The following is an 81,424-nucleotide window of genomic DNA, read 5'->3' on the forward strand; positions in this document are numbered from 1 at the left end:
ATAATTTTCCAGCACATAAAATGGCTCCTATTGCACCGATGATTGAAGCAGTTGGTGCAAGTATTATTAACTTATCACCGTATTCTCCTGATTTTAATTCCCATGAATTAGGGTGGTTTCAATTTATTTCTTTTCGTACTTTTTTCTAAATTAACCCAAATAATTGATACATTAACTGCCGTCGCACTCGAATTAATAAGTCCTCAACATATAAAAAACTGCTTTACTAAATGCTGCTAATGTCATCTATAAACTTGCAATTTACTGTATTAGTAGAGCAAGGATTCCTCGCTCTACTAACAGCCTTAAATCAGAGTAATTGCAGTCGATGCCGGAGCGCCGATCGAACCTGGACTAAAGCCCAAATTCACCACCCCACCAGTCAACTCAGGAAGATTGTTAATCGTCAGACTAACGGTAGTTTGACCGGGATTAAAGTTCACCGTGCCTCCAGTAGGACTCACAGGAAATGAACTGACAATGGTGTAGTCTAGGTTGTTCACAGGTTGAGCAGCACCAGGAGCAGCAATCAAATAGTCCACCGAAGCCGAAACCGAAGTATTGCCAGTCCGATTAATCGTAACAACTCCAGAACCACCATCAGTAATAGGATCGGGAGACGAACCGTAAAAGAAGGAAGTCGGAGCCACGCCGCCTTCAGCCACCGTGTAATTTGGTTGGGCGAACTGGAAGAGACTGCTAGCTGTCAGCGTCGGCGTCGCAGTTGTCGTCGTCCCAGTTGGCGCCACAACATCATTAATCGTCAAAATTGACGGAGGACCACTGACATTGCCACCCAAGAGCACCAAATTCACCGTTTCCGGCGGTTCCCCTGTTATGTCGCTCAAAGTCGTCACGGGGAAACTAGCGGTTGTTTGCCCCGCAGCAAAATTCAACGTCCCCGCCGCCGTAGTGTAATCCGCTGCTGTGCCTGCTGAACTTGCCGAACCGTCAAGAGTAGTGAAGTTAATCGATGCAGCCGCCGTGTCACCGGTGCGAGTAACGTTAATCGTAGCCACCCCGCCTTCAGCCACCGTGTAATTTGGTTGGGCGAACTGGAAGATACTTGGAGCTGTCGGCGTCGGCGTCGGAGTTGGCGTCGTCCCAGTTGGCGTCGTCCCAGTTGGCGCCACAACATCATTAATCGTCAAAATTGACGGATTACTGACATTGCCACCGAAGAGCACCAAATTCACCGTTTCCGGCGATTCCAAAATCAAATCACTCAAAGCCGTCACGGTGAAACTAGCGGTTGTTTGCCCCGCCGCAAAATTCAACGCCCCCGCCGCCGTAGTGTAATCCGCTGCTGTGCCTGCTGAACTTGCCGAACCGTCAAGAGTAGCGTAGTTAATCGATGCAGCAGCCGTGCCACCGGTGCGAGTAACGTTAACCGTAGCCACGCCGCCTTCAGCCACCGTGTAATTTGGTTGGGCGAACTGGAAGATACTTGGAGCTGTCGGCGTCGGCGTCGGAGTTGGCGTCGTCCCAGTTGGCGTCGTCCCAGTTGGCGCCACAACATCATTAATCGTCAAAATTGACGGATTACTGACATTGCCACCGAAGAGCACCAAATTCACCGTTTCCGGCGATTCCAAAATCAAATCACTCAAAGCCGTCACGGTGAAACTAGCGGTTGTTTGCCCCGCAGCAAAATTCAACGCCCCCGCCGCCGTAGTGTAATCCGCTGCTGTGCCTGCTGAACTTGCCGAACCGTCAAGAGTAGCGTAGTTAATTGATGCAGCAGCCGTGCCACCGGTGCGAGTAACGTTAACCGTAGCCACGCCGCCTTCAGCCACCGTGTAATTTGGTTGGGCGAACTGGAAGATACTTGGAGCTGTCGGCGTCGGCGTCGGAGTTGGCGTCGTCCCAGTTGGCGTCGTCCCAGTTGGCGCCACAACATCATTAATCGTCAAAATTGACGGATTACTGACATTGCCACCGAAGAGCACCAAATTCACCGTTTCCGGCGATTCCAAAATCGCATCAGTCAAAGCCGTCACGGTGAAACTAGCGGTTGTTTGCCCCGCCGCAAAATTCAACGCCCCCGCCGCCGTAGTGTAATCCGCTGCTGTGCCTGCTGAACTTGCCGAACCGTCAAAAGTAGCGTAGTTAATTGATGCAGCCGCCGTGCCACCGGTGCGAGTAACGTTAATCGTCGCCACGCCACCTTCAGCCACCGTGTAATTTGGTTGGGCGAACTGGAAGATACTTGGAGATGTCGGCGTCGGCGCCGGAGTTGTCCCCGTCCCACTTGGCGGCACATCATTAATCGTCAAAATTGACGGATTACTGCCGACATTGCCACCGAAGAGCACCAAATTCACCGTTTCCGGCGATTCCAAAATCGCATCAGTCAAAGCCGTCACGGTGAAACTAGCGGTTGTTTGCCCCGCCGCAAAATTCAACGCCCCCGCCGCCGTAGTGTAATCCGCTGCTGTGCCTGCTGAACTTGCCGAACCGTCAACAGTAGCGTAGTTAATTGATGCAGCAGCCGTGCCACCGGTGCGAGTAACGTTAATCGTAGCCACGCCGCCTTCAGCCACCGTGTAATTTGGTTGCTGGAACTGGAAGATACTTGGAGATGTCGGCGTCGGCGCCGGAGTTGTCCCCGTCCCACTTGGCGGCACATCATTAATCGTCAAAATTGACGGATTACTGCCGACATTGCCACCGAAGAGCACCAAATTCACCGTTTCCGCCGATTCCAAAATCGCATCAGTCAAAGCCGTCACGGTGAAACTAGCGGTTGTTTGCCCCGCCGCAAAATTCAACGCCCCCGCCGCCGTAGTGTAATCCGCTGCTGTGCCTGCTGAACTTGCCGAACCGTCAACAGTAGCGTAGTTAATCGATGCAGCAGCCGTGCCACCGGTGCGAGTAACGTTAATCGTAGCCACGCCGCCTTCAGCCACCGTGTAATTTGGTTGCTGGAACTGGAAGATACTTGGAGATGTCGGCGTCGGAGTTGGCGTCGGAGTTGGCGTCGGCGTCGGCGTCGGCGTTGGCGTCACATCAATGCCTTGATATTGAATACTCCGCACTAGGTAGTCGGAACTATCGCTTTTGAAGGAGGGATCGGTGGGGCTATCGTAGGCTTTGGCGGAGAACCGTAATTCGTCAAAAGCAACGCTAGTGGAATTTGCTTGTATCTGGAATGTGAAATTGCCATCGGCACGATCGCCAATGAAAGTCACTCCATCTGAAGACACAGCGATCGGTTTTTGACCGCTCGTCGGAGCGTTGGAGCGAGTGATCGTAAAATTGCTGGCCGATACCTCCGCCCCATTATTAAAGAGTTTCAGCAAACCAACTTCATTGCCTTGATCGTTCACTGCAGAACTTGATTTGGGAAGTAATGCACTGAGGCCGATCGTGGCGCTAGTGATATCTTTATTATCTGCCCATTTCACCTTCAGCACCTGAGATTTACTGGTGTTGGGGTCATAGTGGATTTCCGCCCGAACTTTAGTGACATCGGTGAACCAACTAGGATAATCAGATTGGACACCAACACCAGCGGGAGCGCCGTAGCTCAACCAGCTTTTAGGGTTTTCGTTCGTTGCTAACGTGAGGTTGGCGATGACTTCAGGGTTAGTGTAGTTCGTTTCCACGCCATCAAAAGCTATCCCAGACAGTTGGATGCCTTGATTCTTGGCGGCAGTAGGCCATTGTGTAATTAGGTCACTGATGCTGCTGTAATTAGTGGTTGTACCCAAAGAACCAGTGAATGAAGTAGCCATAGCTTCTGCTGTGATGATGAGTAATTAAGGATTAGAAGTGACTGAAAACCAGACGTTGGGCTTTCTTGTAGCGATCGGTCACTGCAAGAAAAATTTCCTCATACGTGCAGGTAAATCAAGTAAAAATGCTTGCCCAATGAGCATCTGAAGGTATTATTGCCCCCGATCGAATGTTTGGTGTAAATAATTACACCTACTTAGACATATTTACCTAGAGATGTTTAACTTTCATCATCAATAGGTTTTATCCGGAAAAAGTCCGATCTTTTTTTCAGCCCTATAAAAAGCGGGTTTTCCACATCTGTAGAGGAGAGCTGAAATCCCCGATTTCGGCCCCCAAGAGGCAGCTTTCACTGATTCAGGGGGCAAAAGTGAATCAGGAGAGACAATTTTGAGTAAAAATACTTAGAATTTTATATGTCTAAGCATCACCCAGTTGGGAATTTCTGAAAATTGAGGTTCGGGCGTAAGTTAAATCTGATTCCATTAAAAATGCGATCGTAAAAAAACAAATTTATTGCTGATCCGTAATGTGATTGACGATCGCTAAAAGATGTCAAATGGGTTCTATACTACTGCCAGAGTGACAAAATAGGGTTAATCGGACTAAAGCAGGAATTATGCACTTATCCCCCTCTGATTTGTCAGCGGCAACTCTACAATAAACTCAGTTCCTTCGCCAACCTGACTGACGCAACTGATCTTGCCACCGTGAGCTTGAACAATTACCTGATAGCACACTGAAAGTCCCAAACCCGTGCCTTTCCCGACAGGTTTAGTAGTAAAAAACGGGTCAAAAATCTTGTCTTGAATTTCCGCAGGAATGCCCGTTCCCGTGTCGCGGACAGAGATTGTTACCCAGTCCGGCTCGCTTTGCCAAGTGCGGATGGTTAATTCCCCCGGTTTGTTCGTTGACTGAAGCGCATCTAAAGCATTGTCAATCAAATTATAAAATACTTGGTTGATTTGACTGGCATGACATTGGACGGGCGGCAAACTGCCGTATTGCTTGTCTATTTTGATATGGGTTTTTAGCTTATTTTGCAGCATCAAGAAACTGCTTTCTAAACCTTCATTCAAATCTACTGGTTTTAATTCAGCGTGGTCTAAACGAGAAAAATTTCGCAGCGTCATCACGATCGAGCGAATCCTCCCGCTTCCTTCCCGCATTGAATTGACCAGTTTACCAAAGTCTTCTCGAATGTAATCGAGTTCTAGTTCTTCATTGATTCTGACAATTGCCTCCGCTGCTTCCGGGCAGGCATTCCCGGCCAGTTCTAGAGCTTCGTTCAAGGCTTTAAAATATTCTTGAGCATGAAACAAGTTAGCGTGGATGAAATTGTTGGCGTTGTTAATTTCGTGAGCAATTCCCGCTACCATTTGCCCCAAACCTGACATTTTTTCGCTTTGAATCAATTGCTGTTGCGCCGATCGCAATTCTTCTAACGCAGCCTGCAATTGCTGGGTTTGAGCTTGAGATTTTACCGCAGCATCTTGGACTTGGCTGTAAAGTTCTGCTTGCTGAATGGCGATCGCCATTTGGTTGGCTATCTGGGATAGCAACTCCATTTCTTGTCGCTCCCAATTGCGGGTATCCCGGCACTCGTGAGCAATAAGCAAACCCCACAGCCTACCGGGAAATTTAGGATTATAGTTTCCGGCTGTTTCGGGGTAACTTTCTTCAGTTCTCGATGTAACAATCGGCACGATCAGATTAGCTTTTACCTGCAAACGGTCTAAGAAATCAACGTGACAAGGCTCTAAACCAGCATTGAAAATATCATTAATTGCTTTGACTCGTCCTTGCTGGTAAAGATCGGCGTAATCTCCCCGGAAACACTTATCCGCCCCCATGTCTCCTAAAATTGAAGGCCAAGGGATGACCATATCTTCCACAACAACTTTTCCTTGCCAGTTGTCTTGAAACTGATAGATGATTACTCGATCGCACTGCAACATTTGGCGGACTTCCCTCACCGCTGTTTGTAGGATAGTTTCCAGATCTAGGGTACTGCGAATTTGGTTGCCGATCAGCCGCAGCAGTGATTCTCGTTCGGCTTGGCGCCTGGTTTTGCTATAGAGTTTGGCTTGATTGATCGCGATCGCCAATTGCGATGCTACCCCTTCTAAAAGCTGCCGTTCCCAATCAGTCCATTCCCGTTCGCGATCGCACTGATGCAAGCCAATTATGCCATTCACTTGACCTTGATAGCGAGTAGCTACTGCCACCATTGACTTAATCTCCAAAGCTTCGGCAATTTTTCGGGTTTGTGGGTTTAATCCCGGAAAATCGAGAAACTTCGTCACTGCTAGCGACTCTTGCTGAGACACGACGGCAGCCAAATGCGGGTTGTCAGTCATCAGTACTTTCATACCAAGTTGAATCGGATAGTCGCCCGCGTTGTACTCTCCGCGCGTGACTAAAGTTTTTTCTGTATTTGATTCTTTGACTAAAATGCTCACGCGACTGCACTCTAACGCTTGCCCCAGCAATCGGCAGGCCGATGTCAAAATTTCTTCTATGTCAAGTGTACTGCGAATTTCGTTATTAATTTGGTTCAGCAAGTTTGATAACTGAACTTGCTGCTGCATCTGCACGATTAGGGCTTTTTGTTGGTCTACTTCCGGCAGCGAAAGACTTTCTTCCTGCCTCCAGTTTTCAGATTCAGGCAACCGCGAAGTTACTCTCTGCCAGGGGTTTTCGTGTTCTTGTATTTTTAAAGACATATTTACTCAGGAGTTGTACAGTATTTTGATTGAGTCGGGTTTGTTAAACCTCTGCTTACCCCGCCAACAGCCCCATCGCAGCTACCAGGACTTTTGGAATATCTTAAGACATTATAAAGGATGCAGCCTGAGCAAAGCAATTTTTTGCTTTACAAATATTTATATTTAGCAAGTATGCCCTCTGTGGCCCACAATACTAATTGGCGCGTGGCATGGAACTTGGTCAGATGTCAAATAGAGTTAACCGCCGGCTTAACCTAATAAAATTAATCTAAAATCTATCTTTAGTTCAATGTTTGCGCGCGCTCGATCAACATGGAAAACTCAATTCCCGACAATTTTCGTTCGCCACCAAGAACCGACAACCTTATATCTGGATTAATAGGTAAAGACCAGATTAAAATAGCTTTGGCGATCGGCAATTCCCGGCTGCACTGGGGATTATTTGTGGGCAAAACCCTGGAGAAAATATGGGATACAGAGCATCTCAATGCTGATACTGTTTCCCGGCTCTCCGAGCAGGAAAAAGCCGAATATTTGGTGCAAACAGTAACCAGGTTGATCGAGGAAGTATCTTCTCAAAATCTCCTTTCTCTTCCTGCTACTCCCGCTTTTTCTAGTCCTCACACACTTTCTTTAGTGCCGCTGCCTCTAATTGTGGCCTCAGTAGTTACCCAGCAAACAGCAATTTGGCAGAGTTATCCTAATGTCCGAATTATTACTTTAGACCAGTTGCCGATCGGGGGACTCTATCCTACCCTGGGAATTGACAGAGCTTTGGCTGTACTGGGGGCTGGCAACCAATTCGGTTGGCCAGTTTTACTTATAGATGCTGGTACAGCTCTAACATTTACTGGGGCTGATGTCAATAGGTATTTAGTTGGGGGCGCAATCTTACCAGGTTTGGGTTTGCAGTTATCGTCGCTAAGTAAAAAAACCGCTGCATTACCTTTAATTAGTTTACCAAAAAATCTGCCGCACCGCTGGGCGAAAGATACTGCTGAGGCAATTCAAAGCGGAGTTGTGTATGCGACGGTGGCAGGAGTTAGGGATTTTATTGAAGATTGGCGGTGTTTGTTTCCTGATAGCAAAATTGCACTCACCGGGGGCGATCGCACTATGCTTTTAAAATACCTTACCGCAGCCTTTCCTGATACAGCTTCCGCAGTAATTGACGCACCCGAAGCCATTTTTTGGGGAATTACTCATGAGTTATGAGTCATAAGTTATGAGTCATTGTTAAGCGGGATGGGTAATGGCGAATTCTTCTTCCCTCTTGCCTCTTTCTTCCTTACCAATTCCCAATTCACTTAGCAAATTCCCGAATATACTTAGCAACAACATCCGGGACTTCCTGCGGCAAATTGCTTTCCCCCGGACTGACCAATTGCAGTTCGGCATTAGGAGCCAGAGCAGCATAGGATTGACACAGAGACGAAGCGGTGGCGGTATCTTCAGAACCGTGCAACAGCAAAACAGGCGCTTTCAGCAAAGGCAAATTCTCATCAACTAACTCCGCTGTAATTTCAGCCCGCCGCCGCCGGAACAGCAACTGCACGGCAACTCGCGACTGAATCAACTGCTGTCTGAACTTTAGCAGTCTGTCAATCTTGTTTTGAGTACCCAGCAACTTAGCAATTGGATAGATCGATCGCAGCCACCAAAAACCGAGGGGTGGTTGGCCGATCAGCCAGCTAGCCGTCTGCCACCGCCCCCGCCGGTTGCCAACCTTGAGGCCTTCTGGGGCCAACAAAACCAAACCCTGAACTCGATCGGGATATTTGATAGCGTAGCTGGTGGCCACCCAACCACCCAGAGAGTGAGCGATTAAATAAACCTCTCGCAGCTTCAAAGTATCGAGGTATTGAGCCAGACATTCTACTTCCAGGTCGATCGAATAATGAATTTTCGGACGTTCCGAGTCGCCAAACCCCAGCAAATCCGGTGCGAAGCAGTGGTAGTAGGGGCTCAAATGTTCAATCGTCCTCAGCCATTGACTGCTGTCGTGCCAAGAACCGTGCAAAAATACTAAATTCGGGCCTTGACCGACTTCGTGCCAAAAGATTTGCCCTACAGAGAGTTTGACCCGAGAATTGCGTAGCAGTGAGTACATCCGGTTAAATATTTAGTAATAAAAAGATGATTAATTTAATGTTCAGAGATTGTGAATAAAAGTAGGAAAACATTAAAAATTAATTCCACAGTCATCACAGACAATTTTTGACGGCGAGGTAATTTCCGACTTTTCTCAAATTTGGATGCCCCGCCGATTTACGCCAAAGTTGTCAGGCCTTGAAAATAGTCCTGTAAGTGCTGGCCGTTATCGTGGCTGAGCGCGCCCTCCGGCAGCGATGCGGGCAAAAAAGCCTCAACCTCGCTGACTTCAAGCGTATCCTGAACTTGCATATTGCCCTGCACCTCTGCAGCCACCACGATACAAATCGAGTGCAGGCGAGGGTCTCGATCGGCAGCCGAATAAACACCCACCAAGCGGCGGATTTTGACTAAATCGAGTCCTGTTTCCTCTGCTAATTCCCGCCGCACAGTTGTCGGAATATCCTCTCCCCAATCCACCATACCTCCGGGCAGTGCCCAGCGACCGTTGTCGCGGCGGCGAATTAACACAATTCGCCCGTCAGGCAATACGGGAATCACCGCTGTACCAGTGACGGGATGTCGAAAAATCAGCCCCAGCACAGTTTGTAAAATTTGCCACAATCGACGCATAAACTCAAAAGCTTGTTTAGGAGATAGTAATTTCAGGCCTCCTAGCTTGGAGCTCCGGAGTCTTAATTTTTAATTTTTCATTCACGCCAGAGCTCTGGCAAGTCTGCTAGGATCTCCGCCGCGTGAGTTTCTGGTTTGACTTTCCGATAAACCTTTTCAATCCTACCATCTGGGTCGATCGCGAAAGTCGATCGAGTAATTCCCATAAATTCTTTTCCCATAAATTTTTTGAGTCCGTAACAGCCGTAGGCGGTAGCAACTTCGGCGTTTGAGTCGCACAGCAAGGGAAAAGGCAGTTGATATTTAGCTGCAAACTTGGCGTGGGCCCCGGCCCCGTCTGTACTGACGCCCAGGACTGAAATATTGCGCGACTCGTACTCTAAGTAAATATCGCGAAAGCCGCAAGCTTCTTTAGTACAGCCTGGGGTATTGTCCCGAGGATAAAAGTAAAGTACAACTCGCCGCCCTCGAAAATCTCCAAGGCTGACGACATTGCCTTGCGCGTCGGGCAGGCTGAAGACAGGAGCTACGTCACCGGGATAAATCGTCATTTGTCGTCTTTTGTCAAGAGTATATAGAAATATTCGGCAAGAGCGAAAACCTTGCCTCCCATCGGGCCCGCAGTCCCAGCGACTTGAATCCCGGTGTTCTTTTTTCTGGGTCTTGTACCGTGTGTGCTATGATCGTCATCGGTCTAAAATTGAGTATAACTAGCCAACGTAAAAACTTAACTGGATTAGTTGAGTGCGTAGTCACACCTAACGGTGTTGCGGTTTAGGAAAGCTAAATTTGAAGAAAACCTAACTACATAAAGAGAACTGATCGAGTACGGTAGGGCATACCGGAATTTACGCTTGGGGAGAAGACACCTATATTTTGGCGGGAGCAATCCTGTCGCCAGTAAGTGACTTCGCTGAACCAAGAATCTCAGTCACCAAGAGTGCACGGAGTGTCAACCTTAAGAATCCCTGGGCGTGAAAGCCCGGGGACTGTCAATGTTTATTAGTGAGGTCAGAATGGCTAAGCGCCGCAATCTCAAGAAAGAGAAGGCACAACGAAATCAAGCATACGCTCGCAAGTTTCGCAAGCGGAGAAATCAAGATATGTTCTCCAACAAGAGAAGACGATTTGACGGCGGCAACGGCGGTGGCATGGGCGCCATGAGCGGCGGCAGAGACAAAGACATGGCTGCTGCTGAAGATTAATTGCTGAGGCTATCTGCCGAACTTAGAACCAGAGTGGAAAACACGATCGTTCTTTCGTAGAGATAGCCAGCCGGAATTTGTCCAATAATTCAATGATGTTTAGGCGAGTCGATCGCGCGCAGCGATAAGTGATTTTCTCACTTGTTCAAACCCGGTACCCCCGTAACTATTGCGAGCCGCCACCACTTGCTGAGGTGCGATCGCGCTGTAAATGTCTGTCTCAAAGGCTGGGTGCAAGTCTTTCCACTCCTCAAGTGTCAAATCTTTGAGGAGTTTGCCCCCCGAAAGGCAAGTTTTGACGACTTTGCCGACAAGGTTGTAAGCTTCCCGGAAGGGAACGCCTTTGGCGGCCAAGTAGTCGGCTACGTCTGTAGCGTTAGAAAAGTCTTCCGTAACAGCAGCAGCGAGGCGATCGCCGTTAAACGCGATTCCTTCCCGCAGCAAAATGGTCATTGCTTCCAAGCAACCCTGTACCGTTCTTACGGTATCAAACAAAGCCTCTTTATCTTCTTGTAAATCTTTGTTGTAGGCCAAAGGAAGTCCCTTCACTACTACCAACAACGCTTGCAAGTTACCGAACACCCGCCCCGCTTTGCCCCGCACCAACTCCGGCACGTCGGGATTTTTTTTCTGGGGCATGATACTAGAACCAGTAGCGCAGCTATCTTTGAGCGTAATAAATCCAAATTCGTGAGAAGACCACAAAATCATTTCTTCTGACAAGCGGCTCAGGTGTACCATAATCAAGCTGGCTGCTGCGAGAAATTCGATCGCAAAATCTCGATCGCTCACTCCATCTAAGCTATTAGCATAAACCTTGTCAAACTGCAATAGTTCTGCCGTATAATGTCGGTCGATCGGGAAAGTCGTCCCCGCCAGCGCGCCACAACCCAAGGGCGAAACATTCACCCGCTTGCAGATATCGCCGAGACGTTCCCAATCGCGATCTGTCATTTCAAAATAAGCTAACAGGTAATGAGCCAAACTGATCGGCTGAGCGCGCTGCAAATGAGTGTAACCGGGAATTAAAGTTTCCACGTTACGATCGGCAAGATCGAGCAAAACCCCTTGAAATTCCCGCAATTGCTCGCGAATTTCTGCGATGCGATCGCGCAAATACAAGCGAGTATCAGTACCTGCTTGATCGTTGCGCGATCGGGCCGTGTGCAACTTTTTCCCCGCATCCCCCACGATCTCCGTCAGTCGCTTCTCTACAGCGAAGTGAACGTCTTCTGCATCAACTCCCGGAACAAAAAGTCCTTGGCGGTATTCGCGGCGGATCTGTTCCAAACCATTGACTAACTGTTCGCCTTCTGCTGCGGAAATAATCCCGGTTTTGGCCAGCATTTTAGCGTGAGCGACAGAACCAGTCAAGTCGTACTCAATCAATTCAATATCGAAGCCAATACTAGCATTGAATCGGGCGATCGCCGGGTGCAGCGCCGATTCAAATCTTTGACTCCAAGTTTTTTGTTGTGTTGTCATTGCTCAAGCTAAAACTAGATTGTATCTCTCTTGCAGAAGTCTATAAAAACCGGTTTGTAGCAAAGACTTTAGTCTTTCATCCGGTTTGTAGTCAGCACTTTAGTCCTCCATTCCCAATTCGGCAATAAAAAACTCAATTCCTGACTACAAACTTTTTATACATCTTTTGACCCAAAAAAACTGAATTCTGGACTACAAAATTGGGAAACTTTTGCTGCATCCGAAAGAATTGAATTTGTGGCTACAAAATTTTTAAATCTTACATCCCTTCCCGATCGCTTCTTCGACAATAACTCTAACGAAAAATCCCTTTAAAGAACCAGCCAACAAAAATACCTATAAAAAAAGCTCCTATTTGACCAGTCGAAACAAAATTGTTCCAAGCTTTCTGGAAATTAGTAAAAATTTCGTAACTTTGACCCAAAAGCACCGTCGAACTCAAATGAGATTTCAAAACTACCACGTGAGCGACATCATTCCAAGTAATCGAACTGGTTAATCCAGCAGTAATTTCCGGCATTAAATTAACTATCATGGTGATTTTCTCCTGCTAAAGGTGTTACCCTAAGTACAACCAGTGTCATGTCATCTTCGTTACGATTGCCGATGCCAATAAACTGGTGTACCCGATCGAACAAATAATCCAAAATCTCTTCAGACTGCTGGTAATTTTGACAGGCCCACTGAAAAGCCGAGGTCAAGTTATCCTCGTCAAAGCGATCGCCCCTTTGATTAGCAGCATCGGTAAATCCGTCTGTGTAATAAATAATAGTATCTCCAGGCTGCAATTGCACTTGAGCTTCTTGGTAATGCGAATCAGCATCCAGGCCAATTAACATTCCCTCCAAAGTATCGAGCTGAACAATCGTATTAGTTGCAGCTTGCCACAGCAAAGGCGGGTGGTGAGCTGCATTGCTGTAAGACAAAACGCGAGTTTTCGGGTCATACTCCGAATAAAACAGAGTCACAAAACGGTGGGAATTTTCCAAATCCGCGTGCATAACCCGGTTTAAATGTTGCAAAATTCTCGACGGCGAGTGGCGGTTCAAAACCTCCGCCCGCAGCATACCCCGTGTCATCGTCATCAACAGGCCAGCCGGTACTCCTTTACCCATCACGTCGCCGATCACAATGCTCCAGCGGCCCTTGTCGATTTTGGACTTGAGATTTTTAATTAGGGATGGGGGGTTTTCCCCCTCATTCTCCTTGCCGATCGGGTCATAGTCAGCGGGAATAAAATCATAATAATCTCCGCCGACTCTGCTAGCAGTTTGGCAGCGGGCGGCCACGTCAACACCGGGAATTTTCGGACAACTGCGGGGTTGCAGCCGCAATTGAATTTCCGCCCCGATTTCTAACTCTCTGTCTAAGCGGTCTTTTTCCGCCAACTTAACAGTAAGTTCGTCTTTGCAAATAGCCACGGCGGTTTGATCCGCCACCAACCGAACTAATTTCTGTCTGCTGGGAGTCCAGAGATATTGCGGATCGCTGCTAAAAACATAAAGGCGTCCGCGTTCCAAATTGTTGACTAAAATTGGCGCCCCAAACAAATGAACATCCGGGCCCAAATAACGACCGACTTGCAGGTCTAGACTAGAAGTTTGCCCAGAGGTTTCCGAAAACGATGCAGCATTCGCGCCCGCACCTGCTGTAGCTTGCCTGGTGGCTATTTCCAGCGCTTTTCGCATATCTTGGCACTGCCGTCCTTCCTGACAGTGCAACTGCTGGAACCTGACTTGACCGTTGGGTTTGAACAGCACTAAAGCTCCCCCGTCGGCGTCCGTAACGCGAGTCGCCACCAAAGGCACCAACTCTAAAAATTGGTTGAGATTGTTAAAACTTCGCAGGGCAAATCCCAGCGAACCCAACATATCTTGAACGTTGTGCTGATATCGGTGCAAACGCGCCACCAGTTCTTTGAGGGCAAATACTGGCGTCGCGTCGGTGGAATTGCGACCCGAAGGGCGGTCAGCAGGTTGAGGTGAGGGGCGAGGCAAAGGCACAGCAGTCATTTTAAATTTGTGATTTTCGATCTTAGAGGGAGGAGGAATGATTGAGGACTTAGGGGTCACTTGAACAGAAACCCGTTTTTTTTAGAACAAGTAGTTTGGTTTGAGCAAGTAGGTTATGTACTGGGACATTCGTATCAACTTAACTCTGAAATTCTTAAGCAATCTCGTTTATAGCTGAGTCTAGATCCCCCTAAATCCACGCCGCTTGCTTTACTGGGGGGGCCCCAAGACCGCAGCGGCTTCCCTTAAGAAGGGGGACTTTAACGATTTGCTGTCGCCCTTCTTAAGGGGAGGGCCAGGGGGATCGAGAAGACTGTGCAATCAAACAGCAGACTGATACTAAATGTGAGCTTAATTTGACACACTACTGGCGCTTTGAACCCAAACCAGCAAGAACAGGGGAAGGTATTGTTTCTAAGTATTTAGTTTTCACTCGCCACCCGTGGCGATCGGCGCAAGTCCTGCGATGGTAGTTTGAGGTTAATGATTTGAGATTTTGAACCTCTGTATCCGCCTCCAAAAATCGGGACGACCACAGATACCCGATCAATCTAAAATCTAAAATCTAAAATCTAAAATCGAGTAGGGCTTCCACAAATTCGTAACTAGAAAACGGGCGCAAGTCTTCGATGCTTTCCCCAACTCCAATAAAGCGGATTGGCAGACCAAGCTGCTGCACTACAGCTAGGGCAACACCACCTTTAGCAGAACCGTCGAGTTTTGTCAATACTACTCCGCTTAATTTGGCCGATTCTGCGAACACTTCTGCCTGTCGCAAACCATTTTGACCCAGTGTGGCATCCAAAACCAGTAGAGATTCTACGGTAGCGCCTGGGGCTTTCTTATCTACAATGCGACGGATTTTACTTAATTCGTCCATCAGATTTTTTTTGTTTTGCAGGCGGCCTGCGGTGTCTACGATCAGGAGTTCTGTGCCTCGGGCGCCCGCAGCGGCGATCGCATCAAACACGACAGCAGCCGGATCGGTATTTTTCCCCGGGTTGGCAATAATTTCGACCCCACTGCGCGAACCCCAAACTTTTACCTGTTCGACGGCGGCGGCGCGGAAAGTGTCGGCGGCGGCAATTAGGGTTTTGTAGCCGGATTTTTGGGCAATATGGGCAAGTTTGCCGATCGTCGTAGTTTTGCCCGCACCGTTGACTCCTACGATTAACCAGATGTTAAAAGTGTCTTTTTCCGGGGCAAATGTCAGGCTGTAGGCGGGATTGCCGGCGGCGGTTTCGGCACAGGGAGCGTCGAGAATGTCGCGCAGGATGGTTTTCAGGTAGGCTAGAGCCTGTTCTGGCGGCAGCACTTCTTGCGTGAGCCTTTCTTGGAGGCGACTGATAATGATGTCGGTGGCTGCGACTCCGACATCAGCTTGCAGCAGTAAAGTCTCAATTTCGGCTACCGCGTCTTGATTGAGCGGGCCTTGACCGACGATCGCCTTTAGTCGATTAATTAAGCTGCGACGAGTTCTTTCTAAGCCTTTCCGCAGTTTTTGCAGCCAAGTGATTTCTTCGACGGATACTTGTTCTGGCCGGCGGCCTTGACTGGCTAAGATTTCTGATGACCACAGGAAGCCTTCGTCAAAGGCGAAACCGGGAATTTCTTCGATAATTGCCGCTCTCTCGGCGGCGGCTGCAATTACTTCTGGTTCTTCAAGGGCGGTTTCTTTGAGGCGTTCGATGCGCTCCATGCGATCGGCCTGAGCTCTGGCCCAAAACGGCAGGGCTTCGGCTGCTTCGCCCTCGGATGCGAGTGATTCGGTTTCTACAACCTCCCTTGCAGGTTCGGCAATTTCTATATTTTCTGCTGTAACTTCTAATTGTTGAGCAATAGGTGCAATGTCGATCGCCCCGGCTGTGGGTTGCAGAGTTTCTGCAAATTCTGCTGGCTTGGCTGCATCGAGTTCGATCGCCTCGGTTGCTTCAAGTGCCGCGGGTTCTGCAACTTCTGTAACTTCTGCAACAGTTGGTGCTGTGGGTGCTGGTTCAAGTTCGATCGGCTCGGTTGCTTCAATCGTCGCCGGTTCTGCAACTTCTGCAACTGTCGCGATTTCTGTTTCGGCTGCTGGAACCTCGGGCGCTGCTGTCTCGGAAACTTCTGTTTCGGGTTTTTGCTGTTTTTGAATATTTTTGTAAGCAGCTTTTGCCCAATTGAGATAATCTTCGGCTACAGCAGGAGAGCCTTGCTCTGTTGCATCTGTTTGAGGCTCAACCGGTGCGGATTTTGCCGACTCATCTTGCGGCTGTTCCGGGGTTGCCTCTGTTTCTGAAGATTTGCTTTCGCTGTACTGGCGACGAAACCAATTAAATACCATAGGAAATTGGGAATATAGTTATTAGTCCTTAGTTTAGAGCGGATTGCGAATTGCGGATTGCTCATGACTCTTGGTAAGGTGCACCGAAGAGCACCCTACAGACTCTTGACTGAGGACTAAGGACTACTGACTAACAACTTCTGCCTTGATTTTATCGACTACTCGGCGGAGGACTCCGTTGATGAAGCGATGTCCTTCGTCACCGCTGTAGCGTTTTGCCAGTTGGACGGCTTCGTTGACGCTGACTTGTTCGGGTAAGGCGAGATATAGCATTTCGGCGATCGCGATTCTCATGATATCTCGATCGATCCGGGGCAACCGTTCTATTTGCCAGTCTACAAGGGCTTCCGAGAGCAATTCATCAATTTGAACACGGTTGGCGCTGACTTTCGTCAGGATTTGCAAAGCATAGGTGCGGACATCTTGCTGGTTGGCTAGCTGGATCAGTTCTGGAAACTCCATTGCTGAACCGAGACGGTTGATTGCGGTTTGGGTGAGTTCGACTGCTTCCCGCACCATTGCTCTAGCACTTTGTATATCGGCAGCGCGGATTTCGCTGGCAAGCAGTTTGTCGCTACTCCGCTGCACTTCGGATGCTGCTGCTTCTAGGGCTTCTTGAACTTCTGTTGTCAGGGTACGGATGGCGGCGAGGAGAACATCTTGCAGTTTTTTGGCTTCTAAGAGTTCTGGATTCGCCGGCAGTTGGCTGATCCCGAGGAGCGCGAGTTCGCGTGCTGTTTCGCGGGCTTTTTTCATAGTTTGTTAGATAGGAATTGGGATTTTAGGAATTTCGGAATTTTTGAGATTGCTAGGCGCTGGTTCAGAGCATAGACTTGGACTTTAGCAGAAAAACTCGCAAAAAACCCGCCCTGAGTCACGATTGTTTCTGGGTAGGTTTTGGACAGATATTATCTGTTATTGGGAAAGTAAAGTTTAGAATTTGAAGCCCGCTAAAAATGGGGAGCATCTGAGTTTTGCTTTTACAGGAGTGCGAGCGGGACGCCCGCTATATATATATATATGTAGCGGGCGTCCCGCTCGCACTCCTAAAAAACGCTTTTTACTCTCATTGAGATGCTCTCTAAACCTGACCTACAGATTGATGTCTTCGTTTACTCTTCTTCGACTGGGACAGCCTGGTATCTTGATTCGGATACCAAGGGTTCGAGTGTTTTGCCCTTGATTTTTTCGGGGGTTACTGGAACTGAGTTGCTGGGGTTGACGATGCCGCCAGAGATGATGACTTTAAAGGCATCTTCGATCGACATTGACAAATTGACTAAATCTGCCTCCGGGACTATAGCGTACCATCCGGTAGTGGGGTTCGGAGTGGTGGGGATGAAAATGCCGATCGGGGTTTCACCCGAAAGGTGAGGTGGGATATCGTTACTCTCGATCGTACCGGTCACAAATGCTAACGTCCAGATTCCCCGCCGGGGATATTCCACTAACACCACGCGGCGAAATTTGTCGTTTGAGTTGAGGATGGTTCCCAGCAGTTGTTTGAGGGTTTTGTACACCGAACCGGCTAGGGGAATTGCCTGCAACAGCCGTTCGCCAAAGTCTAGCAGCCACTTGCCGAAAATGTTGCGGGCCATTAAACCGATGACTAAGATGCTCAGCAGGGGTACAGCCAGACCTACTAAAAGATTTAGCAGATTCACCAAAATCGGGTTGAGTCCGTCAAAAGGGTTGATCTGCTTGGGAATTTTGGTGAGAAAATTGATGACCCAATTGGCGACGGTAATTGTCAGCCAGATGGTGGTAGCTAAGGGTATCACTACCAATAGTCCTGCGATCAGGTCGTTTTTTAAGTCTTGTTTGATGCGTTGGAGCACGGCGGGTCAAATCTCCTCGTAACTGGTTGCCAATAACCTGAATAAAGCTGAGACTAAAGCAACTGCACGGGCTTTACTGGAAGTCACCATAGACGATCGTGTTCAATTCTGCTAAACCCTACCCTTTCTGAGGGGGAAGAGTTAGGGATCGCCGGTGCTGTACCTCTATTTTAAAGAATTATTGCAAGTTGGCGCTTGGTTTTAATATATGCAGGCTGTGCAGCAGCTCACCGTATTGTATATTTTAAGACACTTTGGGTTGGTTCAATCAATAAGCCGATCGCTCAGAGGCAGCCTGGGAGTGCAAGTTTAGCGAGTCCAGAGAAAATTTTCTGTTATTTGTATAGGAAATTAATTGGTCGATCGAGCTTTCTCAGATTTTCGGCTGGGTGGCACTTCGTTGTACCGAATTCAGGGGAATCTATCCAGGTTGAGTGCAGTGTCTATCCAAAAATCTATCTTTGGATAGATGCACTATGACATTTTTTGGTATAAAATTTTTTATTCTTGAAGACAGACAGCGATCGACAAGGCAACAGTTGCCTACCCTGCAAGTGTTGCATATTAGGCAAATCCGACAAAAAGTAAAGCAGACAGACCAGCAACTTTGACTTTTTTTGACACGATCGATCTATATTCAGGAAATAAGGGCAGAATTCAAGCGAATTCGAGTTTGAGAGCAGCGGCAAAGCAATATAGCATTAACTCGGGCATCACTACAAAAAAAAGAATCTGCCAAACGAGGTAGCAGTAGTTAGTAGCAAGCGAGATAAATTACTACATAGCTAGTTGTTTCTAGCCAGAAGCGCGAAACTATTGGTTCAACAGGCTATAGCTAAACTGCTGCATAGAAGCAAAACTCCAGCGGTGCCGATTCCTTGGAAGCAGACGAAACTTAAGGAAAAACAAGCGTACTAGCCAATTAAGTCAGAGCCGGGATTCACCTCGCGGCAAGCAGCAATAGACTTGATTAGAAGTTAGGATTGAGATATGAATGCTCAACTAATGAAACCAATTGATTTTTACATTTTTTTATGCGATTCAAAATGCAATAATTTTTTGGGCTTCACTTAAAGCCGCAGCCTGATAAAATTTTGTATCCGATAATTAATATTTAAGTAAAAGGAATTTTTGTGAAAACGCTTAGTATCCTCTTAGTAGAAGACAGTCCCCTAGATGCCGAACTGATCGAGGCATATCTAAAGGATGGCGGGCTCGAATTTTCTCTGGTGTGTGTGGAAAATCGAGAAGACTTTGCCGCGGCGCTGGAAAAACAACGTTTTGACATTATTTTGGCAGATTATATGCTGCCTGGTTTTAACGGGATAGCTGCACTGGAAATCGCCCACACTAATTGTCCGGGAGTGCCGTTTATTTTTGTTTCGGCTACTTTGGGCGAGGAAGTGGCGATCGAAACTTTGAAAAGCGGCGCTACTGATTATGTTCTCAAACGCCGTTTGATACGCCTGGTGCCGTCGATTCAGCGGGCCCTGCGGGAAGTTCAAGAACGGAACGAGCGCAAGCAAGCCGAAGCACAGCAGCAGGAGAGCGAAGCTCGATTTCGGATTATGGCAGATACCGCGCCGGTGATGATTTGGATGTCGGACACTGACCAACTTGGCGATTACTTTAACAAAGTTTGGTTGGAGTTTACCGGTAGAACTTTGGCGCAAGAAATGGGCACGGGTTGGATGGAAAACTTGCACCCAGATGACTTGCCAGAATCTCTGGATATTTACCAAAAAGCCTTCAAAGCTGGCAGCGAGTACCGGCTCGAATGCCGCCTGAGACGCTATGACGGCGAATACCGCTGGGTTTTGGGTACAGGCGTACCCCGGTACAGGCCCGATCGCACTTTTGCAGGTTACATCGGTTCTTACATCGATATTAGCGAGCGAAAACAGGCAGAACAAGAACGCGCTGCAGCTTTGTCCCGCGAACAAGCAGCGAGGTTGCAAGCAGAAGAAACTGCTAAAGCGCTGCAATTGGCAAACGATCAAATTACTAACATTCTCGAAAGCATTACCGATGCTTTTATCGCTGTTGACTTAAATTGGAACTATACCTATGTCAACCACCAAGCTATTGAGCTGTTAGGCAGACCAAAAGCCGAACTGATTGGTAAAAATTTTTGGGATATATTTCCCTGGGCGGTCGATTTACCGTTTTACAAAATGGCTACCAAAGCATTAGCAGAAAAAGTAACAAACGAGTATGAGGGATTCGTACCGTTATGGAATAAGTGGTTGAAGATGCGTTTTTATCCTTCCGATTCTGGTTTGTCGGCTTACATCCAAGACGTTACCGATCGCAAGCAAACAGAAGCTGCACTCCAAGCTAGCGAAGAAAAGCTGAGAATGTTAGCAGAAGCTAACTTAATAGGAATTATCTTTGGGGATGTAAACGGCGGTATCCTCGATGCCAACGATGAATTTTTGCGGATAGTTGGTTACACGCGGGAACACTTGCAGCGCGGGGAATTAAACTCGATTGACATCACGCCGCCGGAGTACCAGTCTCTCGACAAGAAAGGGATGGCAGAGGCACAAGCAACGGGGGCTTGCACTCCCTACGAAAAGGAATTCTGGAGGAGAGACGGCAGCCGGATTCCGGTGTTGATCGGATATGTTTTGCTGGCACAAAAGCGGCAAGAATCTGTGGCTTTTATTCTCGACTTGACGGTTGGCAAGCAGTTGGAAAGAGAACTGCAGGATCGAGCTCAGGAATTGGCGCGGGCGAACCGGATTAAAGACGAGTTTCTAGGAACTTTGTCCCACGAATTGCGAACGCCGCTGAATGCGATGCTGGGATGGGCGCAACTGCTGCGAAACCGCAAGTTTGACGAAAAAACGACTGTTCGGGCTCTGGAAACGATCGACCGCAATACACGCTCGCTGGCAACTCTGATCGAGGATTTGCTAGACGTGTCCCAGATTATTAGCGGGAAACTGTCGCTGAATTTGCGGTGGGTGGATGTGATTTCGACTGTTGAGGCTGCGATCGATACTCTCGCGCCCGCGATTGCGGCCAAAAATATTGAAATTGTGACGGATTTCGACCCAACTACCGGGCGGATTTTTGCCGATTCGGGCCGGTTGCAGCAGGTAGCCTGGAATTTGCTGTCGAATGCGATTAAGTTTACTCCCGATGGCGGACAGGTGAAGGTGGGGGTGCGAAAGATGCAGGGGACTTTGGCCCCTGAGGAATCCGCTTGCTGTAAAAAATTGTCGCCCGCTACTGTGGAAATTGAGGTTAGCGACACGGGAAAAGGGATTTCAGAAGAGTTTTTGCCGCACGTTTTCGAGCGGTTCAGCCAAGCTGACAGCTCTACAAGGCGATCGTACAACGGATTGGGTTTGGGTTTGGCTCTGGTGCGGCATTTTGTGGAAATGCACGGGGGGACGGTGCAAGCCGAATCCGCCGGGAAGGGAAAAGGGTCGAGGTTTTTAGTGAGATTGCCAATTCAACAGCTTCCTGGCGACGGCGGATTTTCTGTTGCCGGAATCGGGGAGTTGGCGATTCCTCCAAGCAAGGCGCGAGCCCCTGTAAAGGAGTCTTTTGTCAACAGCAATCTTTCTGGAGTGCGGGTATTGGTGGTCGATATCGACGCGGATTCCCTGGATTTTGCCTCTACCGTGCTCGAAGATTGCGGGGCCCAGGTGGAGACTGCTAGCTCTGGAAAGGGTGCGTTGGAGGCGATTGAAAGGCTGAATCCGGATGTGTTGGCGATCGATATCGGGATACAGGCCCTTGACGGAGAGGCTCTGCTGCAACAAGTGCGATCGCGGATGGTGGACAGGGAAATTCCGGCGTTGGCGTTCACGGTGGTTGGTAGGGTAGAGGAACGCATACGGGCACTCCAGCAAGGTTTTCAAATTTACGTGCCCAAGCCGATCGAGCCTGCTGAGTTGGTGGCGGTGGTGGCAAGTTTGGTGGGGCGATCGAACGATTTTAGATTTTAGATTTTAGATTGACTCGGCGAGGACGGAAATCCTAACTACAAACCAATTTTCTTGCATTCGAGCGATCGGATAATAGTTCTTAGGACTAAGGCCAACTGGTAGATTAAACAAAAATATGTAGTTGCGGTTGTGCGCTCTTAGCTGAGGAAAGAGCGTACAAGCGCAACTACATACTTAAAATTTAAGCTTTATTTGTGACAGTTGCCCTTAGTCCTAATCCTGTCGAAAAACTTTTTTTATTATGAATTAGACTTAGAAATAATTTGTCAAGTCCCCAAAGTTATAAATTTAATTGGGATCACAGTGTGTAGTTTTTGATACTGAGAACAGTTTCTAAAAAGAATGCAACTGTAGAAAAGTTCCAAACCCTGATAATTATCAGTAGTCCGACTTTTAAAATCTAAAATCTAGAATCTAAAATCTAAAATCTAAAATTGTATGAGATTCAGGGACGATCGCCCTTAACAGTCTCTCCTCAAATATCAAGTTCAGCAATTAGCTGCTTAATTAAGCATGAATTTTAGTTACAGTTAACCTAATTTGTCATACCCCAAAAGTTATAAATTTAATTTAAGTCAAAGTTTTTAGCTTTTGATCGGAGGCGCAGGGACGATCGCCCCTAACACTATTTCCTTAAATATCAAGTTCAGCAACGAGATGCTTCATTAGAGAAATATTCAGCCGGCATAAATGCTTCTAACACTCCTCTATTGCCCGCCGTGCAAGGATTTTTGGGTTCTTGGATGTGGACTGGTCGCCCGCTTCCCACTAGCGACGGCTAGATACCAATTGCACCCGGCCGGCATCCATTTCATCCATTAATAACTCTAAAGCCTCATAATCAATATCCGAGATGTATCCCAAACGGGTGAGCTCGTAGTTGATTTCGTTTTCAATGTCAGGCGTCAACTGCTTAATGTAGAGGGCTTTTTCTACAAGTTGACGGATAGCATGAGTTGCTTGCATAGTAAGTCGGAGAACTCCGTACAGTTTAATTTTCCTCTGAAGTGTCGAGCAAACAGGTGATCTAGATCAGAACTAACCAGTGATTTTAATTACATTGTTCAGTTTTATTGAACAGCTAGGGCAAAGTCGATCGCAATTTTTACAGTTACCAAGACTTGCGCCTGCTGGCATAAATAAAAAATAGTATAGTAGCTTACGTTTCCTAGCCAAATCTTACGCAAAAATTCATAAAAAAGAGTCAATAAATAAAGATTACGTAAAATTACTGAAAACAACTGGTCGGTTTGCCTCAGATTAAGTTAGGCTCAGAGTAATCAAGTAGGTTTAGGCTTACATCCGTCCAGCACAGTAGTTGAAAATACGTAGCAATCATAGGTTTGACATATGCAGACACTTCTTGCCCATAAACCAATTACGGTGATTCGACCCCTAGACTACCTGAATGCAGCCACCTGCGGAGAATTCGGACGGCAACTAACGACAGCAATTTCAGCCCCCGGAGTGGTAGCGGTACTCGTAGATTTGGGCGCAGTAACATTTATTGACAGTGCCGGTTTGATGGCATTGGTTTCAGGCCTCAAGCAGGCGAAAAAAATGGGCCGCAGGTTTAGTCTGTGCTCGGTATCCCCCGGGATTAGGATGATTCTGGAACTCAGCCAACTCGATCGAGTTTTTGAAATATTTGAAAATGTCGATAGCTTTGATGCCGAAAACTCCTGCGTAAAACAACACTGATAGAGCCTCCTAGGCCAGGAGAACAGGCAACAAAACACCGCACATTCGGTTAAATTCCCGAAAAGACAGACGACTGTCGTTGGCGTGTTGGCAGATTTTAAGGTAGGCTGCTTAAGAGTCGCAAATATTTAGCGAGTCGAGCCGTGGCAGTAAAAGTCGAAGAATTACTTACAGCAGACATTAATCAGCCTGCTCGTTATCTGGGAAACGAATTGGGGGCTACGCACAAGCCTTGGGACGAAGCGTTGGTGCGCTGGGTTCTCACTTACCCAGAAGTTTATGAAGTTGGTGCTTCCAATCTGGGGCACATCATCCTTTACAACATTTTGAACGCAGGGCCAAGACAGTTGTGCGATCGGGCTTATTTGCCCGCCCCTGACTTGGCAGCAAAACTGCGCTCAACCAAAACTCCGCTGTTTGCCGTAGAATCGAGGCGATCGCTCACAGAATTTGATATTCTGGGCTTCAGCCTCAGCTACGAACTCGGAGCCACAAACATTCTGGAAATGCTGGATTTAGCCGGCATTCCACTAACTTGGCAAGAAAGAGCGACAAATTGCCAAAACGGTCAAATGCCGCTGATTTTTGCTGGCGGGCAAACGGCAACTTCCAATCCTGAACCCTACGCGGACTTTTTTGACTTCATCGCTTTGGGAGATGGAGAAGAATTGCTGCCAGAAATTGGCTTGATTTTGGCAGAAGGCAAAACAAATAATTTGAGCCGAGAAGCATTGCTGCTGGATTTAGCGCAAATTCCCGGCGTCTACGTCCCGCAATTCTACGATATGGCGGCCGACGGTTCTGTTCATCCCAACCGTCCCCAAGTTCCAGAACGAATTCTGCGCCGCGTGGCAACTCCCATACCAGCTTATTCGATCGGCCTGGTTCCCTACGTCCAGACAGTACACGACAGACTGACAGTAGAAATCCGCCGGGGATGCACCCGCGGGTGTCGCTTCTGTCAGCCGGGAATGCTGACTCGCCCCGCGCGCGATGTCGAACCGCAGCAAGTCGTAGAGGCGATCGAACAGGGGATGCAAGCCACCGGGCACAGCGAGTTTTCCTTGCTTTCCCTCAGTTGTTCCGATTATCTGGCACTCCCAGCAGTCGGGATGGAAATCAAAAATCGCCTGAAAGATAAAAATATTTCTCTGTCTCTACCCAGCCAGCGGGTTGACCGATTTGACGATAATATTGCCGACATTCTCGGCGGTACGCGACAAGGTGGTTTGACTTTTGCGCCGGAAGCTGGTACTCAGCGGATGCGCGACATCGTTAACAAAGGTTTGACCAACGAAGAATTGCTTCGGGGTGTCAAAACTGCGGTTGATCGCGGCTGGGATAAAATCAAGCTGTATTTTATGATCGGTTTGCCCGGAGAAACCGATGAAGATGTTGTGGGCATCGCCGAAACAGTCCGCTGGCTGCACAGGGAATGCAGGCTCGATGGCCGCCGGGGACTGATTTTTAACTTGACAATTTCTAATTTTACGCCTAAGCCTCACACTCCTTTTCAGTGGCATTCAGTGTCTACTGCTGAGTTTTCTCGCAAGCAAAAACTCCTGAAGGGAGAATTTCGCGGGATGCGGGGCGTCAAGGTGAATTACACTGATGTGCGGATTTCGGCAATGGAGGATTTTGTCGGACGGGGCGATCGACGTTTGGCTGCTGTAGTCCGCCGCGCTTGGGAACTTGGCGCGGGTATGGATGCGTGGTGGGAAAGCTTGGATCAGGCTTACAAAGCTTGGACTCAGGCGATCGATGAATCGGGCCTTACCTGGAAATACCGCCAAGTCGAAAGCGGCGAGTGGAATCTTTTTGAGAAGGAAGAGGAGAAGGAAGAAGGAAGTTCGGCAACGGATTCTGTAACGGATGTAACGGATGTAACGGATGTAACGGATGTCAGTCCGATGGAAGTCGGAAGAAGGGAGAAGGAAGAAGGAAGAGGGAAGAAGGAAGAAGGAAGAGAAATTAAGGAAGATTTTTTCACTTCTGGCCCTCTCCCCCTCTCCCCCTCTCCCCCTCTCCCCCTTTCTCTCGATCAACCTTTACCTTGGGATCACTTAGATACGGGGATCGACAAAAACTGGCTGAAAATTGACTTGCAAAAGGCTTTAGAAGCAGCGACGGTTCCTGACTGTTCCTTTGAAGGGTGTTCGCGCTGCGGGGTTTGCGGCACCGATTTCGGACACAATGTGGTTGTGGAGGCGCTGCCAATTCCTGAGTTTGCTGGGGAGTTTGTCCCGAATACGGAGCGGAAACAGCGTTTGCGGGTTTGGTTCGGGAAGGTGGGCGATATGGCTTTGGTTGGTCATTTGGATTTGATCCGCTTGTTCGATCGAGTAGTCCGCAGAGCCGATTTGCCGATTTCGTTTACCGGCGGGTTTCACCCGAACCCTCGGATTTCTCTGGCAAATGCTCTGCCTCTGGGTGTTACCAGCACTGGGGAAATTGCCGACTTTGAGCTCACTGAGCCGATCGATATTGAGAGTTTTCGGGAAAAGTTGGCCGCTAAGCTGCCGGAAAATATTCCGATTTACAAGGTGGAGTCGATCGATCTCAAGGCTCCTTCTGCTAACCAGTTGTTAGAAGCAGCGGAGTACGTAATTACTGTGGCCTCCGCAGGCTCGTTGACAGAAAATGGCGAATTAGACCGGGAAAATGCTGCTCCTGTCTCCGTGGCTCCTGATGCCAACTGGGAAGCTTGGGTCAAGGCGATCGTCGAAACCGAGGCTTTTTGGCGGGTGCATACTACTAAGTCGGGAAAGACGCAGAATGTCAATTTGCGCGAAAGGCTGCACAAACTAGAACTTGTAGAGCAGAAACCAGACAGCAGCACAAGAGCCTCTGGTGCTACATCCGAAGGTAGAGCCGTCTTGCGCTTTACCGGGAGTTGTCGCAGCGATGGCAACTTGCTAAAGCCAGAACATATTGTTTTCATGCTCGAACAAGTCAGCCAGCAGGAAATTCAGCTTCTGCAGGTTGAGCGTAGTCAGCTAATCCTGGGTTATGGTTAAGATAGGGAAGCCGTGGTGGAATATTTCACCTTCGGCTCTCGATCGGGATGTGTCGTTTCACGCTATAATCGCTTGTTATGGAAGCCGCGGCGGCTCGAGCGCTTTAGTCGCTCGCCGCCCTCGTCAACCAGCAACGCGGGCTGGGTGCAAATTGCTTCTGTTCAAGACTTCAAGCCTTTTTGTTGTACATTCACGGGCTAAATCTAGCGCCAAACCCGCAGGAGCGGGGTCTGAACCAAATTTAGCGATTAATTTCGATCGATCGACTGGTTGTCGGTGGTCGGCTTATTCAAAAATCTCACGGTTCAAACCGCAGAGCGGGTATTCAACAATAGATGTTTTTGACGGGTCAAAAAACGGAGATAAGTCCCCGACTTAAGTCGTGGAGAACCAAAAGTTTGAGATTTTAGATTAAAGTTCCAGCTCCCAGATTCATCTGTGGAGTAAATCTAAAATCTCAAACCTAAAATCTAAAATCGACTGACCCGTCAAAAAACGGAGATAAGCCCCCGACTTAAGTCGTGCAGAACCAAAAATTTTAGATTTTATACTTTAGTTCAATCTCCCAGATTCATCTGTGGAGTAAATCTAAAATCTAAAATCTAAAATTTAAAATCTAAAATCGACTAACCCGTCAAAAAACGGAAATAAGCCCCCGACTTAATTCGTGCAGAACCAAAAATTTTAGATTTTAGACTCTAGTTCAATCTCCGAGATTCATCTGTAGAGTAAATCTAAAATCTAAAATTTAAAATCTAAAATCGACTGACCCGTCAAAAAACGGAGATAAGCCCCCGACTTAATTCGTGGAGAACCAAAATTTTAGATTTTAGACTAAATTTCAATCTCCGAGATTCATCTGTGGAGTAAATCTAAAATCTAAAATCTAAAATCTAAAATCGACTGACGAGGTTTTAGGCTTGGCAGGGGCGGAGGTTGCAGTCGAATGCCAAGCTGGGGTATGTTGAGTGCGATGGCACAAGAATTCAACAAAAGTCTAGGCGCTTTCACTCCTACCTACTTTCGCTCAAAACCAGCCCTCTACCACCACGCAAGCGGAGTTATCAGTTCGTAGTGTTAAGTTGTGTGTTAAGAAATTGGTACGGTGTCAATGAATTTATTCGCTGAGTTCAAAGGAAGAGTTGTAAGTGTTGAATTTTGAGTATTGATTTCGCAATTCTCAACTCAAATCTCAATATTGCTAACTCGATAAAAGCCTCCTTATTTCAATCTCTCAGATTTATCTGCTGAGCATAACTCATAACTCTGTAAGGGCGGGTTTAACTACTTTATCTGTAACAGTTAACAGTGAACAGTCAACAGTCAACAGTTAACAGTGAACGGTCAACAGTTAAATTTTCTTCCACCCTGCACCAACTCACAGCTAATAACTCTTCAAGCCACTACTAATTACAGTGAAAGTCAGAGGCACTATGAGTGCGTAAGTGTCTCTAACTTGCTGCCAGTTTTGTGAGGAAATTGAATGACAAAGCAGATAGTTATAGCAGAGCAGCATCGCATTGCTGCCGTCTTTTCAGAAGATCAAATCCAAGAACTTGTGGTAGCCACAGGCAGCCACCAAGTCAGTGACATTTACTTGGGAATTGTTGAAAATGTACTCCCTGGGATAGATGCGGCATTCGTCAATATTGGCGACCCAGAACGTAACGGGTTTATGCACGTCACAGACCTCGGCCCGCTGCGCCTTAAACGCTCGGCAGGAGCAATTACAGAACTCCTGACCCCCCAGCAGAAAGTGGTGGTACAGGTAATGAAAGAACCGACGGGCAGCAAAGGCCCCCGGCTGACAGGCAACATTACCCTGCCGGGCCGCTATTTGGTACTGATGCCCTACGGCAGGGGAGTCAATCTCTCGCGGCGGATCAAGTCGGAAGCGGAGCGCAACCGCCTCAGAGCCCTGGCTATTTTGGTGAAACCAGCCGGGATGGGGCTGCTGGTACGCACTGAAGCTGAAGGGATGACGGAAGAAGCGATCATGGAAGATTTGGAAGTCCTCCAAAAACAGTGGGAAGCCGTTCAACTCGAAGGCGGTACTTCGCGGGCGCCGGCACTGCTCAACCGGGATGACGATTTTATCCAGCGGGTGCTGCGAGATATGTTCAGCGGTGACGTGAATCGGATTGTGGTGGACTCGCAAAATGGAATTAAGCGGGTGAAGCAGCAGTTGATGAGCTGGAACGGCGGTAAACTTCCTGCGGGAGTTTTGATCGACCACCACCGAGAGCGCGCCTCGATTTTAGAATTTTTCCGGGTTAACGCTGCGATTCGAGAAGCCCTCAGACCAAGGGTGGATTTGCCTTCGGGCGGTTATGTGATTATCGAGCCGACTGAGGCGCTGACGGTGATCGATGTCAACTCCGGCTCGTTTACTCGATCGGCGACGGCTCGGGAAACTGTACTCTGGACAAATTGCGAAGCAGCAACGGAAATTGCTAGACAACTGCGGTTACGCAATATTGCCGGGGTGATTATTGTTGACTTTATTGACATGGAATCCCGCCGCGATCAGTTGCAGGTGCTGGAACATTTCAATAAAGCTCTCAAAGCTGACAAAGCTCGGCCGCAAATCGCTCAACTGTCGGAATTGGGGCTGGTAGAACTGACCCGCAAGCGCCAAGGTCAAAATATTTACGAGTTGTTCGGCCACAGTTGCCCTACTTGCAGCGGGCTGGGTCATCTGGTGCAACTCCCCGGAGAAGAAGACTTCGCCGCAGCGGTGCGGGAATCGGCCGATCGCACTGTTGCTACCTCGAACCGCGTTTTGTTGAATTTGCCAGAAGGATTGGAACGCCGCAGCTTGACGCCTGTGGCGGCTGCAACTCCTGCCCCGGTGCGGGAAGAACGCCCCCCCGAACCTGCTCGGGCTGCTTGGGAACCTCAGAGCGAAAGTGTCGATTTTGAGACTGGCAGCAACGCCTCGCCTTTGGACTTGCTCAACCATCCCAGCTATCAGGATTTGGGGAACGGAACAAGACGGCGGCGCCGCCGCCGGATTGGTGAAGAGCCTTTTGCCCCCCCGGTGGAAGAGGAACCGGTACGCAGCAAGTTGCGGCTGCCCAATACTTCGAGCGCGCCTGTGGCGGATACGCGCTCTGAGTATCTGGCACCCCCCGGCATCCGGGCCGCGTCGGAGGGCTTCGGGCTGGTGAATATGGCGACTGTGGGCAGGCGCGAGGATTTCGATCGCGTGCGTCCGGCTAAGTCTGAGTTGATGAAGCCGATGGTGGAGCCTCCAGAGGTGATTTCGGTGGAAATGACGCCAGAGGAGCAGGATGTTTATGCTCTGATGGGGGTTTCTCCTTTGGTGCTTACCGATCGCAGCGTGAAAAATCCTAAGAATGCGATCGTTTCGGTAACTCTCCCGGGAGCGGCCCCGAACAAGCCGCCTTTCGAGCAGCTCGAATTTGAATTTGAAGCGGCGGCGCCTGCTGAGAATGTTGAGGAACGGGATTATTATCCAGAAAGATCGGTAGTTGAGCCTGTTTTTTCTGAGGATGATGATGATGATGATGAGGCCCAAATTTATGGCGAGAGTTCGATCGACGAAACTGATGATTTTGATCGGATTGAGGAACCCAGCGATGTGATGGGCGAATCCTATGAGCCGATCGAATCCCATGAGCCGATCGAATCCCATGAGCCGATCGAATCTTATGAGCCGATCGAATCTTATGAGCCGATCGAATCCCATGAGCCGATCGAATCCCATGAGCCGATCGAACCCAGGCAACCCAGCGAACCCAGCGAACCCGAGGAGCCTGCTATCAACCGTCGCCGCCGCCGCCGCTCGTCAGCCGTTGTGGATGAGTGATATGAAGTCCGAGGGAAGAGGGAAGAAGTCAGAGGCAAGAGGGAAGAAGGAAGAAGTAGAAATTTTTACTCTCTTCCCATCTTTCCATCTTCCCCTTTCCCCCTCTCCCTCGAACACTTTAGTAATTGCAGGTGTGGATGAAGTCGGACGAGGCGCTTTGTTCGGGCCGGTGGTGGCTGCAGCCTGCATTTTGCCCGACCAAGTTCTCGATGAATTAGCAAGTTGCGGGGTGCGCGACAGCAAGCAGTTGAGTGCCGCAGCCCGGAGTCGGTTAGCCGTAAAAATCCGGGCTGTGGCGGTTGACTGTCAAATTGGTGTGGCTTCGGTGCGAGAGATCGATCGCCTCAATATTTTGCAGGCTTCTTTGTTGGCGATGAAACGGGCGATTTTGAAGTTGAAGGTGACGCCGGATTTGTGTTTGGTTGATGGGAATCAAAGGATTCCCAATTTGGCGATCGAGCAAGAGACGATGATTAAGGGTGATGCGCGATCGATTCAGATTGCTGCTGCTAGTATTGTGGCGAAAGTTTGGCGCGATGAATTAATAGTACGTTTGGCTGTTAAGTATCCTGAATATGACTTGACAAATAACAAAGGATATGGTACAGCTAAACATAAATTGGGGTTGGAACGTTACGGGCGATCGGCTTTTCACCGACAATCTTTTAGTCCCTGTCGAAGATAGCTAGTTGTAGTCAATAATACAAGTCAGGTTAAATAGACATAATTCCGCTGGAAAAAAGCGACTGTTCAAGAGGGTGCAGGTTACCATACCTTACATAAAAATTAACATTCTCAAAATCACCCCAAATGTTAAAAATTGAAGGCTACGAGATTCTAGATCGAATTTACGAAAGCCAAAATTCAACGGTTTATCGAGGCATTCGCGAACAGGACAATCAACTTGTTATCTTCAAAATGCTCGAGCAAGATTATCCAGATCCTGCTGAACTTACCCGCTACAAGCAGGAATACGAAATTACTTGCAATCTCCAAAATCTAGAAGGATTCCTCAAAGTTTATAGCCTACATGAGTATAAAAGAACCCTAGTCATTATCTTTGAAGATTATGGCGGCACTTCTTTAGAAATGTTGAAGGATAACCCTGTAGAAACGCCAAATATTTCATCTTTACAGCACTTCCTCCCCATCGCTATTCAAACAGCAGAGATTTTGGCTCAAATTCATGGTGCCAAAATTATCCACAAAGACATTAACCCCGCCAATATCCTGCTCAATCCAGAAACCGGGCAAGTCAAAATTATCGATTTTGGCATTGCTACCGTGTTCACCCGTGAAAATCCCACCCTAAAAAACCCCAATATTTTAGAAGGTACATTAGCCTATATTTCTCCAGAACAAACTGGAAGGATGAACCGTTCTCTCGATTATCGAACCGACTTTTACTCTTTGGGCGTTACCTTCTACGAACTCCTCACCGGACAACTTCCATTTGCCGCTGACGATGCTTTGGAGTTGGTACATTGCCACATCGCCAAACAACCAGTACCGCCGCATCAGGTTAATCCAGAAATTCCCCAAATTATTTCTGATATCGCACTCAAACTGATGGCAAAAACAGCCGAGGATCGATATCAAAGTGCCTGCGGGATCAAAGCAGATTTAGAAAAATGTTTGAACCAATTACAGACAAAGGGCAAAATAGAATCGTTCCCCCTTGGCAGTCAAGATATTTGCGACAAGTTCCAAATTCCCCAGAAACTTTACGGACGTGAGGCAGAAGTTGCAGATTTACTAGCAGCCTTCGATCGAGTTAGCCAAACCGAAAATAATCAGCAATCCCGTAAAGAATTAATGCTGGTTGCTGGTTATTCTGGCATCGGCAAGTCAGCACTGGTATCCGAAGTTTATAAACCGATAACCAAGGCTAGAGGCTATTTTATCGCTGGAAAGTTCGACCAATTTCAGCGCAATATTCCTTACTCTGCTCTTGTCAGTGCTTTCTCGGGATTAGTGCGACAATTATTGACCGAAAGCGAAGAACAGCTTAATCAATGGCGAGAAAAATTATTAGATGCTTTTGGTGCTAACGGTCAAATCATTATTGATGTAATTCCCGAAGTTGCATTGATTGTGGGCCAACAGCCGGCATTGCCGGAATTAGGCGCAATTGAATCGCAAAATCGCTTTAATCTTATCTGTGGCAATTTCATTCGGGTATTTTGCTCAAAAAAGCATCCTTTAGTCATTTTTCTGGACGATTTGCAGTGGGCAGATACTGCCACCCTCAAATTTATCCAACTAATGATGGCGGATGCAGATACCCAATATCTATTTTTGATTGGAGCTTATCGAGACAACGAAGTCAATTCCACCCATCCCTTGATGGTGACTCTGGAAGCAATCCGCTCCGATCAAGTATCTGTCGTCAACCAGATTACCCTTGTACCTTTAGCGCAAAAACATATCAATGAATTGATTGCTGATACGTTACAATGCGATGGTTCTTCGGTTCGCTCTTTAGCAGAACTAATCCTGAAAAAAACCCGGGGTAATCCTTTTTTTGTGAGTGAACTGTTAAAAACGTTATATGCTGAAAACCTGCTAAGCTTCGATTTTATCGATCGCACTTGGCACTGGGATATTGTTCAGATTGAGGCGAGGGCAATTACTGACAATGTGGTAGAATTAATGATTACCAAACTCAACAAATTGCCGTCAACCGCTCAGGAGGTATTGCGTTTTGCAGCTTGTATAGGTGCAGAGTTTGACTTAAGCACTCTATCAATTATTTGCGAGCGATCGCCCGCTGAAATTTTCTCCGCTCTGAAAGAGGCGATTCAGTCTGAGTTGATTTTTACTTTCTCACAATTAGATACTCAACTGTTAATTCAACACTATAAATTTGGACACGATCGCATCCAACAAGCAACTTATTCTTTGATTGACGAGTCAGAAAAACAAGCCATCCATTTACAAATTGGTCGCCTGTTGCTCAAGAATAGTTCGCCCGAAACACGATCGAAAAAAATATTTGAAATTGTCGATCATCTCAATCTTGGGATAGGGGCAAGCACGGCAGTACAGCCCCTACTAACCCATCAACAAGAGCGAAACGAAATTGCCCAACTAAATTTGATAGCCGGCCAGAAAGCCAAAGCAGCGACGGCTTACACTGCGGCGGTTCAATATTTGAAGACCGGGTTAAGCCTCTTAACCGAAGAAAGTTGGCAAACGCAGTATGACTTAACCCTAAATCTCTATCAAGAAACTGTAGAGGCTCAATATTTAAACACCAAATTTCACCAGGCAGAAACATTAGCTGAAGTTATCTTGGAACGAGCAATAAATCAGCTAGACAGGGTAAAAGCTTACGAACTTAAAGTCCAAATTTATACCGCTCAAAATCAGCCACTTAAAGCAATAGAAACGGGTTTAGAAGCATTGAAATTACTGGAAATTTCTCTGTGCACAGGGGAAGATAGTAACGTAGAGCTGCCAACACTGATGGACTTAGAAAGCTTCCCGCAAATGACTGACCCTGCTCAACTAGCAGCCATGCGGATTTTAATGTCTATTTCTCCCTCAGCTTTATTTGCGAAACCCAGAGTTTTAGTGTTAATTATGTTGACAATGGTTAACCTGACTATTCAAAAAGGCTATTCAGCCTTGGCTGCTTATGCTTATGTTGGGTATGCTGTTATCTGTTCGGGAAAAGGCAACATAGAAACTGGATATCACGCCGGAAAATTGGCACTGAAGCTAGTAAATATATATCATGCTACAGAACTAAAAGCGAAAGTTTATAACTTATTTTGTTCTTTCGTTAAACACTGGAAAGACCCCGAAAAAAGCAGTCTTTCTCTGCTCCTAGAGGGAAGTAAAAGCGGACTGGACACAGGAGACAATGAGTACGCATGTTATTGTATTAAAGCTTATTGTATCACCCTATTTTTGACGGGGGAAGGACTTGAATCTGTCGCCTCAAAAATGCAGCAATCCTGCGAACAATTATGGAAGCTTAAACAGGAATATGCTCTCTACCAGACTAATATCTGGCGGCAAGTTACCTTAAATCTTTTGGAAACAACTGCCACCCCATCTCGTTTGCTGGGCGAAAGCTTTAACGAGGAAGAAATAATTCCCCGTTTGCTAGCCACGAATAACCGCACTTTGCTTTGTCTGGTTTACCTCGCCAAACTAAATCTTTCTTACTTATTCAAAGACTGTGCCGGGGCCGTAAAAAATGCGATCGCAGCCGCAGAATACATAGATTCTCTCATGGGATTTATGTATGTTGCTGTGCATAACTTCTACTATTCTCTTGCCCTGCTCGCTCAGTATTCTCCCCAATTCATGGAAAACTTGGAGCAAGTCGAATTAAACCAGGAGCAAATGAAGCAATGGGCAGAGCTTGCCCCGTTCAATTTCCAGCATAAATACGACCTAGTAGAAGCAGAAACAGCGCGAGTATTGGGAGATAATTGGCAAGCAGCAAAACTTTACGACCGAGCGATTAAAGGAGCAAGAGACAGCGGATATATTCAATATGAAGCTTTAGCCTATGAGCTAGCAGCAGAATTTTATCTGGCAAGCGGTATGGAGGAGATTGCCCAAACCTATCTCAAAGGAGCACACTACGGCTATACTCGCTGGCAAGCTAGGGCAAAAGTTGAGGATTTAGAAGCAAGATATCCACAATTACAGGCTAAATCTGCGGGAACTATTGGTAAAAACACAGGCACGAGCATCGCCACTTCTCAGACTACTACAGGAGCGGGTACAGCTTTAGATTTAGCGACAGTTATCAAAGCCTCTCAAGCCATTGCTGGTGAAATTGTGCTAGAGAAATTACTCCGAAACTTGATGAAAATTATGATTGAGAATGCTGGCGCACAGGTTGGCTACTTGTTGTTGGAATCTCATGGTAAACTACTGATTGAAGCATCGGGTGCAGTTGATTGCGACAGCATCAATTTATTGCAGTCAATCCCATTGGAAAGCAGTAACTTACTGTCACTATCAGTGATTAATTATGTAAGTCGGACTCACAAAGATGTTGTCTTAAATGATGCTACTCGTGAAGGTAAATTTACTAATGACACTTATATAAAGGCACATAAAACTAAATCAATCCTCTGCGTTCCTCTGCTCAAACAGAATCAGCTTATTTCCATAATATACTTAGAAAATAACCTGGTAACAGGTGCATTTACTCCCGACAGAGTAGCCCTGTTAAAAGTCTTGTCTTCGCAAGCTGCCATCTCGATCGAAAATGCCCAACTCTATACCAACTTAGAAGCAAAAGTAGAAGAACGCACTCAAGAATTATCACAAGTTTTAAGCAATCTCAAAGCCACGCAAGAAGGATTGATTCAATCAGAAAAAATGGCAGCTTTAGGACAACTTGTGGCCGGAGTGGCCCACGAAGTTAACACTCCGCTGGGTGCAATTCGCTCCTCGGCAGGAAATGTTTCTAAGTTCTTGAATCAAACTTTAGAACAGTTGCCCGCACTTTTTCAATCTCTCTCCCCAGAAGAAGCACAGAATTTCTTGAGTTTACTTCAGCGTTCCCTCCAACAAGAAGCAAGCTTATCAACAAAAGAAGAACGCAAATTAAAGAGAGCTTTGAGAACCCAACTGGAAGAATTAGAGATTGATAGTGCCGATACCGTAGCCGATCGCCTAGTGATCATGGGGGTTTATAATGAAATAGATGCCTTTGTCCCGTTGTTGCAAAGATCCGATAGTTTACATCTCTTAGAAATCGCCTACAAACTTTCCGAATTAAAAAGAGGCATCGCTACTATCAACACAGCCACAGACAGAGCATCAAAAGTAGTTTTTGCCTTAAAAACTTATGCCCGCTACGAACAGTCTGGCGAAAAAACAGCAGCCAGTATTACAGGAGGTATTGAAACAATCTTAACCCTATATCAAAATCTCCTCAAACAGGGAGTGGAGGTCATCAAAAACTATGCCGAAATCCCGCCAATACTGTGCTATCCAGACGAACTTAATCAAGTTTGGACGAATTTAATTCACAATTCTTTGCAAGCAATGGATTATCGAGGCACGCTAACAATTGAGTTAACGACTGAAGATGACCAGGCTAAGATTAGCATTAGCGACAGCGGTCACGGGATACCAGAAGAGATAAAAGCGAAAATATTTGACCCGTTTTTTACTACTAAATTGGCAGGAGAAGGAAGCGGATTGGGACTAGATATTGTCAAGAAGATTGTTGAGAAACATCAGGGAAAAATAGAAGTGGAATCAATTCCGGGCAAAACTACATTTAATGTTTTTCTGCCAATGAGCGGTGTATAAGCAGGTCAAGGAACTCGCAAACTATATAAGGTAGTAAGCCGGTCGGATTTTGCTTGGTTCCGCCTAAGCTGCAATCTACCCCATTGATAGGATTTCAAAAATTAAAGCGTTTTGAGGCCCATAACTGCGATCGAACCGGAAACGGATGTAAAACAGCAGTACGATGGGCTATGCTCAGCTAAGCTACTACCCATATAAGTTTCTTAGTTTCGGCGACTGGGGGAGGGGGAGAGGATGGGGCGAGCCGTTGACTTGTGACCCCGCCCAACAACGGATACAAGCCCCGACAGGATTCGTGGAGAGGCAAAAATTTTAGACCCTTGTTCAAGCTCCCAGATTCATCTGTGGAGTCAATCTAAAATCCTTCGACTGAGCGCTCACGCGGAAGTCTCAAATCTCAAATTAAAATCGACTGACATCTTCAGATAAGATGGGGTCTACTAATATACTTTACTACTTTGACTACTTTGACTACTTTTGCTACTAATAACAATTAAAAAGGAGAAAAAATAGATGTCGAAACCAGTTATTTTGTGCGTTGACGATGAGAGAATGGTATTAGACAGTCTCAGGACGCAGCTAGCAGCAGAATTTGGGAATGCCTACACCTACGAAGGAGCAGAAGATGCTGAGGAGGCTTTAGAGGTAATCAGCGAACTCTATGACGAAAAAATTACCCTTATTCTGATTATCTGTGATTGGTTAATGCCGGGTATTAAGGGAGATGAGTTGCTGATTCGCATTCACCAAAACTACCCCCATGTTATAAAAATTATGCTGACAGGTCAAGCCGATGAAGTAGCAATTGACCGAGCGAAAAAACAGGCTAACCTCCATTCTTGCTTATCTAAACCTTGGTTAGAATCCGAGTTGCTGGAAACTATTAAATCTGGTTTATCTAAACTATGAGTCAACAGGTAATTATCTGTGTCGATGATGATAAAACTGTACTCAGGAGCCTCAAAGCAGAACTGCAAGAGGCTGTTGGCAATGATTATATAATCGAAATTGCTGAAGGTGGACAAGAAGCCTTAGAGCTAATTGAAGAATTGCTAGAGGATGGGGATGAAATTCCTTTAATTATTTCCGACCACATTATGCCTGATATGAAGGGAGACGAGCTGTTGAAACAGGCTCATATAATTTCGCCTAAAACTATAAAAATTATGCTGACGGGGCAAGCAGATATTGAGGCGATAACCAATGCTATCAACTCTGCAAACTTATATCGTTATATTACCAAACCTTGGCAAGCTGAAGATTTGAAATTGACGGTTAGAGAAGCGCTAAATAGTTATCTTCAAGATAAACAACTGGCACAACAAAACGCCCGACTTCAGCAAATGAATCAGGAGTTAGCCGAGTTCAACTGCGAGCAGGCGGTACTGATTGCTAAACTCCACGAAAACGAAAGTCGCTTGACACAGTTTTTGGAAGCAATGCCGATTGGTGTGGGTGTGCTGGATGCCGACGGCAAACCTTACTACATCAATCGGAAAGCAAAAGAGATATTTGGTAAAGGAGTTGTGCCGGATACGAGTTCCAAGCAATTGTCAGAGGTTTATCAACTCTATCAAGCAGGCACAAATCAAAATTATCCTACGGAAAATTTACCCAGCGTGCGCGCGTTGAAGGGGGAAAGTGCTACGGCTGACGATGCCGAAGTTCATCAAGGCGACAAGATTATTCCCCTAGAAATCTTCGCTACTCCAATCTACGATCAACAAGGAAATATTGTTTATGCTATCACCACTCTTCAAGATATCACGGAACGCCAAGAAGCTGAAACAGAACGCCAAAAGTTTATCGAGGATCTCTTTGAGGTCAATTGCAATTTGGAACTTTCACTGGATGCAGAATTAGAAATTGCGGAGGCGACAAGTCGCTTTGTACCCAAAGAGTTGTTAGCTTTTTTGGGATGTGACAGTATTGTTGATATTAAATTGGGAGAAGCGGTGGAGTTGGAAATGTCGGTTTTGTTTTCTGACATCCGCGATTTCACTACTCTCTCGGAACAAATGACACCGACAGAAAATTTCAAATTTATAAATTCTTATCTGAGTCGAATGGAACCGCTGATTGTGGAAAATCAGGGGTTTATTGATAAATATATTGGCGATGCAATTATGGCTTTGTTTAGCGAGGGGGCGGATGATGCTGTGAAAGCGGGAATTGCGATGCTGCATACTCTTGTTGAATACAATCGAGATCGCGCTTCTGTGGGTTATGTGCCCGTTGAGATTGGGGTGGGAATCAATACTGGTTCTTTGATTCTGGGTATAGTGGGCGGAAAAAGCCGGATGGACGGTACTGTGATTAGCGATGCGGTTAATTTGGCTTCTCGGATTGAAAGTTTGACGAAAAATTATGGGGTATCGCTGTTAATTACTCAGCAGACTTTCGATCGCTTGAGAAATCCGGGTGATTATGCAATTCGGGTAATTGATAAAGTTCAGGTTAAGGGTAAGTCTGAATGGGTGACTGTTTATGAAGTTTTTGATGCGGATTTGCCGGAAGTTAAAGCGGGGAAGTTAGCGACTTTGCAAGTGTTTATTGAGGCTTTGTCTTTGTACAATATGAACAGTTTTAGGGAAGCTTCGGCACTTTTTGCGGATTGTTTGCGCCAAAATCCGGGGGATAATGTGGCTCGAATTTATTTGGAAAGGTGTAATTAAGGAAGAAGGAAGTTTGGCAACGGATTCGCAAGGGCGGATGTAACTGATGGAAGGAAGTTTGGCAACGGATTCGCAAGGGCGGATGTAACTGATGGCAGCAAGAAGCAATAAAAGCTAGGGTTTCAGCAATACAGAACTTATGCAAAATTTCTATATGTAGGGCTCCATGCACACCGCACCTTACCGCTTTAGTCCGATCGAGTTTTATGAGAACTTTAGTCCTCACTACAAACCGCGACTCGTTATCGGAAATGCGATCGCCCCGATCGCACTTTAGGATTGTTCGATCGGTTGTTCGATCGGTTGTTCGATCGGCAATTCTATGATAAACTCTGCTCCGTGGCCGAGTGCAGACACGCAGCTAAGTGTGCCACCGTGTTCTTGGATAACTTTGTAGGAAATTGACAGGCCTAAACCGGTGCCTTTGTCGGCGGGTTTGGTGGTAAAAAAAGCCTCGAATAACTGCTGGGAAACTTCTTCTGGCATACCGGGGCCGTTGTCAGAAATCCTAATTACAGCATTGGAGTTTTGGACTTCTGTCCTAATTTTAATCTTGCTGCGGTTAGGTTTGACTTCGCCAACTGAATGCCCTTCGTTGTATTCCTCGATCGCGTCGATCGCATTTCCGATCAAATTCATAAATACCTGATTGATTTTCCCAGCATAACACTCAACCAAAGGCAAGTTTCCATAGTCCTTAATTACTGCAATTTCGGGATAGTTGCCTCTGGCTTTCAGGCGGCTTTGCAGAATCAGCAACGTTCCTTCAATCCCTTCGTGCAGGTTAACTTTGCTCATTTGAGAATCGTCTTTGCGAGAGAAATTTCTGAGCGATCGCACGATTTCCCGAATGCGATCGGCCCCAACCTGCATTGAAGACATCGCTTTCGGCAAATCTTCTAGCAGAAACTCTAGCTCGATATCCTTAATTTTATCTTGAATTGCTGCCGACGGCTGCGGGCACTGCTGCTGGTACATATCGAGCAAATTCAGCAAATCTTCCGTGTAGTGGCCGACGTGAACGAGATTGCCACAAACGCTGCTAACGGGATTGTTAATTTCGTGAGCGACACCCGCTACCATTTGACCTAGAGTAGACATTTTCTCAGTGTGAATCAATTGAGCTTGAGTTTGCTGCAATTCGTGCAAAGTATTTTCGAGTTGAAGTTTTTGTTGGGTTAACTCTGTTTGCGATCGCCGCAAAGCTTCTTCACTGCGTTTCTGCTCAGAAATATCAGTAATTAAGCCTTCCAAAGCTATCAACTCTCCCGAGTCGGAAAACACTCCCAAACCTTGCTCCCAAACCCATTTTAATTCCCCATTTTTAGAAGTAATTCGGTAATTTAGCTGATAGGGTCGATTTTCTTGCAACGCAACTTGTACGGCATTCCACAAAATATCGCGATCGTCCGGGTGAGTCAATTCCGATAGAGAAACTTCCCTAGTGCCGATAAATTCTTCAGGAGAATAGCCTGCTAACTGATAGCAACCTTCGCTGACAAACTCCATACTGCGATCGGCATCGTTGCGAAAACGGTAGGCCATTCCCGGCAAATTGCTCATCAGCGTCGCCAACGCCCGCTGGCTTTCCCGTAGGGCTTCTTCGGCGTGTTTGCGATCGGTAATATCCGTCATCACCGCCAGCATACAGAGTTCGCCGTCCAAATTAATCAACTCTGCAGACAGCAAACACACCACCACCGATCCAGACTTCATGCGAAACTCGCATTCCTGATTGCGAACCACACCTTGTTCGTGCAAACGTTGCCTAAAATTAAGTCTGTCTTGAGGCCTTACCCAAATATTTAACCCCGGTACTGTATTGCAAGTCGTTTCTTCTAAAGCGTAACCAGTCATCGACAAAAAACTATCATTAACTTCAATAAAACGACCCTCTGAAAAAGTAGTAATAATCATCGAATCGGGACTTGAGCGAAAAGCCTTAGAAAACTTTTCTTCCGACAATCTCAACTTTTTAATAGCCTCTTCCAACTGACTTGTCCGCTCTTTAACCCGGCATTCCAATACCTCGTTAGCCTGCTTCAGGGCCTCCTCAGCCTGCACCCGATAAGTGATATCGCGCACCACGCCTTGCAGCCCCATTTTGCCGCCAATATCCATAGAAGTTAGCAGCACTTCCGCCGGAAACTCATAACCGTCCAAACGGCAGTGCCGCCAGTCAAAACGGCAATTTCCCGATCGCACAGCCGTATTAACTCGCTCTTTATAAAGACTCAGAGAATCTTGTCCGTCCGGTTGCAGCGGCGGGCTGAAATCCGAAAGATGCTTGCCGCAAAACTCCGATAGAGTGCTGCAGCCAAATAACTCTAAAGTTGCCGGATTGCAATCCAAAAAACCCTCTTCATCTAGCAGCATTACCGCATCAGTCGTCGATTCGTACAAAGTGCGAAACTTTTTTTCCGACGCCTGCAAAGAAGCAATCAACTGCATCTTTTCCTCAGCCGCCCGCTTTTGCTCAGTAATATCCTGCATTACTTGAGAAAAGCCCTGCAACTTTCCCCTTTCATCGCGCAAAGGAGTAACAATAATATTCGCCCAAAATCGCGATCCGTCTTTGCGAAGCCGCCAGCCTTCATTTTCGTATCGACCTTCTGCCACTGCCCTGATTAATTTTTCTCGGGGCTTGCCAATTTCCAGATCTTCTTTCGTGAAAAAACACTCGGAATTATTGCCGACTATTTCATGCGCTCTGTATCCAAAAATGCGTTCGGCACCCGAATTCCAGCTAGCTACATACCCAGCCGGATCTAACATAAATATAGCATAATCCTTAACGCCTTCAATTATTAAGCGCAGGCGTTCTTCGCTTTCTCGAAGTGCAGATTCTGCTTGCTTGCGCTGGGTGATATCTTCTACAAAACCTTCGTAGTAGAGCAATTTACCCGCTTCATCGCAGACAGCCCGCGCATTTTCCGCGATCCAAATTATTGTTCCGTCTCGGCGATAAATCTGCGACTCAAAATCCGATACGATGCCCTGTTCTTGCAAAGCAGAAACAAACTGATCGCGCCGATCGGGGTTGACGTAAAGTTGATCGCTGATATCAGTCAGACAGCCCATTAATTCTGCGGCGGAATTATATCCGTAGATGCGAGCCAAAGCTGGATTAGCGCTGATGTAGCGACCGGATTGGGTTGTTTGAAAAATACCCGACACAGCATTTTCAAACATACTATAATATTTTGCTTCCATTTGGTGCAGTGCCTCCGCGACATTCAGGCATTCTATCGTTTTATTTCCTAGTTTTTGATTTCCCACTTGTGAATACCCTGCTCTTGTGTATGAGTTGAATATTTTTGGTCTACCGCCTGCTAATTTTGAGCTGTTAGTTAGGCTGAAAGATGGTGTGTCGCAGCCGGAGACGAGTGTGTTTATTCATCTGTCCTACCGGGCTGTTAGTTGTTAGTGGTTGCTGCTGAAAGTTTAGTTGATCGGGTATTTATTTGAGGCTTGACTGGCTGTCACGCTCGCATTGGCACATCGATCTGCCTACGATGCAGGTGTTGTAGCAAAACCCGTTCCTTGAAATCTCCCTGAATATATTAGCAGTTGAATACCCTGAAATAAGTTAGTAGCAAGGATGTTGTTACAAGAATAAAAGGCAGCGACTTCTACAACCGCAAGACTCTATTTTTAGGATTTGGGTGAGAGTATGATCGACTCTTACCCGAAGCAACTAACCCGCCTGCAAGAGCTAAACGCTCGCTGTCCTTGCTGTCAGCCGATTGGAGCTTTGAGATTTTAGATTAAAGAATTGACTCCACAGATGAATCTGGGGTTCTCCTAAAATCTAAAATTTTTTGCTCTCCACAACTCCTGTCGGAAACTTTTATCGGTCTTTGGGTGCTCTGAGTTACTGTTAAGTATTATTGCTGATAGATAATACAGCAGACTGCTGGCAGTTGTACGATCTGGGGTTTGTATGTAAAGTTGGCACAACAATAGGGTAATTGTTGTATCAAAAAATTCATATTCTGCTGCTGCAGGCGGAAAAATTCTGTAGCGGTGCTGGCATTTGGGCAAAAATCTGGGCCCGGGCGCGCAAAATTTGGTCGGCAAGTCTGGTAAAATCCCGATCGATTCTCGGTTTGGCCGCAAAGCTCGATCGAGCTAAATTTGACTAGAAACTAATAAATGACAGATTCTCCTCTCCTAGCAACGCCAGAGTCATCCCCTGCTTCAACCCAGACGGCGGATTCTCCTGTGTGGCCAGCCCTGCTGCAACAACTATTAGACAGACAATCTCTCTCACGCGCCCAAGCAGCCGACTTGATGCAGGGATGGCTAGCAGAAGCTATTCCCCCCGTCCTCTCAGGAGCAATTTTAGCTGCCATCCAAGCCAAAGGCATCTCTGCCCAAGAATTGGTAGGAATGGCTCAGGTATTGGGTTCTCAGTCGCTTGCCGGTGAGTCGGAGAGCGTTTTCAATTCCCAATCTCCAATCTCCAATCTCAAATTAATTGATACTTGTGGCACAGGCGGCGACGGCGCTTCCACGTTTAACATTTCCACTGCTGTCGCTTTTGTGGCCGCCGCCGGCAAAGTTCGAGTCGCGAAACACGGAAATCGCTCCGCATCGAGCAAAGTGGGTTCTGCTGACGTGTTGGAAGCACTGGGAGTCAACCTCAACGCCGATCCCGCGAAGGTGAGAGCTGCCGTAGACGAAGTAGGCATCACCTTTTTATTTGCGCCTGGGTGGCATCCCGCACTTAAGGCTGTAGCGTCGCTCCGGCGCACTTTGAAGGTGCGGACTGTTTTTAACCTTTTAGGGCCCCTTGTCAATCCTATGCGCCCTACAGGGCAGGTAATTGGGGTGTTCGATCCTAGTCTGGTATCAACTATTGCTCAAGCTTTGGACGAGTTGGGGACTGAGTTAGCTGTAGTCGTTCACGGCAGAGAAAAGTTGGACGAGGCGGGTTTGGGTGATGTGACTGATTTGGCGGTTTTGTCGGATGGCAAAGTGGAACTGACTACTTTAGACCCCCAAAAGGTAGGATTGACACCAAGTGCGATCGGCTCGTTAAAAGGCGGAAATGTTGAGGAAAACGCCGAGATTTTGCGGAACGTTTTGCAAGGCAAAGGTACGCCCGCACAAATGGATGTTGTAGCTTTGAATGCGTCTTTGGCTTTTCAGGTGGGAGGCGCAATTCCTATGGGTTCTCACGCAGCAGGAGTTTCTCTGGCTAAGGACATTTTATTGAGCGGCGAATCTTGGTTGAAATTGCAGCAGTTGATTGAGTTTTTGAAATGAAGGAAGAGGGAAGTTCGGCAACGGATTTTGTAACGGATGTAACGGATGGAAGAAGGATGAAGGAAGAAGGAATTTTTTGTTTTAACTAACCCACAATAAAAATTCTTTACTTCTCAATTTTTATTTCCTTCTTCCCTCTTCCTTCTTCCTTCTTCCTTATTGTTAAGAGCGCGATCGAAATTCAATGACATCTTGCTTAATAGTCACATCTTTATTACCAAAAAAGTCGTGACCCAATAGTCCGATATCTAGCGAGGGCGAGACGGCCACAACTACATTGTTAACCGCCAAACCACCTGCTTCAATAGAAGTCAAGCGACCGAGGGGAAAAGTAGCAACTCCGTTGGGAGTTTGTGCTTGCACTGTTCCTTGGAGAACAACGCCCAAGGCTTTAGCCATTGCTGGTGTAATTACTGTGCCACTAGCTCCAGAATCTACCATCATCTCGAACTTTTGTTTGCCGTTAAACGTGACTTCTATGACGGGGATATTAGCCTCTCGGCGTTTGATTTTTGCCTGAAACACTCCCGACTTTGCCGCCGCCGAAGTGGTGGGCGTCAATGCTTCGGGGAGAAAACCGCAGACTGATTGGCTGAGGTTGAGGGTTCGGCCTGACGAGCTCCGCATGAAGCATCCCTCACTTTCTTGAGCCACTGCTCGCGAGGAGTTGGCAACAGTCGCTACTAGAATTGAACTGCTCAGAGAAATAGCTGTTGTGACAACCAGTAACGGTTTGCACCGTTTTTGAGAGTTCAGTAGATGCTTGTATAAGTTTGAGAGTAAAGGCAAGGGAGATTTACTAGCCATAGTTTCGTTAAACGCTGTAGCTCGATCGTAACAGCGACAACTGCCTTTTGGTATAGATTTAGACTTTCGGCCCTCATAAGCTGCTGGCAGATAAATTGCTCGCCGAGAGGGAGATGGAGAGACTAGGAGATGTCGAGGGTGGGGAGTGGGAGAAGTTGCACTTGTTGCTGCTTTTTGATTACCTGTTGCTTCGGCCTCGGGCCTAGGTGGCTTGCTTTGCCGAACCCTTGCACAAATTAAAATAATATCTGTATATTGCCGACTAGCATCAAATCGCTGGCAGTGGTAAGAATTAAACCAAACGAAAGTAATTAAGGATGCCATGTCACTTTCAACTGCACAACCCGCTCTCCTAGTCCTGGCTGACGGTACTGCTTACCGCGGCTGGTCGTTTGGCGCTGACGCCACCGTCGTTGGCGAGGTAGTATTTAATACGGGAATGACGGGCTACCAAGAAGTATTGACCGATCCCAGCTATTGCGGTCAAATTGTAACTTTTACTTATCCAGAATTGGGCAATACCGGGGTAAATCTCGAAGACGAAGAATCCTCGCGCCCGCAAATTCGAGGTGCGATCGCCCGGAACGTATGCAGCCGCCCCAGCAACTGGCGCTGCTCGCAATCTCTGCAAGACTACCTGAAACAGTACGATATCCCCGGCATTTACGGGATCGACACCCGCGCCCTCACTCGCAAAATTCGCACGGTGGGAGCGATCAACGGTGGCATTTCGACCACGATTCTCGACCAGGCGGAACTTTTGGAGCAAGTGCAAGATGCCCCCAGCATGGACGGGCTGAATCTAGTCCAGGAAGTCACCACTCGCGAGGTTTACGAGTGGTCTGAAGCCACGGACTCGGTTTGGGAGTTCAGTCCTACAGTCAAACCTGCTAACGGCGAAATGTGGACAGTGGTAGCGCTAGACTTTGGGATCAAGCGCAACATCCTGCGGCGTTTGGCGAGTTACGGGTGTCGGGTCATCGTTGTCCCCGCTGACACGTCGCCAGAGGAAATCCTCAAATACAACCCGGACGGCATTTTTCTGTCCAACGGCCCCGGAGATCCGGCGGCGGTAACGGAAGGGATCGCGACTGCGAAAGCTTTGTTAAAGTCCGACAAACCCGTATTTGGCATCTGCATGGGACACCAAATTTTGGGACTTTCCTTGGGTGCAGAAACTTTTAAACTTAAGTTCGGCCACCGGGGATTGAATCATCCAGCGGGTTTAACTCAGCAAGTAGAAATTACTAGCCAAAATCATGGTTTTGCCATCAACCCCGATTCCCTAGTCCCCGAAGTAGAAATTACTCATCTCAATTTGAACGATCGCACCGTAGCCGGATTGAAGCATAAAACTCTGCCACTTTTCTCAGTGCAGTACCACCCAGAAGCCAGTCCGGGCCCGCACGACGCCGATTATTTATTCGATCAATTCGTGCAGTCAATGCGAGACAATCAGAAAGTAGCCAGCAGTAAATAGTTAGCAGTCAGCAGTCAACCGTTAATGACTGCTGCCTCAAAAAAACTAAAAACCACTGACCAAAAAAAAGTGTAGACAAAAGACCAAAAAACTCCTATAATGAAGCCTCGACTTTAAGCCATATCTAGCTAGGAGGGTGTCATTCCTGAGTCATTGACCCTGACCGTTAGCCTCAGAGGCACTCGCGAAGTCAAGAATAACTATCAGTTATTTCGCCTGACTGGCCTGCTGGACGCTTTTTCTGAGGCAACTTTTCGGAAGGTAATAAGCAAATGTATTGACGAGAGCCCAAAACACGTAATTTTGGACTTGTCGCAGATAGACTTTGTGGATAGTTCAGGCCTGGGCGCACTTGTGCAACTTGTCAAAAAAGCCCAAACCTTGGAGGGGACATTGCAAATTGTCTCAAATCCCCGCGTAACTCAGACTGTTAAACTGGTTCGCTTAGAGAAATTTTTGTCTTTGCAGCCTTCGGTTGATGAGGCGGTAAAAAACGTCAAGGATGCTTGACGCCAAAGTGGATTAAATTAGCTATCCGGTTCTCAACGCTGGATAGCAAATTTTTATTTTTTTGCGGGTAAGACAATACGGATTTAGCCAGAAGCTGTGACACGCGCCAGCGCCTATCTCCGCGATGCTTAGAGTTTCGGTGGAGGGGCAGTAAAATATGTGTGGCAAACACGCGGAAAAATGGTATAAAAATTAGAGCATCCCGATTTTGTAAAAAGCCTTTTTTAGGAGTGCGATCGTCGCGCCAAGCTTTGTCTATATATCTCGCTTCGTGATCTGACAACGAACACTCCTGTGAAAGCTATAATTGCTGAAGTAACGAAAGACGAAATAAGTAAGTGACTAGAAAAACCAAGCTGTGCGGAAGTTTTATTTAAAAAAGTATGTCGCCGATCGCAGATGACGGGCTCAAACTGAGTCTGACGGATATCAGTTTAAATCGAGTGCATCCTGCGAGGGCTACACCAGCAGAAATAGAAAGGATTTCGCCCGCAGCCTGGGCATATTTGGGAGATGCAGTGTACGAACTCTACGTTCGCAGTTCGTACTTAGTCCCACCCAAAAAATTGCAAGCTTATCACGAATTGGTGGTGGGGCAAGTACGAGCCGAAACTCAAGCGCGTCACTTGCGATCGCTCTCTCCTTACTTGAACAGTACAGAATTAGCAATTGTCAAGCGCGGCCGCAATGCTGCAGCGGGTCGTTCTAAGCGAGCAGATCCAGAGATATACCAACAAGCCAGCAGTTTAGAAACCTTGGTCGGATATTTGTATCTCACCGATCCCGAAAGATTGACCGAACTTCTGGGACTTTTAGATCTTGAGACTTAAAGGATTAAGCAGTTAAGAGTTGGGAATGGGGAAGGATTAATTAACCATCCTTGCACGGCTAACATACAACCGCAAAAATCTCGATCGGCAAAACAGGATTTATCAGTTATTAACTAGCAATTTGAACACAGCAAAACCCTTGCTCCCTCCCTAGAAAATCTAAAATCTCAAAGCGCCAAGATTGCTCCCTCAATCAAGAATCTCAAATCTACAATCTACAATCCATTAGCCTTCAGTCAAAACGTTTTGACCACAAGAAACCAATGAGAAAATTTACCAGACCGAACTCCTCGCGATCTAATTCCGACAGCAAGCCATTCAAAAGCGAAGGCCGCCGTCAGGACTCACAACCATCCTCTGCCCGCTTTGAACGCAAGCCGCGTCCCGAAACTCGCGGAGTAGACGCGCCTCAAAAGCGATCGACCTTCGCTCCGCAATCGCGAGAAATGCCCGTGAGAGCAATTTTCAAACGGAGAGCCGATTCCGACAGCCAACCATCCCTTCGCAGAAATAATACTTTCCAAGACAGAGACAGCAGCCCGCAGGAATCCCGGGGCAATTATTACCAAGACAGAGACAGCAGCCCCCAGCCGGCCCGCAACAATTTCCGAGACAGAGATAGAGATAGCAGCCCGCAGCCGGCCCGCAACAATTTCCGAGACAGAGACAGAGACAGCAGCCCGCAGCCGGCCCGCAACAATTTCCGAGACAGAGACAGAGACAGCAGACCACAGGAATCCAGGGGCAATTATTACAAAGACAGAGACAAAGACAATAGCCCGCAAGAATTCCGGGGCAACCATTTCAGAGACAGAGACAAGGACAGAGACACTCGCCCTGTTGACAGTGCCTCAAATACAGTCGTGCAACCAGACGCAGACACAGACGACATGATTTACGGCCGCCATGCGGTGCAAGCAGCTTTAGAAACAAACCAAGTCCTCAACCGGATTTGGGTTGTCCCCCACCTGCGCTACGATCCCCGCTTTCACAGCTTGCTAACCGAAGCCAAGACCAACGGCAGCATCATTGATGAAGTTGACGATTTGCGCCTCGACTACATCACGCGCAAGGCCAACCACCAAGGCGTCGCGGCTCAAGTATCAGCCTACGAATACCTGGATTTGAGCGAACTGATCGCGAAGGCTAAGTCGGCTTGCGAAGATCCAGTAATTGTGGTGGCCGAAGGACTCAACGACCCCCATAATCTAGGGGCGATTATTCGCACCGCAGAAGCATTGGGATCTCAGGGCATGGTGATTCCGCAGCGGCGGGCTGTTGGGATTACCTCGGCAGTGAGAAAAGTGGCAGCAGGGGCATTGGAAAGCCTGCCCGTGGCGAGGGTTGTCAATCTTAACCGGGCGCTGGAAGAACTCAAAGAGGCTGGATTCTGGATTTATGGTACTGCAGCAGGCGTCGGTCAATCTGTAGAGACAGTCAAGTTCTCCGGGCCCACTGTTTTAGTGGTAGGTGGTGAAGCTGATGGTTTGAGCCTTTTGATACAGCGCGGATGTGACGGATTAGTTTCAATTCCTTTAAGGGGCAATACTCCTAGCCTGAATGTCTCGGTAGCAACGGGGATGGCTTTATACGAAATTTACCGTCAGCGCGGGCCCAAAAAGTTTCACGTACACGGATCGTAAAGGTGGTTGAAAAAAAGAACACAACAGAGTAGTTTATTGTGAATGCCACTCACAATGGAGTGGCACCACACCCTGAACAAGTAAGGGTAGCCGATCGACTGTCGTTACTGGTTCAGGCGAAAGTAGAGGGGGCCTGGCCCCTACGTTCAAACAGGAATTCGACACAAATCTATTTAGATATCCGCTTTAAAGAGGTTTGGATCGGTTCTTGGTAGCAGTCAGCCACGTGTGTGTAAATAACAAAAGCCTAGGCGTGTTCGCAGCACCCTGAAAACACCGTCAAATACATTAGAAAAGCAGATGAAAGAATTCTTGATTAGCTTGCTCAACTTTTTCGGATTGGCTTGGTGGGTTGAAGTTAAAACTTCAGCGCCGCGGTGCATTTACTATTTTGGCCCGTTCTTAACCGATGGAGAAGCGGAAGCTGCAAAAGCAGGATATGTAGAAGACATAGAAAATGAAGGGGCAGAAGGTCTTAGTGTTTCGATTCAGCGCTGCAAACCAATTACTTTAACTGTTGCAGAAGATTTGGGAAAGCTTGGTGATGGAGGGCTGTGGCCGGTTTTGAGCGGTCAGTAGAAGCAGGGGGAATTTTGAGTTTTGAGTTTTGACTTTTGAGTTGTAAATAAAAATCCGGTAACTACGGAATTATACCCTGCTTGGGAGCCATGATAGCGACAGGAAGCTCGCACTGCACTCCGCAAATTATGATTCGGAGGCACACGGCAACGATATAAATTCAAAATTCTTGACTGTTGGGTGATTAATTGCTTCTGACAAACTCCAAACTTAAGACTAGCAATGATCAACTGCTTGGGGGAAATTGTCAATCCAACAATCGATGTCTCCGAGTACCCGATCGGGAATTTCCCATGGGAACAAGTGGGCTGTATTTGGATAGCACTGCCACTGACAATTGTGGAGGTGGCGGGCTGTTTCTAAACTCGATGCTGAGGTAATGTGCCGATCGCCCTCTCCGGCCAACACCAAGCAGGGACATTGAATGTCGCCCAGGTGGAGCAGTCGATCGTATCCAGCCCTCAGAGCAGTATTTAACGCTGTGGTGGCCGTGTTGGAAGTCTTGAGGTAGGCGGGGGTACCTGCCTGTGCTAAGTAGCGGTAAGGGGTGGCGTTATGCTGTTGTATCAAATAGCGAAAGAGCGATCGCCTAGCAAAAGTATCGATATTCCACTGCCAACCGGGTATGGCCCAATTGATAATTCCGGCTAAACCGGTGTAAAGGTTATCTTGCCAAGAGATGGGAGGGTGACTTCCTCGCGGTTTCGCTGCGGATGCAAGTAGAATCAAACCGGTGACTCGCTGGGGATATTTCATGGCTAATTCCAGGGCTAAAATCCCTCCCAAAGACCATCCGATCACCAAACACCGATCGACTCCTAATCTGTCTAATAGTGCTTCTAAATCCACCAGATGATCGGTCATTTCAAAGAAAGTTGAGGTGCGACTGTTGCCGTAGCCGCGCAAGTCTGGGGCGATCGTTTGGAAGCGTTGTGATAGGTGTTCTGTGAAGACGGACATACAATCGCCGGAACCTGGATGGCCGTGCAAGCAGAGAATCGGAAACCCTTTGCCTTTGACGGAAACACTGAGTTTGTGATGCGGCATTTTTTAACTGTTTGGGCGGTGCGTTGTCCCCGCTATAAATTGTATATTCCAGCGGTTAAAAGTTGGGGTTTCGGACAATGTAATCGGCAATTTTAGAAATAGACTGGCGCATTTGTAGCTCACCGCTGCGGCTGTCAATCACAGTAATCACATAGGCCTCGTCGTCAACGCTCATCGCTAAAGTTGTGCCGAGTACCCGAGAATTTTGGCCGGTTTTTTCGCCCAACCACTGAGCTTTAGTTCCTTCCAAGGCGGCAAATCCCAGAGCGTGATCGTACTGGCGGTTGAGAGTTTCTATTAATAGTTTAGCACCGGGTGTTTCGCCGTTGTAAATTTGCACCATCATTTCGGTGAGTTCGTTAGCAGTCAGGCGGTTGCGACCAGAACCGGGGTTGGAGGGCATAATTCTTTCCCCCATCAACTTGAAGTTGACGCGGGTGACTTCGTAGCCGCTATTATCTAAATATTGATTGATGTAATCCGATCCCAAATAATCGATTAGTTGATTGGTGGCGATATTGCTGCTGCGATAGATCATTTCTTCTAACAGTAACTGTAGCGGGTAATTGCGATTGGACCTAATCTTTGCCGATGCGTCTTCGGTGAAATTACCGCGACTGACTAATACTTCCTGATTCAGACTAATTTTTTCTTTTTCGACTTTTTGCATCAGGGCGACAGCAATCGGCAATTTAATTAAGCTGGCTGGACTGGCTGGAGGTACATCGCCCCGCAGGTTTACGCATTCTCTAGAAAGGTTGCAAACACCGATCGAAGCTTGAGCCGACAAACCGCTTTCCCGGGCAAGCGCACCCAAAAAATCAGATTTTGCTTGCTGCACTTGAAAGGTTGCTGCTGTTAAATTTTCCCGGTATTCTTGAGTTTTTGAGGCAGTGAGGGAAGCTAAAAATGAATTTTGAGGAACTTCCTGCAAGTTGTTGAGGGCCTGATGCCAGAAAAATTGAGTTTGCTGCGAAGATTCGATCGACTGATTTGGCTGCCGTTTAGTTTCTACAGCTCGGTTGGCTAAACGGACTGCTTGCTGTAAGTCGTCCTTAGCCCTCTGTTCTACTAATATTTGAGCTTCCACCGCTTGCAACTGCTGTAGCAGTTGTTCTTGAGGATTGGCTGCGAAGGGAACTAAGCCGGAGAGGAGGGTTGGTTCTGGGGACGGAGAGGAGGGTTGTTCTAATTCGGTGATCAGCCGATCGCGAATTTTGTAGAGTTCGTCTAGGGAACGCGGGTTAGATGATTGAGAGAATGAACTTGCGATGGTTAACATCTGAACCAGTCCGATGCCGGCTACTACTGCCGCCATCTTGTTGGCGATCGACAAAAAACACCTGATATCTCGCATATTTAACATCCTCAACACCACCACATTCAATATAAGCAGCTCTTGTTACATCAGTCAAACAGTTGGAGATTTTAGATGGGAGATTTTAGATTGAAGAACAAATCTAAAATCTAAAATCTAAAATCTAAAATCTAAAATGGTTTTAATCGCGCCAATGTGGCAAAATAACCAAGATAAAGGGAGCGATCGCACCAAAGCAATCAACCCCCTTTAAATATTGGGAACTATCTACTTTTTGCGCCGCCGTCGCCAGTCAGCACCCAACCGCTTGAGGTAATCCCAACCGCGTTGGGGCCAGACATGATCGCTACCGATTTTTTCGGCAATCCAGCGAGCTACTTTGGGGCCTGTCCAGTCTCCGCCGTCGGGGGCAGGGCCTTGCAGGGCTTGTCGCAGTTCTTCTTGCTGTTCAGGATTCAGCAAGGATTTCGCAGGAGGGGGCTGGCGGTCTCCGCTGCGATTTCTCACAGAGTTAGGCCCTTCTCGGTTGTAGCGCTGGACAATTTCTTTGGCGTAGTCGTAGTTGAGGCCTACGACTTGGGCTGCTTGTTTGATAGTCCAATTTCTGGAAACTAACAGCAGCAAGTGCCAGCGGCGCGACTCTGTGGTGTTTTGTGCCTGCCGGTAGCGAATTTTGAGTTCCTCTGCCGTCAGGTGGGATTCTAAGTGAGCTTTAGGTGGCATTCCTCCAACGGGGCATCGGGAACTTCTTACCATATATCTTTGGTTTTGGGGATAATTCCGGATGAAATTATTTTCCTGGGGATCGTTCGGGCAAATAAGTAGCTTTTTTTACCCCAGATGCACGCAGCTAGACACTGTTGAGGAAGGACTGCTGTTTTTTTGCAGGTGCGCGCAACAGGAGACCTCGGCGTGGCGGTGAGCGTTTCGAGCTTTTTTGTGAACCCCAGATTTCTGAGAGCCTTTTTGACCTCTGGCACAAGGGGCGTGTATGGGAAAAGGTCGATCGCTATTTTCTTCGATCGCGCAGCCGCCATTAATTCACTCGGATGACTGATAACTTTCAGTAATTTTTGACTAAAAAAGTGTTCTTCATAATCGGGTTATAATTATTAGGGAAGGTGCCGCCATAATCTAATATTTTATTTTCATGCTTTTCTCGTTTCAGTTTATTATTTCCTAAATAATCAGGAGGCGACTAATATCGTAAAAAATCAGCTTCAGATGCTTCAATCTATGTTTTTTAAACTAAATTATATGTACCAAAATTGGTAACTTATTTTCAGTAACTATTTTAATAGTGTCTGAATATTTTTCCCGGAATAAAGCAGTAACTATCTGGGATTAGTTTATTTTTTAGGTCATTTATTTATACCCTAAATCCTGGGTGGCGTCGAAGAGAAGCTGGATTCTAATATTTGATAATTTAGATGACAGAATTGGGAATGACTGATTTCCTAATGATTGTGATCTTGCATACACATTCTTGGACGCAGAACCTAATTATGTAGGGCCGCACTGCACACCTTACCCCTTACTCATATAAATTTCGCGTCAAACCACTTTTTGCATAAGTCCTGATACAGTTGCATTCATAGTTTTTTAAAAGATTAGGTAAAAAACTTGCTCGCTATTTTGTGTCCGGTGGGATTTTGGGAATTTAATCTATTGTGGATAAAATGACCGATCGCGCGATCGAACTTTCGCCACAAAAATAGCGGACTTTGCATTCGGGCTGTAAGTGCGTGCAATTGCCAGCTATATTAACTGTATTGTCTCAAAGTAGAAATGATAAAGGTACGAGCATGGCATCCATCCGCGAGTTGCACCGACAACTGGTCAATAAAGAACGCTCTGCTGTGGAAATTACTCAAGAAACATTAGACCGAATTACCCAGCTAGAGCCGAAGTTGAAAAGCTTTCTGTGCGTGACGGCAGACAGCGCATTGGCGCAGGCCCATAAAGTGGATGCCCAAATCGCAGCCGGAGAGCAAATTGGCCTGTTGGCCGGCATCCCGATCGCCGTTAAAGATAATATGTGTACCGAGGGCGTTCCCACAACCTGCGCCTCTCGAATTTTGGAGAATTTTGTGCCTCCCTACGATGCAACCGTCGTCTCCAAACTCCAAGCAGCCGGTGCGGTGATTGTGGGTAAGGCGAATATGGACGAGTTTGCAATGGGGAGCTCGACAGAAACTTCTGCCTATCAAGTTACCGCGAATCCTTGGGACTTGGAGCGCGTGCCCGGAGGGTCTTCTGGGGGTTCTGCCGCAGCAGTGGCCGCTGGAGAATGCGTCGTGAGTTTGGGTTCGGATACTGGGGGCTCGATCCGCCAACCTGCTGCTTTTTGCGGGTTGGTGGGGCTGAAACCGACTTATGGGTTGGTTTCTCGCTACGGTTTGGTAGCCTATGCTTCTTCTCTCGATCAAATCGGGCCCTTTGGCCGGACTGTTGAGGATACGGCGATTTTGTTGGGGGCGATCGCCGGTTACGATCCGAGAGATTCCACGAGTCTTAATGTCCCAATTCCTGACTACGCTCAAGCTTTAAGACCCAGTTTGCGACCGAAGGGTCAGATTAGAATTGGTGTAATTAAAGAAACTTTTGGTGTAGGGCTGGACTCGGGGGTTAAAGAAGCGGTTACTAAGGCGATCGAGCAATTTCAACAATTGGGCGCAGAAATTCAAGTCATTTCTTGTCCCCGCTTCCGCTACGGTTTGCCCACTTACTACATCATTGCTCCCTCGGAAGCTTCGGCAAATTTGGCGCGATATGATGGAGTCAAATACGGTTTCCGGTCTCCAGATCCCGATAATCTTTTGGATATGTATGCCAAAACCCGCTCTCAAGGGTTCGGTGCGGAAGTTAAACGCCGGATTGCGATCGGCACTTACGTATTGTCGGCTGGATATTACGATGCCTATTATCTAAAAGCTCAAAAAGTTCGGACTTTGATTAAAGAAGACTTTGAAAAAGCTTTTTCTCAAGTTGATGTTTTAGTCTGTCCCACAGCTCCTACTACCGCATTTAAGGCAGGCGAAAAATTTAATGACCCCCTGAGTATGTATTTGTCAGATTTGATGACTATTCCCGTGAATCTTGCTGGTTTGCCAGCTTTGAATTTGCCCTGCGGATTTGATGATAAAGGACTGCCCGTGGGTATACAACTGATTGGTAATGTTTTGCAAGAATCTCGGTTGTTTCAAGTGGCTCACGCTTACGAACAGTCTACGAATTGGCACTTACACCACCCGGAATTGCATTAATTTTGGAAAATCGGCGGAATAGGGCGGCGGAAGTTAGTAATCGATCTTGGCTAATTGTCTGAATTAATCATTTGCCATTAGCTTTTGAGCGATCTCTACTTTCCCGCGTGCTCTATCTATGAACAATTTGCTAGTATTCCTTTTGTCTAAATCGCTAATAGCTTTTGGGATAGTTTTTGCCGTTGCTTATTCTGCTGCTTGTGTATTCCTATTTGTAGCGCAAGGTAAGTTTATCTTTTTTCCCGCGCGGGCGATCGAAACTACGCCAGATGATTTTCAGTTGAAATATCAAGATGTCTCGCTGCCAATTCCAACTAAAACAGGCGCGGTGCACAGCGTGCACGGGTGGTGGATTCCTGCCTCGGAAAATCCTCCCAGCCCCCCCCTAGCAAGGGGTGGAGCAAGAAAGGGGGAGGCTGTTCCCTCTGTTAACACCGGAGACTCGGATACCCCCCCCAGCCCCCCCTTGCCAAGGGGGGGAGCTAGAGGAGTCGGAACGTCCCCGCAAAGTGAGAGACCGGCAGTCGCTCCGGTTCCCCCCCTTAACAAGGGGGGGTTAGGGGGGGTAGTTTTGTACCTGCACGGCAATGCTTCAAATGTGGGAGCAAATGTCGAACACGCTTATCGATTTCATCGATTAGGTTTTTCGGTATTTGTGATGGATTATCGTGGTTATGGAAAAAGCCAGGGCGATTTTCCGAGTGAATCTCAGGTTTATGAGGATGCTCAACTTGCTTGGGATTATTTGGTGAAACAGCGGGGGATTAACCCGAATCAAATTTATCTCTACGGTCATTCTTTGGGAGGGGCGATCGCGATCGATCTAGCCGTGCGCCACCCGGAGGCGGCAGGGTTAATCGTAGAAGGCTCTTTTACTTCGACGCGGGCGATGGTTAATTTCCAAAAAGGGCTGTTTTGGATGTTTCCGATAGATTTGTTGCTGACACAGCGGTTTGATTCTCTTTCAAAAGTCGATCGCCTGCAAATGCCCGTGCTGTTTATTCACGGGACTGCTGACAATGTAGTTCCAGTGGAAATGAGCAAAAAACTGTTTGATGCAGCACCTGAGCCCAAACAGCTTTACATAGTTCCTGAGGGAGGCCACACTAATGTGGCACAGATCGGGGGCGCAGAATATCTGCAAATACTGAGCCAATTTTTAGGTTCTTCAAAGTAGATAAAAGCTATTGGCGGTAACAGGTTAAGTTTGATATCTGTACCGCCTGCTCGCACTTCTAACACTACATATCTGAAGCGGAGCATTTATGGCGATGATACCGTTTAGTAAAACCTTAATACATTCAGCCACCAGTCATTCAAGGCATAGCAATAATTGCAGTAATTGTTCGTGCTTATCGCTGGTTCTTTCTTAACTTCGCAGCCTCGCCGAGATGTTTTTTGGTCTGGCATCCGGGCGCCGCAGAGATTGGCATCTGTGAGATTAGCTTTGTTCAATCTCGCATCCCTCAAGTCGGCCGATCTAAGGTCGGCACCGCTGAGATTTGCACCGCTTAAATCGGCTTCTTGGAGGTCTGCACCCCTGAGATTTGCACCGCTTAAATCGGCATTTCTCAGGTCGGTTCGACTTAGTTTAGCGGCGCTCAAATTACTGCATTTTAAATTAGCCAACTGGAGGGATGCGTCTCGAAGAAAACTCTCGCTGAGGTTGGCATTTTCTAAGTTTGCTCCCCTGATGTCGGCCCTGCTCAGGTCGGCGTTGCTGAGGTCGGCGTCAGCCAAAAAGGCGTTTCTCATGTTGGCGTTGTTTAAATTAGCTTCCATTAAGTCAGCGGCAGTCAAGTCGGCATCAACTAAGTCGGCCCTGCTGAGAGTGGCGCGGCTCAAGGAAGCGCCAAACAAATCTGCACGGCTCAAGGAAGCGCCAAATAAGTCGCATCCGGGACATCCTCTGGTTTCTAGCAGCCGCTTGACTAGAGAGAGATTTTGAGCTTGCAAGGGAAGTGCGGCGCAAAATGGGAGTAGCATTATCGCTGCAGTCAGAATTTTCAGTTTGATTTTGGTCATAGTCTGGGTAAGTCCTGTAACTGCCTTTCATCACCGATTTTTCTGCTGGACTTACGTGCGGGGGACCAAAAACCCGGTTTCCTCGTTAATTCCTCGCTGTCAAACCCAATCTTCTAAGCAGAAACTGGGTTGTTTGCGTAAGTCCTAGTCTAGTGGATGGACGTGAATCGACGGTGTAAGGTTCGATCGCGCTCACGGATATTACTTACGCGTTGGGGATGAAAGCCCGCACATCAAGGCTCCGTGGCAGCGAACGGCGAACGGCCGGAGGCGCTAAATGCCAGGGATTGGGGAGCGTGCGACGGCTGCGACAAGTGACCGACTCGGACAACGGATAAGTATTTGTAAGCGATGCAGTTGGATTTTTCTGCCGAGGGCGATCGTTCTCCGTACAGGCGATAGGTAAATAAGCCAATTGGCTTAGACTCTTAAGACATATTGCTGATGCGCTGCCTTCTCTAAAAAAGATAGCATTTTTGTGTGATCCCCGAAAGAATACCGAGCAAGCAAGTATAAAAAAAATACCTGGTGTCTCGGCGGGTGGGAAAATTGGGTACAGCTAATACTTTCAGACGAGGAAAATAGATGTCCAACAGCATAGATCAACTTGCAGAAGGCGGCAGGGGGATCAAACTCATGTGGCAGATTGCAGACGAGCTAAGTTACACCCGGACTCTCGACAATCGAAATTGTTTGTCGCTGACCAAAACTTACGAAGTAGAAAATCGCAATCGCTCCCAAAATATAAAAAAAGCTAGCGTTTTAGATGGGTTAATGAATTTATTAAACACCTGGGATTGGCAGACTGAAAAACAGCAGGAAGAAGATCTGCATGAAACTTGTATTCAACATATTAGCCTGCAAGTCAACACAGATGTCAATGCTTTAACCCAAGTTTTGTTGTGGTTTGAACAGTTGAAAGATCTATCGCTCTCCAATGAAGTGTGGTGGAACTTTCAGTTGGCTTTAGCCGAAGGTTTCACTAATGCAGTTCGCCACGCTCACAAAAATCTGCCAGTAGAAACTCCTGTTCAACTGGAAATTAGGGTGTTTAAGGGACGGTTGGAACTCAAAGTTTGGGATTGCGGCCCGTGTTTTGATTTTGATGCTAAGCTGAAGGAAATTCTGGCAGCAGATAGAAATAACGGCTTGGATTTAGAGGTTGTGAACGATACTTGCTTAATGCCTACCAGACAGAAAACTGTGGAACAGTCTCTATTTCTAATTGCTGGGTAGCTTGGGAGTGAGGGACAATTAACAGACTGGCACGGTGAAAAATGTGTTAGGCTAAAAACGGTGTTAGGGGAAAAGTTACGGGTTTTGTCTCCACGTGGGTGAGGGGTTTTGAATACTGCCGACCTGCTGCGGCTTGGTTTAAGAGCTCTGGTCTTGGGTGACTCTATAGCGGTTCGATAGAAACGGGTGCATCTGTCTAATTAAATATTAAAAACTAAATATCAAAAGTTAAAAATTATTCACACTAATTTTTGAGCTTTTAATTTATCATAGTATCTGGTCGCTCGCCAATTACTAATGATTTCCAAAGAAACTTTATTTGTTCTGTCTCTATTCCCCTACTTGGGATTTCTCTGGTTTCTGACTCGCTCGGGAAAAACACCCCGTTTAGCTCTGATGGGATTTTACGGCACTCTCGTTTTTGTGGCTGTGACTATTCCCGCCGCAATTTACGCAAAAGTTGCCTACAACGAGTCACTAGCAAATGTCGATTGGCTGCACGGTTCTGCAGAACTATTCTTAACAATTGCCAATATTTTATTAGTTTTAGGCTTTAGAGAAGCGGTGATTAAAGCCAAAGCATCGTCACAGAAGGGCGGCGAGGAGCCAGAGTGTCTTTTAGATGGGGGAGAATAGCCGAGCTCATCTCAGTTTTGTATTTACTCTCCGCATAAATGCTCCAGAATAGCCGTAGTTAACAGTTAACTGTTGACATACCAGTTTGTAAGCCGCCAAACGGCAAAATTTTAGGAAAGGATTAGAATATATGGAAACTCACATCAAGCACTTCTAGTGTCCTAACCTTGGTTTCTTGCCACGAGCTCAACTTGAGAGCCGAGATTTTGGGTTAAGAAAGCAAGTTTCTCAGGTGTTATCGAGAATGCTGCTTTGGGCGTGAGTGGAAACAGACTACCATGTTGCTAAGTTTAGCTGTGGTGGGAATCTCCAGGCCGGAAAAAAGATGAGCTATTGCCTCAATCCCCATTGCCAAAAGCCGCAGAATGCTGACTCAACTAATTTTTGTCTGGCGTGCGGCTCTAAATTGCTACTGAAAGAGCGTTACCGCGCCATTCAACCTATCGGTGAAGGAACATTTGGCAGAACTTTTTTAGCTGTCGATGAAGATAGGTTGAAAACTCCCTGCGCCATCAAACAATTTTTCCCCCAAGTTCAAGAAAAAGCTGAATTAGAAAAGGCAACTGCACTGTTCAAACAAGAAGCTCATCGGTTGCACGAACTCGGAGAGCACCCGCAGATTCCAAGTTTGCTGGCTTCTTTTGAACAAGCCAAACGTCTGTATCTTGTGGAAGAGTTAATCGAGGGAAATAATTTGTTTCAGGAGTTGCAGCAGCGGGGAGCTTTTAGCGAGGAACAGATTTGGGAATTGTTGATCAATTTGTTGCCTGTTTTGCAATTTGTTCACGAGCAGCAGGTGATTCATCGAGATATTAAGCCGGAAAATATTGTGCGGAGAACTCCCCAAACCTTGTGGGCTGCGGCGGGATATAGCACCTCAACTCCTGGTAAAGGAAAAGGAGGGGCAAATTTACCTCAATCTTCTGCTGGTATGAAAGGGCTAATTGTCGCTGAATCTCCTGCTGTACAGGGGAAGGCCAGGGGGGGTCAGTTTGTGCTAGTAGATTTTGGAGTTGCTAAGCACATTACCGGCCTTTCTGAGGCGCAAACTGGGACGATAACTGGAACTGCCGGCTATGCGCCGATCGAACAAATTCGCAGCGGCAAGGCCTATCCGGCGAGCGACCTTTACAGTTTGGGCGTTACCTGCATTCACCTGCTAACTGGGGCGGTATTGAAGGATTTGTTCGATGCTTTGGAATGCAAATGGATTTGGCGATCGCACTTGGCGCAAAAAGGCATAAAAGTCAGCCAAAAATTAGCAACTATTTTGAATAAATTGCTCAAAGATTCGGTACGAGAGCGATATCAATCCGCTGCTGAAGTGTTGCAAGACTTGGTAAATTTTGGGCAATATCCCCGCTCTCAAATCAGTTATAATTCGCCCACCAAAATTGCTATTAATTCGCCAGTAACTAACTCGCAGCCAAATACAGCAACCGCCGTCTCGACCGCGCCGCCCCAGAAGATTCATGTTGTGCCATCCGCTGGCAATCCGAGATTATTGTCGTCTAATAACTGGCGGTGCGAGCGCATTCTCCAGGGCCATTCAGCCCCGGTTAATGCTGTGGTTATTAATCCTCAAGGTAATATTCTCGCGAGCGCCAGCGACGATAAAACAATTAAGCTGTGGAACCTGCAAACAGGTGAATTCATCCATACTTTTTTCGGCCATTCCGCAACGGTTGATGCTGTGGCAATTAGCCCAGACGGGAGAATGCTGGTTAGCGGCAGTTTTGACAGAAAAGTTATTGAGTGGAAGCTGGATAAAAAGGCGATGATTCGCGAATTTTATAGCGATTTTGGTTCGCCGTACAGTCACCGCTACGGCTCCGTGTACTCGGTGGCTTTTAGTTGCGACTCGGGAGCGATTGCGAGTGCCAGCGGCGACCAGAGTATTAAATTGTGGAACCAGCGCAACGGAGAATTGGTTCAAAAACTTTCGGGACATTCTGATAAGGTTTTATCTGTTAGTTTTCGCCCTCAAAGTATGATGCTTGCCAGCGGCAGTGCTGACACAACTATCAAGATGTGGCTTGTAGGTATTGGGGAGAGTGTACGGACTTTTGTCGGTCATTCAGATTGGGTTTATGCGATCGCATTTAGTCAAGATGGCAAGACGATTGTCAGTGGAAGTGCCGACGCTACTGTTAAATTGTGGAATGCCGATACAGGGGAATTGATTAATACTTTGAGCGGGCATTCAGATGCGGTAATTTCGGTGGCGATTAGTCCAGAGCGCGAAATTATGGCTAGCGGCAGTCGAGACGGTACGGTTAAACTCTGGAACCTGGAAACAGGAGAATGTTTGTGCTCTCTTGCTGGGTGCAATCCGGTGGCTTTTAGTCCTGACGGTCAAACTTTAGTCACCGGTGGGGATGGCAGCGAAGTGTTAATTTGGCGCGCGTCTGTTTAGTTGGGCGAGATAAGTGACATACTTGTGAAGGCGCTCGGTGTTAGTGTCAAGTAAGCGACTGGCCCAAGAATGTACATTAAGTTGCGATCGCATTTCTCGAAACACCGCAGCATCCCCGCGATTGTCTAGAGGAAAAACCCAAGCATCAAATCCAGCCGACTTAAGACGGCTAACAGTTCCCTCGCCATCTTGCACCCACAATTGAGGGTTAATGCGAACGGGTTGACAGGAATATTCACCGACAACAATTCCCCCCACCGACACGCTAGCATCTTCTCCCCGATTGGAAAGTTCTTGCAAAATAGCTTTGAGGGAATTGAGTTTTTTCCCGTCTTGTACTTGCTGTGGTGTCAGCTTGACAATCACCATTTCTAAAACTTCCACAGGTTTTGTCGATCGTACAATGTTGACCGGTTGCGCCGCCCAAGAATTTTGTGTTTCCGGTTGCGCCGCCCAAGAGTTTTGTGTTTCCGGTTCCGTCGCCCAAGAGTTTTGTGTTTCCGATTGAACCCTCTCGATTTCCTCTGTAACCTGTACTGTTTCCACCGGCTTGGCCGTGTCTACAATTATCTGAATTTCCTCCCCATCTTTCTCAATTTTTCCACTAATCTGTAAGATAGCATTCTCTACAATGTAAGGCTTCACTTGTTCGTAAGCCTTGGGGAACACAACAGCTTTTATTTGATGTGTCAAATCTTCTAATTGCAAAATTGCCATGGCATCGCCTTTTTTTGTCACTACCATTTTGATAGCGTTGAGCATGACAATAACTGATACTTTACCCTTTTTCTCTGCTAGCTGTTCGAGAGTCACCACATCGGGATCTGGGTTTACTTGCATGAGAAACTTCAGGGGATGTTCTGATACATAAAAGCCAAGCAATTCTTTTTCTAAACGCAATTTTTCCTGTTTGTCATAATCTTGTACCAATTTAGATTTGGGCGCAGACTCATAGGTATTGACCGACTTCCCGAAGCTATTCGTACCTAACAAGTCAAAGAGATTACCTTGCCCGCTTTCTCTATCTCTTTTGCGCTCTTGCGCCCATTTCATCACTCCTTCGAGGTCGTTTACTAATTGCTTGCGGTTGTTTTCAATTTTATCAAAAGCACCGCATTGAATTAATGCTTCTAAAGCGCGGCGGTTGACAGAATGGAGATTTACGCGATCGCACAAATCAGCCAGCGATTTAAACTTACCCCCTTCCTGCCTCGCTGCCAAAATATTTTCAATCGCCGCTTCTCCCACATTTTTAACAGCCGAAATTCCAAACAAGATTTTATCTTTTGCCGAGCCAGTCATCAGTTTGGGAAGCGGTGTAAAAGTAAGTTCCGAGCTATTAACATCGGGCGGCTCCACCTCAATACCCAGCTTGAGACAATTCGCAATATATTTCTGTACTTTATCCTGATCGCCCCTGTTAGCAGTCAGCAGTGCAGCCATGTATTCTAGAGGATAATTCGCCTTTAAATACGCCGTTTGATAAGTGATATACGCATAGGCCATTGAATGGGATTTATTAAAACAGTATTCCGCAAATTGCAGCATCTGCGCGAACAGTTTCTCAGCAATTCTTTGACTGACTCCATTCTTAGTTGCACCGTCGATAAACGTTTCTTTTTGCTTCTGCATTTCATCAGCTTTCTTCTTGCCCATTGCACGCCGCAGCAAGTCAGCTTGCCCCAAAGAATAGCCCGCCAAATCTTGAGCCATCCGCATAATTTGCTCTTGAAAGCAAAGCGTTCCGTAAGTCTCTTTTAAAATCGGTTCTAATAGCGGATGATCGTACTCAACTGTTTTACCGTGCTTGCAGTCAATAAACTGAGGAATCAAACCTGCATCCAGCGGCCCGGGTCGGTAAAGTGCCAAAATAGAAGAAATATCATCCAGACAGGAAGGTTTGAGTTTTTTCACTACATCCAGCATTCCAGAGGATTCTAACTGAAAAATACCTTCTAAATCTCCTCTTTCTAAAAGTCTATAAGTTTTATCTACATCATTTGGTAGCTTTTTGATTCTGGCAAAAGTCTCTTGAGCTCTGCGCTCTATATCAGAAGGTAGCATTTCTGGATCTACAATTAGATTTTGGGTGTGCTTAATATAATCAACTGTTTTCTGGAGCGTTGTTAAATTTTTCAAGCCCAAAAAGTCCATTTTCAGCAGCCCCAAAAATTCCAAATCTTCCATGAAATATTGGGTAATTACAGCACCCTCATTATTTTTTTGCAGCGGTACAAGTTCATCCAAGGGCTCTGAAGAAATTACCACACCTGCTGCGTGAACGCCATAGGTTTTGTTGGTTCCTTCAATGCGAATTGCCATGTCAATCCACTGACGAACTGGGACTTCTGTCCCTGTTTCTTCATTGATGCAAATTGTATTTTCATAGTTGTCTTTAAATTCCTGTGCAGGTGTGTCATCGGAAATCATCACTTTAAGTTTTTCCGGTTTTCCCCGGGACACGGGAATTAATTTTGCCATTTCGTCTGCTTTTTTGTAGGGAATACCTAACACCCTGCCAACATCTTTCAAGACAGCTTTTGATGTCATTCTGTTGAAAGTAATAATTTGCGCTACGCGGTCGCTACCATATTTTTCCGTAACGTATTTAATCATGTCGTCCCGCCTTTCTATGCAGAAATCGCTATCAATATCTGGCATGGATTTGCGTTCGGGATTGAGAAATCGCTCGAATAGTAGTCCGTGGTGTACGGGGTCTATATTGGTGATTTTGAGGACATACGCAACTAGAGAACCTGCGGCCGAACCGCGTCCTGGCCCTACTGGAATATGATTGTCTCTAGCATATTTTATGTAGTCCCAAACTACTAAAAAGTATTCCGAAAAGCCCATCTGCTGAAGCATTTTCAGTTCGTATTCTAATCTTTGTTTGTAGACGGGGGGGATTTCATTTCTGGTGCGGGCTTTGAGGCGTTCTAAGAGTCCCAGCCAGGATATTTCTTCTACATAAGTATCGGCTGTATGTTCTGGGGGAATTGGAATTGTGGGAATCCGAGCTTCTCCTGTGAGCTCGTATCTCGATACTTTATTTGCGACTTCTAGGGTATTTTCGATCGCCTCTTTGATTGTTTCATCATCCAAATGGTCTCGAAACAGTTGCGCCATTTCGTCTGCGGACTTCAGATATTCTGTGCCGCTGTAGCGCATCCGCTTGTCTTCTTCAATCAGTTTGTTGGTGTTAATGCACAGCAAAGCATCGTGTGCTTCTACGTCGTTGCAGGAAATATAGTGAGAATCATTGGTGGCAATTATTTTAATCTTGAGTTCGCGGGCAATTTTGACGATTTCAACATTAACAATCCGATCTTCCGGGGAACCGTGGTCTTGAATTTCTATATAGTAATCTTCCCCAAATACTTCTTTATACCATGTGGCTACTTCGCGGGCAGTATCTAGCTTGTTTTGCAGAATCATTTGGGGAACTTCGCCGCCCAAACAAGCACTGGTGACAATTAAACCTTCGGAATATTGTTTTAGCAGTTCCTTGTTGATGCAAGGGCGGGCAAAAATACCTCTTTCAGGCATTCCCTTTAAATGGGAAATTGTGGTTAGCTTGACAAGGTTTTTATAACCTTGGGTATTTTTAGCTAAAACAACTTGATGGTATTTTCTTCTACCTCGAACTTTTACTTCTATGTCGCCGTTGACGACATACATTTCGTTGCCAATAATCGGCTTAATATTTTTATTTCGGCAAACTTTGATTAGCTCGATCGCCCCGTACATCACCCCGTGGTCTGTAAGGGCGATCGCGGGCATCCCCAATTCCACCGCCCGTTCTGCGAGCTGTTGTAGCTGAGACGCCCCATCTAGTAAGCTATAATCGCTGTGAATGTGCAAACCAACGAAGGACATAGGGATTTAAAATATAAGATTTGAGAATTTAGATTTTACACCATTGGCGTGTCAAAGCGTAAAATAAAAAACAAAGCTTTATATCACTCTTGAGCGGGTTTGCGCTGGGGCTTCTAAAAGTGCAAAAGATGAGGTTGTCGCGCTATTGATGATTGAATGGGTAAATTATTCTCGATCGCGATCGAACTTTTACAAATTTGCTTGTTTCAAATAACCTTCCAAATCTTTAATCCGTTCTTGCGTCACTCTAGCCCTGCAATAACCGTAGGTAGAAGCAGCCAAAGAACCGCCTTCAAACTGCCCTTTTGCATAATCACAATTTTGATCTCGAAATGCGATCCAAGTACCCTGTGCCGCAGTCAATCTCTGCTTTTGTCTACTGCTGATTTTTGCTTGCAGTTGCTGATATACTTGATTGAGCTTTCTGTCTGCGGTCTGAAACTCTTGACTGGAACAGACATTCATCTCTAGCGTGGTTTGAGGACTTTTGCAGTTAGGCTGTTGGGCGACTTGTACGGGAATGTTGCTGGCTTTGCTGGGAAGCAAAAATCCGGCTGTCAACAAAAGCAAACTCGCCGCAAATTTTACCCAAATAGTGCTATTTTTCACTAAGTTTCTCCCTTTTTTAATCTTTAATTTTTCTCGGCTGGCTGAAACGATCGCCAAATCCACCAAGCCGCCGCCCACAGAGTAAAATTGCCGATGAGAGTCATCCCCGCTTGCAGGGTAACAATCCATTCTAGGGCTGGGGAGTTGTCAAAATAGTGCCATGTACAAGCACACATCGCGCTGACGAGAGCGGGCAGCATTGCGGCGGAAAGGGCCCACCAAGCTCGGTTTTGAGTGACTTCGCCGTAAGTCCAAATTAACCAGATGGCGGCAATCCACTCGATGACGCTAGAGATGTGAATAATCCAGGTGGGAATTGACAAAGCGTGCATTTTTTGTATTGTGAACGAAGATGAAAAATTTATCGATAACGAAGATAAAAGATTTATCTATCGGGACTTACGAAACTGTCATATAAAGTATGATGCGTCATACAATTTTAGATTAGCGATTTGAGATTTTATTAGATTTGCGATTTGAGCTGACTGATGACGTAAAGCCTTGAAGCTTGCTGAGAGTAGCATTTTTTTGGTAGTAGGATCAAATCTCAAATATCAAAAAAATCTAAAATCTAAAATCTAAAATAGTTAGATTCCCCATCACAAACCAAGAAAAGAGTAGAAATGCGAGCAATTTTGTGCGGCTATTACGGTAAAGGCAACGGCGGCGACGAGGCGCTGTTGGCATCGCTACTGCAAATGTTACCAGATGGGGTGACGCCGATCGTCCTGTCTGGCAATCCTGTCGAGACAAATCAGCGGTACGGCGTAGCTGCGCGCGATCGCATGAATGCGTTCCAAGTTCTCGAAGCACTCCGCACCTCCGACGCCCTAATCTGGGGCGGCGGTAGTTTAATCCAAGACGCTACTAGCATTGCGAGCCCTTTCTATTATGGGGGTTTGATGGGATTAGCGCAGCGGATGGGCTTAAAAACTGTTGCCTGGGCCCAGGGAATTGGGCCTTTGAAGCGCGAAATGACTCGCAAGTTATCTCAGCGCTGTTTTGCTGGATGCACCGCCGTCAGCGTGCGCGATAAAGGTTCAGCTACTTTACTTGCAGATTGGCAAATTCCCTTTACTTTAGCGCCCGATCCCGTGTGGGCTTTGGAGAATTCTCCCGTGTCGGGTTTGTGGGATTTACCTGCGCCCAGAGTTGCTGTTTGTTTGCGTTCTCATCCTACACTAACTCCCGCGCGTTTGTCAATCTTAACTCAAGCTTTAGTTGACTTTCAAAAAGCAACTCGCACCTTAATTTTGCTGCTGCCTTTTCAAGCGTCTCACGACTTAGAAATTGCGAAACATTTGCACGAAGCCCTGCCCAAAACGAGCCGCATCCTCAGTTTAGAAGACCCCAGAAAATTGAAAGGAGTGTTCCGGGGAGTCGAAATGGCGATCGGGATGCGCTACCACAGTTTAATTATGGCAGCATCCGAAGAATGCCGCTGTTTTGCCCTCAGCTACGATCCGAAAGTCAGCCAGTTAATGGAAGAGCTAGAAATGCCAGGATACTTATTATCAGAATTGCCAGACGATCCTTATTTAATTAGCAAAACCTGGATGGAACACTATGCTAACGGCGACGCCTTATCTCCAGACAGGATAAAATTTATAGTAGAGCGATCGCTCTTTCACCGCGAAGTATTGCGGGCCGCGCTCCAGCAGTCTTAGTAATAGCAGTCTCAATAAGAGGTAAAATACCGTGACAGTCAGTACAGTAGACTTAAAAATTACCTGGAAAAAATTGCCAGACGACTTCATTTTAGAGGAGCAACCTCTGCAAAATATAGACCAGCCCTTACTCGCTGCCGCCTTGCGGGAAATCTTAGAAATCGCAGGGCTAATTGTAACAGGAATATTAGTTGCCCCAAACATGGGAATTTGTGCAACAGTAGACAGCAAGCTAGTTATCAAAGCTCCAGATTGGTTTTATGCCCGCAACGTACAGCCGCTTTCTAGTCAAGAAATTCGTCGCAGTTACACTCCCAACTTAGAAGGGGAAGTCCCGGCGATTGTCATGGAATTTTTGTCAGCTACTCCCAACGAGGAATATTCAATAAAACCAACTTATCCCCCCGGCAAATGGTTTTTTTACGAGCAAGTATTGCGAGTGCCAATCTATGCACTTTTTGAACCGACCGCCGGAGTTATCGAAGTCTATCAGTTGAATTCGTCAGAAAAATATCAAGTACAGCAGCCGGATTCAAACAATCGTTATTGGATTGAAGGAATTGGATTATTTCTGGGTGTTTGGCAGGGAACAAAAGCCGAAAGAACCGGATATTGGTTGCGGTGGTGGGATGAGAGCGGAGAGATGTTATTGTGGGGAGCAGAAATGGTAGAAAGGGAACGGCAGCAAAGGGATCTCGCTCAACAGCAAGCCGAACAAGAACGAGAACGCTCGGAAAGATTAGCCGCGCAATTAAGAGCAGCAGGCATTGAACCAGAAGCCTAATGCAATAATGAGCAACTAAAAATTGCAGAGGGACATTTTTTAATTGCTCATTAACTAAAAAGTATTAGACAACATCGCAAAAATCAATATTTATCTGCGTAAATCTACCTTCATCTGCCCTCATCAGCGGTTAAAAATTACATTCAGGAGACAGCAAAATTGGCAAGAGTAAGAGTGCGGGAACACGTCAATCCCCTATCAATTAGATATCAAGCATCTGCAAGTCCCCCGGATTGGACTAAAATCTATGCCGACTTAAATTTACCGCTGCATTTAGATATCGGCTGCGGCAGAGGACGGTTTTTGTGGCACATGGCGCAAATCCAAACAGACTGGAATTTTCTAGGATTAGAAATTCGGGAACCTCTGGTAGAGGAGGCGAATCTGTGGCGGGACGAAAAGGGCTTGACAAATTTGCACTATTTGTTTTGCAATGCGAATAGTTCTCTCAAACCAATTTTAGAAACTTTACCCGCCGGTATTTTGCACCGAGTTAGCATTCAGTTTCCCGATCCGTGGTTCAAGAAAAAACACCACAAACGGCGGGTGGTGCAGCAGGAATTAGTCAACGAATTGGCAACTTATCTGGCAATTGGCGGCGAAGTCTTTATCCAGTCAGATATTGAGGAAGTAGAAACGGAAATGTGCGATCGCTTTTCATCTCACCCTAATTTTAAACGTCAAAATGGTGGCGAATGGCTAGCACAAAATCCCCTACCTGTTCCTACTGAAAGAGAAATTGCTACTCTGAAACGGGGCGAACCAGTTTATCGAGCAGTATATCAAAAATAATTCTCGCTTTTCCAAACTCACCTTGGTCATAAATGTTATAACTTACATCTTGCACCTTGGTTAGGAACAGGCAAGATGCCTGTTCCACAAAACTTAATTTTCTTGTGGAACGGGCATCTTGCACCTTGGTTAGGAACAGGCAAGATGCCTGTTCCACAAAACTTAATTTTTTTGTGGAACGGGCATCTTGCCCGTTAAGAGAAGAATTATTTCTAGCTTAAACCCAAGACGCCAGCCACATCCTAATTTTCCATTCCATTTGCGACAAAGGCAGTCCCAAATACATAGGCATCCAGAAAATAAAAGCACCCAAAATCAGAAAAATAATTGTTACCCCCATCCCTCGGAGTCGAGTTTGAGGGCTGTGCAGCCACCTGTCAACCCACCAAGCAAGTGCTAAGGCTGCAAACACAGAACAGCCCATATAATGGTACAAAAATATGCAGCGAGTCACCTTCACCCAAGGCAGCAAATTAGCGGCCCAATTAACTATTAAATATAACCCCAGCCACATTTCCGCAGTCGGCGGAAACAAAATCGGCCGCTGCTGTTCTATGGTGTCAACAGAAGCCTCGCTGCGCGTTTGCAGCCACACCAAAATCCGGTGAACTAAAACTCCTATTACTAGCAGTAAAGCTAAGGTTGACAGCCACCAAAGCAATGGATTTCCCATTGCGTGAACGTCAAAAATTGCCTGAGTTGCACCTTCAGGTAAAGGTGGCAAAACCGGATCTGGTTGGGCATTGCTGCTAGCAGTTTTGTAGAAGTAAACTATGGGGCGCAGCATCAAAGGCCAACTGTACCAAGTGGAACAATAAGGATGCACGTCATGCCCGCTTTTAATCCGCTGGTGATAAGTCAAAATCTCCGTTTGCATCTGCCAGAAATTGGGAGTTGGATTAAAGTACAGGTGAGGAATCCAAGAGATGCTGTAAACTAGAATAGGAATAATAGCTAGACTCAAGCAGAGTTCTATAAAATTGAGTTTAGTCAGTTTTTGTACTGGACTTTCGGCAGGAATTAGAGGTGAATCTACCTCGCGGCTTTGTTCTTCATTTCCTCTGTTACCCTGGATAAAACGAACTGCCCAAGCACAGATTAAAATTAGATAAGTACCGAAAAGAAACCACAATCCGTTCCATTTGATAGCCGCAGATGCGCCGAAACCTATTCCGGCGAGTACCAGCCAACGCCAGCGCTTTTTGCCTTCTGCTTCTACGGCTTTTAAAATAAATAACTGACCTAAAATTCCAAATAAAACCAGATAAATGTTGTTCAGCGCGTAGCGAGACTCAACTAAAAACAGACCGTCGCAGGCGGCAAAAAAAGCAGCAAGAAAAGCGTAACTGTGGCGCCGAACTAGCTGATAAGCTAGCGCTCCCACAACTAGGGGAATAAAGGAACCTGTGAGAGCATTCAGCCAGCGGTAATCCCAAGGGGAAAGCAGGGAACCTGCCATACTGTTGACGGCAGTTTTTCCGAAGGGAAGATGAGTGCCGATCCAAATGCCGATCGCAATTATGTACTGGCTCAGAGGCGGGTGAGCGTTGAAAAAGGGAGTTTTGGTGAGATAATTGTTGGCAAATTTAGCGTAGTAAACCTCGTCAAATACTAAGGTGTTAAATCGCTCCAGTTCCCAAAAGCGTAGGGTTAAGGATAGGAGGAACACAGCGAACATTCCTAAGCAAAAAACTAAAGTATATCTGTTGAATTGTTTTTTGTTGGTTTTCATAAAACAGCAGTAAATAGTAAATGCTAGATTTGAGGGCGATCGCTAATTTAAAAATACTGAGTTGAGAATACCGTAAAAATTACAATTATGACTTTTAACCTTCGCGGAGGCAAATCCGATGCGGGCGATCGCGCTTGGAGGGTGCGGCGCTACGTGCAGCGGCGCGAGGGCACAATATGCCCCCGATGTAACCGGCACGCAGTCTGGGAAAGCGCACCTGATAAGCTGCGATCGACTATGATAGCGGTTAACAAGGTCTGGTTTAAGGGATGTTTATGAATCTCAGGCTATGGGTTTGGGGGATAGCTGTAGGTGCGAGTATCCTGCTAGGAGTCCCGGCGGTAGCTGCACCGAGTGTTATAAAAATTAGCCAAGGGGTATCGCAGCAGGGAGGGGGAAACCCGGCGGCGGCTGCTGCTGAAAGAGCCTTGACAGAAGGGGTGCAAATGTTTCAGCAGGGGACGGCGGAATCTTTAAGAAAAGCGATCGCTAAGCTTGAAGAAGCATTAAAGCTGTATCGAGAAGCGGGCGACTCTTCAGCACAAGCTGTTAGTCTCCTGGTTCTTGGCAGAGTCTACGATGATTTGGGAGAAAAACAGAAATCCCTAGAGTATTACAGCCAGTCCCTTCCCCTGTTTCGGGCAGTAGGCGATCGCGGTGGGGAAGCTACTACCCTCAACAACATCGGCAAAGTCTACGATGAATTGGGAGAAAAACAGAAAGCGCTAGAGTATTACAGCCAGTCCCTTCCCCTGAGTCGGGCAATAGGCGATCGCACACAGGAAGCTCGCACCCTCACAAACATCGGCGCTGTCTACTCAGCATTGGGAGAAAAACAGAAATCTCTAGAGTATTACAGCCAGTCGCTTCCCCTGTTTCGAGCAGTAGGCGAGCGCGGTGGGGAAGCCACCACCCTCAACAATATCGGCAGTGTCTACTCAGATTTGGGAGAAAAACAGAAAGCGCTAGAGTATTACAGCCAGTCGCTTCCCCTGAGTCGGGAAATAGGCGATCGCAAACAGGAAGCTCGCACCCTCAACAACATCGGCAGTGTCTACTCAGATTTAGGAGAAAAACAGAAAGCGCTAGAGTATTACAGCCAGTCGCTTCCCCTGAGTCGGGAAATAGGCGATCGCAATGGAGAAGCCGTCACCCTCATCGGCATCGGCGCTGTCTACTCAGCATTGGGAGAAAAACAGAAAGCACTAGAGTATTACAGCCAGTCGCTTCCCCTGAGTCGGGCAATAGGCGATCGCACACAGGAAGCTCGCACCCTCATCAACATCGGCAGTGTCTACTCAGATTTGGGAGAAAAACAGAAATCCCTAGAGTATTACAACCAGTCCCTTCCCCTGTATCGAGCAGTAGGCGATCGCAGTGGGGAAGCTAGCACGCTCAACAATATCGGCTTAGTCTACTCTGATTTGGGAGAAAAACAGAAAGCGCTAGAGTATTTCAGTCAGTCCCTTCCCCTGAGTCGGGCAATAGGCGATCCACAGGAAGCTCGCACGCTCAACAATATCGGCTTAGTCTACTCTGATTTGGGAGAAAAACAGAAAGCAAGAGAGTATTACAACCAGTCGCTTCCCCTGTATCGAGCAGTAGGCGACCGCAATGGAGAAGCTACCACCCTCAACAATATCGGCTTAGTCTACTTAGATTTGGGAGAAAAACAAAAAGCGCTAGAGTATTACACTCAGTCGCTTCCCCTGTATCGAGCAGTAGGCGATCGCAGTGGAGAAGCTACCACCCTCAACAACATCGGCAGTGTCTACTCAGATTTGGAAGAAAAACAGAAAGCGCTAGAGTATTACAGCCAGTCGCTTCCCCTGTATCGGGCTGTGGGCGATCGCCGAGGGGAAGCTCGCACCCTCAACAACATCGGCAGTGTCTACTCAGATTTGGAAGAAAAACAGAAAGCGCTAGAGTATTACAGCCAGTCACTTCCCCTAAGTCGCGCAGTAGGCGATCGCAGTGGAGAAGCCAACAACCTCAGCAACATAGCTTATGCAAAACGTGAGCAAGGCAATCTCACGGAAGCCCTCACTAACATTGAAGCCTCCCTCAAAATTATTGAAAGCCTCCGCACCAAAATTGCCAGCCCTGAACTCCGCACCTCATACTTTGCCACCGTACAAAACTATTACCAGTTCTACATTGACCTGTTAATGCAACTGCACAAAACGCAACCCAGATCTGGTTATGATACCAAAGCCTTTGAAGCCAGCGAACGTTCCCGCGCCCGCAGTCTCCTCGAACTTCTGCAAGAAGCAAATGCCGATATTCGCCAAAATGTCGCCCCTGAATTATTGCAGCGAGAACGCAGTTTGCAACAGCAACTCGATGCCCTTGAAAAACGGCGCGTCGAAGTTCTCAATCGCCCCAAGTACACTCCCACCCAAGAAGCAGAATTAGAACAACAACGGCAAACTTTAATCGCACAATATCAGGACATTCAAACACAAATCCGCGCTACTAGCCCCCGGTACGCAGCCCTCACCCAACCGCAACCCCTAACCCTGGCACAAATTCAACAACAAATCCTCGATGAGAATACAATTTTACTCCAGTATTCTTTAGGAAAAGAGCGCAGCTATCTCTGGGCTGTCACCAAAACCAGCATCACCAGTTATGAATTACCAAAAGCTGCCGCAATCGAGACAACTGCCAGAAAATTCCGCAATGCTGTCACCGCTCCAACTTCCCGAAACAGCCCCAATCAAGTCGCCCAAGCCAACGATGCTATCAGTCAAATGATCTTACAGCCCGCAGCAGCACAACTAGCTCAAAAGCGCCTGCTGATTGTTGGCGATGGCGTTCTCAATTACCTCCCCTTTGCTGCCCTCTCGCTCCCTGGAAAATCCGGTGAAAATGGGAATCCGCCTTTAATAGTAGACCATGAAATCGTGCTGCTGCCTTCAGCTTCCACCTTGGGAATATTAAGACAAAACTACAGTGACAGACAACCTCCTACTCGGACTTTAGCGATTCTCGCCGATCCAGTTTTTAGCCCGGAAGATGAACGAGTCAAAAACCAGTCAACCGCAACTAATCTGCAAGCAATAGAATCAGTAAACCCCGGTTTAAGCCGCTCTGGTCGCGCCAATAACTTACAGTTGAGCCGTTTAAAATTCACTCGCCAAGAAGCTCAAATCATTCAAGCGTTAGTTCCTGCCAATTCTCGCACCGAATCTTTGGATTTTGAAGCCAGCCGCGCCGTCGCAACCAGCCCGAATTTAAGCCAATATAAAATCGTTCATTTTGCCACTCACGGTTTAGCGAATAGCGCTCATCCCGAACTGTCAGGAATCATCTTGTCGCTAGTAGATGAAAAGGGAAATCCCTTAAACGGATTCCTGCGACTTACTGATATTTTCCATCTCAAATTAGCAGCAAATTTAGTAGTTTTAAGTGCCTGCCAAACCGGAATGGGGCAGATAGTTCAAGGCGAGGGCATGGTAGGATTAACACGGGGATTTATGTATGCAGGGGCTCAGCGAGTGGTGGTGAGTTTGTGGAGTGTGGACGATGAAGGAACGGCTAAGTTAATGTCGAGTTTCTATCAGGGAATGCTGCAAAAAGGGTTAACGCCAGCAGCAGCATTGAGGGCGGCACAACTGGAAATGTGGAAGCAGGAAGAGTGGAAGTCTCCCTATTATTGGGCGGCTTTTACGCTTCAGGGGGAATGGCGATAAATTTTATGAAAAAAACCAGCATTAATTCCAATTCCGGGCGAGTGTAAGTCTGGGGAGAACTTTTTGCGGTGAATCTGGATACCAAAAAAAAGCGGCTCCGCTTGTCGCAGAACCGCCGTCACAGAGGATGAAAAATCAAAACTTAACGCACAGCGCCCTGTACTGAAGGTGATTCAATTGTTTTCATGAAGTACAGCTTCACTAACTGCCAGCCGTTCGACAAATACAAAGGCAATTTTTGGAAGAACTGCAAGAATTTCGGAGTATTAGAAGCAACAATTGCGGTCAACTTCTGATTGTTCTTGAGGCAAACATCCAGCCGTTCATAAAACTCTGGGTTGTTCACGTCCAGCATCACGGGGAATACGCGACCTGCTGTTTCGTTGGTCTTTTTAATCACTTCAATGTCGTATTCGCGAGCATCGAGTCCGAGCGATCGATAAAAACCGGCGCGCTGGATATCATTGAGATACATTGTCGCGAACACTGACAGCAAGAAGAAACGGCACCAAAGCTTAGCGCGCCAATCGTTCAACATCTGAGGCTGAGCTCTCATCACCGCATCAAAGAAATCTCCGTGGCGGTTTTCATCTTGGCACCAATTTTCAAAGAATCGGAAAATCGGATAAATCTGGTCTTCAGGATGCGCTTTTAAGTGCTGATAAATCGTGATGTAGCGCCAATAACCGATCTTTTCAGACAAGTAAGTCGCGTAGAAAATAAACTTCGGCTTAAAGAATGTGTAACTGCGGCTCTTTGTCAAGAAACCCAAATCCAGGGACAAATTAAAGTCCGAGAGGGCTTTGTTGAGGAATCCGGCGTGCCGCGCTTCGTCGCGGGACATCAGCAAGAAACCTTCGGCCAGCAGTGGATTTTTGTCCTTGAGCTTGCGTGCCAACTCTTTGTAAAGCAAGAAGCCAGAAAACTCAGCGGTGCAAGAGCGTTCCAGGAATTCAATGAACAACTGGCGCTTTTCGCCGTCGATGTGTTCCCAAGATTGCTCGAACTCGGCATCACGCACGAAGTGGTTGCGGTTGTAGTCAACGCGGAACTCTTCAATAATTGCTTTTAGTTCGGCTTCATTTACCGAGATGTCCATTTTGGCCATCTCGTCAAAGTCTGTTGTGTAAAATCTCGGCGTGAGAATAGTTTCTTTGGCTGGGGCTTTCACTCCCGGCCGCAGTTCTTCAAAAGTGGGTTTTTTGAGGGAATCTACCATATTTTTATTGGATTTCTGCTTATAACTACTCGCTTGTTTCCATTGTCGGGTACTGCGGGCGATCGCGCTCGTGTATGTCCGGCCAGCGCTGGCGGCGCGCTTGCTTTGGCGCTCGGTTTGGCGCTCCCTGTGGAATCCAGGTCTAAGCTGCTGTAATTTCCACGCCCTCCAGTTTACCAAGCTCTCGCCCGCGCAAATATGTTGCTGGCGTTAAGAATTGCTACGCAAAATTACTCATGGGCTTCCAGACAGAAGGTATTGGGAAACCAAATTCTGCCTTTTGTCAGTTTATTAGGTTACCACACAAATAAATTCCCATGTCAAGCTGTTTAAACACCGCATAGAAAGTACAAAATGTATAGAGGGACTCCAATTCTAGAATAATCAGGCAGGACGGTCAGAAAATGAGCAATTTAGGTGTTAGTTACCTTTTATGGGCAGCTTGTTTTTTCGGCCCCTTCGGACTCCACCGCCTCTACAACGGCAAAATTGGTACGGGTTTGCTGTGGCTGTTTACCTTTGGTTTGTTTGGGTTTGGGCAATTGTTTGACTTGCTGCTGCTGCCGAACATGGTGGACGAACACCATGCCAGTCTCAGGGGCAAACTCGGCGTATCTCGCGAAGGTATACCGCTATATCCCAGCAGCGGGGCGATCGCCGCGACATACCCCAAGCCAACTCCAGACCAGTTAGGGGTTAAACTCCTGAAGGCAGCTTATACCAAGAACGGAAGATTATCTGTCACCCAAGGGGTGATGGCAACCGGCGCTACTTTTGCCGAAGTGGAAGAGGCTTTCACGGCAATGCTCAAAACCGGTTATGTGAGTATCGAGAACGATGCCGTAACTGGCGTCGTGATCTACCACTTTCACGAACTTTAGCTGCTGCGGGTGCGTTACCTAGGGGATTTTGTCTATTTTTCCAGAAGCTAATCGCTGACGCACCCTACTACTGGATATTGCTTACCGAGCAGTTGTTGCGGTTTTTCGAGTAAGCATTGCCGACAAAATCGGCTAGAATGTTTGTTTGTCTCTATAAGCAAGCAGAAAGTATTTAGCGTCATGGCAGTCCCTAAGAAGAAAACCTCCAAATCCAAGAAGAATATGCGTAAGGCCACATGGAAGCGCAAAGCTGTAGTGGCAGCTCAGAAAGCTCTGTCTATGGGCAAATCAGTTCTGACTGGGCGTTCCAACAGCTTCGTGTATCCCGGCAATGAAGAAGAGGAGGAAGAATAGAAACGGAATACCGGGCATGGGGCGAACCCGATGCCCGATCGATCAATCCTTTTTTGCTGTTGGTAAAATCAGCATGGCATCGCCAAAGGAATAAAAGCGGTACTGTTGCTCGATCGCTTCTCGGTACAAATCCAACAGCCGAGGCCTTCCAATCATCGCACTTATCATCATCATCAAAGTAGAGCGGGGCAAGTGAAAATTGGTAATCATCCCCTCTACAACCCGCCACTTGTAGCCCGGGTAGATAAACAAATTGGTCGGGCCGCAAAAAGGTTGCAAGGAAAAATCGCCACTGGCGGCGGCCGCTCCCTCTAAAGCTCGCACTGCTGTGGTACCCACGGCAACGATCCGCCCGCCTCTGGCTTGAGTTTCCCGGATTTTCTCAACGGTGACGGGGGGTACTTCCACCCATTCCCCGTGCATTTTGTGAGCCGTCACGTCTGCCACCTCCACGGGGCGAAACGTCCCTACTCCGACGTGTAAGGTGACAAAAGTTTTTTCTATTCCCCGCTGTTCCAAGCGGCTGAACAATTCTTCGGTGAAGTGCAGGCCTGCTGTGGGGGCAGCCACCGCCCCAAGCCTCTCGGCATAAACAGTCTGGTACTGTTCCGCTGAAGCTTGGGAATTTTCGATGTAGGGCGGCAGGGGTATGTGACCGTATTCGTCCAAAAACTTCGCCAGATTCTCATCTGTGGGGATGTCAAACTCTAACAGCCGTCCCCCTGTTGCGTCGTCCCTCTCTATAACTGTTGCAGTCAATCGACGACGATGCGGCATCGTGGCATCGGGAAGGCAACAGCAAGAAGCTGTGGTCGAGTCCTCACAGGCACGGGCGATGGGCTCAAACTCAATTTTTGCTCCCAACTTTAAGCGTTTCCCCGGTTTAACCAAAGCCAGCCAACAGTTGTGCTGCCGTTCTTCCATCAACAATATCTCCACAGCCGGGCCGTTGGGTTTGTGCCCGTAGAGCCTCGCTGGCAGCACGCGGGTGTTGTTCAGTACCAGCAAGTCGCCTGGTTGCAGTAAATCGGGTAAATCCCTAAAAATCCGGTGTTGGTGGCTGCTGGGAGAATCTACAGCCAGCAAGCGAGAACTGTCCCTCGGCACTACGGGATTTTGGGCAATGCGTGAGGGCGGAAGTTCGTAGTCGTAGCCGTCCAAAGACCAGTCCATCTCTGTCATCAAGTGAATTCCTGTGCGATCGATCTGTCAACTGGGTAACAAATTGGGTAAAAACCCCCATCCAAAGTCGGGTGCTTTTCCCCTTGTGGTCGCGGGTATAGCCCGCGAGGATAGAGGTGTAGCATCAGCTTTGCTCATAAGGATCGTTATGGAATACCTCTACTACATCGCCAATACTAGCCTTACTCTGAGAGTCGTGGATTACCTACGCACGGCTCATCATCTTCCTTTGCAATTTATCACTGTTATTCACCAAATTGACGGCTGGGTGGTAAAGGTGAAAATGAGCCAATATTTAACTCCAGAAATGCACGGGGATTTTCGGGCTTTTATGAACGAACTCGGGATTCCTTACGATCCTGAAATTCGCTTGCAAATGGCGCTTTGGAGCTTGGAAACCGGACAGTCGCCGCTTAGCGTGATGCGCCGCTACCAGGTGGCAGTGGTTTGTCACGGCAGCCCTGACCGCAAAGAAATTGAAGCGTTTCGCCAGCAGTTTGTCAAGGGTCTGGGATATTGCCCGGAAACTCTGGCCTAGATTGCTACGCATATAAATTAACTTTGACACTCTCCGGGAATCAACGCCACGGAGATTCTTAAGACCACAACTTTAGTCTTAAAGGCGCTGACAAGTCGCCTCTACTGATTCCGCTTAGATCAAGTCCAAGCATCATCGCTACTTTTCTGCCAATATTCGCAGCGCCGTTGCAATCTGCATTGATTAACCAGCCTTGAGCCGTCCGGTACAGACCACGCTTAACCCGCTTGCCGCTTGCATTCCACCCTTCAGGTTTTTCGCCGAATGTAGGTAGAAAATCATTATCGACAAACGAAGCTTTAGAAGAATATGATTCTTCAGTCTCAACAAATTTAATTCCGTACTGCTCACATAACTGAGCGATTCGGTCTTTTAGCCTGCCTGTGGGAATTTGCACAAACTTTTGGTTAGTCTTTTTCCCCATATTGGCAGAGTCTTTCTGTCCCTTGTTCCAACCAAAAACAACTGTACCGATTTGGTTGTTTAAGCAGTGCTGAATTACTTTTCTTGCAGCTTTGTTAACGGCATCTCGCATTTGGCGATTACGTTTTTCAGTCAAGCTTGCAAGCCGTTTAGACCAGTAGCCGTTAGCTTTCCCTGACCTTAGAGAAGCAACCCGTTTATTGTATCCCTGATTGATGGATTTAAGGTGCTTGCCATCAACAATAAAGCTAGTGCCTGTATTACTTATGCAGGTTAGCCAGTTATCTATTCCGTGGTCAACAGACAGGCACTTAGCCGGGTCTACATTTGCTTGGACATCCTCTGTTTTGTAAACCAATTCCAAGTAGAAGCAGCCGTTACGAGGAAGAATTCGATACTCTCTAATTGCCTTAAAATCCAGATTCGAGGGCATTGGCAGGAAAAAAGAATCTAAACCAAACCACGCTTTTACTTTGCTTCCAAGTGGGAATCGAAGCATTCCCTCTTTGAGCTTTACCGACCGTCCTGTGAATGTCACAAGTGCCATTCCGCTTTGACGGTATCCTGGTAGTTTGGGACGTTGCGTAACCATCCCATTCTTAATACCTTTGAGTAGCCCCAAGAAAGATTTAAAAGACTCTGCTACCCCCGTTAGGATTTGCTGAGCTGTATCCGAATAGAACGCTTTGTAGTGTAGATTCTGATTCTCGGTTCCCAAAACCTTGTGTAACTCTGCACGGTTCGGAATTCTGCCAGTTTGGAAATATAACTGACGAGAATAATAAATGCCGCAATTAGATAGCTTTGCCGACTCAGAGCAAAGATATTCAAGAACTGCTTGAGTATCTTTATCCGACTTGATTAAAATTTGTTGGCATCCAAACATTGTTTCATCCTCCTATAATATTGTACAGAAAAACGCCGGATAATCAATGAAAAAACGTCTAGATTTTCGGGTCGAGGAATCTGAGTTTGAGATTCTTGAGCAACACTGCAAGATTGGAGTTTAGACTAAGCAGGTCAAAAAGTGCGCTCGCTGTTAGACTAGCGAACAGTTATCAAGAACGGCAATGGTC

The 81,424-nt window shown here is 46.9% G+C and carries 57 protein-coding genes (1 of these 57 running past the window's edge); 31 read left to right on the plus strand and 26 right to left on the minus strand.

What is annotated here, in order from left to right; translation table 11 throughout:
- Positions 1-149 carry the 3' portion of a transposase gene (locus QUA62_RS11410; RefSeq protein WP_333404121.1) on the plus strand. The gene continues 25 nt to the left of window position 1, outside the view, so the window shows 149 of its 174 coding nt (coding positions 26-174); the start codon falls outside the window, past its left edge; the stop codon is at positions 147-149.
- A 156-nt stretch (positions 150-305) separates the two neighbouring features.
- On the opposite strand, the gene QUA62_RS11415 is transcribed toward QUA62_RS11410, so the two are convergent.
- Positions 306-3,737, minus strand: a complete 3,432-nt coding sequence (locus tag QUA62_RS11415; protein WP_333404045.1) for a Calx-beta domain-containing protein — start codon at positions 3,735-3,737, stop codon at positions 306-308.
- Between the two features lie 618 nt (positions 3,738-4,355).
- Positions 4,356-6,464 carry a GAF domain-containing protein gene (locus QUA62_RS11420; protein ID WP_333404047.1) on the minus strand — a complete coding sequence of 703 codons (2,109 nt, stop codon included), beginning with the start codon at positions 6,462-6,464 and terminating at the stop codon, positions 4,356-4,358.
- 315 nt (positions 6,465-6,779) lie between these two features.
- Here QUA62_RS11420 and QUA62_RS11425 point away from each other — a divergent pair, with 315 nt between their 5' ends.
- Positions 6,780-7,682, plus strand: coding sequence for a pantothenate kinase (locus QUA62_RS11425; protein WP_333404049.1), 903 nt, complete (start codon positions 6,780-6,782; stop codon positions 7,680-7,682).
- 88 nt (positions 7,683-7,770) lie between these two features.
- Here QUA62_RS11425 and QUA62_RS11430 read toward each other — a convergent pair whose 3' ends face one another.
- The 3 genes from QUA62_RS11430 to bcp form a co-directional block, all read right to left on the minus strand.
- A complete protein-coding gene (locus tag QUA62_RS11430; protein ID WP_333288581.1) occupies positions 7,771-8,577 on the minus strand; it encodes an alpha/beta hydrolase in 807 nt (268 codons plus the stop codon).
- A gap of 158 nt (positions 8,578-8,735) precedes the next feature.
- A complete protein-coding gene (locus QUA62_RS11435) occupies positions 8,736-9,191 on the minus strand; it encodes an NUDIX hydrolase (RefSeq protein WP_333404051.1) in 456 nt (151 codons plus the stop codon).
- 77 nt (positions 9,192-9,268) lie between these two features.
- Positions 9,269-9,742, minus strand: coding sequence for a thioredoxin-dependent thiol peroxidase (gene bcp / locus QUA62_RS11440; RefSeq protein WP_333404053.1), 474 nt, complete (start codon positions 9,740-9,742; stop codon positions 9,269-9,271).
- Between the two features lie 465 nt (positions 9,743-10,207).
- Here bcp and QUA62_RS11445 point away from each other — a divergent pair, with 465 nt between their 5' ends.
- Positions 10,208-10,396, plus strand: a complete 189-nt coding sequence (locus QUA62_RS11445) for a hypothetical protein (RefSeq protein WP_006632360.1) — start codon at positions 10,208-10,210, stop codon at positions 10,394-10,396.
- A gap of 99 nt (positions 10,397-10,495) precedes the next feature.
- On the opposite strand, the gene argH is transcribed toward QUA62_RS11445, so the two are convergent.
- From argH to QUA62_RS11475, 6 genes are all read right to left on the minus strand, one after another.
- Positions 10,496-11,881 (minus strand): argininosuccinate lyase, encoded by a 1,386-nt coding sequence (gene argH / locus QUA62_RS11450; RefSeq protein WP_333037250.1) that lies wholly within the window; start codon positions 11,879-11,881, stop codon positions 10,496-10,498.
- Positions 11,882-12,176: 295 nt separating this feature from the next.
- A complete protein-coding gene (locus QUA62_RS11455) occupies positions 12,177-12,416 on the minus strand; it encodes a hypothetical protein (RefSeq protein ID WP_333404055.1) in 240 nt (79 codons plus the stop codon).
- Positions 12,406-13,893, minus strand: coding sequence for a PP2C family protein-serine/threonine phosphatase (locus QUA62_RS11460; protein ID WP_333404057.1), 1,488 nt, complete (start codon positions 13,891-13,893; stop codon positions 12,406-12,408). The genes QUA62_RS11455 and QUA62_RS11460 overlap by 11 nt, the downstream gene beginning before the upstream one ends.
- 565 nt (positions 13,894-14,458) lie before the next feature.
- Positions 14,459-16,216, minus strand: coding sequence for a signal recognition particle-docking protein FtsY (ftsY, locus tag QUA62_RS11465; RefSeq protein ID WP_333404059.1), 1,758 nt, complete (start codon positions 16,214-16,216; stop codon positions 14,459-14,461).
- 123 nt (positions 16,217-16,339) lie between these two features.
- Positions 16,340-16,972: a transcription antitermination factor NusB gene (gene nusB / locus QUA62_RS11470; protein WP_333288569.1), complete on the minus strand. Its 633-nt coding sequence runs from the start codon at positions 16,970-16,972 to the stop codon at positions 16,340-16,342.
- A 356-nt stretch (positions 16,973-17,328) separates the two neighbouring features.
- Positions 17,329-18,054 carry a DUF502 domain-containing protein gene (locus tag QUA62_RS11475; protein ID WP_333217617.1) on the minus strand — a complete coding sequence of 242 codons (726 nt, stop codon included), beginning with the start codon at positions 18,052-18,054 and terminating at the stop codon, positions 17,329-17,331.
- Between the two features lie 1,133 nt (positions 18,055-19,187).
- On the opposite strand from QUA62_RS11475, the gene QUA62_RS11480 reads away from it, so the two are divergent.
- Positions 19,188-22,016, plus strand: coding sequence for a PAS domain S-box protein (locus QUA62_RS11480; protein WP_333404061.1), 2,829 nt, complete (start codon positions 19,188-19,190; stop codon positions 22,014-22,016).
- A gap of 768 nt (positions 22,017-22,784) precedes the next feature.
- On the opposite strand, the gene QUA62_RS11485 is transcribed toward QUA62_RS11480, so the two are convergent.
- Positions 22,785-22,982 carry a hypothetical protein gene (locus QUA62_RS11485; RefSeq protein ID WP_015176637.1) on the minus strand — a complete coding sequence of 66 codons (198 nt, stop codon included), beginning with the start codon at positions 22,980-22,982 and terminating at the stop codon, positions 22,785-22,787.
- Between the two features lie 384 nt (positions 22,983-23,366).
- Between QUA62_RS11485 and QUA62_RS11490 the strand changes: the two genes are divergently transcribed.
- From QUA62_RS11490 to QUA62_RS11520, 7 genes are all read left to right on the plus strand, one after another.
- Entirely contained in the window at positions 23,367-23,717 is a 351-nt protein-coding gene (locus tag QUA62_RS11490) for an STAS domain-containing protein (protein ID WP_333217619.1), read from the plus strand.
- Positions 23,718-23,860: 143 nt separating this feature from the next.
- Positions 23,861-26,734 (plus strand): TIGR03960 family B12-binding radical SAM protein, encoded by a 2,874-nt coding sequence (locus QUA62_RS11495; protein ID WP_333404063.1) that lies wholly within the window; start codon positions 23,861-23,863, stop codon positions 26,732-26,734.
- Between the two features lie 1,483 nt (positions 26,735-28,217).
- Entirely contained in the window at positions 28,218-30,566 is a 2,349-nt protein-coding gene (locus tag QUA62_RS11500) for an Rne/Rng family ribonuclease (RefSeq protein ID WP_333404065.1), read from the plus strand.
- Position 30,567: 1 nt separating this feature from the next.
- Positions 30,568-31,251 (plus strand): ribonuclease HII, encoded by a 684-nt coding sequence (locus QUA62_RS11505; RefSeq protein WP_333404123.1) that lies wholly within the window; start codon positions 30,568-30,570, stop codon positions 31,249-31,251.
- A 125-nt stretch (positions 31,252-31,376) separates the two neighbouring features.
- The gene (locus QUA62_RS11510) at positions 31,377-36,857 is read left to right on the plus strand and encodes an AAA family ATPase (protein WP_333404067.1); all 5,481 of its coding nucleotides are present in this window, start codon (positions 31,377-31,379) and stop codon (positions 36,855-36,857) included.
- A gap of 513 nt (positions 36,858-37,370) precedes the next feature.
- A complete protein-coding gene (locus tag QUA62_RS11515) occupies positions 37,371-37,766 on the plus strand; it encodes a response regulator (RefSeq protein WP_333288557.1) in 396 nt (131 codons plus the stop codon).
- Complete coding sequence (locus tag QUA62_RS11520; protein WP_333404069.1) at positions 37,763-39,532, plus strand: adenylate/guanylate cyclase domain-containing protein; 1,770 nt, start codon at positions 37,763-37,765, stop codon at positions 39,530-39,532. Before QUA62_RS11515 ends, QUA62_RS11520 begins: the two co-directional genes overlap by 4 nt.
- A 273-nt stretch (positions 39,533-39,805) precedes the next feature.
- Here QUA62_RS11520 and QUA62_RS11525 read toward each other — a convergent pair whose 3' ends face one another.
- Positions 39,806-42,811 carry a PAS domain S-box protein gene (locus QUA62_RS11525; protein ID WP_333404071.1) on the minus strand — a complete coding sequence of 1,002 codons (3,006 nt, stop codon included), beginning with the start codon at positions 42,809-42,811 and terminating at the stop codon, positions 39,806-39,808.
- Between the two features lie 692 nt (positions 42,812-43,503).
- Here QUA62_RS11525 and QUA62_RS11530 point away from each other — a divergent pair.
- Positions 43,504-43,677, plus strand: a complete 174-nt coding sequence (locus tag QUA62_RS11530; RefSeq protein ID WP_333404074.1) for a hypothetical protein — start codon at positions 43,504-43,506, stop codon at positions 43,675-43,677.
- A gap of 10 nt (positions 43,678-43,687) precedes the next feature.
- Positions 43,688-44,803, plus strand: a complete 1,116-nt coding sequence (trpD, locus tag QUA62_RS11535; protein ID WP_333404076.1) for an anthranilate phosphoribosyltransferase — start codon at positions 43,688-43,690, stop codon at positions 44,801-44,803.
- A 162-nt stretch (positions 44,804-44,965) separates the two neighbouring features.
- Here the strand turns inward: trpD and QUA62_RS11540 are convergent, their stop codons facing one another.
- A complete protein-coding gene (locus tag QUA62_RS11540) occupies positions 44,966-45,934 on the minus strand; it encodes a retropepsin-like aspartic protease (RefSeq protein WP_333404078.1) in 969 nt (322 codons plus the stop codon).
- Here QUA62_RS11540 and carA point away from each other — a divergent pair.
- Both carA and QUA62_RS11550 read left to right on the plus strand, forming a co-directional pair.
- Entirely contained in the window at positions 45,933-47,090 is a 1,158-nt protein-coding gene (gene carA / locus QUA62_RS11545; RefSeq protein WP_333404079.1) for a glutamine-hydrolyzing carbamoyl-phosphate synthase small subunit, read from the plus strand. The two genes, QUA62_RS11540 and carA, sit on opposite strands and share 2 nt — an antisense overlap.
- Before the next feature lie 153 nt (positions 47,091-47,243).
- On the plus strand, positions 47,244-47,600 hold the full coding sequence (locus QUA62_RS11550; protein WP_006632381.1) for an STAS domain-containing protein: 357 nt from the start codon (positions 47,244-47,246) through the stop codon (positions 47,598-47,600).
- Here the strand turns inward: QUA62_RS11550 and QUA62_RS11555 are convergent.
- Positions 47,587-47,883 (minus strand): hypothetical protein, encoded by a 297-nt coding sequence (locus QUA62_RS11555; protein ID WP_333404081.1) that lies wholly within the window; start codon positions 47,881-47,883, stop codon positions 47,587-47,589. The genes QUA62_RS11550 and QUA62_RS11555 overlap by 14 nt on opposite strands.
- 100 nt (positions 47,884-47,983) lie before the next feature.
- Between QUA62_RS11555 and QUA62_RS11560 the strand changes: the two genes are divergently transcribed.
- From QUA62_RS11560 to QUA62_RS11570, 3 genes are all read left to right on the plus strand, one after another.
- Positions 47,984-48,430, plus strand: a complete 447-nt coding sequence (locus QUA62_RS11560) for a Mini-ribonuclease 3 (protein ID WP_006632383.1) — start codon at positions 47,984-47,986, stop codon at positions 48,428-48,430.
- 263 nt (positions 48,431-48,693) lie between these two features.
- Positions 48,694-50,073 (plus strand): 23S rRNA (guanosine(2251)-2'-O)-methyltransferase RlmB, encoded by a 1,380-nt coding sequence (gene rlmB, locus QUA62_RS11565; RefSeq protein ID WP_333404083.1) that lies wholly within the window; start codon positions 48,694-48,696, stop codon positions 50,071-50,073.
- 300 nt (positions 50,074-50,373) lie between these two features.
- A complete protein-coding gene (locus QUA62_RS11570) occupies positions 50,374-50,652 on the plus strand; it encodes a DUF1816 domain-containing protein (protein WP_333404085.1) in 279 nt (92 codons plus the stop codon).
- Between the two features lie 216 nt (positions 50,653-50,868).
- Here QUA62_RS11570 and QUA62_RS11575 read toward each other — a convergent pair whose 3' ends face one another.
- From QUA62_RS11575 to QUA62_RS11585, 3 genes are all read right to left on the minus strand, one after another.
- Positions 50,869-51,699 (minus strand): alpha/beta hydrolase, encoded by an 831-nt coding sequence (locus QUA62_RS11575; protein WP_333404087.1) that lies wholly within the window; start codon positions 51,697-51,699, stop codon positions 50,869-50,871.
- Between the two features lie 55 nt (positions 51,700-51,754).
- Positions 51,755-53,065, minus strand: a complete 1,311-nt coding sequence (locus tag QUA62_RS11580) for a serine hydrolase (protein WP_333404090.1) — start codon at positions 53,063-53,065, stop codon at positions 51,755-51,757.
- A gap of 219 nt (positions 53,066-53,284) precedes the next feature.
- Positions 53,285-53,740 (minus strand): helix-turn-helix domain-containing protein, encoded by a 456-nt coding sequence (locus tag QUA62_RS11585; protein ID WP_039886916.1) that lies wholly within the window; start codon positions 53,738-53,740, stop codon positions 53,285-53,287.
- Positions 53,741-54,822: 1,082 nt separating this feature from the next.
- Between QUA62_RS11585 and gatA the strand changes: the two genes are divergently transcribed.
- A complete protein-coding gene (gene gatA, locus QUA62_RS11590; protein ID WP_333404125.1) occupies positions 54,823-56,283 on the plus strand; it encodes an Asp-tRNA(Asn)/Glu-tRNA(Gln) amidotransferase subunit GatA in 1,461 nt (486 codons plus the stop codon).
- Positions 56,284-56,401: 118 nt separating this feature from the next.
- Positions 56,402-57,460, plus strand: a complete 1,059-nt coding sequence (locus QUA62_RS11595) for an alpha/beta fold hydrolase (protein ID WP_333404092.1) — start codon at positions 56,402-56,404, stop codon at positions 57,458-57,460.
- A 104-nt stretch (positions 57,461-57,564) separates the two neighbouring features.
- On the opposite strand, the gene QUA62_RS11600 is transcribed toward QUA62_RS11595, so the two are convergent.
- Positions 57,565-58,269, minus strand: a complete 705-nt coding sequence (locus tag QUA62_RS11600) for a pentapeptide repeat-containing protein (RefSeq protein WP_333217635.1) — start codon at positions 58,267-58,269, stop codon at positions 57,565-57,567.
- 624 nt (positions 58,270-58,893) lie between these two features.
- Between QUA62_RS11600 and QUA62_RS11605 the strand changes: the two genes are divergently transcribed.
- The 3 genes from QUA62_RS11605 (at position 58,894) to QUA62_RS11615 (ending at position 62,596) form a co-directional block, all read left to right on the plus strand.
- Positions 58,894-59,544, plus strand: a complete 651-nt coding sequence (locus tag QUA62_RS11605) for an ATP-binding protein (protein WP_333404094.1) — start codon at positions 58,894-58,896, stop codon at positions 59,542-59,544.
- Positions 59,545-59,841: 297 nt separating this feature from the next.
- Positions 59,842-60,180: a DUF3593 domain-containing protein gene (locus QUA62_RS11610; RefSeq protein ID WP_190656609.1), complete on the plus strand. Its 339-nt coding sequence runs from the start codon at positions 59,842-59,844 to the stop codon at positions 60,178-60,180.
- Positions 60,181-60,505: 325 nt separating this feature from the next.
- Positions 60,506-62,596: a protein kinase domain-containing protein gene (locus QUA62_RS11615; protein WP_333404096.1), complete on the plus strand. Its 2,091-nt coding sequence runs from the start codon at positions 60,506-60,508 to the stop codon at positions 62,594-62,596.
- Here QUA62_RS11615 and QUA62_RS11620 read toward each other — a convergent pair.
- The 3 genes from QUA62_RS11620 to QUA62_RS11630 all read right to left on the minus strand — a co-directional run bounded on the left by QUA62_RS11620 (position 62,573) and on the right by QUA62_RS11630 (position 67,413).
- Complete coding sequence (locus QUA62_RS11620) at positions 62,573-66,472, minus strand: DNA polymerase III subunit alpha (RefSeq protein ID WP_333404098.1); 3,900 nt, start codon at positions 66,470-66,472, stop codon at positions 62,573-62,575. The two genes, QUA62_RS11615 and QUA62_RS11620, sit on opposite strands and share 24 nt — an antisense overlap.
- 189 nt (positions 66,473-66,661) lie before the next feature.
- Entirely contained in the window at positions 66,662-67,081 is a 420-nt protein-coding gene (locus tag QUA62_RS11625) for a lysozyme inhibitor LprI family protein (RefSeq protein ID WP_333404100.1), read from the minus strand.
- A 23-nt stretch (positions 67,082-67,104) separates the two neighbouring features.
- On the minus strand, positions 67,105-67,413 hold the full coding sequence (locus tag QUA62_RS11630; protein ID WP_333404102.1) for a DUF2499 domain-containing protein: 309 nt from the start codon (positions 67,411-67,413) through the stop codon (positions 67,105-67,107).
- 291 nt (positions 67,414-67,704) lie between these two features.
- Here QUA62_RS11630 and csaB point away from each other — a divergent pair, with 291 nt between their 5' ends.
- The 3 genes from csaB (at position 67,705) to trmB (ending at position 70,324) form a co-directional block, all read left to right on the plus strand.
- Positions 67,705-68,748 (plus strand): polysaccharide pyruvyl transferase CsaB, encoded by a 1,044-nt coding sequence (gene csaB, locus QUA62_RS11635; RefSeq protein WP_333404104.1) that lies wholly within the window; start codon positions 67,705-67,707, stop codon positions 68,746-68,748.
- Positions 68,749-68,779: 31 nt separating this feature from the next.
- Complete coding sequence (locus tag QUA62_RS11640) at positions 68,780-69,532, plus strand: Uma2 family endonuclease (protein WP_333404106.1); 753 nt, start codon at positions 68,780-68,782, stop codon at positions 69,530-69,532.
- A 159-nt stretch (positions 69,533-69,691) separates the two neighbouring features.
- A complete protein-coding gene (gene trmB, locus QUA62_RS11645) occupies positions 69,692-70,324 on the plus strand; it encodes a tRNA (guanosine(46)-N7)-methyltransferase TrmB (RefSeq protein WP_333404108.1) in 633 nt (210 codons plus the stop codon).
- Between the two features lie 217 nt (positions 70,325-70,541).
- On the opposite strand, the gene QUA62_RS11650 is transcribed toward trmB, so the two are convergent.
- On the minus strand, positions 70,542-72,056 hold the full coding sequence (locus QUA62_RS11650; protein ID WP_333404110.1) for a phospholipid carrier-dependent glycosyltransferase: 1,515 nt from the start codon (positions 72,054-72,056) through the stop codon (positions 70,542-70,544).
- An 87-nt stretch (positions 72,057-72,143) separates the two neighbouring features.
- On the opposite strand from QUA62_RS11650, the gene QUA62_RS11655 reads away from it, so the two are divergent.
- Both QUA62_RS11655 and QUA62_RS11660 read left to right on the plus strand, forming a co-directional pair.
- Positions 72,144-72,335: a hypothetical protein gene (locus QUA62_RS11655; protein ID WP_333404112.1), complete on the plus strand. Its 192-nt coding sequence runs from the start codon at positions 72,144-72,146 to the stop codon at positions 72,333-72,335.
- Positions 72,332-75,751, plus strand: a complete 3,420-nt coding sequence (locus tag QUA62_RS11660; protein ID WP_333404113.1) for a tetratricopeptide repeat protein — start codon at positions 72,332-72,334, stop codon at positions 75,749-75,751. The genes QUA62_RS11655 and QUA62_RS11660 overlap by 4 nt, the downstream gene beginning before the upstream one ends.
- A 142-nt stretch (positions 75,752-75,893) precedes the next feature.
- On the opposite strand, the gene acsF is transcribed toward QUA62_RS11660, so the two are convergent.
- Positions 75,894-76,970: a magnesium-protoporphyrin IX monomethyl ester (oxidative) cyclase gene (gene acsF / locus QUA62_RS11665; RefSeq protein WP_006632403.1), complete on the minus strand. Its 1,077-nt coding sequence runs from the start codon at positions 76,968-76,970 to the stop codon at positions 75,894-75,896.
- 404 nt (positions 76,971-77,374) lie between these two features.
- On the opposite strand from acsF, the gene QUA62_RS11670 reads away from it, so the two are divergent.
- On the plus strand, positions 77,375-77,851 hold the full coding sequence (locus QUA62_RS11670) for a TM2 domain-containing protein (protein WP_190656634.1): 477 nt from the start codon (positions 77,375-77,377) through the stop codon (positions 77,849-77,851).
- A gap of 180 nt (positions 77,852-78,031) precedes the next feature.
- On the plus strand, positions 78,032-78,205 hold the full coding sequence (gene rpmF, locus QUA62_RS11675) for a 50S ribosomal protein L32 (RefSeq protein WP_190656636.1): 174 nt from the start codon (positions 78,032-78,034) through the stop codon (positions 78,203-78,205).
- A gap of 42 nt (positions 78,206-78,247) precedes the next feature.
- Here rpmF and queA read toward each other — a convergent pair whose 3' ends face one another.
- Entirely contained in the window at positions 78,248-79,387 is a 1,140-nt protein-coding gene (gene queA, locus QUA62_RS11680) for a tRNA preQ1(34) S-adenosylmethionine ribosyltransferase-isomerase QueA (RefSeq protein ID WP_333404115.1), read from the minus strand.
- 148 nt (positions 79,388-79,535) lie between these two features.
- Between queA and QUA62_RS11685 the strand changes: the two genes are divergently transcribed.
- The gene (locus QUA62_RS11685) at positions 79,536-79,925 is read left to right on the plus strand and encodes a hypothetical protein (RefSeq protein ID WP_006632408.1); all 390 of its coding nucleotides are present in this window, start codon (positions 79,536-79,538) and stop codon (positions 79,923-79,925) included.
- 58 nt (positions 79,926-79,983) lie between these two features.
- Here QUA62_RS11685 and QUA62_RS11690 read toward each other — a convergent pair whose 3' ends face one another.
- Positions 79,984-81,234 (minus strand): transposase, encoded by a 1,251-nt coding sequence (locus tag QUA62_RS11690; RefSeq protein WP_333404117.1) that lies wholly within the window; start codon positions 81,232-81,234, stop codon positions 79,984-79,986.
- Between the last annotated feature and the right edge of the window lie 190 nt (positions 81,235-81,424).

This window comes from Microcoleus sp. MON1_C1 (assembly GCF_036701945.1).
In the GTDB taxonomy this organism is placed as follows: Bacteria; Cyanobacteriota; Cyanobacteriia; order Cyanobacteriales; family Microcoleaceae; genus Microcoleus.

What these genes read in the sequence shown, in the direction of transcription:
- QUA62_RS11415 (WP_333404045.1), bottom strand. Translation starts at nt 3,737, where the DNA reads ATGGCTACTTCATTCACTGGTTCTTTGGGTACAACCACTAATTACAGC.
- QUA62_RS11420 (WP_333404047.1), bottom strand. Translation starts at nt 6,464, where the DNA reads ATGTCTTTAAAAATACAAGAACACGAAAACCCCTGGCAGAGAGTAACT.
- QUA62_RS11425 (WP_333404049.1), top strand. Translation starts at nt 6,780, where the DNA reads ATGGAAAACTCAATTCCCGACAATTTTCGTTCGCCACCAAGAACCGAC.
- QUA62_RS11430 (WP_333288581.1), bottom strand. Translation starts at nt 8,577, where the DNA reads ATGTACTCACTGCTACGCAATTCTCGGGTCAAACTCTCTGTAGGGCAA.
- QUA62_RS11435 (WP_333404051.1), bottom strand. Translation starts at nt 9,191, where the DNA reads ATGCGTCGATTGTGGCAAATTTTACAAACTGTGCTGGGGCTGATTTTT.
- bcp (WP_333404053.1), bottom strand. Translation starts at nt 9,742, where the DNA reads ATGACGATTTATCCCGGTGACGTAGCTCCTGTCTTCAGCCTGCCCGAC.
- QUA62_RS11445 (WP_006632360.1), top strand. Translation starts at nt 10,208, where the DNA reads ATGGCTAAGCGCCGCAATCTCAAGAAAGAGAAGGCACAACGAAATCAA.
- argH (WP_333037250.1), bottom strand. Translation starts at nt 11,881, where the DNA reads ATGACAACACAACAAAAAACTTGGAGTCAAAGATTTGAATCGGCGCTG.
- QUA62_RS11455 (WP_333404055.1), bottom strand. Translation starts at nt 12,416, where the DNA reads ATGATAGTTAATTTAATGCCGGAAATTACTGCTGGATTAACCAGTTCG.
- QUA62_RS11460 (WP_333404057.1), bottom strand. Translation starts at nt 13,893, where the DNA reads ATGACTGCTGTGCCTTTGCCTCGCCCCTCACCTCAACCTGCTGACCGC.
- ftsY (WP_333404059.1), bottom strand. Translation starts at nt 16,216, where the DNA reads ATGGTATTTAATTGGTTTCGTCGCCAGTACAGCGAAAGCAAATCTTCA.
- nusB (WP_333288569.1), bottom strand. Translation starts at nt 16,972, where the DNA reads ATGAAAAAAGCCCGCGAAACAGCACGCGAACTCGCGCTCCTCGGGATC.
- QUA62_RS11485 (WP_015176637.1), bottom strand. Translation starts at nt 22,982, where the DNA reads ATGCAAGCAACTCATGCTATCCGTCAACTTGTAGAAAAAGCCCTCTAC.
- QUA62_RS11490 (WP_333217619.1), top strand. Translation starts at nt 23,367, where the DNA reads ATGCAGACACTTCTTGCCCATAAACCAATTACGGTGATTCGACCCCTA.
- QUA62_RS11500 (WP_333404065.1), top strand. Translation starts at nt 28,218, where the DNA reads ATGACAAAGCAGATAGTTATAGCAGAGCAGCATCGCATTGCTGCCGTC.
- QUA62_RS11505 (WP_333404123.1), top strand. Translation starts at nt 30,568, where the DNA reads ATGAAGTCCGAGGGAAGAGGGAAGAAGTCAGAGGCAAGAGGGAAGAAG.
- QUA62_RS11510 (WP_333404067.1), top strand. Translation starts at nt 31,377, where the DNA reads ATGTTAAAAATTGAAGGCTACGAGATTCTAGATCGAATTTACGAAAGC.
- QUA62_RS11515 (WP_333288557.1), top strand. Translation starts at nt 37,371, where the DNA reads ATGTCGAAACCAGTTATTTTGTGCGTTGACGATGAGAGAATGGTATTA.
- QUA62_RS11520 (WP_333404069.1), top strand. Translation starts at nt 37,763, where the DNA reads ATGAGTCAACAGGTAATTATCTGTGTCGATGATGATAAAACTGTACTC.
- trpD (WP_333404076.1), top strand. Translation starts at nt 43,688, where the DNA reads ATGACAGATTCTCCTCTCCTAGCAACGCCAGAGTCATCCCCTGCTTCA.
- carA (WP_333404079.1), top strand. Translation starts at nt 45,933, where the DNA reads ATGTCACTTTCAACTGCACAACCCGCTCTCCTAGTCCTGGCTGACGGT.
- QUA62_RS11540 (WP_333404078.1), bottom strand. Translation starts at nt 45,934, where the DNA reads ATGGCATCCTTAATTACTTTCGTTTGGTTTAATTCTTACCACTGCCAG.
- QUA62_RS11560 (WP_006632383.1), top strand. Translation starts at nt 47,984, where the DNA reads ATGTCGCCGATCGCAGATGACGGGCTCAAACTGAGTCTGACGGATATC.
- rlmB (WP_333404083.1), top strand. Translation starts at nt 48,694, where the DNA reads ATGAGAAAATTTACCAGACCGAACTCCTCGCGATCTAATTCCGACAGC.
- QUA62_RS11570 (WP_333404085.1), top strand. Translation starts at nt 50,374, where the DNA reads ATGAAAGAATTCTTGATTAGCTTGCTCAACTTTTTCGGATTGGCTTGG.
- QUA62_RS11575 (WP_333404087.1), bottom strand. Translation starts at nt 51,699, where the DNA reads ATGCCGCATCACAAACTCAGTGTTTCCGTCAAAGGCAAAGGGTTTCCG.
- QUA62_RS11580 (WP_333404090.1), bottom strand. Translation starts at nt 53,065, where the DNA reads ATGTTAAATATGCGAGATATCAGGTGTTTTTTGTCGATCGCCAACAAG.
- QUA62_RS11585 (WP_039886916.1), bottom strand. Translation starts at nt 53,740, where the DNA reads ATGCCACCTAAAGCTCACTTAGAATCCCACCTGACGGCAGAGGAACTC.
- gatA (WP_333404125.1), top strand. Translation starts at nt 54,823, where the DNA reads ATGGCATCCATCCGCGAGTTGCACCGACAACTGGTCAATAAAGAACGC.
- QUA62_RS11595 (WP_333404092.1), top strand. Translation starts at nt 56,402, where the DNA reads ATGAACAATTTGCTAGTATTCCTTTTGTCTAAATCGCTAATAGCTTTT.
- QUA62_RS11600 (WP_333217635.1), bottom strand. Translation starts at nt 58,269, where the DNA reads ATGCTACTCCCATTTTGCGCCGCACTTCCCTTGCAAGCTCAAAATCTC.
- QUA62_RS11605 (WP_333404094.1), top strand. Translation starts at nt 58,894, where the DNA reads ATGTCCAACAGCATAGATCAACTTGCAGAAGGCGGCAGGGGGATCAAA.
- QUA62_RS11610 (WP_190656609.1), top strand. Translation starts at nt 59,842, where the DNA reads ATGATTTCCAAAGAAACTTTATTTGTTCTGTCTCTATTCCCCTACTTG.
- QUA62_RS11615 (WP_333404096.1), top strand. Translation starts at nt 60,506, where the DNA reads ATGAGCTATTGCCTCAATCCCCATTGCCAAAAGCCGCAGAATGCTGAC.
- QUA62_RS11620 (WP_333404098.1), bottom strand. Translation starts at nt 66,472, where the DNA reads ATGTCCTTCGTTGGTTTGCACATTCACAGCGATTATAGCTTACTAGAT.
- QUA62_RS11630 (WP_333404102.1), bottom strand. Translation starts at nt 67,413, where the DNA reads ATGCACGCTTTGTCAATTCCCACCTGGATTATTCACATCTCTAGCGTC.
- csaB (WP_333404104.1), top strand. Translation starts at nt 67,705, where the DNA reads ATGCGAGCAATTTTGTGCGGCTATTACGGTAAAGGCAACGGCGGCGAC.
- QUA62_RS11650 (WP_333404110.1), bottom strand. Translation starts at nt 72,056, where the DNA reads ATGAAAACCAACAAAAAACAATTCAACAGATATACTTTAGTTTTTTGC.
- QUA62_RS11655 (WP_333404112.1), top strand. Translation starts at nt 72,144, where the DNA reads ATGACTTTTAACCTTCGCGGAGGCAAATCCGATGCGGGCGATCGCGCT.
- QUA62_RS11660 (WP_333404113.1), top strand. Translation starts at nt 72,332, where the DNA reads ATGAATCTCAGGCTATGGGTTTGGGGGATAGCTGTAGGTGCGAGTATC.
- acsF (WP_006632403.1), bottom strand. Translation starts at nt 76,970, where the DNA reads ATGGTAGATTCCCTCAAAAAACCCACTTTTGAAGAACTGCGGCCGGGA.
- QUA62_RS11670 (WP_190656634.1), top strand. Translation starts at nt 77,375, where the DNA reads ATGAGCAATTTAGGTGTTAGTTACCTTTTATGGGCAGCTTGTTTTTTC.
- rpmF (WP_190656636.1), top strand. Translation starts at nt 78,032, where the DNA reads ATGGCAGTCCCTAAGAAGAAAACCTCCAAATCCAAGAAGAATATGCGT.
- queA (WP_333404115.1), bottom strand. Translation starts at nt 79,387, where the DNA reads ATGACAGAGATGGACTGGTCTTTGGACGGCTACGACTACGAACTTCCG.
- QUA62_RS11685 (WP_006632408.1), top strand. Translation starts at nt 79,536, where the DNA reads ATGGAATACCTCTACTACATCGCCAATACTAGCCTTACTCTGAGAGTC.
- QUA62_RS11690 (WP_333404117.1), bottom strand. Translation starts at nt 81,234, where the DNA reads ATGTTTGGATGCCAACAAATTTTAATCAAGTCGGATAAAGATACTCAA.